This window comes from Streptomyces sp. NPDC048392 (assembly GCF_043200575.1).
GTDB lineage: Bacteria > Actinomycetota > Actinomycetes > Streptomycetales > Streptomycetaceae > Streptomyces.
In genome coordinates this window covers 1-92,887 of sequence record NZ_JBICYB010000026.1, presented here as the reverse complement: position 1 = coordinate 92,887, position 92,887 = coordinate 1, and the positions used below count along the sequence as shown (strand labels likewise).

The 92,887-nt window shown below is 72.0% G+C and carries 88 protein-coding genes, 1 pseudogene and 1 riboswitch; of the genes and pseudogenes, 50 read left to right on the top strand and 39 right to left on the bottom strand.

The genetic code is table 11. The features are described 5' to 3' along the window. Window positions 1-386: 386 nt before the first annotated feature. On the bottom strand, window positions 387-1,028 hold the full coding sequence (locus ACGFYH_RS27810) for a DNA-3-methyladenine glycosylase (protein ID WP_393805916.1): 642 nt from the start codon (window positions 1,026-1,028) through the stop codon (window positions 387-389). Window positions 1,029-1,175: 147 nt separating this feature from the next. Between ACGFYH_RS27810 and ACGFYH_RS27805 the strand changes: the two genes are divergently transcribed. The 3 genes from ACGFYH_RS27805 (at window position 1,176) to ACGFYH_RS27795 (ending at window position 3,251) form a co-directional block, all read left to right on the top strand. Then, on the top strand, window positions 1,176-1,958 hold the full coding sequence (locus tag ACGFYH_RS27805) for a sporulation protein (RefSeq protein WP_393805915.1): 783 nt from the start codon (window positions 1,176-1,178) through the stop codon (window positions 1,956-1,958). A 49-nt stretch (window positions 1,959-2,007) separates the two neighbouring features. Beyond that, on the top strand, window positions 2,008-2,547 hold the full coding sequence (locus ACGFYH_RS27800) for a YbhB/YbcL family Raf kinase inhibitor-like protein (protein ID WP_393805914.1): 540 nt from the start codon (window positions 2,008-2,010) through the stop codon (window positions 2,545-2,547). A 197-nt stretch (window positions 2,548-2,744) separates the two neighbouring features. Beyond that, the gene (locus ACGFYH_RS27795; protein ID WP_393805913.1) at window positions 2,745-3,251 is read left to right on the top strand and encodes an HNH endonuclease; all 507 of its coding nucleotides are present in this window, start codon (window positions 2,745-2,747) and stop codon (window positions 3,249-3,251) included. A 118-nt stretch (window positions 3,252-3,369) separates the two neighbouring features. Here ACGFYH_RS27795 and ACGFYH_RS27790 read toward each other — a convergent pair whose 3' ends face one another. The 3 genes from ACGFYH_RS27790 to ACGFYH_RS27780 form a co-directional block, all read right to left on the bottom strand. Then, complete coding sequence (locus ACGFYH_RS27790) at window positions 3,370-4,317, bottom strand: SPFH domain-containing protein (protein WP_393805912.1); 948 nt, start codon at window positions 4,315-4,317, stop codon at window positions 3,370-3,372. A gap of 164 nt (window positions 4,318-4,481) precedes the next feature. Beyond that, a complete protein-coding gene (locus ACGFYH_RS27785; RefSeq protein WP_393805911.1) occupies window positions 4,482-4,913 on the bottom strand; it encodes an NfeD family protein in 432 nt (143 codons plus the stop codon). A gap of 54 nt (window positions 4,914-4,967) precedes the next feature. Then, window positions 4,968-5,765, bottom strand: coding sequence for an ABC transporter ATP-binding protein (locus tag ACGFYH_RS27780; RefSeq protein WP_393805910.1), 798 nt, complete (start codon window positions 5,763-5,765; stop codon window positions 4,968-4,970). Between the two features lie 152 nt (window positions 5,766-5,917). Between ACGFYH_RS27780 and ACGFYH_RS27775 the strand changes: the two genes are divergently transcribed. Next, entirely contained in the window at window positions 5,918-6,697 is a 780-nt protein-coding gene (locus ACGFYH_RS27775; RefSeq protein ID WP_393805909.1) for a hypothetical protein, read from the top strand. A gap of 318 nt (window positions 6,698-7,015) precedes the next feature. On the opposite strand, the gene chpE is transcribed toward ACGFYH_RS27775, so the two are convergent. The 3 genes from chpE to ACGFYH_RS27760 form a co-directional block, all read right to left on the bottom strand. Then, window positions 7,016-7,264, bottom strand: a complete 249-nt coding sequence (gene chpE / locus ACGFYH_RS27770) for a chaplin ChpE (protein WP_393805908.1) — start codon at window positions 7,262-7,264, stop codon at window positions 7,016-7,018. Between the two features lie 167 nt (window positions 7,265-7,431). Continuing rightward, entirely contained in the window at window positions 7,432-8,073 is a 642-nt protein-coding gene (locus ACGFYH_RS27765; protein ID WP_393805907.1) for a response regulator, read from the bottom strand. After that, complete coding sequence (locus ACGFYH_RS27760) at window positions 8,066-9,211, bottom strand: GAF domain-containing sensor histidine kinase (RefSeq protein ID WP_393805906.1); 1,146 nt, start codon at window positions 9,209-9,211, stop codon at window positions 8,066-8,068. Before ACGFYH_RS27760 ends, ACGFYH_RS27765 begins: the two co-directional genes overlap by 8 nt. Before the next feature lie 391 nt (window positions 9,212-9,602). On the opposite strand from ACGFYH_RS27760, the gene ACGFYH_RS27755 reads away from it, so the two are divergent. The 3 genes from ACGFYH_RS27755 (at window position 9,603) to ACGFYH_RS27745 (ending at window position 12,508) form a co-directional block, all read left to right on the top strand. Beyond that, complete coding sequence (locus ACGFYH_RS27755; RefSeq protein ID WP_393805905.1) at window positions 9,603-10,298, top strand: SDR family NAD(P)-dependent oxidoreductase; 696 nt, start codon at window positions 9,603-9,605, stop codon at window positions 10,296-10,298. Beyond that, on the top strand, window positions 10,298-11,425 hold the full coding sequence (locus tag ACGFYH_RS27750; protein WP_393805904.1) for an S-adenosylmethionine:tRNA ribosyltransferase-isomerase: 1,128 nt from the start codon (window positions 10,298-10,300) through the stop codon (window positions 11,423-11,425). Before ACGFYH_RS27755 ends, ACGFYH_RS27750 begins: the two co-directional genes overlap by 1 nt. A gap of 351 nt (window positions 11,426-11,776) precedes the next feature. Then, window positions 11,777-12,508 carry a transglycosylase SLT domain-containing protein gene (locus ACGFYH_RS27745; RefSeq protein ID WP_393805903.1) on the top strand — a complete coding sequence of 244 codons (732 nt, stop codon included), beginning with the start codon at window positions 11,777-11,779 and terminating at the stop codon, window positions 12,506-12,508. Between the two features lie 121 nt (window positions 12,509-12,629). Here the strand turns inward: ACGFYH_RS27745 and ACGFYH_RS27740 are convergent, their stop codons facing one another. Beyond that, on the bottom strand, window positions 12,630-15,212 hold the full coding sequence (locus ACGFYH_RS27740; RefSeq protein WP_393805902.1) for an FHA domain-containing protein: 2,583 nt from the start codon (window positions 15,210-15,212) through the stop codon (window positions 12,630-12,632). A gap of 242 nt (window positions 15,213-15,454) precedes the next feature. Between ACGFYH_RS27740 and ACGFYH_RS27735 the strand changes: the two are divergent. Together ACGFYH_RS27735 and serB are read left to right on the top strand one after the other, a co-directional pair. Then, a pseudogene (locus tag ACGFYH_RS27735) lies at window positions 15,455-17,308 on the top strand (streptophobe family protein); the annotation flags it as partial. Window positions 17,309-18,094: 786 nt separating this feature from the next. Continuing rightward, a complete protein-coding gene (serB, locus tag ACGFYH_RS27730; RefSeq protein WP_393805901.1) occupies window positions 18,095-19,354 on the top strand; it encodes a phosphoserine phosphatase SerB in 1,260 nt (419 codons plus the stop codon). 145 nt (window positions 19,355-19,499) lie between these two features. Here the strand turns inward: serB and ACGFYH_RS27725 are convergent, their stop codons facing one another. The 4 genes from ACGFYH_RS27725 to ACGFYH_RS27710 form a co-directional block, all read right to left on the bottom strand. Next, window positions 19,500-20,018, bottom strand: coding sequence for a SixA phosphatase family protein (locus tag ACGFYH_RS27725; RefSeq protein ID WP_393805900.1), 519 nt, complete (start codon window positions 20,016-20,018; stop codon window positions 19,500-19,502). A 92-nt stretch (window positions 20,019-20,110) separates the two neighbouring features. After that, window positions 20,111-20,317, bottom strand: a complete 207-nt coding sequence (locus ACGFYH_RS27720) for a hypothetical protein (RefSeq protein ID WP_393805899.1) — start codon at window positions 20,315-20,317, stop codon at window positions 20,111-20,113. 183 nt (window positions 20,318-20,500) lie between these two features. Beyond that, entirely contained in the window at window positions 20,501-20,617 is a 117-nt protein-coding gene (locus ACGFYH_RS27715; RefSeq protein WP_393805898.1) for an SGM_5486 family transporter-associated protein, read from the bottom strand. A 351-nt stretch (window positions 20,618-20,968) separates the two neighbouring features. After that, on the bottom strand, window positions 20,969-22,309 hold the full coding sequence (locus ACGFYH_RS27710; protein WP_393805897.1) for a CynX/NimT family MFS transporter: 1,341 nt from the start codon (window positions 22,307-22,309) through the stop codon (window positions 20,969-20,971). A gap of 46 nt (window positions 22,310-22,355) precedes the next feature. On the opposite strand from ACGFYH_RS27710, the gene ACGFYH_RS27705 reads away from it, so the two are divergent. After that, complete coding sequence (locus tag ACGFYH_RS27705) at window positions 22,356-23,048, top strand: FadR/GntR family transcriptional regulator (protein ID WP_393805896.1); 693 nt, start codon at window positions 22,356-22,358, stop codon at window positions 23,046-23,048. On the opposite strand, the gene ACGFYH_RS27700 is transcribed toward ACGFYH_RS27705, so the two are convergent. The 6 genes from ACGFYH_RS27700 to ACGFYH_RS27675 form a co-directional block, all read right to left on the bottom strand. After that, on the bottom strand, window positions 23,026-23,376 hold the full coding sequence (locus ACGFYH_RS27700; RefSeq protein ID WP_393805895.1) for a hypothetical protein: 351 nt from the start codon (window positions 23,374-23,376) through the stop codon (window positions 23,026-23,028). The genes ACGFYH_RS27705 and ACGFYH_RS27700 overlap by 23 nt on opposite strands. A 160-nt stretch (window positions 23,377-23,536) precedes the next feature. Then, the gene (gene fabI, locus ACGFYH_RS27695) at window positions 23,537-24,304 is read right to left on the bottom strand and encodes an enoyl-ACP reductase FabI (protein ID WP_210964296.1); all 768 of its coding nucleotides are present in this window, start codon (window positions 24,302-24,304) and stop codon (window positions 23,537-23,539) included. A 5-nt stretch (window positions 24,305-24,309) separates the two neighbouring features. Continuing rightward, a complete protein-coding gene (gene fabG / locus ACGFYH_RS27690) occupies window positions 24,310-25,014 on the bottom strand; it encodes a 3-oxoacyl-[acyl-carrier-protein] reductase (protein ID WP_393805894.1) in 705 nt (234 codons plus the stop codon). 171 nt (window positions 25,015-25,185) lie between these two features. Beyond that, window positions 25,186-25,410, bottom strand: a complete 225-nt coding sequence (locus ACGFYH_RS27685) for a hypothetical protein (RefSeq protein ID WP_393805893.1) — start codon at window positions 25,408-25,410, stop codon at window positions 25,186-25,188. Then, window positions 25,403-26,020: a helix-turn-helix transcriptional regulator gene (locus tag ACGFYH_RS27680; protein ID WP_393805892.1), complete on the bottom strand. Its 618-nt coding sequence runs from the start codon at window positions 26,018-26,020 to the stop codon at window positions 25,403-25,405. Before ACGFYH_RS27680 ends, ACGFYH_RS27685 begins: the two co-directional genes overlap by 8 nt. 526 nt (window positions 26,021-26,546) lie before the next feature. Beyond that, on the bottom strand, window positions 26,547-27,020 hold the full coding sequence (locus ACGFYH_RS27675; protein ID WP_393805891.1) for an ATP-binding protein: 474 nt from the start codon (window positions 27,018-27,020) through the stop codon (window positions 26,547-26,549). A 169-nt stretch (window positions 27,021-27,189) separates the two neighbouring features. Between ACGFYH_RS27675 and ACGFYH_RS27670 the strand changes: the two genes are divergently transcribed. The 5 genes from ACGFYH_RS27670 (at window position 27,190) to tyrS (ending at window position 32,855) form a co-directional block, all read left to right on the top strand. Next, the gene (locus ACGFYH_RS27670) at window positions 27,190-28,044 is read left to right on the top strand and encodes a helix-turn-helix domain-containing protein (protein WP_393805890.1); all 855 of its coding nucleotides are present in this window, start codon (window positions 27,190-27,192) and stop codon (window positions 28,042-28,044) included. Continuing rightward, window positions 28,041-28,241 carry a DUF397 domain-containing protein gene (locus tag ACGFYH_RS27665; RefSeq protein WP_393805889.1) on the top strand — a complete coding sequence of 67 codons (201 nt, stop codon included), beginning with the start codon at window positions 28,041-28,043 and terminating at the stop codon, window positions 28,239-28,241. The genes ACGFYH_RS27670 and ACGFYH_RS27665 overlap by 4 nt, the downstream gene beginning before the upstream one ends. A 387-nt stretch (window positions 28,242-28,628) precedes the next feature. Beyond that, a complete protein-coding gene (locus ACGFYH_RS27660) occupies window positions 28,629-30,152 on the top strand; it encodes a TldD/PmbA family protein (RefSeq protein ID WP_393805888.1) in 1,524 nt (507 codons plus the stop codon). Then, window positions 30,149-31,543, top strand: coding sequence for a metallopeptidase TldD-related protein (locus ACGFYH_RS27655; RefSeq protein ID WP_393805887.1), 1,395 nt, complete (start codon window positions 30,149-30,151; stop codon window positions 31,541-31,543). Before ACGFYH_RS27660 ends, ACGFYH_RS27655 begins: the two co-directional genes overlap by 4 nt. Before the next feature lie 43 nt (window positions 31,544-31,586). Continuing rightward, the gene (tyrS, locus tag ACGFYH_RS27650; protein ID WP_393805886.1) at window positions 31,587-32,855 is read left to right on the top strand and encodes a tyrosine--tRNA ligase; all 1,269 of its coding nucleotides are present in this window, start codon (window positions 31,587-31,589) and stop codon (window positions 32,853-32,855) included. 107 nt (window positions 32,856-32,962) lie between these two features. On the opposite strand, the gene ACGFYH_RS27645 is transcribed toward tyrS, so the two are convergent. After that, entirely contained in the window at window positions 32,963-33,244 is a 282-nt protein-coding gene (locus ACGFYH_RS27645) for a GlsB/YeaQ/YmgE family stress response membrane protein (protein WP_393805885.1), read from the bottom strand. 259 nt (window positions 33,245-33,503) lie between these two features. On the opposite strand from ACGFYH_RS27645, the gene ACGFYH_RS27640 reads away from it, so the two are divergent. Then, a complete protein-coding gene (locus ACGFYH_RS27640) occupies window positions 33,504-33,902 on the top strand; it encodes a DUF3099 domain-containing protein (RefSeq protein ID WP_393805884.1) in 399 nt (132 codons plus the stop codon). Between the two features lie 247 nt (window positions 33,903-34,149). Continuing rightward, window positions 34,150-34,380, top strand: coding sequence for a hypothetical protein (locus ACGFYH_RS27635; RefSeq protein ID WP_393805883.1), 231 nt, complete (start codon window positions 34,150-34,152; stop codon window positions 34,378-34,380). Here ACGFYH_RS27635 and moaA read toward each other — a convergent pair. The 3 genes from moaA to ACGFYH_RS27620 all read right to left on the bottom strand — a co-directional run bounded on the left by moaA (window position 34,377) and on the right by ACGFYH_RS27620 (window position 37,510). Continuing rightward, window positions 34,377-35,366: a GTP 3',8-cyclase MoaA gene (moaA, locus tag ACGFYH_RS27630; protein ID WP_393805882.1), complete on the bottom strand. Its 990-nt coding sequence runs from the start codon at window positions 35,364-35,366 to the stop codon at window positions 34,377-34,379. The genes ACGFYH_RS27635 and moaA overlap by 4 nt on opposite strands. 156 nt (window positions 35,367-35,522) lie before the next feature. After that, window positions 35,523-37,157 carry a cation acetate symporter gene (locus ACGFYH_RS27625; RefSeq protein ID WP_393805881.1) on the bottom strand — a complete coding sequence of 545 codons (1,635 nt, stop codon included), beginning with the start codon at window positions 37,155-37,157 and terminating at the stop codon, window positions 35,523-35,525. Next, a complete protein-coding gene (locus tag ACGFYH_RS27620) occupies window positions 37,154-37,510 on the bottom strand; it encodes a DUF485 domain-containing protein (RefSeq protein WP_393805880.1) in 357 nt (118 codons plus the stop codon). The genes ACGFYH_RS27625 and ACGFYH_RS27620 overlap by 4 nt, the downstream gene beginning before the upstream one ends. A 474-nt stretch (window positions 37,511-37,984) precedes the next feature. Between ACGFYH_RS27620 and ACGFYH_RS27615 the strand changes: the two genes are divergently transcribed. From ACGFYH_RS27615 to ACGFYH_RS27585, 7 genes are all read left to right on the top strand, one after another. Beyond that, window positions 37,985-39,523 carry a S8 family serine peptidase gene (locus ACGFYH_RS27615; RefSeq protein WP_393805879.1) on the top strand — a complete coding sequence of 513 codons (1,539 nt, stop codon included), beginning with the start codon at window positions 37,985-37,987 and terminating at the stop codon, window positions 39,521-39,523. Window positions 39,524-39,697: 174 nt separating this feature from the next. Then, window positions 39,698-40,705: a CopD family protein gene (locus ACGFYH_RS27610; protein WP_393805878.1), complete on the top strand. Its 1,008-nt coding sequence runs from the start codon at window positions 39,698-39,700 to the stop codon at window positions 40,703-40,705. Window positions 40,706-40,808: 103 nt separating this feature from the next. Next, a complete protein-coding gene (locus ACGFYH_RS27605) occupies window positions 40,809-41,795 on the top strand; it encodes a DEDDh family exonuclease (protein WP_393805877.1) in 987 nt (328 codons plus the stop codon). 155 nt (window positions 41,796-41,950) lie between these two features. Further along, on the top strand, window positions 41,951-42,184 hold the full coding sequence (locus ACGFYH_RS27600) for a hypothetical protein (RefSeq protein ID WP_393805876.1): 234 nt from the start codon (window positions 41,951-41,953) through the stop codon (window positions 42,182-42,184). A gap of 80 nt (window positions 42,185-42,264) precedes the next feature. After that, window positions 42,265-43,056, top strand: coding sequence for an SURF1 family protein (locus tag ACGFYH_RS27595; protein WP_393805875.1), 792 nt, complete (start codon window positions 42,265-42,267; stop codon window positions 43,054-43,056). A 73-nt stretch (window positions 43,057-43,129) separates the two neighbouring features. After that, window positions 43,130-44,917 carry a glycoside hydrolase family 15 protein gene (locus ACGFYH_RS27590; RefSeq protein ID WP_393805874.1) on the top strand — a complete coding sequence of 596 codons (1,788 nt, stop codon included), beginning with the start codon at window positions 43,130-43,132 and terminating at the stop codon, window positions 44,915-44,917. Window positions 44,918-44,922: 5 nt separating this feature from the next. Next, entirely contained in the window at window positions 44,923-45,678 is a 756-nt protein-coding gene (locus tag ACGFYH_RS27585) for an SDR family oxidoreductase (RefSeq protein ID WP_393805873.1), read from the top strand. A gap of 188 nt (window positions 45,679-45,866) precedes the next feature. On the opposite strand, the gene amaP is transcribed toward ACGFYH_RS27585, so the two are convergent. The 5 genes from amaP to ACGFYH_RS27560 are packed head-to-tail and all read right to left on the bottom strand — an operon-like array spanning window position 45,867 to window position 48,230. Continuing rightward, entirely contained in the window at window positions 45,867-46,445 is a 579-nt protein-coding gene (amaP, locus tag ACGFYH_RS27580) for an alkaline shock response membrane anchor protein AmaP (RefSeq protein WP_393805872.1), read from the bottom strand. 4 nt (window positions 46,446-46,449) lie between these two features. Beyond that, on the bottom strand, window positions 46,450-47,139 hold the full coding sequence (locus tag ACGFYH_RS27575; RefSeq protein ID WP_393805871.1) for a DUF6286 domain-containing protein: 690 nt from the start codon (window positions 47,137-47,139) through the stop codon (window positions 46,450-46,452). Then, window positions 47,136-47,519, bottom strand: a complete 384-nt coding sequence (locus tag ACGFYH_RS27570) for a hypothetical protein (RefSeq protein WP_393805870.1) — start codon at window positions 47,517-47,519, stop codon at window positions 47,136-47,138. Before ACGFYH_RS27570 ends, ACGFYH_RS27575 begins: the two co-directional genes overlap by 4 nt. Continuing rightward, the gene (locus ACGFYH_RS27565; protein ID WP_393805869.1) at window positions 47,516-47,701 is read right to left on the bottom strand and encodes a hypothetical protein; all 186 of its coding nucleotides are present in this window, start codon (window positions 47,699-47,701) and stop codon (window positions 47,516-47,518) included. The genes ACGFYH_RS27570 and ACGFYH_RS27565 overlap by 4 nt, the downstream gene beginning before the upstream one ends. Before the next feature lie 49 nt (window positions 47,702-47,750). Next, window positions 47,751-48,230, bottom strand: coding sequence for an Asp23/Gls24 family envelope stress response protein (locus ACGFYH_RS27560; protein ID WP_393805868.1), 480 nt, complete (start codon window positions 48,228-48,230; stop codon window positions 47,751-47,753). An 87-nt stretch (window positions 48,231-48,317) separates the two neighbouring features. Here ACGFYH_RS27560 and ACGFYH_RS27555 point away from each other — a divergent pair, with 87 nt between their 5' ends. Continuing rightward, a complete protein-coding gene (locus tag ACGFYH_RS27555) occupies window positions 48,318-49,091 on the top strand; it encodes a nucleopolyhedrovirus P10 family protein (protein ID WP_393805867.1) in 774 nt (257 codons plus the stop codon). Between the two features lie 31 nt (window positions 49,092-49,122). Here the strand turns inward: ACGFYH_RS27555 and ACGFYH_RS27550 are convergent, their stop codons facing one another. From ACGFYH_RS27550 to ACGFYH_RS27540, 3 genes are all read right to left on the bottom strand, one after another. Further along, window positions 49,123-49,926, bottom strand: a complete 804-nt coding sequence (locus ACGFYH_RS27550) for an enoyl-CoA hydratase/isomerase family protein (RefSeq protein ID WP_393805866.1) — start codon at window positions 49,924-49,926, stop codon at window positions 49,123-49,125. A gap of 158 nt (window positions 49,927-50,084) precedes the next feature. Then, window positions 50,085-50,306 carry a helix-turn-helix domain-containing protein gene (locus ACGFYH_RS27545; protein WP_003976983.1) on the bottom strand — a complete coding sequence of 74 codons (222 nt, stop codon included), beginning with the start codon at window positions 50,304-50,306 and terminating at the stop codon, window positions 50,085-50,087. Between the two features lie 335 nt (window positions 50,307-50,641). Beyond that, entirely contained in the window at window positions 50,642-52,240 is a 1,599-nt protein-coding gene (locus ACGFYH_RS27540; protein WP_393805865.1) for an ABC-F family ATP-binding cassette domain-containing protein, read from the bottom strand. Between the two features lie 263 nt (window positions 52,241-52,503). On the opposite strand from ACGFYH_RS27540, the gene ACGFYH_RS27535 reads away from it, so the two are divergent. Continuing rightward, a complete protein-coding gene (locus tag ACGFYH_RS27535; RefSeq protein WP_393805864.1) occupies window positions 52,504-52,917 on the top strand; it encodes a VOC family protein in 414 nt (137 codons plus the stop codon). Between the two features lie 30 nt (window positions 52,918-52,947). On the opposite strand, the gene ACGFYH_RS27530 is transcribed toward ACGFYH_RS27535, so the two are convergent. The 3 genes from ACGFYH_RS27530 to ACGFYH_RS27520 form a co-directional block, all read right to left on the bottom strand. Continuing rightward, the gene (locus tag ACGFYH_RS27530; RefSeq protein ID WP_393805863.1) at window positions 52,948-54,363 is read right to left on the bottom strand and encodes a hypothetical protein; all 1,416 of its coding nucleotides are present in this window, start codon (window positions 54,361-54,363) and stop codon (window positions 52,948-52,950) included. Between the two features lie 222 nt (window positions 54,364-54,585). Beyond that, window positions 54,586-55,713: an alpha/beta hydrolase family protein gene (locus ACGFYH_RS27525; RefSeq protein ID WP_393805862.1), complete on the bottom strand. Its 1,128-nt coding sequence runs from the start codon at window positions 55,711-55,713 to the stop codon at window positions 54,586-54,588. A 115-nt stretch (window positions 55,714-55,828) separates the two neighbouring features. Then, on the bottom strand, window positions 55,829-56,515 hold the full coding sequence (locus tag ACGFYH_RS27520; protein ID WP_393805861.1) for a class II aldolase/adducin family protein: 687 nt from the start codon (window positions 56,513-56,515) through the stop codon (window positions 55,829-55,831). A 224-nt stretch (window positions 56,516-56,739) separates the two neighbouring features. On the opposite strand from ACGFYH_RS27520, the gene ACGFYH_RS27515 reads away from it, so the two are divergent. From ACGFYH_RS27515 to cobI, 9 genes are all read left to right on the top strand, one after another. Next, window positions 56,740-57,996, top strand: a complete 1,257-nt coding sequence (locus ACGFYH_RS27515) for an anion permease (RefSeq protein WP_393805860.1) — start codon at window positions 56,740-56,742, stop codon at window positions 57,994-57,996. A 34-nt stretch (window positions 57,997-58,030) separates the two neighbouring features. Next, window positions 58,031-58,252 (top strand): hypothetical protein, encoded by a 222-nt coding sequence (locus ACGFYH_RS27510; protein ID WP_393805859.1) that lies wholly within the window; start codon window positions 58,031-58,033, stop codon window positions 58,250-58,252. 203 nt (window positions 58,253-58,455) lie between these two features. Then, a riboswitch (cobalamin riboswitch) is annotated at window positions 58,456-58,532 on the top strand. Between the two features lie 120 nt (window positions 58,533-58,652). Continuing rightward, a complete protein-coding gene (locus ACGFYH_RS27505) occupies window positions 58,653-59,618 on the top strand; it encodes a cobalamin biosynthesis protein (RefSeq protein WP_393805858.1) in 966 nt (321 codons plus the stop codon). Next, window positions 59,615-61,123: a cobyric acid synthase gene (locus tag ACGFYH_RS27500; protein WP_393805857.1), complete on the top strand. Its 1,509-nt coding sequence runs from the start codon at window positions 59,615-59,617 to the stop codon at window positions 61,121-61,123. The genes ACGFYH_RS27505 and ACGFYH_RS27500 overlap by 4 nt, the downstream gene beginning before the upstream one ends. Next, window positions 61,120-64,770, top strand: coding sequence for a cobaltochelatase subunit CobN (cobN, locus tag ACGFYH_RS27495; RefSeq protein WP_393805856.1), 3,651 nt, complete (start codon window positions 61,120-61,122; stop codon window positions 64,768-64,770). The genes ACGFYH_RS27500 and cobN overlap by 4 nt, the downstream gene beginning before the upstream one ends. A 169-nt stretch (window positions 64,771-64,939) precedes the next feature. Next, on the top strand, window positions 64,940-66,949 hold the full coding sequence (locus ACGFYH_RS27490; protein WP_393805855.1) for a putative cobaltochelatase: 2,010 nt from the start codon (window positions 64,940-64,942) through the stop codon (window positions 66,947-66,949). Further along, window positions 66,949-67,548 (top strand): cob(I)yrinic acid a,c-diamide adenosyltransferase, encoded by a 600-nt coding sequence (gene cobO, locus ACGFYH_RS27485; RefSeq protein ID WP_393805854.1) that lies wholly within the window; start codon window positions 66,949-66,951, stop codon window positions 67,546-67,548. The genes ACGFYH_RS27490 and cobO overlap by 1 nt, the downstream gene beginning before the upstream one ends. Continuing rightward, on the top strand, window positions 67,542-68,984 hold the full coding sequence (locus ACGFYH_RS27480) for a cobyrinate a,c-diamide synthase (protein ID WP_393805853.1): 1,443 nt from the start codon (window positions 67,542-67,544) through the stop codon (window positions 68,982-68,984). Before cobO ends, ACGFYH_RS27480 begins: the two co-directional genes overlap by 7 nt. Then, window positions 68,981-69,712: a precorrin-2 C(20)-methyltransferase gene (gene cobI, locus ACGFYH_RS27475; protein WP_393805852.1), complete on the top strand. Its 732-nt coding sequence runs from the start codon at window positions 68,981-68,983 to the stop codon at window positions 69,710-69,712. The genes ACGFYH_RS27480 and cobI overlap by 4 nt, the downstream gene beginning before the upstream one ends. An 11-nt stretch (window positions 69,713-69,723) precedes the next feature. Here the strand turns inward: cobI and ACGFYH_RS27470 are convergent, their stop codons facing one another. Beyond that, on the bottom strand, window positions 69,724-70,452 hold the full coding sequence (locus ACGFYH_RS27470; protein WP_393805851.1) for a ZIP family metal transporter: 729 nt from the start codon (window positions 70,450-70,452) through the stop codon (window positions 69,724-69,726). A gap of 86 nt (window positions 70,453-70,538) precedes the next feature. Here ACGFYH_RS27470 and cobM point away from each other — a divergent pair, with 86 nt between their 5' ends. Genes cobM through cobC form a run of 5 tightly spaced genes read left to right on the top strand, consistent with a single transcriptional unit; the run spans window position 70,539 to window position 76,536 of the window. Next, window positions 70,539-71,384: a precorrin-4 C(11)-methyltransferase gene (cobM, locus tag ACGFYH_RS27465; protein WP_393805850.1), complete on the top strand. Its 846-nt coding sequence runs from the start codon at window positions 70,539-70,541 to the stop codon at window positions 71,382-71,384. After that, window positions 71,381-72,613 carry a precorrin-6y C5,15-methyltransferase (decarboxylating) subunit CbiE gene (cbiE, locus tag ACGFYH_RS27460; protein WP_393805849.1) on the top strand — a complete coding sequence of 411 codons (1,233 nt, stop codon included), beginning with the start codon at window positions 71,381-71,383 and terminating at the stop codon, window positions 72,611-72,613. Before cobM ends, cbiE begins: the two co-directional genes overlap by 4 nt. Then, window positions 72,610-74,550 (top strand): precorrin-3B C(17)-methyltransferase, encoded by a 1,941-nt coding sequence (gene cobJ, locus ACGFYH_RS27455; RefSeq protein WP_393805848.1) that lies wholly within the window; start codon window positions 72,610-72,612, stop codon window positions 74,548-74,550. Before cbiE ends, cobJ begins: the two co-directional genes overlap by 4 nt. Beyond that, window positions 74,547-75,464, top strand: coding sequence for a sirohydrochlorin chelatase (locus ACGFYH_RS27450; protein ID WP_393805847.1), 918 nt, complete (start codon window positions 74,547-74,549; stop codon window positions 75,462-75,464). Before cobJ ends, ACGFYH_RS27450 begins: the two co-directional genes overlap by 4 nt. Further along, window positions 75,436-76,536, top strand: a complete 1,101-nt coding sequence (gene cobC / locus ACGFYH_RS27445; protein WP_393805846.1) for an Rv2231c family pyridoxal phosphate-dependent protein CobC — start codon at window positions 75,436-75,438, stop codon at window positions 76,534-76,536. The genes ACGFYH_RS27450 and cobC overlap by 29 nt, the downstream gene beginning before the upstream one ends. A gap of 82 nt (window positions 76,537-76,618) precedes the next feature. Here cobC and ACGFYH_RS27440 read toward each other — a convergent pair whose 3' ends face one another. The 3 genes from ACGFYH_RS27440 to ACGFYH_RS27430 form a co-directional block, all read right to left on the bottom strand. Next, complete coding sequence (locus ACGFYH_RS27440) at window positions 76,619-77,581, bottom strand: SCO1860 family LAETG-anchored protein (protein ID WP_393805845.1); 963 nt, start codon at window positions 77,579-77,581, stop codon at window positions 76,619-76,621. A gap of 186 nt (window positions 77,582-77,767) precedes the next feature. Continuing rightward, complete coding sequence (locus ACGFYH_RS27435) at window positions 77,768-78,859, bottom strand: amidohydrolase family protein (RefSeq protein ID WP_393805844.1); 1,092 nt, start codon at window positions 78,857-78,859, stop codon at window positions 77,768-77,770. A 43-nt stretch (window positions 78,860-78,902) separates the two neighbouring features. Continuing rightward, entirely contained in the window at window positions 78,903-79,298 is a 396-nt protein-coding gene (locus ACGFYH_RS27430) for a hypothetical protein (protein WP_393805843.1), read from the bottom strand. A 297-nt stretch (window positions 79,299-79,595) separates the two neighbouring features. On the opposite strand from ACGFYH_RS27430, the gene ACGFYH_RS27425 reads away from it, so the two are divergent. From ACGFYH_RS27425 to thpD, 5 genes are all read left to right on the top strand, one after another. After that, entirely contained in the window at window positions 79,596-80,723 is a 1,128-nt protein-coding gene (locus ACGFYH_RS27425; RefSeq protein WP_393805918.1) for a pyridoxal-phosphate-dependent aminotransferase family protein, read from the top strand. A gap of 329 nt (window positions 80,724-81,052) precedes the next feature. After that, window positions 81,053-81,568, top strand: coding sequence for a diaminobutyrate acetyltransferase (ectA, locus tag ACGFYH_RS27420; RefSeq protein WP_393805842.1), 516 nt, complete (start codon window positions 81,053-81,055; stop codon window positions 81,566-81,568). Window positions 81,569-81,700: 132 nt separating this feature from the next. Beyond that, entirely contained in the window at window positions 81,701-82,972 is a 1,272-nt protein-coding gene (gene ectB / locus ACGFYH_RS27415; RefSeq protein WP_393805841.1) for a diaminobutyrate--2-oxoglutarate transaminase, read from the top strand. A 125-nt stretch (window positions 82,973-83,097) separates the two neighbouring features. Beyond that, window positions 83,098-83,496 carry an ectoine synthase gene (locus ACGFYH_RS27410; protein WP_393805840.1) on the top strand — a complete coding sequence of 133 codons (399 nt, stop codon included), beginning with the start codon at window positions 83,098-83,100 and terminating at the stop codon, window positions 83,494-83,496. Window positions 83,497-83,499: 3 nt separating this feature from the next. Further along, complete coding sequence (thpD, locus tag ACGFYH_RS27405) at window positions 83,500-84,399, top strand: ectoine hydroxylase (protein ID WP_393805917.1); 900 nt, start codon at window positions 83,500-83,502, stop codon at window positions 84,397-84,399. A 103-nt stretch (window positions 84,400-84,502) separates the two neighbouring features. Here thpD and ACGFYH_RS27400 read toward each other — a convergent pair whose 3' ends face one another. Both ACGFYH_RS27400 and ACGFYH_RS27395 read right to left on the bottom strand, forming a co-directional pair. After that, on the bottom strand, window positions 84,503-85,597 hold the full coding sequence (locus ACGFYH_RS27400) for an aminotransferase class V-fold PLP-dependent enzyme (protein WP_393805839.1): 1,095 nt from the start codon (window positions 85,595-85,597) through the stop codon (window positions 84,503-84,505). A gap of 70 nt (window positions 85,598-85,667) precedes the next feature. After that, window positions 85,668-86,372 carry a DsbA family oxidoreductase gene (locus tag ACGFYH_RS27395; RefSeq protein WP_393805838.1) on the bottom strand — a complete coding sequence of 235 codons (705 nt, stop codon included), beginning with the start codon at window positions 86,370-86,372 and terminating at the stop codon, window positions 85,668-85,670. 120 nt (window positions 86,373-86,492) lie between these two features. On the opposite strand from ACGFYH_RS27395, the gene ACGFYH_RS27390 reads away from it, so the two are divergent. The 5 genes from ACGFYH_RS27390 (at window position 86,493) to ACGFYH_RS27370 (ending at window position 91,649) form a co-directional block, all read left to right on the top strand. After that, entirely contained in the window at window positions 86,493-88,184 is a 1,692-nt protein-coding gene (locus ACGFYH_RS27390; protein WP_393805837.1) for a recombinase family protein, read from the top strand. 491 nt (window positions 88,185-88,675) lie between these two features. Further along, the gene (locus ACGFYH_RS27385; RefSeq protein ID WP_393805836.1) at window positions 88,676-88,858 is read left to right on the top strand and encodes a hypothetical protein; all 183 of its coding nucleotides are present in this window, start codon (window positions 88,676-88,678) and stop codon (window positions 88,856-88,858) included. Window positions 88,859-89,034: 176 nt separating this feature from the next. Then, window positions 89,035-89,370, top strand: a complete 336-nt coding sequence (locus ACGFYH_RS27380; protein ID WP_393805835.1) for a hypothetical protein — start codon at window positions 89,035-89,037, stop codon at window positions 89,368-89,370. 1,086 nt (window positions 89,371-90,456) lie between these two features. Continuing rightward, the gene (locus ACGFYH_RS27375; RefSeq protein ID WP_393805834.1) at window positions 90,457-90,810 is read left to right on the top strand and encodes a hypothetical protein; all 354 of its coding nucleotides are present in this window, start codon (window positions 90,457-90,459) and stop codon (window positions 90,808-90,810) included. 284 nt (window positions 90,811-91,094) lie between these two features. After that, on the top strand, window positions 91,095-91,649 hold the full coding sequence (locus ACGFYH_RS27370; protein WP_393805833.1) for a hypothetical protein: 555 nt from the start codon (window positions 91,095-91,097) through the stop codon (window positions 91,647-91,649). Window positions 91,650-92,887: the final 1,238 nt, after the last annotated feature.

Here is a 92,887-nt window from a genome sequence, read left to right as displayed (position 1 = left end):
CTGGCGTTGACTTTTGGCACGCTGTTGAGTTCTCAAGGAACGGACGCTTCCTTCGTACTCACCCTCTCGGGCTTTCCTCCGGGCGCTTCCCTTCGATCTTGCGTTTCCGACTCTATCAGATCCTTTTGTGATCCGATTCCCTGTCGGGCGGGATTGTCGTCGCCTTCGGGCTTTCGCTCGTCGACCTTTCGACATTCACTACGCTAGCCGATTTCTCTGCGGACTCATAATCGAGTCCCGCGGGTCGAATTCGGGCATGCGGACATGCCGGAACCGCTCCCGCTGAAGGGAAGTCGTAGCTAGTGGGTTGGCCGCTTCCGGTTGCAGGCGATTGCCGTACCCGGGTCAAGTGGCTCGGGCCACGTTACGCGCCCGCCGAAGGAGAGTCAACTACGGCGCCGCCTCGGGACATGCGCCCGGTACGCGCTGACCGTCGGGTCGCCGGCCACCCAGTAGCGCCACGGGTGGACGCCTCCCTCGCCGGCCACTCCCGTCCGCGGGCCATTGCGTACCTGCTCAGCGAGCACGGGTGCGCCGGTCAGGATGCGCAGCGGGGTGTCCTCGGAAGTGCAGGCGTCCGTGCCGTTCAGAGCGCGGTCCACGCCGAGGGCGGTGGCGAGGCGGGCCGGTCCTTTGGCCAGTTCCCTGTCATTGCGGGCGGTGTGCCGTCGGGTCCGGGCCAGCTCGGCCCCCTCGACGATCTCGCCGGCGCGGAGCAGAACCGCGCTCGCCCTGCCCTCGGGCCCGCAGACCAGGTTCATGCAGAACCACATGCCGTAGGTGAAGTAGACGTACACGTGTCCGGGATGACCGAACATCACGTCGTTGCGGGGGGTGCGACCGCGGTAGGCGTGGGAGCCGGGATCGTTCTGGCCGTCGTAGGCCTCCACCTCCGTCAGGCGGAGGGCGATCGGACCTTCCGGGGTGCTGCGCACCAGGGTGCGGCCCAGGAGGTCGGGGGCCACCTCGAGGACGGGGCGGTCGAAGAACTTCCTGGGCAGGGGCGTACGGTCGGGGCTCGCGATCATGCCGTCCGAGCGTAACGCAGCCGGGGCCGGGCGCGGGGTGGTCAGGGGGCGTCCGCCTTGCCAGGGTGTGGAGGCGCGGAACCGGTCACGGCCGGATCGCGTTTGTAGGCATCGAGGATTCACACGCAAGCCTGGAGACGGAGAGACATGGCGTTCAAGAAGCTGCTCGCGAGCCTGGGGGCCGGCGGGGCTTCGGTCGAGACCGTGCTGAGCGAGGTCAACGTCGTTCCGGGGGGTGTCGTCCAGGGCGAGGTGCGGATTCAGGGAGGGTCCGTCGACCAGGAGATCGAGGGGCTGTCGGTCGGGCTGCAGGCCAAGGTCGAGGTGGAGAGCGGCGACCAGGAGTACAAGCAGGACATCGAGTTCACCAAGGTGCGGCTCGGTGGTGCCTTCCAGCTGAAGGCCGGGGCCGTGCACGCGGTGCCGTTCGGGCTGGAGATCCCCTGGGAGACGCCGATCACAGTGATCGACGGGCAGTCGCTGCGCGGGATGAACATCGGCGTGACCACGGAGCTGGAGATCGCGCGCGCCGTGGACTCCGGTGACCTGGACGCGATCAGCGTGCACCCGCTGCCGGCGCAGAAGGCGATTCTGGACGCGTTCATCCAGCTGGGCTTCCGCTTCAAGAACGCGGACATGGAGCGCGGCCACATCCGGGGCACGCGGCAGCAGCTGCCCTTCTACCAGGAGATCGAGTTCTTCCCCCCGCAGCAGTACCGCGGGCTGAACCAGGTCGAGCTGAGCTTCGTGGCCGACGCGCAGGCGATGGACGTCGTGCTGGAGATGGACAAGAAGCCGGGGCTGTTCAGTGAGGGCAGCGACACCTTCCGTTCGTTCCAGGTGGGGCTGAACGACTACCAGAGCACCGACTGGACGGCGTACCTCAACCAGTGGCTGTCGGAGGTCGGCAGCAAGCGGAACTGGTTCTAGTGGTTCTAGGCTCGGTCATCTCTGCACCCAACGATCAGGAGGTACCGAGGTGACCGAGCTCAAGCGGCGTCCGCTCCCCCATGACTTCCACCCGCCCGTGCCGTCGTTCACGGTCACGAGTGACGACGTCCAGGAGGGAACGACGCTCAAGGACGCCCAGGTCCACGCGGCCGGCAACACTTCTCCGCAGCTGCGGTGGGAGGGCTTCCCCGCCGAGACCAAGAGCTTCGCCGTGACGTGCTACGACCCGGACGCCCCGACGGGCAGCGGGTTCTGGCACTGGGTGGTGTTCGACATCCCGGCCTCGGTGACCGAGCTGCCGGCCGGCGCGGGCAGCGGCACCTTCGAGGGGTTGCCGGACGGCGCCGTACAGGCGCGCAACGACTACGGCAGCAAGGACTTCGGTGGTGCCGCGCCGCCGGCCGGGGACGGCCCGCACCGGTACGTGTTCACGGTGTACGCCGTGGACCAGGAGAAGCTCGGGCCGGACGCGGACGCCACTCCGGCGTTCGTCGGCTTCAATCTGCGGTTCCACACGATCGCCCGTGCCCGGCTCATCGGTGAGTACGAGGTGCCCGCGGACAGCTGAGTGTCCCGAGCGTTCATGGAACGTTTGCCCGCCCCCGGTCTTGGAATGGATCAGGGGCGGGCATTTTTGTTGCCAGGGGTGGCGGGGGCTTCCCCCGCAGGAGCAGCAGATATTGCGTTGTCCATCCCGGCGTGCCCGGCCAGAGTTGATCCAAGCCCGCCAGGGGGTGGGTCGGTGCGCACGGGAGGTGGGCCGGTATGCGGGACACGCTGGTGCTGAACGCGAGCTTCGAGCCGTTGTCGACGGTGACGCTGAACCGAGCCGTCGTTCTGGTGCTCCAGGACAAGGCCGTCGTCGAGCAGGCCCACCCCTCGCTGCGGATGCGCGGAGCCGCGCTGGACATACCCGCGCCGCGGGTGATCAGGCTGCGCCAATACGTACGGGTGCCGTTCCGAAGACGCGCTCCGTGGTCGAGGCGGGGCGTGCTCGTCCGGGACCGTCACCGGTGCGCGTACTGCGGGCGCCGGGCGACGACCGTCGACCACGTGGTGCCGAGGTCGCACGGCGGGCAGGACACGTGGCTGAACACGGTGGCCTCGTGCGCGCAGGACAACCACCGCAAGGCGAACCGGACGCCTGAGCAGGCGGGGATGCCGTTGCTGCGGGAGCCGTTCGAGCCGACGCCCGCCGATGCGATGTTGCTGGCGCTGGCTCAGGACGACTTTGCCGCGCTGCCGGAGTGGTTGGTGCTGGACGCGGCGTGACGGCTCGGCCGCCGGGGCTGGGGGCTTCGGCCCGGCCGCGGGCTGTTCATGGCCGGTCGCGCAGTTTCCCGTGCTCCTCGGGGGCGCGGGTGTCGCCCCCAGCCTTCAGAAGGAGCCGTCAGTCGATTGACGGCTTTTCGCGGCGTTCCTGGGCCGGGACGGCGGCGCCGCCGTTGCCCGAACCGCCGCCCATGCCGCCGAAGTTGCCCATGGCACCGGACAGGCCCTTGAGGGCGTCGCCGATCTCGCTGGGGACGATCCAGAGCTTGTTGGCGTCGCCTTCGGCGATCTTCGGGAGCATCTGCAGGTACTGGTAGGAGAGCAGCTTCTGGTCCGGGTCGCCGGCGTGGATGGCCTCGAAGACCGTGCGGACGGCCTGGGCCTCGCCCTCGGCGCGCAGAGCGGCGGCCTTGGCCTCACCTTCGGCGCGCAGGATCTGGGACTGCTTCTCGCCCTCGGCGCGCAGGATCTCGGACTGCCGGACACCTTCGGCCTGGAGGATCGCGGCGCGCTTGTCGCGGTCGGCGCGCATCTGCTTCTCCATCGAGTCCTGGATGGAGGTGGGCGGTTCGATGGCCTTGAGCTCGACGCGGTTGACGCGGATGCCCCACTTGCCGGTGGCCTCGTCGAGGACGCCGCGCAGGGCCGCGTTGATCTCCTCGCGGGAGGTCAGGGTCCGTTCCAGGTCCATGCCGCCGATGATGTTGCGCAGCGTGGTGACGGTGAGCTGCTCGATCGCCTGGATGTAGCTGGCGACCTCGTAGGTCGCGGCGCGGGCGTCGGTCACCTGGTAGTAGATGACGGTGTCGATGTTGACGACCAGGTTGTCCTGGGTGATGACCGGCTGCGGCGGGAAGGGGACGACCTGTTCGCGCAGGTCGATGCGGTTGCGGATGGTGTCGATGAACGGGACCACGATGTTGAGGCCCGCGTTGAGTGTCCGCGTGTAACGGCCGAAGCGCTCGACGATGGCGGCGCTGGCCTGTGGGATGACCTGGATGGTCTTGATCAGGGCGATGAAGACCAACACCACCAGGATGATCAAGACGATGATGACCGGTTCCATCGCGGTTGTCCGTCCCCTTCTCCGCCTCGGCGCTCCGGCAGATCCTATTGACCTGACTGACCCTGACGACTACTGATCTTACGGCTGTTGAGGATCTTGCTGGTCGAGTCTGACAGACCGTCGCACGACTCGGGGGGCGTTCGGGCCACTTGTGCACGGCGAGGTCACATGACGACGGCCGTGGCGCCGTCGATCTCGACGACGTCCACTTCCTCGCCCGTCTCGAAGCTCCGCCCGGTGTCCAGGGCGCGTGCCGACCAGATCTCCCCGGCGAGTTTGATCCGGCCGCCGGAGCCGTCGACCCGCTCCAGGACGACGGCCTGTCTGCCCTTCAGGGCGTCCACGCCCGAGGCCAGGTGGGGCTGTTGGGAGCGGTGCCGGGCGGCGATGGGCCGTACCACGGCGATGAGGGCGACCGAGACGATGACGAAGACGAGTACCTGGACGACGAGATCCGCGCCCAGCCCGGAGGCGACGGCGGCGGCGACGGCGCCGACGGCGAACATCCCGAACTCCGGCATCGCGGTCACGACGAGCGGGATTCCGAGCGCTGCCGCGACGACGAGCCACCACACCCATGCGTCGATGTCGTTCACACGGTCATGGTAGGTCCGTTGGGCACGCCGGGGACAGGGCGCACGGGGGGCGGGTCAGGACAGCGGGAGTCCCTTCGCGGTCCACCGGTCCCCGGCCTGCTCCACGATGAGGGGAAGTCCGAAGCAGAGGGACAGGTTGCGCGAGGTGAGTTCGAGTTCCAGCGGGCCGGCGGCCAGGATCTGGCCCTGACGGATCATCAGGACATGGGTGAAGCCCGGGGCGATCTCCTCGACGTGGTGGGTCACCATGATCATCGAGGGTGCGATCGGGTCGCGGGCGAGCCGGCCGAGACGGCGGACGAGGTCCTCGCGGCCACCGAGGTCGAGACCGGCCGCCGGCTCGTCGAGGAGCAGCAGTTCGGGGTCGGTCATCAGGGCGCGGGCGATCAGCGTGCGCTTGCGCTCGCCCTCGGAGAGGGTGCCGAACCTGCGGTCCAGGTACTCGGTCATGCCGAGACGGTCGAGGAAGGCGCGGGCGCGCTGCTCGTCGATGTCCTCGTACTGCTCCTGCCAGCCGGCGGTCATGCCGTACGCGGCGGTCAGCACGGTCTGCAGGACGGTCTGGCGCCTGGGCAGCTTGTCTGCCATGGCGATGCCGGCCACGCCGATGCGGGGGCGCAGTTCGAAGACGTCGGTGCCGGGCTTGCCGAGGGTCTCGCCGAGGATGGTGGCGGTGCCGTTGCTGGGGTAGAGGTAGCTGGACGCGACGTTGAGGAGGGTGGTCTTGCCGGCGCCGTTGGGGCCCAGGATGACCCAGCGCTCGCCCTCCTTGACCGACCAGGAGACCTGGTCCACGAGAGCCCGGCCCTCACGGATCACGGATACGTCCTGAAGTTCCAGAACATCGCTCATGAGCGCGTTGTCTCCCCTTGCATTGTGGCCGGTCTCGGCTGTCGCGTACGCCTGTGGTTCGGGCCGCGGCGCCGGTGGGCGCAGGCCCTCCGGGAAATCTACGCCACCGGTCGGCCGCGCTGTTCCATCGGTCCGGTCCTTAGGGTGGGGGCATGCTCTCGGAACCACGCGCAGGGCGCCTTGCCGCCTGGGGAAATGCCCTTATTGCCGGAATGGTCTCGCCGGATGACGCCGCGGTCGCGATCGTCGGCGAGGACGCGGTGCACCGGGTGGAGGGGCTGCCCGGCGAATCGGCGCCGGTCGGTCTCACGCTGGCGCTGGGGCGGCTGCGGGCGCTCGGGGCCAGTGGGCTGCGGATCGCGCTGCCCGCGCCGGGGCATCCGCTGGGGCTGAGCGGGCCGCCGGACTTCAACGCGCGGGCGCTGGAGGCCGAGGAGGCGGTGATCTGCCACGGTGCGGCGCTCGGGCTGGTGCCGGCGGTGTACGAGGCCGGGCCCGGGGGTGACGTGCACGTCGAGGTGGTGTGGCACTGCCTGCCGGTGCGGGAGGCGCCGCCGGCGGATGTGCCCTCGCTCGGGGAGGCGGAGCGTGAGCTGGCGGAGGCGCTGCGGGATGCGGCGGAGGTACTGACGCGGCTGGACGTCGCCGGGTCGGGGCCGGTGGCGGAGGCCGCCGTCGAGGCGTACCGGGCGCGGGCCGAGTTGGGGCGGGAGGTACTGGCGCCGGGGTATCCGCCGCGGGCGGTGCGGGTGCTGGAGCTGGCGCAGCGGGTGGGGATGCTGGTGTCGCTGGCGTCCGAGAACGGGCACGGGGGCGCGGTGAGCGCGTCCGAGATGGCCGCGCGGGGGGAAGCGCTGCGGCCGGTGGAGCGGGTGGCTCGGCGGGCGCAGGTCGCGGCGTACAACTCCGTTGTGGTGGAACGGGGGCGGTGACGGCACCGTGTCCCGGCGGGTGCCCGGCGTGGGTGCGGGTGCGGGTGCCCGGCGTGGGTGCGGGTGCCCGGCACGGAGGCGGGCGCCCGGCAGCGGCGTACAACTCCGTTGTGGTGGACTGGAGCGGCGACGGCGCCGTGTTCTGGCGGGGTGCCCGGCACGGAGGGCGGGCGTCGGCCGGGGGCGTGCTGCTCGGCGCTGGCGAGGGGCCGCAGCGCCCGCCCGTGCCGCCCCAGCGGCACGACTGCCCACTGCTGGGGCGGTATGCGAGTGCCCGCAGCTGAGAGCGGAAGGCCGGGGGCGGCGTTGGGGCCGGGATCAGTGGTTGACGCCCAGGTTGCCGAAGGCCGGGTTCAGGACGCCGATGACGTTGACGCTGTTACCGACGGCGTTGACCGGGATGTGGATCGGTGCCTGGACCAGGTTGCCGGAGGCGACGCCCGGGGAACCGATGGTCTCGCCATGGGCGTGGGAGCCGCCGTCGGTGGCGGAGGCCATGCCCGCACCGGCGGCGATCAGCCCGCCGGCCACCATCGTCACGGCTGCGGCCTTCTTCAGGTTCTTCACTTACAAGCCCTCCTTGCGATCGCCGCGGCAATCACCGCGGCACGCACTGAAGAACGGTCGGCGCCCTCGAAGGATGCGCCATATGGGGGACATTCCCACGACGGTATGAATCTCCGACCGGAAGGGAACCCTCCGGGTTGCCGCCGCGTACCGGCCCGTCAGGGCGGTCAGCCGGTCACGCCGTGGCGTACGGCCCACAACGCGGCCTGGGTACGGTCCGCCAGGTCGAGTTTCATCAAGATGTTCGAGACGTGGGTCTTCACGGTCTTCTCGGACAGCACCAGCGCGCGGGCGATCTCCCGGTTGGAGCGGCCGTCCGCTATGAGGCCCAGCACCTCGCGCTCCCGCTCGGTGAGGGAGCCCGCTCTGACCGGGCCCGTGTTGCTCCCCTCCTGGCTCAGCAGGACGCCCGCGATCTCGGGCTGAAGCAGGATGTGGCCCGCGTGGACGGAGCGGATGGCACCGGCCAGCGCGTCGGGGTCGACGTCCTTGTACACGTAGCCGGCCGCGCCCGCCCGCAGGGCCGGGACCACGGTGCGCTGCTCGGTGAAGCTCGTGACGACCAGCACGCGCGCGTGGTTGTCCAGCTCACGGAGTCTGCGCAGCGCGTCGACGCCGTCCATGCCCGGCATCTTGACGTCCATGAGGATCACGTCGGGTTTCAGTTCCTCGGCGCGGTCGACGCCCTCGGCGCCGTCCGCGGCCTCGCCGACCACCTCGATGTCGTCCTGGACCTCCAGGAAGGTGCGCAGGCCCCGGCGGACCACTTGGTGGTCGTCGACGAGCAGCACCTTGATCGCGTCAGCCACCGGGAACCTCCATCTCGATCGTGGTGCCCTTGCCGGGCGCGGACCGCACGGTCAGTCTGCCGCCGGTGCCGCCGGCCCGGTCACGCATCGAGACCAGGCCGAGGTGGCGTCCCGCGCGGCGGACCGTGCGCGGGTCGAAGCCGACACCGTCGTCACTGACTCGCAGCACCGCTCCGGGCCCCCGCCGGTGCAGGTTCACGTCGACGTGTTCCGCCCCGGAGTGGCGCAGGGCGTTGTGCAGTGCCTCCTGTGCGACACGCAGCATCGCCTCCTCCTGGGCGACCGGCAAAGCCCTGACCCCGTGGCTCGCGAAGGTCACGCGCGCGGCGTGGGCCCGGTCGAGGACCTGGATCTGGGTACGCAGGGTGGCGACCAGGCCGTCCTCCTCCAGGGCGGCGGGACGCAGCTCGACGACGGCGGCGCGCAGCTCGTCGGCGGCCTCCGCGGCCAGCGTGGCGACCTGGTGCAGCTCGCTCTTGGCCCGCGCGGGGTCGCGGTCGACCAGGGCGGTGGCGGCCTGGGCGGTCAGGCGCAGCGAGAACAGCTTCTGGCTGACCGCGTCGTGCAGCTCGTGGGCGAGCCGGGAGCGCTCTTCGGCGATGGTCAGTTCGCGGCTGCGCTCGTACAGGCGCGCGTTGGTGAGGGCGATCGCGGCATGCTGGGCGAGGATGCCGAGCAGTTCCTCGTCGTCCGGGGTGAAGCCGCAGGTGCCCGTTGGCTTGGGGCAGTTCTTGTTCGCGAGGAACAGGGCTCCGATGACCTCGTCGCCGTCGCGGATCGGCAGCCCCAGGAAGTCGACCAGATCGGGGTGGGCGGAGGGCCAGCCGCCGAAGCGGGGGTCCGCGCGGACGTCGGCGAGGCGCTGGGCGGTGGCTTCGCGGAGCATCGCGGCGAGGACGCCGTGCTGGCGCGGCAGGGGACCGATGGCCTTCCACTGTTCGTCGGTGACGCCGTCGACCACGAACTGGGCGAAGCCGCCGTGGTCGTCGGGGACGCCGAGGGCGGCGAACTGCGCGTCGAGCAGCTCGCGGGCCGAGGCGACGATCGTCTTGAGGACGTCGCGCACCTCGAGGTGCCTGCTCATGGCCAGCAGCGCGGAACTCACCGCGGTGAGGCCGGACCGGGGGCCGTGGCTCATGTCCTCACGGTACCCGCGGGGGGAGGCGGCGGGATCGGCCCCGTGACCGCCGTCGCCTAGGGCGGTGGGCCTAGGTCCTGTCGTCGAAGTCCCGTCTGCCCGGCGGCGTCATGCACGCACTCTCGCCGTACCGGGCCCTGACCCGAGTACATCCGGTACGAGGCCCGGGACCGGCACGCCGAGAGCACGCACCCGACGCCGCGGGGCCGCCCTCCGGGCGACGACGCGAGTTCGACGACAGGATCTAGGACCGGGTGTCCCGCCCGTCGGGCTTAGGCCGAAGGACCCTGAGCGGTTGGGGCCCGTGCCCGAGGTGGCCGGTGGGGCCGGGTTCCTAGGTTGGGGATCACGCCGGCCGAACGGACGGCGGGACGACGAAGGGGACGGTGCCATGCCGGTTGCGATCATCACAGGGGCGTCCAAGGGGCTGGGCCGGGCACTCGCCGATGCCCTGGCGGCGCGGGGGTGGGACCTGGTGCTGGACGCCAGGAATCCCGAGGTGCTCAGGGAGACGACGACGGAGCTGGAGGCGTACGGCACGCGCGTGACGGCGGTGCCCGGTGACGTCGTCGACTCCAGGCACCGGACGGGGCTGGTGACGGAGGCCCGGCGGCTGGGCGGGGTGGATCTGCTGGTCAGCAACGCGAGCGCGCTGGGCGCCGAGCCGCTGGTGCGGCTGGAGGAGCTGCCCCTCGAAGGACTGCGGCGGGCTCTGGAGGTGAACGTCGTGGCCGCACTGGGCCTGGTCCGGGAGGCCCTGCCGTCGCTGCGGGCGGCTCCCGCGGGTGCGGTGGTGACGATCAGCTCGGACGCGGCCGCCGGGGCGTACGAGGCGTGGGGCGGCTACGGGGCGTCCAAGGCGGCCCTGGACCGGTTGGCGGCGGTGCTGGGCGCCGAGGAGCCGGGGTTGCGGGTCTGGGCGGTCGATCCGGGGGACATGGCCACGGACCTGTACGCCGCGGCCGTACCGGACGACGACGATCCGCGGCCGGACCCGGCGAGTGTCGTGCCGGCGCTGCTGCGGCTGCTGGACGAGCGGCCGGCGAGCGGGCGCTACGGGGCGCCGGCGCTGCTGGGGGCGCGGTGATGTCGCCGTTGGCGCTGAGGGTTCCGGAGGAGCTGTCGGCCCGGGTGCCGGTCGAGCAACGGCAGCCCGGCCTGGACCGGGACGGTGTTCGGCTGCTGGTGTCGCGCGGCACCGAGGTGTCGCATCACGGGTTCGGGGAGCTGCCGGGGCTGCTGCGGGCCGGTGATCTGCTGGTGGTCAACACGTCGCCCACGCTGGCCGCGGCCGTGGACGGCCGGGTCGGGTACGCGCGCGTTGTGGTGCATTTCTCCACGCGCGGGGAGGACGGCCGGTGGGCGGTGGAGCTGCGGCAACCGGACGGGAGGGGCACCACGCGCGCGCGTGCGGAAGTGAGGGGTCCCGCGCAATCGCGTGCGCGGGCGCGGGGCGAAGCGCTGTCCGCCGAGGAGGGTGGTGGGGGACGGGCGGGCGGTGCGGCGGGGACGGAGGTGCTGCTGACGGGTGGTGCGCGGTTGGTGCTGGAGGAGCCGCTGAGTCCGCGCGGGGAGCGGTTGTGGTGGGCGCGGGTGTCGGGGGCGGAGGTGCCCGCGGTGCTGCGGGAGCACGGGCGGCCCATTCGTTATTCCTATACGGAGCGGGATCAGCCGCTGTCCGTCTACCAGACGGTGTTCGCGTTGCCGTCCGGGGACGGGACGGGCAGTGCGGAGATGCCGAGCGCGGCGCGGCCCTTCACCGCGCGGCTGGTGGCGGAGCTGGTGAGCCGGGGGGTGCAGTTCGCGCCGGTGACGGTGCACACGGGGGTGGCCTCGGCGGAGTCGCACGAGCCGCCGTATCCGGAGCGGTTCGCCGTGCCGGAGGCGTCGGCGCGGCTGATCAATGCCGTCCGCGCCGGTGACGGGCGGGTGGTGGCGGTGGGGACGACCGCCGTGCGGGCGGTGGAGTCGGCGGCCGGTACCGACGGGGTCGTACGGGCCCGGGCCGGGTGGACCGATCTGGTCGTGACCCCGGCGCGCGGGGTGCGGGTGGTGGAGGGGCTGCTGACGGGGCTGCACGAGCCCGAGGCCTCGCATCTGCTGATGCTGGAGGCGGTGGCGGGACGGGCGGCGATCGACCGCGGGTACGACGCGGCGGTGCGGGGGCGGTACCTGTGGCACGAGTTCGGGGACGCCCATCTCCTGCTGCCGTAGGAGGGCGCCGCAGACCCCTCACACACTGCATTGCTCCAGCAACCAACAGTGAGAAGGGCAGGCGGGTGATGTGAGCCCGCGCATAGGGCACACATCACGTACGAAGGGGAGTAGGAGAACGACTCGTCCGTTTTGAGCGGGGCAGCAGTCCAATCTGCCCCGATTCGCCCTTCCCTGATCCACTACCTCGGATCGTACGTCACACCTTTGCCTCCGGATTTTGCGGCCGCTAACAATTGCTCTCGTCGCTCAGCGCCGTGGGTCTCGCCCCGCGGCGTTTGTGCCGGAAGCACCAACTGTCCCCACCGGACGAGAGCGACCTCCGCGCTATTCGAAGAGGTCTATCCCGCCATGCTCAAGAACATCCTTCCCCGTGGTCGCAGTCGTTCCCTGAACCGCACCCACAAGGTCGCGATAGCCGGTGTCGGCACGCTCGGCGCCGCCGCCGTCGCCCTCACCGCCGTTCCGGCCAGCGGCCAGACGACCACGAGCGAGGCCGCTCCCACGGCCAAGGTGGCGTACAGCACCAAGCAGATCCAGGACGTGCACGCCGGCATCACCGGCCAGCTGGCCGGCGCCGGACAGAAGGTCGCCGCCATCGACGCCAAGAAGGAGGCGGCCGCGAAGAAGGCCGCCGCCACGAAGAAGGCCGCCACGAAGAAGGCCGCCGCCGAGAAGGCCGCCGCCAAGCGCGAGGCGAAGGAGACCGTCAGCCGGTCCGCCAAGCGCACCGAGGTCAAGAAGGCCTCGGCGAAGTCCTACCCGAACAACCTCGACGGCTGGATCCGCGAGGCCCGGGCCATCATGGCCAAGCACGACATCCCGGGCACCTACAGCGGCATCCACCGCAACATCATGCGGGAGTCCTCCGGCAACCCGAAGGCCATCAACGACTGGGACATCAACGCCATCAACGGCATCCCGTCGAAGGGCCTGCTCCAGGTCATCCCGCCGACGTTCAAGGCGTACCACGTGCCCGGCACGTCCTGGAACATCTACGACCCGGTCGCCAACATCGCCGCCGCGTGCAACTACGCGGCGGACAAGTACGGCACCATGGACAACGTCGACAGCGCGTACTGAGGTCGGCGCGGACCTCTTCGCGACGTCGCCGACGCCGATCCGTACGCCGAAGGGCGGCACCCTCCTGACGGGGTGCCGCCCTTCGGGGCCTTGCGGGCCCTCGGAGCCTTCGGTCTCCGGGCTACTTGCGCATGACCTCGGGCTCGTGGCGGCGCAGGAAGCGGGCGACGAAGAAGCCGCAGATCACGCCGAGGACGATCAGGGCGGCCATGTCCATGCCCCAGGCGCCGACCGTGTGCTCCCACAGCGGGTCGGACCCGGCCCCCTTCTCGGGCGGGCTGATCCGGTTGAAGTCCAGCGTCGCGCCGGCCGCGGCGACCGCCCAGCGCGAGGGCATCAGGTACGAGAACTGGTTGACGCCGACCGCGCCGTTCAGGGCGAAGAGGCAACCGGTGAAGACGACCTGGATGATCGCGAACATGACCAGCAGCGGCATGGTCTTCTCGGCGGTCTTCACCAGCGAGGAGATGATCAGGCCGAACATCATCGAGGTGAAGCCCAGCGCCATGATCGGCAGAGACAGCTCGACGAGCGTCGCGCCGCCGAGGACCAGGCCCTCTTCCGGGATCTCACGGGTGGCGAAGCCGATCACGCCGACCAGCAGGCCCTGCAGCACGGTGATCACACCGAGCACGAAGACCTTGGACATCAGGTAAGCGGACCGGGACAGACCCGTCGCGCGCTCCCGCTCGTAGATCACCCGCTCCTTGATCAGCTCGCGGACCGAGTTCGCGGCGCCGGCGAAGCAGGCGCCGACCGCGAGGATCAGCAGGACCGTGGTGGCGGTGCCGTTGGGGATGATCCGGCCGGTCTCCGGGTTCGCGGGGTTGGGAAGCAGGCCCTTGTCCGCGTCGATGAGCAGGCTCACCGCGCCCAGCACCGCCGGCAGGATCACCATCAGGGCCAGGAAGCCCTTGTCGGAGGCGATGACCGACGTGTAGCGCCGCACCAGCGTGACGAACTGGGACGTCCAGCCCTGCGGCTTCGGCGGCTTCATCGCCTGCATCGGCGATACCTGTACGGACTGCGGTGCGACGGCGTCCAGGTCCGCGGCGTACATCTGGTAGTGCTGCGAGCCCTTCCAGCGGCCCGCCCAGTCGTAGTCACGGTAGTTCTCGAAGGCGGAGAAGACGTCGGCCCAGGTTTCGTAGCCGAAGAAGTTCAGCGCCTCCTCCGGTGGGCCGAAGTAGGCCACCGAACCGCCCGGCGCCATCACCAGCAGCTTGTCGCAGGTCGCCAGCTCGGCCACCGAGTGGGTGACGACGAGGACGGTGCGGCCGTCGTCGGCGAGGCCGCGCAGCAGCTGCATGACGTCGCGGTCCATGCCCGGGTCGAGACCGGAGGTCGGCTCGTCCAGGAAGATCAGCGAGGGCTTGGTGAGCAGTTCCAGGGCGACGGACACGCGCTTGCGCTGGCCGCCGGACAGGGACGTGACCTTCTTGTCCTTGTGGATGTCCAGCTTCAGCTCGCGCAGTACCTCGTCGATGCGGGCGTTGCGCTCGGCGGCCGTGGTGTCGGCCGGGAAGCGGAGCTTCGCCGCGTACTTGAGCGCCTTCTTGACGGTCAGCTCCTTGTGCAGGATGTCGTCCTGCGGGACCAGACCGATGCGCTGGCGCAGCTCGGCGAACTGCTTGTACAGGTTCCGGTTGTCGTAGAGGACCTCGCCCTGGTCGGCGGGCCGGTAGCCGGTGAGCGCCTTGAGCAGCGTCGACTTGCCGGATCCCGACGGACCGATGACCGCGATCAGTGACTTCTCGGGTACGCCGAAGGAGACGTCCTTGAGGATCTGCTTGCCGCCGTCGACCGTGACGGTCAGGTGCCGGGCGGAGAAGGACACCTCACCGGTGTCGACGAACTCCTCGAGCCGGTCGCCGACGATCCGGAACGTCGAGTGGCCGACGCCCACGACGTCGGTCGGGCCGAGCAGCTGGGAGCCGCCCTTGGCGATCGGCTGGCCGTTGACGTACGTGCCGTTGTGCGAGCCCAGGTCGCGGATCTCCATGCGCCCGTCGGGCGTGGAGTGGAACTCCGCGTGGTTGCGGGAGACCTGCAGGTCCGAGACGACCAGGTCGTTCTCCAGGGCACGGCCGATGCGCATCACCCGGCCGAGCGAGAACTGGTGGAACGTGGTCGGACTGCGGTCCCCGTGGACCGGTGGCGCCCCCGCCGCGCCGCCGGGTCCCTGCTGCCGGGGGAAGTGCGGCGCGGCCTGATGCTGCTCCGGCGGCTGCTCCGGCGGCCGCTCCTGCTGCCAGCCGGCCTGCTGCTGCCCGTGGTGCGGGGTCTGCTGTTGCGGAGCCTGCTGCGGCGGCGGCTGCGCGGGCGGTGCCTGCTGGGCCCAGCCCGCGTTCGCGCCCTGCGCGGCGTACGGCTGCTGCTGCGGCTGGGCCTGCGGCGTGCCGAGCGGGGCCTGTGCGCCGGTCAGGCTCACGCGCGGCCCGTCGGTCGCGTTGCCCAGGTTCAGCACCGTGCCGGCGGCGAGCTCCAGCTGCTGGACCCGCCGGCCGTGCACGAACGTGCCGTTGGTGCTGCCGTGGTCCTCGACGACCCAAGTGCGGCCGTTGAAGCTGATCGTGGCATGCCGCCAGGAGACCCTGGCGTCGTCGAAGACAAGTTCCCCCTGCGGATCGCGTCCTAGCGCGTATGACCGGGACGGATCGAGCGTCCAGGTCCGTCCATTGGATTCCAGTACGAGTTCCGGCACTCCATGCCCCACTGAGTTGTCCCCCGATGTACCCCCGTCGCGGGGAGTCTAGGGATGTCGAACATCGGGGGGAACTATTTCAGGCTCGGGCCCCTGACCGAAAGTCGGGCCTTGTAGAAGAGTGCGTAGGCGCCCATCGGCCGTTCCCGCTGACGGGGTTGAAACCTGCTCGGAGAGTGGTATTCCACGCGAGGGGGACATGAGCGGCAACCTGGCCGCGCAGCGGGTTGGGGGGGTTCGCCATGAGTGTGACCACAGGAGGCGGAGCCGAGGGGCACGGCACCGGGGTGCCCTGGGGCGACGTACTGATGTCCGCGATCGCGTCCGTGAGCTGGGCGTTGATCGGTATGGCGGGCACGGCGGCGCTTGGCCTGCATCTGCTGGGCGCGGACGCGGCGGGCTCGCTCGGGCCGATGACGGCGGCGGTCGTGGCGCTCGGGGCGGGTGGTTCGGTCACGCCGTCCGGTGACGTGTCCGCGTTCGGACTCGATGGAGCCCAGGCGCACACGGCCATCGAGATCACGCCACTGGGGGTCGGTCTGGTCGGCGCGCTGTTCCTGTCGTTCTTCTTCCTACGGTCTCTTCGGGCGGCCGGAGTTGTCGTCGCCCCCGTCGAACTCCTCGCGCGCGCGGGCGCGGTGGTCACGCTGTTCGTGGCGATGGCGGGCGGACTGGCCTGGGCCGGCCACGACGTCGTCACGATCGACGGCGGTTCGCTCGGGGTCGACGACCTGCCCGGTGGCGGCGGTGGAGGCGGGCTGGAGGTTCCGGGGCTGGGCGATGTGGGGGACATCGGTGGGCTGCTGCCCGACCGGATCGGTGACCTGGTCGACGCCCGGGCCGCCGTCGGGTTCACCGTCGACACCGCGCCGACGCTGCTGGGCGGGCTGGTCTGGTCCGCCGGGGTACTGCTGATCGCTCTGCTGGCCTCGCGGCGTACTCCGCTGCCGCGCGGCTGGGAGGCCGTGCACCGGGTGGTGCGGCCGGCCGTGTCCGCGCTGGTCACGGTGGCGCTGACGGCGGTGGCGGCCGGCCTCGCGGCGGCGGCCTACGCGGCGTCCGGCGACGACCGTCCCCGGCGGATCGCGGGGGCCGCGCTGCTGGGTGCGCCGAACGGGGTCTGGCTCGGCGTCCCGATCGGCCTGTTCGTGCCGTGGGACGGGCGGGCCACCGGTGAGCTGGTACGGGTCCTCCCGGCACCGCTGGACGACCTGTTGGGCGCCGGCGCCGGGGAACCGGTCACGCTGGGGCGGCTGGCGGAGCTGGACGGACGGATGTGGCTGCTGGGAGTGGCCGCCGCACTGATGATGCTGCTGGCCGGGGTACTGACGGCGGTACGGACACCCGTGACGCCCGGGGAGGCACGTTCCCTCGCCCACGCCGGGCGCTGCGCACTGCGGCTGGGCGTCGCCGGCGCGTTGACGCTGCCGCTGTTGGCCCGGCTCACGGAGGTGTCCGTGGACGCCTCCCTGTCGGTACTCGGCATCGACGCCTTCGGCGCGGGCATCGACCTGCGCGGCCACCTCGGCACTGCCCTGCTGCTGGGTGCGGCGTGGGGCGCGGGCGCGGGGGCCGCCGGGGCGCTGCTGGCGCGGGCGAGCGGGGCGGCGGGGACGAGGGCGACACGGTTGGCACGGGATACGGGCTTGGCACGGGGTGCCGGGGCGGCGACGGAGGGCGTCGTCGCGGGTGGTCCGGGGGACGCGGGGTCGCCGCCGGGCCCGTACCGGCCGGGCAGGGCGCACCGGCCGCCCGACCCGGGCACCAATCCCTACCTGCGGCTGCCGGAAGAAGTGAGGCCGGGTCCGGGGGGCCCGGGGCCGAACCCGAGACCGGGGCCGTGGGATGCGGAACCGGGGCCCAGCCCCCGGCCGGGAACGGCACCGGGGCCGGGACAAGAGCCGTGGCTCCAGCCTGGCGCGGAACCGAGGCCCGGGCAGACGCCGGACCCGCGGCCGGGGGCGTGGCCCGGCCCGGATGCGGAGGGCACGGCACCCGGGTCGTGGCCGAAGCGGCGCGCTGAACCCCGGTCGGGGCAAGAACCGTGGCCAGAACCGTGGCCAGAACCGTGGCCAGAACCAGGCACCGGTCCGGGGGCGGGCCGGGGAGCAGCCCCGGGCGGGGGCTCGGGGGCGCGCTCAGAGGCTGGGGAGCCGGAGGATGCGCGGCCGTCCTGGCCCCCCGCCCCGCCGATCCGCGATGCGGGGCCGTTGCCGGGGGCCGGCTGTACCGCGCCCGGGTCACAGCCGGCCGGCGACGCGGGACTCGGGCAGGAGCGGGGTCCGGGGCAAGGACAGGGGCCGGGGCAAGGACAGGGCCAGGCGGGCCCGGCGCAGCACGGAGGTGGTGGCGTGGGCCCTGGGCACGGTGCTCCCGGGCAGCACGGCGACGACGCGGGGCAGGCACCCGACGGGGCGGACGGGCGGTCCGACGACGTGGACGACGGCATGTACGGCGCCCCGACGGTGGCCGGGCCGCTCGGCCCGCCGCCGGGGGCTCCGCGGCGGCCTCCGGGGCCGGGGGACCGGCCGTCGTCCCGGCCCTGGGGTGAAGGCCCTCCTCCCCCGCCCCCTCCCCCGCCTCCCGCGCCGCCGCGACGGCCCGGGGACGGGCGGTGAAGGGCGGTGAAGGGCTGCCGCGCCGCGGTAAGGGGCCCCCACCGTCACGTGCCCCGTGAGCGAACGCCGCCCCCGCGCCACGCGGCCCCGAACGGGAGGCTTGACGGCGGCCGGCGCCCGCGCATCCGCGCGCCCGGCCTCCGCCCGCTCGGTTCGGGGCGAAGAAGTCCCCGAACCCGTACCCGTCCCCTCCCCCGCCCCGCGTGTCCGCCAGGCGGACCTCGGGGGCGGGCGGCACCGGGTGCCGGATACGGTGGGAACACCATGAGCGCTTCGCAGACCTCTGACGTCCCCACGCTTCTCGTCAAGATCTTCGGCAAGGACCGGCCGGGCATCACGGCCGGTCTCTTCGACACTCTCGCCGCGTACTCCGTCGACGTCGTCGACATCGAGCAGGTCGTCACCCGTGGCCGGATCGTGCTGTGCGCGCTCGTGACCGAGCCGCCCAGTGGTCTGGAGGGCCATCTGCGGGCGACCGTCCACAGCTGGGCCGAGTCGCTGAAGCTGCAGGCGGAGATCATCTCCGGCATCGGCGACAACCGGCCGCGCGGTCTCGGCCGCTCCCTGGTCACGGTGCTCGGGCACCCGCTCACCTCGGAGGCGACCGCCGCCATAGCGGCCCGGATCACCGAGTCCGGGAGCAACATCGACCGTATTTTCCGGCTGGCCAAGTACCCGGTGACCGCCGTCGAGTTCGCGGTGTCCGGCGTGGAGACCGAACCGTTGCGCACGACGCTGGCCACCGAGGCCGCGGCGCTCGGCGTGGACATCGCGGTCGTCGCGGCAGGGCTGCACCGGCGGGCTCAGCGCCTGGTCGTGATGGACGTGGACTCCACACTGATCCAGGACGAGGTCATCGAGCTGTTCGCCGCGCACGCCGGCTGCGAGGACAAGGTCGCCGAGGTGACGGCGGCCGCGATGCGCGGGGAGCTGGACTTCGAGCAGTCGCTGCACGCGCGCGTGGCGCTGCTGGCGGGGCTGGACGCCTCGGTGGTGGAGAAGGTGCGCGCCGAGGTGCGGCTGACGCCGGGGGCCCGCACGCTGATCCGCACCCTGAAGCGGCTCGGCTACCAGGTGGGCGTCGTCTCCGGCGGCTTCACCCAGGTCACCGACGACCTGAAGGAGCGGCTGGGGCTGGACTTCGCCCAGGCCAACACGCTGGAGATCGTCGACGGCAGGCTGACCGGACGGGTCACCGGGGAGATCGTGGACCGGGCGGGCAAGGCCCGGCTGCTGCGCCGGTTCGCCACGGAGGCGGGCGTACCGCTGTCGCAGACCGTGGCGATCGGTGACGGCGCCAACGACCTGGACATGCTGAACGCGGCCGGGCTCGGGGTCGCCTTCAACGCCAAGCCGGTGGTGCGCGAGGCCGCGCACACCGCGGTGAACGTGCCCTTCCTGGACACGGTGCTCTATCTGCTGGGCATCACCCGCGAGGAGGTCGAGGCCGCGGACACGCTGGACGAGGGTCCCGGTGAGGGCCTCGGTGATGAGGGCCTCGGGCTGCCCCTCGGCCGCCCCTGACCCGGCGGGCGAGCAGCAGGGGCTTGGCGGGCGAACGGGCGGGGCAGGGGCCCGGCGGACGCACCGGAGGACGAGCAGGCCGACGCACGACCCGGCGAAGGTCCGGGCCGTCGTGCGGGTGCCGGGCTCTGTCGCCTGGGGCGGATCAGTCGGTCGGCGCCCAGTAGTCGACCAGGGAGGCCCTGCCCGGCTCCACGTCCTTCCAGGAGCCCGCGAAGGTCAGGACGGCGAAGGCGGCGGTCGGAAAGCCCCGGTTGCCCATCCGCTCGCGCACCTCGGGCTCGGCGGAGCCGGTCAGAATCTCGGTCAGTGCCTCCATGCCCGGGTTGTGGCCGATCACCACCAGGTTCCGCAGGTCGTCGGGGGTCTCGTTGAGCACGGCGATCAGCTCCCCGGGCGAGGCATCGTAGATCCGCTCCTCGTAGACGGTTTTCGGCCGGTGCGGGAACTCGTGGACGGCGAGCTTCCAGGTTTCCCGGGTCCGGGTCGAGGTGGAACACAGAGCCTGGTCGATGGGCACGCCGGTGTCCGCCAGCCGACGTCCGGCCTCTGCGGCGTCCTTGCGGCCCCGGTCGGCGAGCGGCCGCTCATGGTCGGTCACCTGTGGCCAGTCGGCTTTCGCATGCCGGAAGAGAACAATCCTGCGTGGTTCTGCGACGCTCATGGCATCCAGCTTCGCATGAAACAGGCCACGGGGCTCTGGGAGTTGACATGCGGATTCACCGTCGGACGGGCATCGGAGGCTCTGTTCCGGGGTCAGCGCGCGGTCAGCTGCTCCAGCCGCTCCAGAAGATGGGCGAGCGCGGGCTGCTCCGCGGCCGCGTGGGCGTCGGCGGGATCGAGTATCAGCAGGAGCAGCGCGACGAAGGCGAGCACGGGCAGGGCGAGGGCCCACCAGGGCAGCCGGATGTCGACGGCGCCCCGGGTCGCCCGGGGAGGCCGCGTGTGGGTAGTGGCCGACATGAGTGCCTCCGCTGGTCCTCGGACGTCCCTGGTCCGTGCTCCGCTGCCCGCGTGTCGCGGGCGCATCTCGAAGCTACGGAATCCGCGGGACCCGCCCCATCCGGAGGTCCACCCACTTGACCCTGACCCTCGCCCCCTAGGGGATGGGGGGTTAACCCCACCGTCCGGACGACGGGTGCGGGGTCACGGCGAGGCGATCGTCGCGATGACGCCGATGATCACGAAGATCAGGAGGAAGGCACCGAAGACGATCAGCATCTTCTTCTGGCCGTGCTGGGGATTAGGGTCGAGGACTGGCATACGGCAAGTCTCGCATCCGTCGCCCGGGCCGGGTCCGGCGGACCGCCGACCGGGAGGGCGGCTCTCTCGCCGGCGCACCACCGGCCGGAACGGCGGCCCTCTCGTCGGCGGGCCACCGACCGGGGCACCGGACCGCCTCGCCAGCAGGCCGCCGACCAGGGCAGCGACCACCTCGCCAGCAGGCCGCCGACCAGGGCAGCGACCACCTCGCCAGCAGGCCGCCGACCAGGGCAGCGGCCACCTCGCCAGCAGGCCGCCGACCAGGGCAGCGGCCACCTCGCCAGCAGGCCACCGACCAGGGCAGCGACCGCCTCGCCAGCAGGCCGCCGACCGGGGCACCGGACCGCCTCGTCAGCGGGCCGCCGCCTCGTCCTCCACCGTGCGGTCGCGCCCCGCCATGACGCCCACCACGATCTGCGGCACCATCAGCGCGCTCATCAGTGCGATCGGCAGGCCCCAGCCGCCGCTGTGCTGGTAGAGCACGCCCACCAGCAGCGGGCCGGGGATGGAGATCAGGTAACCGGTGCTCTGCGCGAAGGCGGACAGCTGGGCGACGCCCGCCCCCGTCCTCGCCCGCATCCCGACCATGGTCAGTGCGAGCGGGAAGGCGCAGTTGGAGACACCGAGCAGCAGGGCCCAGGCCCAGGCACCGCCGACCGGGGCGAAGTACAGGCCGGCGTATCCGGCGAGGCCGCACAGGCCCAGGACCAGCACGATCGGGCCCTGGTGGGGCAGGCGGGTCGCCACGCGCGGGATGACGAAGGCGAGCGGCACGCCCATCACCATGATCACGGCGAGCAGCAGCCCGGCGGTGCCGGCGGACACCCCCGAGTCGCGGAAGATCTGGGCCATCCACCCCATCGTGATGTAGGCGGCGGTGGCCTGGAGGCCGAAGAAGACGGCGAGCGCCCAGGCCGTACGGCTGCGGGTGATCCGCAGTGGGGGCTGTTCGGCGGACTGCTCGGGCTGCGGTCGAGGCGACGGCGTGGACGGCGCCTTGCGGTCCCGCACGAAGGGGATCCACGACACGATGGCCACCGCCGGCAACACGGCCCACACGGTGAGGCCCGACTGCCAGTGACCGCCCAGCGCGTTCGTCACGGGCACGGTCGCCGCTGCGGCGGTGGAGGTGCCGAAGGCGAGGGCCATCGAGTACAGGCCGGTCATGGAACCGACCCGGTCGGGGAAGTAGCGCTTGACGATGACCGGCATCAGGACGTTGCTGACCGCGATGCCCATCAGCGCGAGTGCGGTGGCGGCCAGGAAGCCCGCCGTGCCGCCGGCGTACGGGCGTACCAGCAGGCCGGCCGTGATGGCGGCCATGCCGGCGCAGACCACCGCGCCGGGCCCGAAGCGGCGGGCCAGCCGGGGGGCGGTGACGCCGAAGACGGCGAAGCAGAGCGGGGGCACGGAGGTGAGCAGTCCGGCGACGCTGCCGCTCATGCCGAGCCCGTCGCGGACCTCTTCCAGGAGCGCGCCCAGGCTGGTGATGGCGGGGCGCAGGTTGAGCGCGGCCAGGACGATGCCGAGGACGAGCAGCCGTGTGGTCCACGCCGTCCACGCGCGCGTGGAGGGCGCCTCGCCGGGTGCCTCGCGCCCACCGCGCTCCGTACGCGTCTCCGTACGTGTCTCCGTACGTGTCTCCGTACGTGTCTCCGTACGGGTTTCGTCACCAGCCATGAGACCCATCATAGAATCATGGGATGATTGATGGTCCACTCGCGTGCGAAGGTGAGCCATGCCCCTGAGTCATCCGCGTCGTTCGGCGCTGTCCGAGCAGGTCATCGCGGCGCTGCGCCAGCAGATCGCCTCGGGTGAGTGGCCGGTCGGCTCCCGCATCCCGACCGAGCCCGAGCTGGTCGAGCAGCTCGGTGTCGCCCGGAACACGGTCCGCGAGGCGGTTCGCGCGCTGGCGCACAACGGTCTGCTGGACATCCGCCAGGGCTCGGGCACGTACGTCGCGGCGACGAGCGAGCTGGCGGGCGTGATGCAGCGCCGCTTCGCCGACGCCGACCCCCGGCACATCGCCGAGCTGCGTTCCACGCTGGAGTCGGCCGCGGCCCGGCTCGCCGCCGAGCGGCGTACGGAGAGGGACCTCAAGCAGCTCGACGCGCTGCTGGTGCGCCGCGAGGAGGCCTGGGAGTCGGGTGACGCGGAGGCGTTCGTGACGGCGGACACGACCTTCCACCTGGCCGTCGTGGCCGCCTCGCACAACGACGTGATGACGGCGATGTACGCGGATCTGGGCGAGGTGTTGCGGGACTGGCTGCGCGGGGACGTGGGCAGCGAGCTGACGCCCGAGACGCGCATGGACCACACCCGGCTGGTCGACGCGATCCGCGCGGGGGACGTCGGCACGGCGGGTACGGAGGCGGCGGGTTACCCGTTCCTGTGCCGTCCCGGCCGGTTCAGTCCGCCCTCCGGTGGCTGACCCACGCCGACCCGACGTCCTTCCAGCACCGCCCCTCCAGACGTACGGTCTGCGCGGGCCAGGCCTCGGCCGCCGGTCCGTCGCTGTCGAGGTCCCACCAGCGGGCGCACTCGATGTGCAGGCGCACGTGATCGGTCTCCGGGTACGGGTTGTGGCAGTACGCGGTCACGTCGGAGTCCTCGACCCGGACCCTGCACTCGGCGCCGAAGGGCTGGAGCGACGCGGTGTCCCCGGCGGGCACGCGCGCGTGGGACCTCGCTTCGTACGGCAGGACCAGCACGCAGGCGAGGGCGAGGGTCGCTGAGGCCAGGCGGGCGAGTGGACGCACAACGGGACCTCCTCGGCCGTACTGGGGAGGAAAAGCGTGCACGAGGCACGCACCTCAGCCTGCGCCGCCGTACGCCGCGCCGCCCGGCCGGCTGAGCCGAACGGGTGACACGTCGCGGGCCCGCACCCCGAGCGGGATGCGGGCCCCGTGAGGCGGTCGGTCAGGCGCCGACGGCGTGCAGTCCGCCGTCGACGTGGACGATCTCGCCCGTGGTCTTCGGGAACCAGTCGCTGAGCAGCGCTACGACACCGCGGCCGGCCGGCTCCGGGTCCTTCAGGTCCCACTCGAGCGGGGCGCGGTTGTCCCAGACGGAGGCCAGCTCGGCGAAGCCCGGGATGGACTTGGCGGCCATGGAGCCGATCGGACCGGCCGAGACCAGGTTGCAGCGGATGTTCTGCTTGCCCAGGTCACGGGCCATGTAGCGGCTGGTGGCCTCCAGCGCGGCCTTGGCCGGGCCCATCCAGTCGTACTGCGGCCAGGCGTACTGCGCGTCGAAGGTGAGGCCGACGACCGAGCCGCCGTTCTGCATCAGCGGCAGGCAGGCCATGGTGAGCGACTTCAGGGAGTACGCCGAGACGTGCATGGCGGTGGCGACCGACTCGAACGGCGTGTTCAGGAAGTTGCCGCCGAGGGCGTCCTGCGGGGCGAAGCCGATGGAGTGCACGACGCCGTCGAGGCCGCCCAGCTCCTCACCGACGATGTCGGCCAGGCGGCCGAGGTGCTCGTCGTTGGTGACGTCCAGCTCGATGACCTTGGTGGGCTTGGGCAGCTTCCTGGCGATGCGCTCGGTCAGGGTGGGCCGCGGGAAGGCCGTCAGGATGATCTCGGCGCCCTGCTCCTGGGCCAGCTTGGCGGTGTGGAAGGCGATGGAGGACTCCATCAGCACACCGGTGATCAGGACGCGCTTGCCCTCGAGAATTCCGCTCATGGTGTTCAGTGACCCATTCCCAGTCCGCCGTCAACGGGAATGACGGCTCCAGTGATGTACGAGGCGTCGTCCGAGGCGAGGAACCGCACCGTCGCGGCGATCTCCTCCGGCCGCGCGTACCGTCCCAGCGGCACCTGCGACACGATGTTCGCCCGCTGCTCGTCGGTGAGCACCTTGGTCATGTCGGTGTCGACGAAACCGGGCGCGACGACGTTGAAAGTGATGTTGCGCGACCCCAGCTCACGGGCGAGGGAGCGCGCGAAGCCGACCAGACCGGCCTTGGAGGCGGCGTAGTTCGCCTGGCCCGCGGACCCGAGGAGACCGACCACCGACGAGATGAGGACGACGCGGCCCTTCTTGGCGCGCAGCATGGCGCGGTTGGCGCGCTTGACGACGCGGAAGGTGCCGGTGAGGTTGGTCTCCACCACGGAGGTGAAGTCCTCCTCCGACATGCGCATCAGGAGCTGGTCCTTGGTGACGCCGGCGTTGGCGACCAGAACCTCCACGGGACCGTGGGCGTCCTCGATCTCCTTGTAGGCCTGCTCCACCTGCTCACTGTCGGTGATGTCGCACCTGACGGCCAGGAAGCCCTCCGGCGGCTCACCCGAGCGGTACGTGATCGCGACGTTGTCCCCGGCGTCGGCGAAGGCGCGGGCGATGGCGAGGCCGATGCCCCGGTTTCCTCCGGTGACGAGAACCGAGCGGCTCAACGGATCACCCTTTCCCTAGCGGTCGTACACCCGCCAGGGCACCCGTACGGCGGGCGGCGACGGCAGGCGGCTTCCTCGAAAACCTATCGGTCCCCCGCCTCGCTCAGAGACTCGGGCACCCACAGTGGCTTACGGGGCTGTCTGTCGGGTCCCCACAGAACCGGTGCCGCTTCAGCCTTCCGTGCCGGGCGCGTGGGCGAGCAGGCCTTCTGCCCGAGCGGTCTCCAGCATCCCGCGGTCGTAGGTCACCAGGGCCGTCAGGTCGTCCCGCAGCGAGAGTGCGCTGGCCACGTGGATCGCGTCCAGTGTCCGCAGCCGCCCGACGAGCAACGCCGCGCCGTCACGTACCTCTCGGGTGAGGAGGATCTCCGTGACCCGGGCATCCAGATCATCCATCGCCTTCGGAAAGTGCCCCACGAGATCGAGAGTCCGTACGGTCTCGACGAAACCGAGCGTGCTGGTGGCGAGCGGCTCCGTGGCCCGCTGCTGCAAGGGCGAAGCGGACCAGGGGGAGGCCGTCGTCCAGGGTGCGCTGCCACTTGGGCAGCAGGAAGTCGATGGTCAGTGCCTCTTCCCGGGTGGGCGGGCACACGTCGTCGCCCTCGCCGAACTGGGCGAGCCAGGCGTTCACGTCTCCCCAGCGCCACACCGGCGAGCGTCCGGCGATCCCCTCGGAGTCCGGGAAGGGCCGCTTGTCCTGCCGTCGCTCACCGCTCACCCACTGCTGGACGTTCTGCCGCGACCGCTCGACGCGCTCGGCGATGTCCGAGACGCCGACGAGATCGGGACCGACCCGCACCAGTCTCAGATCGGGCAGGGAGCTGCGCAGCCGTACGACGATGCGGTGGGCCGCGTCGATCGCGTTGACCCCGCTCTCGGAGACGTCCAGGAAGTGCCGGCCCCGGTGTCGGGTCAGCACTCCGTCGAACGTGTCGTGGATGATCTCGACAACCTTGTCGTCGTCGATCCCGATCCCGTCCACCACGAAGTTGAACTCATACTTCATGACGCCCCCAGCCCCCCATGCGTATGCCGGTCTGCGTTTCCCGGTATCTGCTTCCGTGCCTCTCACTCCAGGGAACGCCCCCTGGCGCAAGCTTCGCCGACCTCGACGGCGCTGTCACTTGACAACGCCCCCTCGGAGAGCCACGCGCGGGTCGTCCGGAGGCAGCGGGCACCACTTCGCCTTGCGGGCCATTCGACGGGCTTCCTGACCGGGGTTCTTCGGAGTGCCGCCAACGCGGATCACCGTGCAGTGGTCCGGGCACGGGCAGTACAGCGTGCCCCAGTGCGCCTCCGACGCCAGCCTCCGCCCGTCGTCGACGAGTCGCTTGAGAACCGCCCGGACCTCCTTGCTCGGATGGTCCGCCGCAGCGACCTCACGTCCGACCACGCACGCCGCCACAAGCCGTCACCCGTCGCAGAGTTGACCGTCGACTCGAGCGGAGCGACAACCCCACCCGCCTCCACTGACACTGGCCGAAACCACAACTCGGGTGACGGGGAGGGACGTTGCGGAAGATGACCGTCAACTACGGTCGAACGGGACGCGGCGCGTCCGGAGCGCCGACCGCGCACTCGGCCCACACCGTCTTGCCCGGTCCGGACCGCCCCGCCACACCCCAGCGGTCGGCGACGGCCTCCACGAGCAGCAGCCCCCTCCCGCCGTCGGTGTCCGTAGAGGGCTGCGCCGCCGACGCGACGGGCTCCGGACGACCCGGATGGGTGTCGGACACCTCGACGCGGACAAGTCCTCGGGACCGGTCGTACGTGAGCCGCAGCTCGAAGTCGCGTCCGGGGACGTGGCCGTGCAGAACCGAGTTGGCGACGAGTTCGGCCACCACGAGGGTGACGGCGTCGGAGGCCGGGCTGCCGTAGGGCAGGTGCCACAGGTCGAGCCGGTGGGTGGCGAGTCTGCGGGCGAGGCGCGCGCCCCGGCGGGTGGCGGAGAACCGCTGAGCGAACACACTTACGGTTACGGCCTCTTGGGTCCACGGTGCTGGCATGCGCTCAGCGTTCCGGGCCGTTCCCGGCCGCCAACAGGGACGACACCCATACAGGCGTGGCTGTATCAGTGCACACTCTGGACTGGGTGGGTAACTCCCCGTGACCCTGGACGGACGAGGCAGGGTTGTGCGGGGCATGGACCGCGGCGGACACGGGAGGCGGGCGGCGATGAGGGCGGACAGCGGCGGAGGCGGCGGCACGAACGGCACGGAGGCCGAACTCTCCGACAGCCTCAAGACCTTCGGCGCGGTCCTCAAGGCCCTGCGCGAGGAATCCGGGCTGACCCAGGAGGAGTTCGCCCTGCGGGTGCGGTACTCGGCAGCGTACGTCGCCAAGATCGAGCAGGGGAAGCGGTTCCCGCCGGCCGATCTGCCCGCGCGGGCGGAGGAGGTGCTGGGGGCGGTCGCGGTCAAGGTCCTCACGGCGGCGGCCAAGAGTCTGACGCGGAGGGCGGGGCTGGCGTCGTGGTTCCGGCAGTGGGCGGGCGTCGAGGAGGAGGCGATCTCCCTGTACGCGTACGAGTGCCGGGCGGTCCCCGGGCTGTTGCAGCCGGAGGGGTACGCGCGGGCGGTGTTTGAGCGCAATCTGCCGCCGCTCTCGCAGGAGCAGATCGAACGGCAGGTGTGCGCAAGGCTGGAGAGGCAGGAGCTTCTGGCATCGCGGCCGAACACTGCCTTCAGCTTCGTCGTCGAGCAAGGCATTCTGGAGCGGTGCGTTGGGGGAACCATCGTCGCCAACGAAGTCATCGACCACCTTCTCCTCGTTGGGCAACGGCACAACGTGGAGATCCAAGTCATGCCGCTTCGACAAGAGGAGCACTGTGGCGTCGAAGGACAGATGTACCTTGCTGAGACGCCAACTCACCAGTGGATCGGCTACACCGAGGGGCAGCGATCCAGCAACCTGCTCACTGCTCCGAACGACCTGAGTGTCCTCCTCCAACGCTATGGCAAACTGCGTGCCCAGGCCCTGGACTGCCGGGCTACCGTGAGCCTGTTGGAACAGATGCGAGGAGCACTATGAGCACCACTGATGAGCTGCGCTGGTTCAAGAGCAGCTACAGCGGGGGCGAGGGTGACAACTGCGTCGAGGTCGCCGTGCGCCCCGAGGCGGTCCACATCCGCGATTCCAAGGACAAGAGCATTCGGCCTCTCGCCGTCACGCCGGCCACCTGGGCGGCGTTCGCGGCTCTCGCGGCCGAAGCGTCTGTGGACAGCTGAGTTCTCGTCGTACGCGACGGCATCGGGTGGGTACGGGAGTCGTTGTCCCCGTACCCACCCGATGCCGTGTACCCACCCGATGCCGTCGCGTCTGTTCCACGCCTGCTCGTCCCCGCCGAACAGGCCTGCGCCCAGCTGATCGGGCTCGGACTCGGTGAGGTGGCGGCGGCCGGGCGGCTCGAAGCTGACGTGGACGGTGTCTGTCGCCCTTGGACCGGAACCGGTGCGGCCGGAAGCGAACAGGTGCCTCTCCGGCCGACGGGGTCTTTCGGGTGTCCCGTGGTTTCCCTCCGCAGGCATCACCCTTTTCCAGTGAGCCCAAGGAGTGGGACATGGTTCACTGCCTCCGATGGTCACCACAGGCAAGCGCCCGAAGGGATCTCCCCCGTGCCTCACAGCATCGACGAAGCCTTCACGGCACTCCCCCTACGCGCCCTCGCCGACGCGGCCCTCGCCCGCGCGCGTGCCCTCGGGGCGGAGCACGCCGACTTCCGCCTGGAGCGGGTGCGCAACGCGTCCTGGCGGCTGCGGGACGCGAAGCCCGCGGGGTCGTCGGACACCACCGACCTCGGGTACGCGGTGCGGGTGGTGCACGGCGGTACCTGGGGTTTCGCGTCCGGCGTCGACCTGACCCCGGACGCCGCGGCCAAGGTCGCCTCGCAGGCGGTGGCGATGGCGAAACTGTCCGCGCAGGTGATCCGGACGGCCGGGTCGGACGAGCGGGTGGAGCTGGCCGGCGAGCCCGTGCACGCCGACCGGACGTGGGTGTCGTCGTACGAGATCGATCCCTTCACCGTGCCCGACGCGGAGAAGGCGGCCCTCCTCGCCGACTGGAGCGCGCGGCTGCTGGCGGCCGACGGGGTCGATCACGTGGACGCCTCGCTGCTCACCGTGCACGAGAACAAGTTCTACGCCGACACCGCCGGGACGGTGACCACACAGCAGCGGGTCCGGCTGCACCCGGTGCTCACCGCGGTGTCGGTGGACGACTCCAGCGGCGAGTTCGACTCCATGCGCACCCTTGCGCCGCCGGCCGGGCGCGGGTGGGAGTACCTGACCGGGACCGGCTGGGACTGGGAGACGGAGCTGGCCGAGATTCCGGAGCTACTGGCCGAGAAGATGCGGGCGCCGAGCGTGGAGGCGGGGCTGTACGACCTGGTCGTCGACCCGTCGAACCTGTGGCTGACCATCCACGAGTCCGTCGGGCACGCCACCGAGCTGGACCGCGCCCTCGGCTACGAGGCCGCCTATGCCGGGACCTCCTTCGCCACCTTCGACCGGCTCGGCAAGCTGCGCTACGGCTCCGAGCTGATGAACGTCACCGGCGACCGCACCGCCGAGCACGGGCTGGCGACCATCGGGTACGACGACGAGGGCGTCGAGGGCCAGTCCTGGGACCTGGTGAAGGACGGCACGCTGGTCGGCTATCAGCTGGACCGGCGGATCGCGAGGCTCACCGGGTTCGAGCGGTCCAACGGATGCGCCTACGCCGACTCCCCCGCCCATGTGCCCGTGCAGCGCATGGCCAACGTGTCGCTGCGGCCGGACCCCGGCGGGCTGTCGACCGAGGACCTGATCGGCGGCGTGGACCGCGGGATCTACGTCGTCGGGGACCGCTCCTGGTCCATCGACATGCAGCGCTACAACTTCCAGTTCACCGGTCAGCGCTTCTTCCGGATCGAGAACGGGCGGCTCGCGGGGCAGCTGCGGGACGTGGCCTACCAGGCGACGACCACCGACTTCTGGGGGTCCATGGCGGCCGTCGGCGGCCCGCAGACGTACGTCCTGGGCGGCGCCTTCAACTGCGGCAAGGCCCAGCCCGGCCAGGTCGCGGCCGTCTCGCACGGCTGCCCGTCCGCCCTCTTCAAGGGAGTCAACATCCTCAACACCACCCAGGAGGCGGGCCGATGAGCGCCGGTACCAACAAGCCGCACGAGGTCGTCGAGCGGGCGCTGGAGCTGTCCCGGGCGGACGGGTGCGTCGTCATCGCCGACGAGGAGTCCACCGCCAACCTGCGCTGGGCGGGCAACGCGCTCACCACCAACGGCGTCACGCGCGGGCGCACGCTCACCGTCGTCGCCACCGTCGACGGGCGGCAGGGCACGGCGTCCGGGGTCGTGTCCCGCTCGGCCGTGACCGTGGACGAGCTGGAGCCCCTGGTGCGGGCCGCCGAGGCCGCCGCGCGGGGTGCCGGACCGGCCGAGGACGCGCAACCGCTGGTCACGGGCGTGCCGGCCTCGCCCGACTTCACCGACGCGCCCGCCGAGACCTCGTCGGCCGTGTACGCCGACTTCGCGCCGGCCCTCGGGGAGGCGTTCGCCCGCGCGCGGGCGGGCGGGCGGGAGCTGTACGGCTTCGCCAACCACGAGCTGACGTCGACGTACCTGGGCACGTCCACGGGACTGCGGCTGCGGCACGACCAGCCCAACGGGACGTTGGAGCTCAACGCCAAGTCGCCGGACCGGACCCGGTCTGCGTGGGCGGGGCGGGCCACGCGGGACTTCAAGGACGTCGACCCGGCGGCCCTCGACGCCGAGCTGGCCGTACGGCTGGGCTGGGCCGAGCGGCGGGTGGAGCTGCCCGCGGGCCGGTACGAGACGCTGCTGCCGCCGACCGCGGTGGCGGACCTGCTGATCTACCAGTACTGGTCGGCCTCCGGGCGGGACGCGGTCGAGGGGCGCACGGTGTTCTCCAAGCCGGGCGGCGGCACCCGGGTCGGCGAGCGGCTGGGCGAGCTGCCGCTGACCCTGCGCAGTGATCCGCACGAGCCGGGTCTGGAGAGCGCGCCCTTCGTGGTCGCGCACTCCTCGGGCGGTGACCAGTCGGTGTTCGACAACGGGCTGCCGGTGGCGGCGACGGACTGGATCCGCGCGGGCGGGCTGCACCGGCTGACGACCACCCGGCACAGCGCCGCACTGACCGGTCTTCCGGTGGCCCCGGCGATCGGCAACCTGGTCCTGGACGGCGGCGGCGACCGCTCCCTGGACGAGATGGTCGCGGGCACCGAGCGCGGGCTGCTGCTGACCTGCCTCTGGTACATCCGCGAGGTCGACCCGGCGACGCTGCTGCTGACCGGGCTGACCCGGGACGGCGTCTATCTCGTCGAGCACGGCGAGGTCGTCGGCGAGGTGAACAACTTCCGGTTCAACGAGTCGCCGGTGGATCTGCTGGGCCGGGCCGCGGAGGCCGGGCGCACGGAGAAGACGCTGCCCAGGGAGTGGGGCGACTGGTTCACCAGGGCCGCGATGCCCGCGCTGAGAGTGCCGGACTTCAATATGAGCTCTGTCAGCCAGGGCGTATAACCTCGTACCTGATTACGAGACCACCCTAGGAGACAAGAGAACCGTGACGGACATCGTCGACGAGCTGAAGTGGCGCGGGCTGTTCGCCCAGTCCACCGACGAGGACGCTTTGCGCAAGGCGCTCGCGGACGGTCCCGTCACGTTCTATTGCGGTTTCGACCCGACCGCGCCGTCGCTGCACGTGGGGCATCTGGTGCAGGTGCTCACCGTGCGCCGGCTCCAGCAGGCCGGTCACCGGCCGCTGGCGCTGGTCGGCGGGGCCACGGGTCAGATCGGCGACCCGCGCCCGACCGCGGAGCGCACGCTGAACTCGCCGGAGACCGTCGCGGGCTGGGTCCAGCGGCTGCGCGGCCAGATCGAGCCGTTCCTGTCCTTCGAGGGCGAGAACGCCGCGGTGCTGGTCAACAACCTCGACTGGACCGAGAACCTGTCGGCGATCGAGTTCCTGCGGGACATCGGCAAGCACTTCCGGGTCAACAAGATGCTGACCAAGGACTCCGTCGCCCGGCGGCTGGAGTCCTCCGAGGGCATCAGCTACACGGAGTTCAGCTACCAGCTGCTCCAGGCGATGGACTTCCTCCAGCTCTACCGGCGCTACGGCTGCACGATGCAGCAGGGCGGCAGCGACCAGTGGGGCAACCTCACGGCCGGCCTCGACCTGCTGCACCGGCTGGAGCCGGACGCGTCCGTGCACGCCTACGCGACGCCGCTGATGACCAAGGCGGACGGCACCAAGTTCGGCAAGACCGAGGGCGGCGCCGTCTGGCTCGACCCGGAGATGACGACGCCGTACGCGTTCTACCAGTTCTGGCTGAACGTGGACGACCGGGACATCTCGACTTACCTGCGCATCCTGTCGTTCCGCTCCCGTGAGGAGCTTGAGGAGCTGGAGCGGCAGACCGAGGAGCGTCCGCAGGCACGGGCAGCGCAGCGTGCGCTGGCCGAGGAGCTGACGACGCTGGTACACGGCGCCGGTCAGACGGCCGCCGTGATCGCCGCGTCCAGGGCCCTCTTCGGCCAGGGCGACCTGGCCGAGCTGGACGAGCGGACGCTGGCCGCGGCCCTCTCCGAGCTGCCGCGCGTCGAGGTCGCCGAGCCGGGCCCGGTCGTCGACCTGTTCGCCGAGGTCGGTCTGGTGGCCAGCAAGTCCGCCGCCCGCCGCACGGTGAAGGAGGGCGGCGCCTACGTGAACAACGTCAAGGTCACCGGCGAGGACGCCGTCCCCGCCAAGGAGGACCTGCTGCACGGGCGCTGGCTGGTGCTGCGCCGCGGCAAGAAGAACCTGGCCGCGGTGGAGGTCACCGGCGCCTGAGCGGACGCGCGCGAGGGGCGGCCCCCGGTGCCGCACGGCTGCCGGGGCCCGCCCCTTCGCCGTACGGGAGGCCGGCCCCTTCGCCGTACGGGGTTGGTCCTGGGCCGTCAGGCCCGTTCGCGCCGCCGGTTGCCGCGTACCGACATGTAGGCCGCGTCGCCGAGGCCGACGACGATGATCGCCGCCACCAGCTGGAACAGGTGCCGCCACCAGTCGATGCCCGACGTCGCCTCGACGCCGGCCGCGCGGGCGATCGCGTTGCCGGCGATCGCTCCGATCATGCCGCAGATGGTGGTCAGCCACAGCGGCAGGTGCTGCTTGCCGGGGATGATCGCCTTGGCGATCAGACCGAGCACGAATCCCACGATGATCGCCCACAACCAGCCCATGGCTGCCTCCTCGTCCGGCTCTACGCGAACAGTGCCGCCAGTCTTCGGCCGTACCGCGGACGGCGCACGCCGGATACCGCCGAACGGCGGACGGCGCCTACGCGGCGCGGCGCACGCCGGGCGGACGGAACGGGGTGCCCCGCCCTCGTGAGCGGGGCGCGTGCGGCGTAATCTGGGGAGTTGTCCGGGACCGCAGACCCCGAGGGGCCGCGGACCGAAGCGGGGCGGGGAGTCCGATACGGGCGGATGGTGGAACGAGATGCGGAAGCAGAGTGCCGGCGGCAGCGCCGAGGTGTTCCGGATCACCGGGGCCCGGACGGGCCTCCAGGAGGACGTGCGCGGGCGGCAGCGCCGGTACGTCATCTCCATGTCGATCCGTACGGTGTCGGTGATCCTCGCGGTCTGCCTGTGGAACGTGGAACGGCACGTCGCGATCGTGGCCCTGATCCTCGGGGCGGCCCTGCCGTACATCGCGGTAGTGATCGCCAACGCCGGGCGTGAGAACGCGCCATCCTTGCCGACGACGTTCGTGACGGCGCCCACCCGGACGATGATCATGCCGCCGCGGGCCGAGGACGGGGCCGCGGAACCCGTCCCGGGGGGCACCGCGGCGGATCCGGGACCGGGCGCGGCCGGTGAGCCGCACACCCGGCCGTGACCGCCGGGTGAGACCGTCGGCCGGGACCGGGGGCCCCTCGGGACGGGCGTCGATTCCGCGCCAGGCCGAAGAAATGCTCAGATGAATCGTGTGGTTCCGGTGCCGGGCCATGGGTGGCCCGTGACATACTTCGTACGCGCTCCGCATCCCCCGTCGGAGCGACGGACCGACGCCGGGCAGCTCCCCCCGTGGCTGCTCGGCGTCGCCTTGTGTGTGGCCCTCGTACGTGGATCTGTGAGACGCATCTGTGAGTGACGAGACCGCCCCGACCTGCTCCGCCAAGGGCTGCCGCTCGGCCGCCGTGTGGGTGCTGGCGTGGAACAACCCGAAGGTCCACACGCCGGAGCGGCGCAAGACCTGGATCGCGTGCGACGAGCACCGGGAACATCTGTCCCAGTTCCTCGGAGCGCGGGGCTTCCTCAAGGACGTGGTCCCGCTCGCCGAGTGGGAAGCCCCGGACGACCCAGGCAGGCCCTAACCCCCGATCGCCGACATCGGCCGGTCGGGCTGGACGAACGTCGGGTCGTCCAGGCCCGCGCCCGCCTTCTTGCCCCACATGGCCAGCCGCCAGACGCGGGCTAACTCCTCGTCGGGGGCGTCGGAGCGCAGAGCCGCGCGCAGGTCGGTCTCCTCGGTGGCGAACAGGCAGGTGCGCACCTGGCCGTCGGCGGTCAGGCGGGTGCGGTCGCAGGCCGAGCAGAACGGACGGGTGACGGAGGCGATGACGCCGACGCGGTGCGGGCCGCCGTCCACGAGCCAGCGCTCGGCGGGTGCCGAGCCGCGCTCCCCTGAGCCCTCGGCGGTCAGCTCGAACCGGGTGCGCAGGGAGGTCAGGATGTCACCGGCGGTGACCATGCCCTCGCGCTTCCAGCCGTGCTGGGCGTCCAGGGGCATCTGCTCGATGAACCGCAGCTCGTAGTCGTGCTCGACGGCCCAGTCGAGCAGGTCGGGCGCCTCGTCGTCGTTGAGCCCCGGCATCAGGACGCTGTTGACCTTGACCGGGGTGAGCCCGGCCTCGCGGGCGGCCTCCAGGCCCTCCAGGACGTCCTTGTGGCGGTCCCTGCGGGTGAGGGTCTTGAAGACGTCCGGGCGGAGGGTGTCCAGCGAGACGTTGACCCGGTCCAGGCCCGCCGCCTTCAGGGCCGTCGCCGTGCGCCTGAGGCCGATGCCGTTGGTGGTGAGGGACATCTGCGGGCGCGGGGCGAGGGCGGCGACGCGCTCGACGATGCCGACCAGGCCGGGGCGCAGCAGCGGTTCCCCGCCGGTGAAGCGGACCTCCTCGATGCCGAGGTGGGTGACCGCGATGTCGATGAGGCGGACGATCTCGTCGTCCGTGAGCAGGTCGGGCTTGGCCAGCCACTGCAGGCCCTCTTCGGGCATGCAGTAGGTGCAGCGCAGGTTGCAGCGGTCGGTGAGCGAGACCCTCAGGTCAGTGGCCACTCGGCCGTAGGTGTCGATGAGCACGTGGGCCCCCTCCCTCGACGCGGATCGGCGGAGCGCTTCTCTCCTCCGACACGTCGAGCCTACGTGACCGGTCCGACATCGACAGCCTCCCGATCCCACGACGGCCGGCGCGGCCGCGTCGTAGGGAGCTACGAGCGGCCGCGCCGGCCGGTGGCCTCAGTGCGCGCCGGTGCCGGTCAGGGACCGGACCTCCAGCTCCGCGTACTTGGCCTCGTCGGGCTTCTCCTTCGACACGACGGTGCCGAGCCAGCCCATCAGGAAACCGAACGGGATGGAGATGATGCCCGGGTTCTTCAGCGGGAACCAGGCGAAGTCGACGTCCGGGAACATCGCCTTCGGGTCGCCGGAGACCACGGGTGAGAACAGCACCAGGCCGACGGCGACGATCAGGCCGCCGTAGATCGACCACAGGGCGCCCTGGGTGGTGAACCGCTTCCAGAACAGGCTGTAGAGGATCGTCGGCAGGTTGGCGGACGCGGCGACCGCGAAGGCCAGGGCCACCAGGCCCGCCACGTTCAGGTCGCGGGCGAGGGCGCCGAGGGCGATGGAGACGATGCCGATGAAGACGGTCGCCCAGCGCGCCGCCCTCATCTCCTCCTTCTCGGTGGCCTGCCCCTTGCGGATGACGTTGGCGTAGATGTCGTGCGCGAAGGACGAGGACGAGGCGAGGGTGAGGCCGGCGACCACGGCGAGGATGGTCGCGAAGGCCACCGCCGAGATCGTGGCGAGCAGGATCGCGCCCCAGGCCGAGTCGACGCCGCCGACGTGCAGCGCGAGCAGCGGCGCGGCCGTGTTGCCGGACGGGTTGGACGCGATGATCTCGTCCTTCCCGATGAGCGCGGCGGCACCGAAGCCGAGGGCGATGGTCATCAGGTAGAAGGCGCCGATGATGCCGATCGCCCAGTTCACGGACTTACGGGCGGCCTTGGCGTTGGGCACCGTGTAGAAGCGGATCAGGATGTGCGGCAGGCCGGCGGTGCCGAGCACCAGGGCGATGCCCAGGGAGATGAAGTCGAGCTTGGTGGTGCCGCTCACGCCGTACTGGAGACCGGGCTCCAGGAAGGCGGCGCCCGCACCGCTGTTGTCGGCGGCCTTGCCGAGCAGGTCGGAGATGTTGAAGTCGAACTTCAGCAGCACCAGGAAGGTGATCAGGATGGTGCCGCCGATCAGCAGCACGGCCTTGACCATCTGGACCCAGGTGGTGCCCTTCATGCCGCCGATGGTGACGTAGACGATCATCAGGACGCCGACGAGGGCGACGATGAGCACCTTGCCCGCGTCGGAGGTGATGCCGAGCAGCAGCGAGACGAGGATGCCCGCGCCCGCCATCTGGGCCAGCAGGTAGAAGATCGAGACGACGATCGTGGAGGTGCCGGCGGCGGTGCGCACGGGGCGCTGGCGCATGCGGTACGCGAGAACGTCGCCCATGGTGTAGCGGCCGGAGTTCCTGAGCGGCTCGGCGACCAGGAGCAGGGCGACCAGCCAGGCGACCAGGAAGCCGATGGAGTACAGGAAGCCGTCGTAGCCGAAGAGGGCGATGGCGCCGGCGATGCCGAGGAAGGACGCGGCCGACATGTAGTCGCCGGAGACGGCGAGGCCGTTCTGGAAGGCGCTGAACTGGCGGCCGCCCGCGTAGAAGTCGGCGGCGTCCTTGGTCTGGCGGCCCGCCCAGACGGTGATGAACAGCGTCGCGACGACGAAGACCGAGAAGAGCGTGATGATGAGCGGCCGGTGCTCGCTCGCCTCGTTGGCGGCGAGTTCGGCGGCGAAGACGGTCTGTGCGGGGCTCATGCGCCGCCCTCCATCCGGGACTTGATGGCCTCGGCCTTGGGGTCGAGCTTCGCGGCGGCGTACCGCGAGTACCACCAGGCGATGAGGAACGTGGTGAGGAACTGGGCGATGCCGAAGACGAACGCGACGTTGATGTTGCCGAAGAGCTTGGTGCCCATGAAGCCGCCTGCGTAGTTCGACAGCAGCACGTACAGCAGGTACCAGGCCACGAAGGCGATCGTCAGCGGGAACGCGAAGGAGCGGAAGGCGCGGCGGAGTTCGGCGAACTCGGCGCTCTGCTGCACTTCGGAGAACTCCTCGGCGGAGGGGAGTCGGTGTTCCTCTTTCGAGGGGGGCGGTGCGTCGGTGGCCACGGAGTCTCCTCGTACGACGGACATGACGGCTGAACCTCGCTGTTCTCGCAGGGAACCGGTCGTGCTCGGGCTCCCTGCCCAACGACACGGCGCCCCGCGGGGACCGGTTCAACACCCGTGGCACTTTCCGAAGTCACCCTCGGCGGGTCATTGCTGGCCAGCGGCTTCGGGAGATAGCTTCACCCTGCACCACTACGTCATGTACCTGATGTACCTGTCCGGGCCGTACCCGTGTCCCGGGCAGGTGTCGTTTGCCGGATGATGTGGAGACCCCATGGATCATCTGCGTTCCCCGAGTGACCCGTGCTCCAGGCGCAGGCTCGCCCTCGCGGTGCCGGTCGCACCGGGCGTGACGGTGTCGGGCGCCCGCATGGGCGACGGCCCGCAGGCACCTCCGCAGGCACCTCTGCCTCACTGCCACGCACCGGCATCACGGGTTGCCCGAGTTTTCCCGATGGACTGGAGACACCACGCATGACAGCACCTCACCCGCGTCACCGCCGCGCCCTCGCGATCCCGGCCGGCCTGGCCGTGGCCGCGTCGCTGGCGTTCCTGCCGGGCACCCCGGCCGCCGCGGCCCCCGCGACGGCGGCCGCCCCCTCGGCGGCGGCGGACGCGACCTCGCTCAGCTACGTCGTCAACGTCTCCCACGGCCACCGCCCTTCGGCCACCGTGCGGCGGGCGATAGCCAAGGCGGGCGGCACGATCGTCACGTCGTACGACCGGATCGGCGTGATCGTCGTCCACTCCGCCAACCCCGACTTCGCCAGGACCGTCCGCAAGGTGCGCGGCGTCCAGTCGGCCGGTGCGACCCGCACGGCGCCGCTGCCCTCGGCCGCGACCACCGACACGGGCGCGCCGCGGGTGCTCGGCGGCAAGGAGCTCACCGCCGCGAAGGCCGAGGCCCAGGCCGCCGGGGGCCAGGACCCGCTGGAGCCGCTCCAGTGGGACCTGCCCGCCATCAAGGCGGACAAGGCGCACGAGAAGTCGCTGGGCAGCGAGAAGGTGACCGTCGCCGTCATCGACACCGGGGTCGACGACACCCACCCGGACATCGCCCCCAACTTCGACCGTGCGGCCTCCGTCAACTGCGTGGCGGGCAAGCCGGACACCACGGACGGCGCCTGGCGGCCGAGCGCGGCGGAGAGCCCGCACGGCACCCACGTGGCCGGGGAGATAGCCGCCGCCAAGAACGGCATCGGCATGACCGGCGTGGCGCCCGGGGTGAAGGTCGCCGGCATCAAGGTGGGCAACCCGGACGGCTTCTTCTACACCGAGGCCGTGGTGTGCGGCTTCATGTGGGCGGCCGAACACGGCGTCGACGTGACCAACAACAGCTATTACACCGACCCGTGGTACTTCAACTGCAAGGACGACCCGGACCAGAAGGCGCTCGTCGAGGCCGTCTCGCGGGCCTCGCGGTACGCGGAGAAGAAGGGCGCGGTCAACGTCGCCGCGGCCGGCAACGAGAACTACGACCTCTCCTCCGACGAGATCACCGACCCGTCCTCCCCGAACGACACCACGCCCGGTGACCGGGTGGTCGACCCGTCGGAGTGCCTGGACATCCCGACCCAGTTGCCGGGTGTCGTGACCGTCGCGGCGACCGGCGCGAAGGGCCTCAAGTCGTCCTTCTCCAACCACGGTCTGGGTGTCATCGACATCGCCGCGCCCGGCGGCGACTCGACGGCTTACCAGACGCCGGCACCGCCCGCCACCAGTGGCCTGATCCTGGGCACACTGCCCGGCGGCAAGTGGGGCTACATGGCCGGTACGTCGATGGCCTCGCCGCACGTCGCGGGCGTCGCCGCCCTCATCAAGTCGACGCACCCGCACGCCTCCCCGGCCATGGTCAAGGCCCTGCTGTACGCCGAGGCCGACGCCACGCCGTGCACCAAGCCGTACGACATCGACGGCGACGGCAAGGTCGACGCGGTGTGCGAGGGCTCGAAGAACCGCAACGGCTTCTACGGCTGGGGCATGGCCGACGCGCTGGACGCGGTGAGCTGGTAACCGGCACGCGCGCGTGCCGCTGACCTTCCGTCACGCGCGCGTACAACGGGTTCGGCAGGACCGTCGTCGTGTACCCGCGACGGCCCTGCCGCCCAGGCGCCCCGACGGTGCGCCCCGCCACGGCCGGCTCCTCCGGAACTTGCCCGGATCCGGTGACTTGGTGAGGATCCTGGGGTGACCTCGACACGCCCCCCGGCCCGGACCGCCGACGCCGGACGCCACCCGCGGCCCCCCGGCACCGGCCGGACCGTGGCCGTACTCGCGCTGGTGGCAGTCGGCGCGCTGATACCCGTGCTCGGTCCGGTCCCCGCCCTGCACGGCACCGGGGAGGCCGAGGCACCCGGCACCGGTGGCATAGCCCTGCTGCGCACGGTGCTCTTCGCCGCGCTGAGCGTTCCGCTCGGCGAACTCCTCGTAGGCCGCCTGGCCCGGTCGCTGCCCGCCGCTCCCCCGGCCAGGCCCCGCAGCTGGTCGCCGTACGCGGCCACCGCCGGTTTCGTCGCCGCGCTGGTGGTGGCGTCGGTGGTGGCGACCGGCAACCTCGTGCCGGACAGCGCGGCCGACATCGACGTCGGCGGCCTCTACGCGTCGCGCGACGGCAAGCTCGCGCTCCTGGAGGTCAACGGGTTCCTCGCCGCGGGGCTGTGTGCCACCTCGCGCCGGTCCGGGCTCCAGGTCTGGCCGCTGGCCGCCGTGACCGTCGCGGAGGCGCTGCGCGCACACCCCACGACCGAGTACAGCCCACTGCTCGGCTCCGGTCTGACCCTGGTCCATCTGACGTGCGCCGCACTGTGGGTGGGCGGCCTGCTGTACGCGCTGCGGACCCTGCGGGGGTGGCGGGGAGCGGAGGCGGGGCCGGCCCTGCTCGGCCTCTACGCACGCGTGGCGGCCGTTCTGCTGGCCGCCCTCACGGCGACCGGGGTGTGCAGTTCGCTGCGCCGGATGCCGCCGGGCACGATCGCGGAGCAGTTGACGGACACGGCGTACGGCCGTGTCCTGCTCGCCAAGGTGCTGCTGGTGGCCGCCGTCGCCGTCCTCGCCCTGTGGGCCAGGGTCCGGCTGAGCCGCGCGGCCGACCCGCTGACCGCCTGCTCACCCGCGCGCGCGGAGGTCGTCGCGCTGGGCGTGGTGGTCGCGGTGTCGGGGCTCCTGACGGCCCTTCCGGTGCCGATCCGGTGGTGAGCGCGCGGCGGGGTGCCGCAACGCTCCCCGGCCACGCGGAATCTGACGGAACGGGCCCCCTGCGGGACCGGGGTGTCGGTTCCGGCCCGTATCCTCATTGACCATGCTCGAAGACCGCACGACCGCAGCGCCGTCCGCCACGGCGTGGCCGGCCGCGTATCCGCAGGGGTACGCGGTCGTCGACGTGGAGACCACCGGCCTGGCCCGCGACGACCGCATCATCTCCGCGGCCGTCTACCGGCTGGACGCCCGCGGCGAGGTCGAGGACCACTGGTACACCCTGGTCAATCCGCAGCGCGATCCGGGGCCGGTGTGGATACACGGCCTGACGAACGACGTGCTCCGGGACGCGCCGCTCTTCCCGGACGTCGCCGAGGAGTTCGCGGCCCGGCTCGACGGGCGGGTCCTCGTCGCGCACAACGCGGTCTTCGACTGGCAGATGATCGCCCGTGAGTACGCGCGCGCGAGGAGCGAGGCGCCGGTGCGTCAACGGCTGTGCACCATCGCCCTGTCCAAGGCCCTGGACCTGCCGCTGCCCAACCACAAGCTGGAGTCGCTGGCCGCGCACTTCGGCGTCGTACAGCAGCGCGCGCACCACGCGCTGGACGACGCGCGGGTGCTGGCGGAGGCGTTCCGGCCGAGCCTGCTCGCCGCGGCGGCGGGTGACGTGCGGCTGCCGCTGCACGAGTGCCGGCCGCTGACCGAGTGGTCGGACCGGTCCGCGCCCCGGATCGGACAGCAGGCGGGCTACGGAAGCTATCGGCCGAACAGTTGGCGCCCCGCTCGTAAAAGGCCCGCATGCCCCCATCCCAACCCGGGCCGATACGAAGAGGGCAAACCGCTCAAGCAGGGCATGCGGGTCGCCTTCTCGGGTGACACCTCCGTCGAGCGGGACCTGCTGGAGGACCGCGCGACCGAGGCGGGACTGCACGTCGCCACCAGCCTGTCCCGGCTGACCAGCCTGCTGGTCACCAACGACCCCGACTCGGGCACCTCCAAGGTGGTCAAGGCCCGCCAGTTCGGCACGCCGGTGGTGGACGAGGCGGCTTTCGGGCAGCTGCTCGCGGATGTCGAGCCCGCGGACCACTGAGCCGCGCGCCAGTCGCACGGCGGCCGCGCGACAGCCGTGCGACGGCCGCGCGTCAGCCGTGGCTCGTCGCGGGCGGGCCGTACGGACGGGTGATTCCGGGCGACTCGCCCGGCGCCCGCTCGCCCGCGTCGCGGCCACGGCCCACCCTGTGGCGCATGGCGACATGTGAAGTCTGCGGCAACAGCTACGGAATGACCTTCGAGATCCACGCCCAGGGAGCGGTGCACGTCTTCGACTGCTTCTCCTGCGCGATCCACCGGATGGCCCCCATCTGCGAGCACTGCCGGGTGCAGATCATCGGCCAGGGTGTCGAGGTCGAGGGCCACTGGTACTGCGGCGCCCACTGCGCCCGCGCCGAGGGGAGGGCGGGAATCGTCGACAAAGTCTAGCCCCCCGGGTCCACGGCCGGCGCCGGCGCGGACCCGTACCCGCCGCATCGCACCCCACGACCGAGTTGTACCGTCGTGGGGTGTACCGCTTCCTGTTGTGCCGCCAGTGGGTGATCCTCACGCTGGTCGCCGTGCTGCTCATCCCCACGATGATCCGGCTGGGCCTGTGGCAGATGCACCGTTACGAGGAACGCACCGCACGGAACGACCTGGTCGCGCAGGCGCTCGACGCCGCGCCGGTGCCGGTGGAGTCGCTCACCGCGCCCGGCAGGAAGATCACCACGCACGAGCGGTACCGCTCCGTGACCGCGACGGGCCGCTTCGACGCGGACCACGAGGTCGTCGTCCGCCGCCGCACCAACTCCGACGACAACGTCGGCTACCACGTGCTGACCCCGTTCGTCCTGAACGACGGCAGGGTGCTGCTGGTCAACCGGGGGTGGGTCCCGGCGGACGGCCCGAGCCAGACCGAATACCCCGAGGTCCCGGCGCCGCCCCGGGGGGAGATCACCGTCACCGGGCGGCTGATGCCCGACGAGACGACCGAAGCGAGCGGCATCAAGGATCTCGAGGGCCTGCCGGACCGGCAGATCATGCTCGTCAACAGTGAGCAGCAGGCCGCGCGCCTGGACGCCCGGGTGCTCGGCGGGTACGTCGTCCTGACCGAGCCGGAGCCGGAGAACGGCACCCCGGAGCCGATCGGCAAACCCGGCAACGAGGACGCCGCGCTGAACTTCGCGTACGCGATCCAGTGGTGGCTGTTCTCCGCGGCCGTACCGGTCGGCTGGTGGTTCCTGGTCCGTCGCGAGAAGCGCGACCGGGAGGCCGCCGCTGACGTGGAGCGGGCGCGGGCGGAACCCGCGTCGGTGTAGCCGCCAACGGGGCGGTCCGGGGAAGCGCGAGCGGACCCGATTGCTCCGCCCGCGGTCGGGAAGACGGAACCCCGTGCACCCCCATATCGAGGACTACGCGCTCATCGGCGACCAGCAGACCGCGGCCCTGGTCGGCACGGACGGTTCCGTGGACTGGCTCTGCCTGCCCCGCTTCGACTCGGCCGCCTGCTTCGCCAAACTCCTGGGCGACGAGGACAACGGCCACTGGCGCATCGCCCCCAAGGGCGCCGAACGCTGCACGCGGCGTGCCTACCGGCCGGACACCCTGGTCCTGGACACCGAGTGGGAGACCGCGGACGGTTCGGTCCGGGTCACCGACCTGATGCCCCAGCGCGACCGCGCCCCCGACCTCGTACGCGTGGTGGAGGGCCTCAGCGGCGAGGTCACCGTGCACAGCGTGTTGCGGCTGCGCTTCGACTACGGCTCGATCGTGCCGTGGGTGCGCAGGGCCGACGGGCACCGGGTCGCGGTCGCCGGGCCCGACTCGGCGTGGCTGCGCAGCGAGCCGGAGGTGCGCAGCTGGGGTGAGGACTTCGGTACGCACTCGGAGTTCACGGTCGCGGCAGGGGAGAAGGTCGCGTTCGTGCTGACCTGGCACCCCTCGCACGAGCCCCGCCCGCCGCTGGTGGACCCGTACATGTCGCTGGAGCACAGTGTCGAGGACTGGCGCGAATGGGCGGCGCGGTGCCGCTACGACGGTCCGCACCGGGACGCCGTCGTCCGGTCGCTGATCACGCTGAAGGCGCTGACCTACCGGCCCACCGGAGGCATCGTGGCCGCCCCCAGCACCTCGCTGCCCGAGGAGCCGGGCGGCGTGCGCAACTGGGACTACCGCTTCTGCTGGCTGCGCGACTCGACGCTCACCCTGGGCGCCCTGCTGTCGGCCGGATATCTGGAGGAGGCCGAGGCCTGGCGCGACTGGTTGCTGCGCGCGGTCGCGGGCAGCCCGGCGGACCTGCAGATCATGTACGGCGTCGCGGGCGAGCGCCGGCTGCCCGAGTTCGAGCTGCCGTGGCTGTCCGGCTTCGCCGAGTCCACGCCCGTACGGATCGGCAACGACGCGGTCAACCAGCTCCAGCTGGACGTGTACGGCGAGGTCATGGACTCCCTGTCACTGGCCCGGCTGGCGGGCATGCGTCCCCGGCCGCAGGTGTGGGAGCTGCAGTGCGCCCTGATGGAGTACCTGGCCACGGCGTGGCGGGAGCCCGACGAGGGGCTGTGGGAGGTGCGCGGCGGGCGCCGGCAGTTCGTGCACTCGAAGGTGATGGCCTGGGTGGCCCTGGACCGGGCGGTGCGGACGCGGGAGCACCATCCCGAGCTGCGCGGCGGTGACCTCGACGGGTGGCGGGCACTGCGCGACGAGGTGCACCGCGAGGTGTGCGAGAAGGGGTACGACCCGGTGCGCGAGACCTTCACCCAGTCCTACGGCTCGCGGGAGCTGGACGCCTCGCTGCTGCTCCTTCCGCGCGTGGGCTTCCTGCCGCCCGACGACCCGCGCGTCGTCGGCACGGTCGACGCGATCGGCGCGGAGCTGACGCGGGACGGCCTGGTGCGCCGGTACACCACGGAGGGCGGTACCGTCGACGGGCTGCCGGGCAGCGAGGGGACGTTCCTGGTGTGCTCGTTCTGGTACGCGGACGCTCTGCACGCGACCGGGCGGACCAAGGAGGCCCGGGCGCTGTTCGAGCGGCTGGTGGGGCTCGCCAACGACGTCGGGCTGCTGGCGGAGGAGTACGACCCGGTGGCCGGACGCCAGCTCGGCAACTTCCCGCAGGCCTTCAGTCATGTCGGCCTGGTGAACACGGCCCTCGCCCTGTTCGGGGAGGAGGGGGCAGGATAGGGGCCATGGATCTTGGACTGAAGGACCGGGTGTACGTCGTCACGGGAGCCACCCGGGGCCTGGGCAACGCCGCCGCGCGCGAGCTGGTCGCCGACGGGGCGAAGGTGGTCGTCACGGGGCGGGACGAGAAGAGCGTCACCGACGCCGCGGCCGCGCTGGGCCCGGACGTGGTGGGCGCGGCCGCGGACAACGCCGACCCGGAGGCCGCCGGGCGGCTGATCGCGACCGCCCGTGAGCGCTTCGGCCGCTTCGACGGCGTACTGATCAGTGTGGGCGGGCCGCCGCCGGGGTTCGTCGCCGACAACACGGACGAGCAGTGGCGGACGGCGTTCGAGTCGGTGTTCCTCGGCGCGGTGCGGCTGGCCCGGACGGCGGCGGCCGAGCTGGCGGACGGCGGTGTGATCGGCCTCGTGCTGTCGGGCTCGGTGCACGAGCCGATTCCGGGTCTGACCATCTCCAACGGCCTGCGGCCCGGCCTGGCGGGCTTCGCCAAGTCCCTCGCCGACGAGCTGGGCCCGCGCGGCATCCGCGTCGTCGGCCTGCTGCCGGGCCGCGTCGACACCGACCGGGTGCGCGAGCTGGACGGCCTGTCCGCCGACCCGGAGGCGACCAGGGCGGCCGCCGAGTCCCGCATCCCGCTGCGCCGCTACGGCGCCCCGGAGGAGTTCGGCCGCGCGGCGGCGTTCCTGCTCTCCCCCGCGGCGTCGTACGTCACGGGCGTGATGCTGCCGGTGGACGGCGGCGTGCGGCACGGTTTCTAGAGCCGGTCGGGTGCGGCCCCGGACGGGAGCGTCCGGGGCCCGCCGACCTCCGCGGACGGGACACACGAACCGCAGCACACCAGCGTGCGGGGCGAGCGTACCCGCGCACGAGCGTGCCGCCGGGTGGGAGGGCGCGGGCGGCTCGTGATGGGGCGGCGTCCTCGGGAGGGCTCGGCGTTCGGGTGGCCTCAGCTGACCCGCTCGGCCCCGTGTTTGACGCCCCGGAGCTGGACCTCCGCCGGGAGGGACGCGAGGTTCACCGAGTCGCGGGCGTGGGTCAGGGCACGGGTGGTGAGGTCGTGCAGGGCCGTGCCCGGGTCCACATGGGGGGCCAGGAGCAGCCGGACGCGGGTCGCCGGGGCGTCGTGGCGGCCGGTGAGCCGGACGCTCGCCCGCTCGACCCCGTCCACCCGGTCCGCCTCGCCGGCCAGGACGCCTTCCAGTGCCCTGCCGCGCAGCGAGGCGCCCTCTCCGTCACCGGTGTCGACGAGGACCTCGGTGAGTCTGCGGCGGCGCACCACCGCGACCAGCCACCACAGGGCGAGCAGCAGCAGGACGGCCAGCGCGGCGATGACGACCGGCCACCACCAGCCGGCGTCCCGCCACCGGGTCCGCTCGGCGTTGCTGAGCAGCACGTCGTGCGGCCCCTGGTGGATCCACCAGGAGGGCGCGGGGGCATCGAACCCGACGGCGAGCACCGCGCCGCCGAGGGCGAGCAGGACCAGGCCCACCAGTCCCGTCAGTACACGGTTCACGGTCCTGAGCACCTGCTCACCCCTTCCGTCCGGGCCGCGCCACCCGCAGCGACACGGCGGGTGGCCGCGCCAGTCCGAGACCGCGTACCGCCTCGTCGAGCACACCGTCCAGATCGGCCCGTACGGCGTCCAGCTCCCGGAAGTGCGACAGCGCGCGCACCCGGGCCTTGCTGCGGCGCATCCGCACCCGCGCCGACTGCACCCCGGAAACCTCCATGGCCCGGTCGCGCAGCACCGTGGCGGCGGCGCGCCGGTGCAGCCCGGCGCGTACGTCGGGGTGCGTGCGCCGCATCGGCAGCACCCGGCGCAGGCCGGGGGTGAGGGCCAGTACGAGCAGCCAGAGTCCCAGGGCCGCGGCGACCCCGGCGCCGACCAGCGCCCACGTGTCGTCGACGGGCCGCTCGGCGAGCTGCCGGGCCAGGTCGCGGCGCCAGCCGAGGGCGTCCCGGCCGGCGCGCACGGCGACGACGTCGTAGAGGAAGAACCCCGCGAGGACCAGAAGCAGCAGCGCGACGATGCCGGCGGGGACGCGGCGCGCGGACCAGAAGCGGCCGGCCCGTCCGCCACCGGAGGCGTCGGGCACCTCGGGCACGTCGGGCACGTCCCTGTCAGGGGCGAGGGTCTCGCCCGGCTCCGTGCCGCGGTCCACGACCGGGAGGCGCTGGGTGCTGCCCTCTCCCGTCCCGTGGTCCTGGGGCTCGTTCATCGGGTCCTCCCGTCCCTCGCGCCGTACTCCGCCGCCAGGTGCAGCCGCTCCACCTGGACGGCGACCTCCGGCACCGCCATGCCCACCAACGCACGTACCCGCTGGACGACTCGGTGACGCACCTGGGCGCAGCGGGCGCCGATGTCGCACGGGTAGTCGAGTTCCAGGTGGACCCGGACGCGGGCGGTGTCGTGGTGGACGACGACGGTCGCGTACGGCCGTGCGGCGTCCGGGTGCAGCGGGCCCATCGCCTCGCGTGCCGCCCGGGCGGCGACCTTGGCGACGACGCGGTCGGCGATCCGCGTGGCACCGCGCTCGCCCGGCGCCACGCGGGCCAGGGGTTCGAGGAGCTCACCGGCCCCACCGCTCACGCCAGTCACCGCCGCCGGTCGTCGCGAGTACGGAAGAGGTCACCGAGGTCCATGTCCCCCTCCAGAAAGCGGCCGACGACGAACCCTACGGCCCCCAGGGCCGCCACCAGCAGGAAGGCTCCGAAGCCGCCGAAATACCCGGCGAAACCCAGTGCCATGCCGGCGATCATGCCGACCACGGCCATGTTCATGGGGCACTCCCCTCACTCACCGTTCGGTCCTCTTCCGTCACCGTCCGCCTCACTTGATCCGGGGCTCCGGCTCCTCGTCCTCTTCGTCGGGCAGCTTCACGTCGCTCACCGCGATGTTGACCTCGACGACCTCCAGACCGGTCATCCGCTCCACCGCCGCGACCACGTTCTCCCGCACGTCCCGGGCGACCTCCGAGATCGACACGCCGTACTCGACGACGATCTCCAGGTCGAGGGCGGTCTGCTTCTCACCGACCTCGGCCTTCACCCCGCGCGTCACCTCGGACTTGCTACCGCCGGGCACCCGGTCGCGCACGGCGCCGAAGGTGCGGGACATCCCGCTGCCCATCGCGTGCACACCGGCGACGTCGCGTGCCGCCATTCCGGTGATCTTCTCCACGACGCCGTCGGCGATGGTGGTCCGTCCCCGGGCGCCGGGGTCTCCGCCGCCGCGTCGCATCGTCTGGGCCTTGGCCGTTCCGGGGCTGTCGGTCGTGTCCTCGGCCCGCTGGCTCTCCGTGTCGCTCATCGCCGTACGTCCCTTCCGGTCGTAGTCCTGTCTCCACGTTAGGCCGGGTTGCGCGGCGGCGCGCCACGGATGCGGCAGGCTGGAGGAATGACGACGGCGGACCGGTGGACGCGTGCGGTGCGGGAACGGCTCGGGCTCGGCAGGCTGCTGCCGCTGGGCGGCCCGCGGGACGGGGTGTGGATCGCCGAGCGTGCGGCACGGGAGGTGCTGTCGGCCGCGGCCCGGGGCGTGGCGGGGGTACGCCCCGGCGACCTGCGGGTCGGGCTCGCGGACCCGGACGACGTGCAGGAACCGGCCGTACCGCCTCCGCCGGGCGCGCTGCCGCCCGGTGCGCTGCGGGTGACGGCCGACTTCGCGGCGGTAGCCGGGCACACGGCGGCGGCCGCGGAGCCGCTCCAGGCGACGGCCGCGCGCCTGCGTGCCGCGCTGACGGACGCGGCGACCGGGCGGCTCGGCCTCGCGGTGGCGGAGGTGGACCTGCGGGTGACCGGTCTGCTCGACGTCGACGCCGCCACGGATACGGCTTCCGGCCGGGAGCCGGGGCCGTCGGAGCCGGACGCCGGTCCCGGGCCGGGACCTGCCGATGCCCCCGACGACCGTGACGGCGAGGGGGAGCGCGTCGCCGGGGCCGTGCTGGCGGTGCCGGGCGTGGTCCGGCTGACGGGCGTACTGGGCCGTGCGGTGCAGGTGACGGAGCCGCCACCGCGGGAGCCCGCCCTGCCGCGCCGCCACGTCCGGGTGGAGCTGGCACTGGACGCCGACCACCGGGCCGTTGACGTGGCCCGGCAGGTCCGTACGGCGGCATCGCTGGCCCTGCCGGACCGCCCGTCGGTGGCGGTGGTGGTGACGGCGGTCGGCTGAGGAGCCGCGCCCGGCGCCCCGCGCGGCCCCTTTACTCCCCGAGTCCGGCCAGGTCGCGCAGCCGGCGTCCCTGCGCGGCCCGTTCGGCGGTGCGCTGGGCCTCGTAGTCCCGGTTCCCGGCGCTCAGGAGCAGCGCCTTGGTCTCCACGACCGCGTCGCGCGGTGCGGCCAGGACCGCGGACACCAGGTCGCGCACGGCGGGGTCGAGCTGCTCCGCGGGCACGGCGAGGTTGGCCAGGCCGGTGCTCACGGCCTCCTCGGCCGTGACGAAGCGCCCGGTCGCGCAGATCTCCAGCGCGCGGGCGTATCCGACCAGGGACACCAGGGGATGCGTGCCCGTCAGGTCCGGCACGAGCCCCAGGCCGGTCTCGCGCATGGCGAACTGCACGTCGTCCGCGACGACCCGCAGATCACAGGCGAGGGCCAGCTGGAAGCCCGCCCCGATGGCGTGCCCCTGCACGGCGGCGACCGACACGAGGTCGCTGCGCCGCCACCAGGTGAACGCCTCCTGATACTCGGCTATGGTCGCGTCCAGCTCGGCGTCGCCGCCCCGCGCGAGGTCGATGAACGACGGTTCGCCGTCGAAGCCCTCGGGCGTGAACGCCTGCCGGTCGAGCCCGGCCGAGAAGGACTTGCCCTCGGCCCGCAGCACCACCACCCGGACGGAGCCCGGCAGCAGCCGGCCGGCCTCGGTGAGCGCCCGCCACAGAGCGGGGCTCTGCGCGTTGCGCTTGGCCGGGTTGGTCAGCGTCACCGTGGCGATCGCGTCGTCGACGGTGAGCCGCACGCCGTCCTGGTCGAGTGCGGGACCGGGGTCGTGGGCGGGCGAAGCCATGGGGCGCCTCCGAAAGGTGCGGTCGTCGTCCCCGCCGCGCGCCGACGCGAACGCCGTGCCACGGCAGAGCTATGTGACTGCACAGTAACCACCCGGACGGTCGGACGACCGGCCGGGTGGCCACCATCACTATCGGAGCCGAGGGGCCGCCCGGGGCATCAGGCCGATGTGGCCTTCTTGCCCCGGGTAGCCCCGCCACGCCCACGGAGCGTGACGCCCGACTCGCTGAGCATGCGGTGCACGAAGCCATACGAGCGGCCGGTTTCCTCGGCCAACGCCCGGATGCTCGCACCGGCGTCGTACTTCTTCTTCAGGTCTGCCGCGAGCTTGTCGCGCGCGGCGCCGGTAACCCGGCTGCCCTTCTTCAGAGTCTCGGCCACCCGTGCCTCCTCAAGGGAAGTGCGCTCTGGTCTCCTCATGATCACCCCTCCGGGCCCCGATGGCCACCCATTCGGCAAGGTCGATGAGACAAGGTTGTGACGACAGGAGCGAGTCCCCACATGCGGAATCCTTGATTCCAGAGAATCGGGGCCGTTCGGCCGAACGGGTTTCTCCGCGAAATTCCAGGTCAGAAAGGCGCCGCGGCCGGGCCCCCGGCGAATGGGGACCCGGCCGCGAAATCGATGTAGGACACACCTCTTGATGAGGAGATCTCACACAGATGGTGGATCACGGATCGGCCGAATGATCCATCACCAGTGGATCATCCATTCGATCAAGCGAGGGCGACGAGATCCGCGTAGTCGGCGCCCCACAGGTCCTCGACGCCGTCCGGAAGCAGAATGATCCGTTCCGGCTGGAGCGCCTCGACGGCGCCCTCGTCGTGGGTGACGAGGACGACGGCACCCTTGTAGGTGCGCAGCGCGCCGAGGATCTCCTCGCGGCTGGCGGGGTCGAGGTTGTTGGTGGGCTCGTCGAGCAGCAGCACGTTCGCCGAGGACACCACGAGGGTGGCCAGGGCGAGCCGGGTCTTCTCACCGCCGGACAGGACACCGGCCGGCTTGTCGACGTCGTCGCCGGAGAACAGGAACGAACCCAGCGTCTTCCGGACCTCGACCAGGTCCAGGTCGGGGTTGGCCGAGCGCATGTTCTCCAGGACGGTACGCTCGGGGTCGAGGGTCTCGTGCTCCTGTGCGTAGTAGCCGAGCTTGAGACCGTGGCCCTCGATCACCTGGCCGGTGTCGGGCTTCTCGACGCCGCCGAGGAGGCGCAGCAGCGTGGTCTTGCCGGCGCCGTTGAGGCCGAGGATGACGACCCGGGAGCCCTTGTCGATGGCCAGGTCGACATCGGTGAAGATCTCCAGGGACCCGTACGACTTGGACAGTCCCTCGGCGGTCAGCGGGGTCTTGCCGCAGGGCGCGGGCTCGGGGAAGCGCAGCTTGGCGACCTTGTCCGACTTCCGCTGGGCCTCCAGACCGGCCAGCAGCTTGTCGGCCCGGCGGGCCATGTTCTGCGCGGCGACGGTCTTGGTGGCCTTGGCCCGCATCTTGTCGGCCTGCGAGTGCAGCGCGGACGCCTTCTTCTCCGCGTTCTGCCGCTCGCGCCTGCGGCGCTTCTCGTCGGCCTCGCGCTGCTGCTGGTAGAGCTTCCAGCCCATGTTGTAGACGTCGATCTGGGAACGGTTGGCGTCCAGGTAGAACACCTTGTTGACGACCGTCTCGACCAGGTCGACGTCGTGGGAGATCACGATGAAGCCGCCGCGGTAGCTCTTCAGGTAGTCGCGCAGCCAGACGATCGAGTCGGCGTCGAGGTGGTTGGTCGGCTCGTCGAGCAGCAGGGTGTCCGCGTCCGAGAACAGGATCCGGGCCAGCTCGATACGGCGGCGCTGACCGCCGGAGAGCGTGTGCAGGGGCTGGCCGAGCACCCGGTCGGGCAGGTTCAGCGCGGCGGCGATGGTCGCGGCCTCGGCCTCGGCGGCGTACCCGCCCTTGGTGAGGAACTCGGTCTCCTGGCGCTCGTACTGCCTGAGCGCCTTCTCCCGGGTGGCGCCCTGGCCGTTGGCGATGCGCTGTTCGTTGTCGCGCATCTTGCGGATCAGGGTGTCCAGGCCGCGCGCCGACAGGACGCGGTCACGGGCGAGCACGTCGAGGTCGCCGGTGCGCGGGTCCTGCGGGAGGTAGCCGACCTCGCCGGAGCGGGTGACGGCACCGGCGGCGGGCTGGCCCTCGCCGGCGAGGACCTTGGTGAGGGTGGTCTTGCCGGCGCCGTTGCGGCCGACCAGGCCGATGCGGTCGCCCTTGGCCACGCGGAAGGTGGCGCTTTCGATGAGGACGCGGGCACCGGCGCGCAGCTCGATGCCGGAGGCGGAGATCACGGTCAGACTCCTGGGCGGGTGGGTGACGGGATGGACGGCTGGGGAGGTTCCCGCCGTCTAATGCACGAGGAGAATGGCCATGGGGGCCAGTCTAACGGGGTAGTGCAACCGCTTTTTCCCCGGTTCCGGTATCCGCGGCCCCGCGTTCGGGGGCTCCCGTGTTCGACGACGCGGATCGCGAGCGTTGTCAGTGGCCGGTGCAAGACTGGACGAACGAGTTCAAAGCGACTTATGGACCACCGGTTCACAAGGGAGTGATCGGCATGGCAGGCGACGAGGGCGGGCGTCCGGACATCTGTCCGACGCTGTTGTACGCGGACGCCAAGGCGGCGGTCCGGCAGCTCACCGAAGCCTTCGGCTTCACCGCGCTCGCGGTGTACGAGGGCGAGGACGGCTCGGTGGCCCACGCCGAGCTGGCCCAGGGCAACGGCGCGGTCATGCTCGGCTCGAAGGGCACGGGCAGCCGCTTCGACGAGGCGATGAAGAAGGCCGGGCCCGCGGGGGTGTACGTCGTGGTGGCGGACGTCGACGCCCATCACCGGCGGGCCGTGGAGCACGGCGCGGAGATCCTGATGCCCCCGACCGACCAGGACTACGGCTCCCGGGACTACATGGCCCGCGATCTGGAGGGCAACATCTGGAGCTTCGGGACGTACGCGCCGGAGGTACCCGGGTAGCCCCCGGCGGTCCGTCCTGCGGGGACCGGGTCAGCTGCCCCCGGTGTGGACCTGGAAGGCCGCCCGGCGTACGGCCTTGGCCAGGGCCGGGTCGGGATGCGCCGCGGCGAGGGCGACCAGGACCTGCACGGTGCGGGGGTGGCCCACCGCCCGGACCTCGTCGAGCAGGGCCGGGACGGTGGCCTGCACCGCCGACTCCAGGTGCCGCACGAGCAGCGGTGCCTCCCCGTGGTCGGCGACGGCGGCCGCGGTGTCGACCCACAGCCAGGTGGCCTCCCGGCGGGTGAGGACCTCGTGGGCGTCCTCGGGGTCGGCGCCGTCGTGCTCGGCCAGCCACAGCAGGGCGTACGGCCGCAGCGTCGGCTCGTCGAGGACGGCACGGACGTCGGGCTCGGCGGGGGCGCCGACGACGCGCAGCGCGTCGAAGGCGAGGCCGCGCAGCAGGGCGTCCTCGCCGCGGGCGGCGCCGAGCAGTTCGGCGACGGCACTGCCGACGGGGCGGGCGGCGAGCCAGGCGCGGTACTCGGCGCGGGCGGCGTTGGGGCGCAGCTGGGCGCAGCCGCGGAGCATGCCCTCGGCCGACTGCTCGATGTTGCCGGCGGGGCTCTGCGCGGCCACGCAGATCTGCTCCAGCTTGATCCAGACCGCCCAGCTGCCGAGCGGGGTGAGTGTCGCGTGTCCGTCGCCGCAGGTGAGGGCGCCGACGGAGGCGAGGGCGGCCAGGGCCCAGTCGAGGAGGGGGGCGAGCGGCGTGTCGGCGGTGGTGTCCTGGTCCGGCCGGGCCCGCGGGGTGCCGGGCTCGAGCCGGGGTCCGTAGGGCACCTCGCAGCGCTCCGTGCGCAGTTCGGTGACGCGCTGCTCCAGCAGGTCCAGGAGCTGCGCCACGGGGACGGGCCCCGCGGACAGCTGGAGGAAGGAGAGCACCTGGGGCATGGCGGAGACGACCTCGGCGACGACCGCGGGCTCCTCCGCGGGCTCGGGGCGGGCGAGCGACCAGGCGTCGAAGAGGGCGACCCAGCCGCGCAGCACGGCGCTGTCGTCGCGGTTCCAGGCGCGCAGCCGCCAGCCGGGGCGGGCGGTGCCGCCATGCACCTCGACGAGTCCGGCCAGGCGGGCGGTGTCCCAGTCGGCGCGGACCTTGGCCGCGGACAGGCCCAGTTCGCGGGCCGCGTGGTCGGCGGTCGCGTCGGACAGCGTGGCCTTGCCGTCGGCGGTCGCGCTGCCACGGCCGGGGCCGAGGGCGGAATCGGCCCAGCGGGCGACACGGGCCGCGTCGGCCAGACCGGAGCGCGCCATTCCGGCCAGCTCCGACCGGGCCGGTGTGCCCTCGGGAGGGCGCGGCGCGGGGCGGCGCGGGGGCCGCTGATTCATCGCTTGGGGGGCGGCGGCCAGGGGTCGTGGGCGGACGAGTCGAAGCCTGGAGTCGCGCGGGATACGGGACGTCACGGGTGCAGTCTTCCGGTTGACGGTCCGAAAACCCAAACGGAATGCCCCGGCGGCCCCCGGGGACGGCCGTCGCGGCGCCGGGCACGGTGTCCGGGGGCGGAACCGGCCAGTGGTACGGCGCTGAACGGAACCGGAGTGACGCGCGCTGGACCGGGGGGCGGGGCGGGGCCGTGCCGACGGGGTCGCACCAAGCGGGCCGCCCCAGGGGGGACACCAGGGGGGTCACACCAGGGGGGTCATGAAGCGGCGGAGGCTCTCCTCGTAGTCCCCGGGGTCGGCGTTCCACATGGCGCCGTGCGGGGCGTCCCGGACGGTGTGGAGGGCGACCAGGCGCGGGTGGGTGTCGGCGAGGCGGCGGGACAGGCGCCAGGGGGCCACCGCGTCGCCGGGGCCGTGGAAGATCAGGGTGGGGACCCCCGGGCGGTGCAGGCCGGCCGTGCCGGCGTCCCGGTCGGGGTGCAGCCCGGCGCGGCCCTGCGCGGCACGGACGGCGAGCGGCAGGAGCGCGCCGGGGGTGTGGCGGGCGGCGGCCAGGGCGCGCAGCGTGGTCTCCCAGCTGAGCACCGGGGAGTCCAGGACGAGCCCCGCGATGCTGTCGCGTACGCCGGAGAGCGCGGCGGTGCGCAGGGCCATGGTGGCGCCGGTGGACCAGCCGAGCAGGACGACCTGGCGGGCGCCGTGGTCGAGGGCGTAGCGGACGGCCGCGTCCACGTCGCGCCATTCGGCCTCGCCGAAGTGGTGCAGGCCGTCGGGCGAGGGCGGTGCGCCGACGTCGCCGCGGTAGGCGAGGGCGAGTACGGGAATGTTCCGGTCGTGCAGGGGGGCGACCACGTTCAGGGCGTGTTCGCGGGTGGCGGCCAGGCCGTGCACGGCGACGATCCAGGTCGAGCGGGCCCCGGGCAGGAACCAGGCCGGGAGCGGGCCGAGTTCGCCGGGGACCTCGACGTCGGCGTACTCGAGGCCGAGGGCGGTGCCCGGGTTTCCGACGTACAGGTTCGGGGTGAACCAGGCCCGGTCACCGGCCTCGAAGGTGCCGTGCGTGACGCGTTCGAGGCGGCGTACGACGGTGTCGGCACCGTGCTCGGCGGTGTCGAGGACCGGGCCGACGACCGCGTGGGAGCCGTCGCCGGCCAGCCCGTACCGGCCGGGGCGCAGAGCGGCCAGATCCCTGGTGAGGGTGATCTGCCCGGCGGCGGTGCCGTGCACGGTGAGCCGGGGCTCGGTCGGCAGGGGTCTGCCGGGGGCCGCCTTGAGCGCGGCGTCGCTGGCCAGCCGGCCGGCGGCGAGGCTGGCCGCGCCGGCCGCCAGAGCTGCGGTGACGGCGGCTGCCGTTGCGGTGACAGTGCGCATGGAGCCAGTCTCCTGGTGGAGTCCTCGGGCGGCCAGTGGGCGGGGGACGGCGGGTGACGAAGTCCTCGTGTTCCGTAGCCGGTACCCCCGAACCCGCCGGGCACGCACCCTCGCGTCAGCCCCGCTGCCCGTACCCGCGCAGCCGTTCGGTCACCTCCGCCAGCTGGGCCTCCGTCAGCAGTGACGGCGACCGGCCCGGCACGGAGGAGGCCGTCAGCCAGAGGCGGCACATCCACTCCAGCTGGGCGGTGCGGTCGTAGGCCTGGTCGAGGGAGGTGCCGTAGGTGATCGTGCCGTGGTTCCGCAGCAGGCAGCCGGTGCGGCCGGCGAGGGCGTCGAGCATGCCGCGGGCGAGCTCGTCGGTGCCGTAGGCCGCGTACGGGGCGACCCGGACCGGGCCGCCGAGCGCGGCGGCCATGTAGTGGACCAGCGGAAGCTCGGGGACGAGCAGCGAGACCGCCGTGGCGTGCACGGCGTGGGTGTGGACGACGGCCCGCGCGGCGGGATCGGCGCGGTACACGGCCAGGTGCATGGGCAGTTCGCTGGTGGGGACCAGGGTGCCGAGCACCTGCCGTCCGTCGAGGCCGACACCGGTCACGTCGCCCGGCGTGAGCCGGTCGTAGGACACGCCCGACGGAGTGACCAGGACCGTGTCGCCGACGCGCACCGAGACGTTGCCGGAGGTGCCGACCACCAGCCCGTCCGCCACCGTCCGCCGGGCCGTCGCGACGAGTTCCTCCCAGGCCGCCGCCCTGGCTCGTCGTCCGGTCGCGTCCGCCTCCGTGGCCCGCGAATGCGTCACAGTCACCGTCTCCTCCCGGGCACCCGCGCGCCCCTCACGGGCCGTCGCCGGACGGCCTCGCGGTGATCCTGCCAGGGACGTCTCCGGAGAGCACCGGAGCGGGCACGCAGAGGGAGGCGGCGACACCGTTTCCGGTCACCGTGACGCCCGGCTCAGTTCATCTTCCGTTCACTCTGGTTACCTAGGTTCGTCGCGCCAACGACCTCGAACGATTGCCTGGGTAAATGGAAAGCTTCTCGCTGATCCTCGCGATTGTGGTCGTCACCGCACTCGCGTTTGATTTCACGAACGGTTTCCACGACACCGCGAACGCGATGGCGACGACCATTTCGACCGGTGCGCTCAAGCCCAAGGTGGCGGTGGGCATGTCCGCCGTCCTCAACCTTGTCGGCGCCTTCCTCTCGGTGGAGGTCGCCAACACGATCTCCAAGGGTCTCGTCGACGAGACCGGCATCCGTCCCGAGGTCATCTTCGCCGCCCTGGTCGGCGCGATCCTCTGGAACCTGCTGACCTGGCTGGTCGGGCTCCCCTCCAGTTCCTCGCACGCCCTCATGGGCGGCCTGATCGGCGCCGCCGTCGCCTCGGCGGGCCTCGGCGCCGTCGACGGCGACGTGCTCGTCACCAAGGTGCTCCTGCCGGCGATCGCCGCGCCGATCGTGGCGGGCCTCGCGGCGATGCTCGCGTCCCGGATGACGTACTCGCTGGGTCGCAAGGCCGACGGCAGGGCCGCCGCGAAGGGCTACCGGGCCGGCCAGATCGCCTCGGCCGGTCTGGTCTCGCTGGCCCACGGCACCAACGACGCCCAGAAGACGATGGGCATCATCACCCTCGCCCTGATCGCCGGCGGCTCGCTCGCCCCCGACTCCGACCCGCCGGTGTGGGTCATCCTGTCCGCGGGTCTGGCCATCGCGCTCGGCACCTACCTGGGCGGCTGGCGCATCATCCGCACCATGGGCACGGGCCTGACCGACCTCCGGCCGCAGCAGGGTTTCGCCGCCCAGACCAGCGCCGCCACGGTCATCCTGGCCTCCTCCCACCTGGGCTTCTCCCTCTCCACCACGCACTCGGTCTCCGGTGCGGTGATGGGCGCGGGCCTCGGCCGCAAGGGCGGCGTGGTGCACTGGTCCACGGCCACCCGGATGTTCGTCGCCTGGGGCCTGACGCTGCCGGCCGCGGCCCTGGCCGCCGCGCTCGCCGAGTGGGTCTGCGGCTTCGGAGACTGGGGCACGGCCCTCGTCGCGGTCTTCCTGATCGGGTCCAGCCTCGCGATCTGGCGGCTCTCCCGCCGCCAGGTCGTCGACCACACCAACGTCGTCGGCGCCGAGACGCCCGAGCGGTCCGAGCCGGCCGGTGTGGTCACCACGGCGATGGCCGCCGTGTCGCCGCCCCCGGCGGGCGTGACCGAGAATCTGGCGGCCGCCGTCGCGGCCCCGGCCGCCACTCCCGAGCCCAAGGCCCCGTCGGCCGCCACCACCGTCTGAACCCGCGCCGCGGGTACGAAGGAAGCGAACCTCCATGAGCATCGACTGGGCAGCCCTCGGCTCCGTCTTCGGCGTCAGCCTCGTGGCCACGGTGACCCTGGTGGGCCTGTTCACCCTCGGCATCGTCGGCCTCTCCCGCCAGGAGCGGGCCGCCGCCCGGGGCGGCTCCGCGGCCCTCGCGGTCACCGGCGCCTACGCGTGCTTCGCGGCCTGCGCGGCGGCGGTGGCGTACGGGATCTATCTGATCGTCGCCTGACGCACCGCTCGGCGCCCACGGCGCCGCGCACGCACCGGGGCGGGGCGCGGACGGACTCGAACCGTTCCGCGCCCCGCCTCTTCGCGTGCCGGCGCACACCTCCGGGGTGTGGGGCTTCGCACACTCCCCCGTCGCAGGTCAACGCCAGGTTGACGGGTGTTCGCGGGCCGTGGTGGACTTCCGGGGCCAGCTACGGCGGCAGGAGAGGAAGCCCGGTGCGAATCCGGCGCGGTCCCGCCACTGTGACCGGGGAACAGGACCCCCCGGGAGCCAGGAACTCTCACCGCCGGACTCTTCGAACCAGGGCGTGGACACCCTGAGTGAGGACATGACGCGATGCCCGGCTGCCGCCCGTTGTTCCGTACCAGGTGCTTCCCCCACCGTGTGACCGGCTGAGCCCGTGCGTGCCGGACGCGTCTTCGCGTACGGCGCCGCCGCCGGCCTCCTCGGCGACCTCCTCCTCGGCGACCCGCGCCGCGGACACCCGGTCGCCGCGTACGGCCGTGCCGCCGGTGCCGTGGAACACATGCTGTGGCGGGACCACCGGGGGTGGGGCGCGCTGCACACCCTCGTGTGCGCCGGTGGCGCCACCGCCCTCGGTTCCGCCGCCGCGCACGCCGTACGCCGCTCCCCCGCCGCCTCCGTCGCACTGACCGGCGCGGCCACCTGGGCCGTGGTCGGCGGCACCTCGCTCGCCCGCGAGGCCCGTGCCGTCGGGCGGGCCCTGGAGGCCGGGGACGCCGAGGCGGCCGGGGCGCGGCTGCCGCACCTGTGCGGGCGGGACCCGCACGCACTGGACGCCGACGGGATCGCGAGGGCCGTCGTGGAGTCCGTCGCCGAGAACACCTCGGACGCGGTCGTGGGCGCCCTGGTGTGGGGCGCGGTGGCCGGAGTGCCCGGACTGCTCGGTTTCCGGGCCGTCAACACGCTGGACGCGATGGTCGGCCACACGTCTCCGAGGTACCGGCGGTACGGCTGGGCCTCGGCCCGCCTCGACGACCTCGCGGGCTGGCCTGGCGCCCGCCTGACCGCCGTGCTGACCACCGTGGCGGGCGGCGACCCGCGGGGCGCCGTGCGGGCCTGGCGCGCGGACGCCGGCCGGCACCCGAGTCCCAACGCCGGGCCCGTGGAGGCCTCGTTCGCGGGCGCGCTGGGCCTGCGGCTCGGCGGGGTGCTCTCGTACGGCGGGCGCGTCGAGCACCGGCCCGTCCTCAACGGGGCGGCGGGACGCGCCGTCCGGGCCGGTTCAGGCGACATCGAGCGGGCCGTACGCCTCTCCCGGCGCGTGGGCTGGCTGGCGCTGGGCGTGTGCGCGGGCGCGCGGCTGCTCGCGCACGGCGCCATCGGGAAGGGACGTACGTCATGAACGGTGGCCTCCTCGTCGCCGGCACCACCTCCGACGCCGGAAAGAGCGTCGTCACCGCCGGGATCTGCCGCTGGCTGGTACGGCAGGGCGTCAAGGTCGCGCCCTTCAAGGCGCAGAACATGTCGCTGAACTCCTTCGTGACCCGCGAGGGCGCCGAGATCGGGCGGGCGCAGGCCATGCAGGCCCAGGCCTGCCGCGTGGAGCCCACCGCGCACATGAACCCCGTGCTGCTCAAGCCCGGCGGTGAGCGCAGCAGCCAGGTCGTGCTGCTCGGCAAGCCCGTCGGCGAGATGAGCGCGCGCGGCTACCACGGCGGTCGCCAGGAGCGGTTGCTCGGCACGGTGCTCGACTCCCTGGCGGAGCTGCGCGGCACCCACGACGCGGTGATCTGCGAGGGGGCGGGCAGTCCGGCCGAGATCAACCTGCGCCGCACCGACATCGTGAACATGGGGATCGCCCGGGGCGCCGAACTCCCCGTGCTCGTCGTCGGCGACATCGACCGCGGGGGCGTCTTCGCCTCCTTCTTCGGCACGGTGGCGCTGCTGGCGCCGGAGGACCAGGCGCTGGTCGCCGGGTTCCTCGTCAACAAGTTCCGCGGCGACGTGTCGCTCCTGGAGCCGGGGCTCGACACGCTGCGCGGCCTCACCGGGCGGCGGACGTACGGCGTGCTGCCCTTCCGGCACGGGCTCGGCATCGACGAGGAGGACGGGCTGCGGGTGTCCCTGCGGGGGACGGTGCGGGAGCCGGCCGTCGCCCCGCCCGTCGGCGAGGACGTGCTGCGGGTCGCGGTGTGCGCGGTCCCCTTGATGTCCAACTTCACGGACGTGGACGCGCTGGCCGCGGAGCCGGGCGTCGTGGTGCGGTTCGTGGACCGGCCGGAGGAGCTGTCCGACGCCGATCTGGTGATCGTGCCGGGGACGCGCGGGACGGTACGGGCCCTGGAGTGGCTGCGCGAGCGCGGGCTCGCGGACGCGATCGCCCGCAGGGCCGCCGAGGGCCGGCCGGTGCTCGGGATCTGCGGTGGCTTCCAGCTCCTCGGCGAGCACATCGAGGACGAGGTCGAGTCGCGCGCGGGGCATGTGGACGGGCTCGGACTGCTGCCCGTGCGGGTGCGGTTCGCCCGCGAGAAGACCCTTGCGCGTCCGGAGGGCGAGGCCCTCGGCGAGCGCGTCGAGGGATACGAGATCCACCACGGGGTGGCCGAGGTGACCGGAGGCGTCCCCTTCCTGGACGGCTGCCGGGCCGGCCAGACCTGGGGCACGCACTGGCACGGTTCGCTGGAGTCGGACGGGTTCCGGCGGGCGTTCCTGCGCGAGGTGGCCGCCGCCGCGGGCCGCCGCTTCGCGCCTGCCCCCGGCACCTCGTTCGCCGCGCTGCGCGAGGAGCAGCTCGACCGGCTCGGCGACCTGATCGAACACCACGCGGACACGGACGCGCTGTGGCGGCTCATCGAGTCCGGCGCGCCACAAGGACTGCCCTTCATTCCACCGGGAGCGCCCGCATGAGCACAGTGCTGTTGTTGTCGACCGCCGACACGGACCTGCTGGCGGCCCGTGCGTCACAGGCCGCGTACCGGATCGGCAACCCGACCCGGGTCGACGTCCGGGAGGAGCTGCCGGAGCTGGTCGGGGGCGCGGACCTCGCCGTCGTCCGCCTGCTGGGCGGCAAGCGCGCCTGGGAGGACGGGCTCGCCGCGCTGAAGGCGTCCCGGATCCCGACCGTGCTGCTCGGCGGCGAGTCCGTGCCGGACGCGGAACTGATGGCCGAGTCGTCGGTGCCGGCCGGGGTGGTGGCGCAGGCGCTGCGCTACCTGGTCGAGGGCGGGCCCGCCAACCTCACCCAGCTCGCGCGCTTCCTGTCGGACACGGTGCTGCTGACCGGCGAGGGCTTCGACGAGCCGGAGAAGATGCCGGAGTACGGCGTCCACGGCGAGCGTCCGTTCGTCGAGGGCCGCCCGACGGTCGGCGTGCTCTTCTACCGCGCCCACCAGCTGAGCGGCAACACCGCGTTCGTCGACACGCTGTGCGACGCGGTCGAGGCGCGCGGCGCCAACGCGCTGCCCGTGTACTGCGGTTCGCTGCGGGGTGCGGACCCCGGACTGTACGAGCTGCTGGGCCGGGCCGACGCCCTGGTCGCCACGGTCCTCGCGGCCGGCGGCACGCACGCCTCGCAGGCGTCGGCGGGCGGTGACGAGGAGGCCTGGGACATCGGCGCGCTGGCCGACCTGGACGTACCGGTGCTGCAGGGGCTCTGCCTGACCTCGTCCCGCGCCGCCTGGGAGGCCTCCGACGCCGCCCTCTCGCCCATGGACGCGGCGATGCAGGTCGCGATCCCGGAGTTCGACGGGCGACTGGTCACGGTGCCGTTCTCCTTCAAGGAGCAGGGCCCCGACGACGTGCCGGTGTACGTGGCCGACCCCGAGCGGGCCGGGCGGGTCGCCGGGATCGCCGTCCGGCACGCGGCCCTCGGGCACAAGCCGAACGCCGACAAGAAGCTCGCGCTGGTCTTCACGGCGTATCCGACCAAGCACTCCCGGGTCGGCAACGCGGTCGGTCTCGACACCCCGGTGTCCGCGGTCCGGGTCCTGGACGCGCTCCGGGACGCGGGGTACTCGCTCACCCAGTACCCGTCCGACGGCGACGAGTTGATCCACCGGCTCATCGAGGCGGGCGGTCACGACGTGGAGTGGCTGACCGAGGACCAGCTGGCCGCGGCACCCGCGCGGGTGCCGCTGGCCGACTACCGGGCCTGGTTCGAGAAGCTGGACCCGGAGCTGCGGGACCGGATGCGGGAGGCGTGGGGCGAGCCTCCGGGCTCGCTGTACGTCGACGGGGACGACATCGTGCTCGCGTCGCTCCGGTTCGGGAACGTCGTGGTGATGATCCAGCCGCCGCGCGGCTTCGGGGAGAACCCGATCGCGATCTACCACGACCCGGACATGCCGCCGTCGCACCACTACCTGGCCGCGTACCGCTGGCTGGAGAACGGTTTCGGTGCCGACGCGATCGTGCACATGGGCAAGCACGGGACGATGGAGTGGCTGCCCGGCAAGGGCCTCGGGCTGAGCGCCGGCTGCGCGCCGGACGCCGTGCTGGGCGACCTGCCGCTGATCTACCCGTTCATCGTCAACGACCCCGGCGAGGGCACCCAGGCCAAGCGGCGCGGGCACGCCACCGTCGTCGACCACCTCGTCCCGCCGATGGCGCGCGCCGACACCTACGGCGACCTGGCCAAGCTGGAGCAGCTGCTCGACGAGTACGCCCTCGTCTCCGACCTGGACCCGACGAAGGCGCCGGCGGTCCGCGCGCAGATCTGGACGCTGGTCAAGGCGGCCGAACTCCACCACGACCTGCACGTGGACGACCAGCCGGACGACGAGGCCTTCGACGAGTTCGTCATGCACATCGACGGCTACCTGTGCGAGATCAAGGACGTGCAGATCCGCGACGGCCTGCACGTCCTGGGCGGCGGCCCGGCCGGCGAGCCGCGTGTCAACCTCGTACTGGCGGTGCTGCGCGCCTCGCAGGTGTGGGGCGGACGGGCGAACGCGCTGCCGGGGCTGCGGGCCTCGCTGGCCGAGCACTTCGGGCTGGTGGAGAAGGAGCTGCTGGCCGAGCCGGGCGCCCCGGTGAAGGTGCCGGTGGAGCTGACGGAGCTGGTGGAGGGTCCGGCGCGGTCGGCGGCCGACGCGATCGACCTGCTTGAGCAGCTGTGCCGGCGGATGGCCGAGGGCATGGAGTCCCGGGCCTGGGACACCGCGGCCGTACCGGCCCTGGTGCGCGAGGTGCTCGGCGGCGAACTCCCGGGCGCGGTGGCCGTGCTGGAGTTCGCCTGCGCGGAGGTCGTGCCGCGCCTCGCCCGGACCACGGACGAGATCGGGCACATCCTGCGTGCTCTGGACGGCGGCTACGTCCCGGCGGGACCGTCAGGCTCCCCGACCCGCGGCCTGGTCAACGTCCTGCCGACCGGCCGGAACTTCTACTCCGTCGACCCGAAGGCGATCCCGTCCCGGCTGAGCTGGGAGGTGGGCCAGTCGCTCGCGGACTCGCTGATCCAGCGGTACCTGAGCGACACCGGCGAGTACCCGGAGTCCGTCGGCCTCACGGTGTGGGGCACGTCCGCGATGCGCACCCAGGGTGACGACATCGCGGAGATCCTGGCGCTGCTGGGCTGCCGCCCGGTCTGGGACGACGCGTCGCGCCGGGTGACGGGCTTCGAGGTGGTGCCGCCGGCGGAGCTGGGACGGCCGCGCGTCGACGTCACGGTGCGCATCTCGGGCTTCTTCAGGGACGCGTTCCCGCACGTGGTGGGGCTGATCGACGACGCGGTGCGGGCGGTGGCGGAGCTGGACGAGCCCGCCGACCGCAACTACGTGCGCGCCCACGCCGACGAGGACACCGCCGAGCACGGCGACCGGCGCCGGGCCACGGCCCGCATCTTCGGTTCCAAGCCCGGTGCGTACGGCGCCGGTCTGCTGCCGCTGATCGACGCCCGCAACTGGCGCAGCGACGCGGACCTCGCCGAGGTGTACGCGGTGTGGGGCGGCTACGCCTACGGGCGCGGGCTCGACGGGCGGGCGGCGCGCGGCGACATGGAGACGGCGTTCCGGCGGATCGCGGTGGCGGCGAAGAACGTGGACACCCGCGAGCACGATCTCGTCGACGCCGACGACTACTTCCAGTACCACGGCGGCATGGTCGCCATGGTGCGCCATCTGACCGGGTCGAGCCCCGAGGCGTACGTCGGCGACTCCGCCACCCCCGACCAGGTGAAGACCCGGACGCTGGGCGAGGAGACCCACCGCGTCTTCCGCGCCCGGGTGGTCAACCCGCGCTGGATGGCGGCGATGCGGCGGCACGGCTACAAGGGCGCCTTCGAGATGGCGGCCACCGTGGACTACCTCTTCGGGTACGACGCCACGGCCGGGGTCGTGGACGACTGGATGTACGAGAAGCTCAGCGCCGAGTACGTCTTCGACCCGGAGAACCGGGACTTCATGAGGAAGTCCAACCCCTGGGCGCTGCGGGGCGTCGCGGAGCGGCTGCTGGAGGCGGCGGACCGCGGGCTGTGGGCGGAGCCGGACCAGGAGACCCTGGACCGGCTCCGGGCGACCTACCTCGAACTCGAGGGAGAGCTGGAGGGAGACGCGTGAGCGCCGCGAGGATCCCCGCGCCGGCGGGGAGCACACCAGTACACCGCCCGCCGTCGGCGACACGGCTGGAGCGTCCCCGCGTCAGCGGGGAGCAGGCTTCGACCACGGCGGCTCCGGGGCCTGTTCACGAGTGGTCCCGGCACGAGTCCCCCGAAGGAGTGATCATCGCGTGAGCACCCCCTATCCCTTCACCGCCCTGGTCGGACAGGACGACCTCCGCCTGGCCCTGCTGCTGAACGCGGTGAGCCCGGCCGTCGGCGGTGTGCTGGTCCGTGGGGAGAAGGGCACCGCGAAGTCCACGGCCGTGCGGGCGCTGTCGGCGCTCATGCCGGAGGTGGACGTCGTCTCCGGGTGCCGCTTCTCCTGCGACCCCGACTCCCCCGACCCGGGCTGCCCGGACGGTCCGCACGAGCCGGGCGCCTTCGCCTCGCGCCCGGCGCGGATGGTCGAGCTGCCCGTCGGCGCCTCCGAGGACCGGCTGGTCGGCGCCCTCGACATCGAGCGGGCGCTCTCGGAGGGCGTCAAGGCCTTCGAGCCGGGGCTGCTGGCCGACGCGCACCGCGGGATCCTCTACGTCGACGAGGTCAACCTCCTCCACGACCACTTGGTCGACCTCTTGTTGGACGCCGCCGCGATGGGCGCCTCCTACGTCGAGCGCGAGGGCGTGTCCGTGCGGCATGCCTCGAAGTTCCTGCTCGTCGGGACGATGAATCCCGAAGAGGGAGAGCTGAGGCCCCAATTGCTGGACCGTTTCGGCCTCACCGTCGAGGTCGCCGCCTCGCGCGAACCCGACCAGCGCGTGGAGGTCGTACGACGCCGGCTGGCGTACGACGACGATCCGCCGGGTTTCGCCGCGCGCTGGGCCGACGAGGAGACCGCCGTACGGGCGCGGATCGTGGCGGCGCGGGAGCTGCTGCCGTCGGTGGGGCTCGGTGACGGGGCGCTCAGGCAGATCGCGGCGACCTGTGCCGCCTTCGAGGTGGACGGTATGCGGGCCGACATCGTGATGGCCCGGACGGCGACCGCGCTGGCGGCGTGGGCCGGGCGGACGGAGGTGCTCGCGGAGGACGTGCGGCGGGCGGCGCTGCTGGCGCTCCCGCACCGGCGGCGGCGCAACCCGTTCGACGCGCCGGGGCTCGACAAGGACAAGCTGGACGAGACGCTGGAGGAGTTCGGCGGGCAGGACGGGGACGGTGGCGGAGACGACGATCCCGATCCGGGTCCCGGCGGCGGCCCCGGTGGGCAACCCGACCCCGATGACGCTCCCCAGGGCGATGGCGACACCGCCGCGCGGCCCGAGGCCGGGGAGGGCGGCGAGCCGCACTCTTCCGGTGGTGCCGGTGAACAGTCCCCGGCGCGTGCCGCCGACCCGTTCCGCACCAGGGTGCTGAGCGTGCCGGGGCTCGGGGAGGGTGCCGCCGGGCGACGGTCCCGCGCACGGACCGAGCACGGGCGGACGACGGGGGCCCGCCGCCCCCGGGGGGCGCTGACCAAGCTGCACCTGGCCGCCACCGTGCGGGCGGCGGCGCCGCACCAGCGGGCGCGGGGCCGGTCGGGCCGCGGGCTGGTCGTGCGCGGGGACGATCTCAGGCAGGCGGTGCGCGAGGGGCACGAATCCAACCTGGTGCTGTTCGCTGTCGACGCCTCCGGGTCGATGGCGGCGCGGCAGCGGATGAGCGCGGTGAAGGGTGCCGTGCTGTCGCTGCTGCTGGACGCCTACCAGCGGCGCGACAAGGTGGGCCTGGTGACGTTCCGGGGTTCGGCCGCGGATGTCGCGCTGCCGCCGACCTCGTCGGTGGACGCGGCGGCGGTCCGGCTGGAGTCGCTGCCGACGGGCGGGCGTACGCCGCTGGCGGCCGGGCTGCTCAAGGCGCACGAGGTGCTGCGGGTGGAGCGGCTGCGGGATCCGGCGCGGCGGGCGCTGGTCGTGGTGGTGACGGACGGGCGGGCCACGGGCGGACCCGAGCCGGTGGCGCTGGCGGGGCGGGCGGCGCGGCTGTTCGCGGCCGAGGGTGTCGCCTCCGTGGTCGTGGACTGCGAGTCGGGGCCGGTGCGGCTGGGACTCGCCGGGCAGCTCGCGGGTGAGCTGGGCGGTACGGCGGTGACGCTGGACGAGCTGCGGGCGGACTCGATCGCCGGGCTCGTGAGGGACGTGCAGGGCAGCAGGAGGGCCGCGTAATGCCGCAGGGGAAGCCGAGTGTCGTACCGGACGACGGACTGACGACGCGTCAGCGGCGCAACCGTCCGCTGGTGGTGGTGCACACGGGCGTCGGGAAGGGCAAGTCCACCGCCGCCTTCGGGCTGGCGCTGCGCGCCTGGAACCAGGGGTGGCCGATCGGGGTGTTCCAGTTCGTCAAGTCGGCGAAGTGGAAGGTCGGTGAGGAGAACGCCCTGCGAGTGCTCGGCGCCAGTGCTGAGGGCGGCGGCGTCGACTGGCACAAGATGGGCGAGGGCTGGTCCTGGGTCCAGCGGGACGCCCAGATGGACAACGAGGAGAAGGCCCGGGAGGGCTGGGAGCAGGTCAAGCGCGATCTGGCCGCCGAGACGTACCGGCTGTACGTGCTGGACGAGTTCGCCTACCCGATGCACTGGGGGTGGGTCGACACCGACGAGGTGGTGTCCGTGCTGCGTGAGCGGCCCGGGACCCAGCATGTCGTGATCACGGGGCGGAACGCACCCGACGCCCTCGTGGAGTTCGCCGACCTCGTCACCGACATGTCCAAGGTCAAGCATCCGATGGACGCGGGGCAGAAGGGGCAGAGGGGCATCGAGTGGTGACCTCCGTGCCCCGCTTGGTGATCGCCGCTCCCTCGTCGGGCAGTGGCAAGACCACCGTCGCCACGGGGCTGATGGCCGCGCTGGCCTCGCGGGGTCTCGCCGTGTCCCCGCACAAGACCGGGCCCGACTACATCGACCCCGGGTACCACGCGCTCGCCACCGGACGGGCGGGCCGCAACCTCGACGCGTACCTGTGCGGGCCCGAGCTGGTCGGTCCGCTGTTCCTGCACGGGGCGCGCGGGTGCGACATCGCCGTCGTCGAGGGCGTGACGGGGCTGTACGACGGGGCCGCGGGCGAAGGTGAGCTGGCCTCCACCGCACAGGTCGCCAAGCTGCTGCGGGCGCCGGTCGTGCTGGTCGTGGACGCGTCGTCGCAGTCGCGGTCGGTGGCGGCGCTGGTGCACGGGTTCGTGAGCTGGGACCCGGAGGTGCGGGTCGGGGGCGTGATCCTGAACAAGGTCGCCTCGGACCGGCACGAGGGGCTGCTGAGGGAGGCGTTGGACTCCGTCGGGGTGCCGGTACTGGGTGTGCTGCGGCGGGCGCCGCAGGTCGATGTGCCGTCCCGGCACCTCGGGCTGGTGCCGGTCGCCGAGCGGGGCTCGCGGGCGGTGGACGCCGTCGCGGCGATGGCCGCGCAGGTTTCCGCCGGGTGTGATCTGGAGGCGTTGGTCGGGCTGGCACGCGGGGCCGGTGCGTTGTCCTGTGCGGGGTGGGACGCGGGTGAGGTCCTTGACTCCTCGCCCGCGCCGCCCCCTCCCGCTCCCGGACCCGGCGGCTCCGCCCCCGGGCCCCCGTTCCGGCCCGGACGGCCTCGTCCTCACACGCCGGACGGGCCGAAGCGCGTCGCCGTGGCCGGCGGGGCGGCCTTCACCTTCTCCTACGCCGAGCATTCCGAGCTGCTCTCCGCTGCCGGGGCCGAGGTCGTCGTCTTCGACCCGTTGCGGGACGAGGAACTGCCCGAGGGAACCGACGGGCTCGTCATCGGGGGTGGGTTTCCCGAGGTGTACGCCTCCGAGTTGTCGGCCAACGACGGGCTGCGGAAGTCCGTCGCCGAACTCGCCCTGAGCGGTGCTCCCGTCGCCGCCGAATGTGCCGGGCTGCTCTATCTGTGCCGGGACCTGGACGGGCTGCCGATGTGCGGGGTGCTGGACGCCTCCGCGCGGATGTCGGAGCGGCTGACGCTGGGCTACCGCGACGCCGTCGCCGTGTCCGACGGCGCGCTGGCCGTGGCGGGGACGCGGATGCGGGGGCACGAGTTCCATCGGACGGTCGTGGAGCCGGGGGCCGGGGCGGCGCCGGCGTGGGGGATGCGGGCGCCCGAGCGGCGCGTCGAGGGATTCGTGGAGCGCGGTGTGCACGCGAGCTATCTGCACACGCACTGGGCGGCCGAGCCCGGTGTCGCCCGTCGGTTCGTGGAGAGGTGCCGGACGTCATGAGCAGCAGGCTGATCGGTGTGGGAGTCGGGCCCGGGGACCCCGAACTGGTGACCGTCAAGGGGGTCAACGCGCTGCGCGACGCCGACGTGGTCGTCGTGCCGGTCATGGACACCGGCGAGCGGGGGCGGGCCGAGGCGACCGTCCTGCACTACGTGGGCGCCGAGAAGGTCGTACGGGTCGTGTTCGCGCTGAACGAGCGCACCGACCGGGCGCGGCGCGAGGCGGCCTGGGACACGGCCGGGGAGCGGGTGGCCGGGCTGCTGCGGGACAACGGTGCCGTCGCCTTCGCGACCATCGGTGACCCCAACGTGTACTCGACCTTCACCTATCTCGCGCAGACCGTCGGCGACCTGGTGCCCGGCACCGTCGTGGAGACCGTGCCGGGGATCACCGCCATGCAGGATCTCGCGGCGCGGTCGGGGGCGGTGCTGACCGAGGGCACCGAGCCGTTGACGCTGGTGCCGGTCACCGCGGGGGCCGCCGTGCTCAAGGAGGCGTTGCGGGGGCCCGGCACGGTCGTCGCCTACAAGTTCGGCCGGCAGGCGGCCGAGGTGGCGGAGGCGCTGCGGGAGAGCGGGCGGCTGGACGACGCCGTGTGGGGTTCCGCGCTCGGGCTGCCGGAGGAGTCGGTACGGCCGGCCGGCGAGCTGGGCGGGGCGCCGCTGCCGTACCTGTCGACGCTCATCGCGCCCGCCCGGCGCGAGGGCGGACGGGGCGGCAAACTGTGAGCGCCCTCGGCTCATTCGGCGATGCCCACCACCAGCCAGATGAACGCCGCCCCGGCGACCGTGCAGAGCAGGGTAGCCGGGGCGGGGTGCTCGTGGTGGGCCTCGGGCAGGATCTCGGCCGCGGCGAGGTAGAGCAGGACGCCGCCGAAGAGGCCGAGATAGGCGCCGAGCGCGCCCTCCGGGATCGTGAAGAGGAGGGTGGAGGCGGCGCCGAGGACGGGGGCCAGCGCGTCGGCGACCAGCATCGCGATGGCGCGGCGGCGGGCGTTCCCGTACAGGCTGGTGAGCGTGTAGGTGTTGAAGCCGTCGGCGAAGTCGTGGGCGATCACGGCCATCGCGACCGCCGCGCCCATGCCGCCGCCGACCTGGAAGGCGGCGCCGATCGCCACGCCGTCCATCGCGCTGTGCCCGACCATCGCGGCCGCGGCCGTCAGGCCCACCTCGGGCGAGCGGTGCCCGTGCTCGTCGCCGCCGTGCGCGGCGCGGCGGGCCGCCAGCAGGCGTTCCACCAGGTGCGCCAGCAGGAATCCGGCGACGAAGAGCAGCAGTGCCGCGGGCACGCCGAACACCTCGTCGCCCGCCGCCTCCAGCGCCTCCGGCAGCAGGTCGAGGCCGACCACGCCCAGCATCAGGCCGCCGGCCAGGCCCAGGACCAGGTGGCGCCGGTCGGTCACGCGCTGTGCCGTCCAGCCGCCGGCCAGCGTCATCACGAACGCGCCGAGCGCGACGAAGACCGCCATGGGCCCTTGGTATCCGATCGCCCCGCGTTCACGCGCGTCCGACAGCAGCAACCACAGTAAATATGCGCAGGAGAGGACCGAAATCGATGGCTTCCGTGGCTTCCACGGCTCCCGGCACCGAGGGGCGGGCCGGCAAGGTGACCTTCGTCGGTGCCGGGCCCGGCGCCGCCGATCTGCTGACGTTCCGGGCGGCGCGCGCGATCGCCGACGCGGACGTGGTGATCTGGGCGGCGAGCCTCGTCCAGGCGGAGGTGCTCCAGCACGCGCGGGAGGGCGCCGAAGTGCTGGACTCGGCGACGATGTCGCTGGAGGACGTCGTCGCCGTCTACCGGCGGGCGCGCGAGGAAGGGCTGCGGGTGGCCCGTATCCACTCCGGCGACCCGGCGCTGTGGGGCGGCACGCAGGAGCAGCTCGACCGGTGTGCGGAGATCGGCATCCCGACCGAGATCGTGCCCGGTGTCTCCGCGTTCTCCGCGGTCGCCGCACTCGCGCGGCGGGAGCTGACCATCCCGGAGGTGGCGCAGTCGGTGGTCCTCACCCGGCTCGGCGGCGGCAAGACGCCGATGCCGCCCGGGGAGGAGGTCCGCGAGTTCGCGAAGCACGGCACGACCATGGCGGTCTTCCTGTCGGCGGCCCGCAGCGGGCAGTTGGTGCGGGAGCTGCTGGAGGGCGGCTATCCGACCGGGACGCCGGTCGTCGTCGCCCACCAGGCCACCTGGCCCGAGGAGCTGGTCGTGCGGTGCACGATCGGGACCCTGGAGCAGACGGTCAAGGAGCACAAGCTCTGGAAGCACACCCTGTTCCTGGTCGGCCCCGCCCTCGACGCGCGCGGCACCCGCTCGCACCTCTACCACCCGGGGCACTTCCACGGATATCGCAAGGCCGACCCCGAGGCGCGCCGGGAGCTGCGCTCGCGGGGTGCGAGCACGTGATCACCGTGGTCGGGACGGGCACCGGTGCGGCGCCCGCCGGGGACGCCGCCGCCGGTGCGGAGCTGGTCGTCGGCGGCCGGCGGCATCTGGACGCCGTGCGGCTTCCGCAGGGGGCCGAGACGGTCGTCCTCGGGGCTCTGGCGCCGGCCCTCGACACGGTCGCTGAGTACGTCGCCGAGGAGCGTCCGGTGCTCGTGCTGGCCTCCGGTGACCCGGGGTTCTTCGGGATCGTGCGGGCGCTGGCCGAGCGGTTCGGGCCCGGGCGGCTCGACGTCCGGCCCGGTGTGCCGTCGGTCGCCGCGGCCTTCGCGCGGGCCGGGCTTCCGTGGGACGACGCCGTGGTGGCCAGCGCGCACGGGCGGGACCTGCGGACGGCGGTGAACCTGTGCCGGGCGCACCCGAAGGTCGCCGTGCTGACGGGCCCGGGGGCCGGTCCGGCGGAGCTGGGGGCGGCGCTGCGGAGCGATGCCCGGGTACTCGTCGTGGCACGGGCGCTGGGCTCGGCCGAGGAGCGCGTCGAGCGGGTGACGCCCGCCGAGGCCGCCGTCCGGGACTGGGGGCCGGCGGTGAGTGTGGTGCTCTGCCTGGACGAGAGGCGTGCGCTTGGGCCGGTGCGGACGGTCGCGGGGCCGCGCCCCGGGCCCGCCGGGTGGGCGCTGGACGAGGACGCGTTCGCGCACCGGGACTCGATGATCACCAAGTTCGAGGTGCGGGCGCTGGCGCTGGCCAGGCTCGGTCCCCGGCCCGGCGACCTGGTGTGGGACGTCGGCGCGGGCTCCGGGTCGGTGGCCGTGGAGTGTGCGCGGCTGGGTGCCGCCGTCACCGCCGTCGAGAGAACGCCGGACGGCGTCCGGCGGGTCCGGGCCAACGCCGCCGCGCACGGCGTCGACGTCCGGGTGGTGCACGGGGCGGCGCCCGCGGTGCTGTCCGATCTGGACGACCCGGATGCCGTGTTCGTGGGCGGGGGCGGGCGCGAGCTGCCCGCGATCGTCGCGCGGTGCGCACGGCGGGCCCGGCGGGCCGTGGTCGTCTCCATGGCGGCACTTGACCGGGTGCCGGCGGCCCGCGAGGCGCTGCTCGGCGCGGGGCTGGAGTGCGACGGGGTGCTGCTGCAGTCGTCCCGGCTCGCGCCGCTGCCCGGGGACGTGGTCCGGCTCGCGGCCACCAATCCCGTCTTCCTGCTGTGGGGCGTGAGGCCGCACAGCCGTACCGAAGGAGTTTCCCCTTGATCGGCCTCATCTCCGCCACGGCGGCGGGAGCGGCGGCGCGGGACCGGCTGGCCGCGGCGTGGCCGGACCGCACGCGGGTGTACGGGGGTCCCGTCGCGGGCGCCGTGCGGACCGCGTTCGCCGAGTGCGAGCGGCTCGTGTGCTTCCTGGCCACGGGGGCCGTGGTCCGGCTCGTGGCGCCGCTTCTGGACGACAAGCGGACCGACCCGGGTGTGGTGTGCGTCGACGAGGGCGGGCGGTTCGCCGTGTCGCTGGTCGGCGGGCACGGGGGCGGCGCGAACGAACTCGCCCGCGCGGTCGGCGAGGTGCTGGGCGCGGAGCCGGTGGTGACGACGGCGACCGACGCCGTCGGACTGGCCGGCCTGGACACGCTCGGACTGCCCGTGGCGGGCGATGTCGCCGGGGTCTCGCGGGCCCTGCTGGACGGCGAGCCGGTCGCGCTGCGGGCGGAGGTGGCCTGGCCGCTGCCGCCACTGCCGGTCGCGGCGGACGGGCCGGACGGCACGCACGGCACGGACGGCACGGACGGCACGGACGGACGAGACGGCACGCACGGCACGCACGGACGAGACGGAAGAGACAGGGCGGACAGACGAGACAAGCCAGATGGACCGGACGGACCGGACGGACCGGACGGACCGGACGGACCGGACGGACCGGACGGACCGGACGGGTCGTACGGGTCGTACACGATCCGGCTGACGGACCGTCTGGTGGAGCCGGCCGAGGGCGAGGCCGTCCTGCGTCCGCCGTCCCTGGTCGTCGGTGTGGGCGCCTCCAGGGGCGCGCCGGTGGACGAGGTGCTCGGGCTGGTGGAGGTGGCCCTGCGCGACGCGGGGCTGTCCGCCGCGTCGGTCGCCGAACTGGCCACCGTGGACGCCAAGGCGACAGAGCCCGGGATCGTCGGGGCCGCCGAGCGGCTGGGCGTCCCCCTGGTGACCTACCCGGCCGACGAGCTGGCGGGCGTCGAGGTGCCCAACCCCTCCGACGCCCCGCTCGCGGCCGTGGGCACCCCGTCGGTCGCGGAGGCCGCGGCACTGGTGCGCGGGGGCGAGCTCCTCGTGCCCAAGCGCAAGTCGGCGGCGGTTCCCGCGATGGCGACCTGTGCCGTCGTACGGCGGCCGGCGCGCGGACGGCTCGCGGTGGTCGGGCTCGGGCCGGGCGCCCGGGACCTGGTGACGCCGCGGGCGCGTGCGGAACTGCGGCGGGCCTCGGTACTGGTCGGCCTCGACCAGTACGTCGACCAGATCCGCGACCTGCTGCGGCCCGGCACGCGGGTCCTGGAGTCGGGGCTGGGCGCCGAGGAGGAGCGGGCCAGGACGGCCGTCGAGGAGGCCAGGCGCGGGCACGCCGTCGCGCTGATCGGCAGCGGGGACGCCGGGGTGTACGCCATGGCCTCGCCCGCGCTGGCCGAGGCGTCCGACGACATCGACGTGGTCGGGGTGCCGGGCGTGACGGCGGCGCTGGCGGCCGGGGCGATCCTGGGGGCGCCGCTCGGCCACGACCACGTGTCGATCAGCCTGTCCGACCTGCACACGCCGTGGGAGGTCATCGAGCGGCGGGTGCGGGCGGCGGCGGAGGCGGACCTCGTCGTGACGTTCTACAACCCGCGCAGCCGGGGCCGCGACTGGCAACTGCCCAAGGCGCTCGCGGTGCTCGCCGAGCACCGGGAGCCGACGACACCGGTGGGGGTCGTGCGCAACGCCTCGCGCCCCGACGAGTCGAGCCGCCTGTCCACGCTCGCCGCTCTCGACCCGGCGACGGTCGACATGATGACGGTCGTCACGGTGGGCAACACCGCGACCCGGGAGATCGCCGGGCGCATGGTGACACCGCGCGGCTACCGCTGGCAGACGGACGACACCGCGCCACACGCGGAGCAGACCGCTGCCTCCGAGACCTTCGACGCGTCCGAGACATCCGAGGAGAACCTGTGACCACCCCGCCCGCCCTGCTCATCGCCGGACACGGCACCCGGGACCAGGCCGGAGCCGAGGCGTTCCGCGACTTCGTGCGCGAGCTGGGCCGCCGCCACCCCGAACTGCCCGTGGCGGGCGGCTTCATCGAGCTGTCCCCGCCGCCGCTGGGCGAGGCGGTCGCCGAGCTGGTCGAGCGCGGTGTGCGCCGGTTCGCGGCGGTCCCGCTGATGCTGGTGTCCGCCGGGCACGCCAAGGGCGACATCCCGGCGGCCCTGTCCCGCGAACGGGAGCGCCACCCCGGGATCACCTACACCTACGGCCGCCCGCTGGGCCCGCACCCCGCCCTGCTGCGGGTGCTGGAGCGGCGACTGGCGGAGGCGGTCGACCCGTCCTGGGACCCCGCCGAGGTGACCGTGCTGCTGGTCGGGCGCGGGTCGACGGACCCGGACGCCAACGCCGAGGTGTTCAAGGCGGCGCGGCTGCTGTGGGAGGGGCGCGGGTACGCGGCCGTGGAGACGGCGTTCGTGTCGCTGGCGAAGCCGGACGTGCCGGACGGCCTGGACCGGTGCGTGCGGCTGGGGGCGCGGCGCGTCGTGGTGCTGCCGTACTTCCTGTTCACCGGCATCCTCCCGGACCGGGTCCGGCACCAGAGCGAGGAGTGGGCCGCCGCGCACCCGCAGACCGAGGTGCGGTCGGCGGACGTCGTCGGGCCGGAGCCGGAACTGCTCGACCTGGTGTGGGAGCGGTACGAGGAAGCCGTCGAGGGCGACCTGCGGATGAACTGCGACAGTTGCGTGTACCGGATCGCGCTGCCGGGCTTCGAGGACAAGGTGGGGCTGCCGCAGCAGCCGCACTTCCACCCCGACGACGACGGCGACCACCACCACGGGCACCATCACGGGCATGGACACGCACACTCGCACGCACACTGAGGCCGGGGCCGGGGCCGGAGGGCGCGACCACGACCTGCGGCACCACGGGGACGCCGAGGTGCGCGACGACGGTTCGGCGCTGGTCGACCTCGCGGTGAACGTCCGCACCGGCACTCCCCCGGCCTGGCTGCGCGAGCACGTCGCCGCCTCGCTCGGCTCGCTCGCCGCCTACCCGGACGGGCGGGCCGCGCGGGCGGCGGTGGCGGCGCGGCACGGGCTGCCGGTGCGGCGGGTGCTGCTGACGGCGGGCGCCGCGGAGGCGTTCGTACTGCTGGCGCGGGCGCTGGAGGCGCGCCGGCCGGTCGTGGTGCATCCCCAGTTCACCGAGCCCGAGGCCGCGCTGCGGGACGCGGGGCACACGGTGGGCCGGGTGCTGTTGCGGGAGGAGGACGGTTTCCGGCTGGATCCGGCGGCGGTCCCCGAGGACGCCGACCTGGTGGTGGTCGGCAACCCGACCAACCCGACGTCGGTACTGCACCCGGCGGACGCGATCGCGGCCCTGGCCCGTCCCGGGCGGACGCTGGTCGTGGACGAGGCGTTCATGGACGCGGTGCCGGGCGAGCGGGAAGCGCTTGCCGGGCGGACGGACGTCCCGGGGCTGGTCGTCCTGCGCAGCCTCACCAAGACGTGGGGGCTGGCGGGGCTGCGCATCGGGTACGTCCTGGCCGCCCCGGAGACGATCGCGGGCCTGGAGCGCGCCCAGCCGCTGTGGCCCGTGTCCACGCCCGCGCTGGCGGCGGCCGAGGCGTGTGTGGCACCCCGGGCCCTGGCGGAGGCCGCGCACGCCGCCCACCGCATCGCCGCGGACCGGGACCGGCTCGTCGCCGGGCTCGCCGGGCTCGCCGGTGCCGGGCTGCGGGTCGCCGGACCGGCCGAGGGTCCCTTCGTCCTGGTCGGTGTTCCGGGCGCCGCCGCCGTACGGCACCGGCTGCGCGGCCTCGGGTACGCGGTCCGGCGCGGGGACACGTTCCCGGGGCTGGGCGCGGAGTGGCTGCGGCTGGCGGTACGGGACCGGGCGACGACGGAAGGTTTCCTGCGGGCGCTGGAGCGGGCGGTGGCGGACCCGGCCTGAGGCGTGCGCGGCGCCCCGGCCGGTCCCCGCTTGGTGGTCAGTCGGCCGAGGCGGGCGCAGCGCCCGGCCGACTCCCTTGCGGTCAGCCGCGCTTGCGCCGGGCCAGGACCAGGGCCCCGCCGCCCGCCAGGACCAGTGCGGCGGCACCGGCCGCCACGTACGGCGTCGCGGAACTGCCGCCCGTCTCGGCCAGGTCGGCCTCCGTGCGGGCGCCCTGGGCCTTCACGTCGGCCGCGGGTCCGGCCACGGGTCCGGCGTCCCGCTCGTCCCGTCCTGCCGGGGGTTCGGCCTTCGCCGGGGGCTGCCCGGCCTCGTCCGCCGGGGCGGCCGGTGACTCGCACGTCGCCTCGGCGAGGGTCACGGTGCCGTCGACCTCGGCCACGTTCAGGTCGAGGGGGTCGACGGAGACCTTGAGCGCGAGCGCGGTGGCGGCGGCCGTGCGGGAGGTGGTCTGCGTCTTCGAGAGGTCGAGCCGCACCTCGCCGACACCGGGCACCTCGACCTGCGTCGGCCCGCCGGTGGTGAGCGCGACCTTCTTGCCGAGGACCGTCACAGGACCCAGCAGGCCGGCGTCGGCGACCGGCCGCTTCCCGGCCTCGCAGGTCGCCGTGGACGTGACCTCCGCGACCTCGATCACCGACAGCAGCGGCAGACCGGGGACGTGCAGCCTGACGCGGGCCAGTGTGGTGGAGCCCTCGCTCTTGTGGGCGGTCGCCGTCGCTCCGGCCTCGGCGACGTCGGCGCGCAGGACGCCGAAGGGCTTTCCGCCGTCCACGCCGTCGAGCCGGGCGGTCAGCGCGGTCTTCTCGGCGCTCCCGGGTGCCTGCACCTCGTTGAGGGTGACCGCGAGCGGGACGTTCACGGTCTTGTTGAGCAGGGAGACGTCGAGCCCGGTACGCAGGACGGTGGCGCTCGCGCGGCCGTGGCCGCCGGTCGCGTGGGCGGAGCCCGCGCCGGCCAGGGCAGCGGGGCCCGAGGCCAGGACCGTGGCCGCCGCGACGGTGGCGAGACGGCGTGCGGGCATGTGGAAGGTGTTGCCGTTCAAGGTGGTGGGACCCCCAGGGAGACATGCGTGCGGGACACGCATGAGCGACGTGCTTGGGACCCGGAAAGAATGTCCCCGCGCCCACCGAACCGTCAGCGAAGCCGGGGCACTTCACCCCTTCGTGGGGTTTTGGCGCACCTTTTCGATTATTCCTGCACGGGCGTTCCCCGGCGTCACCCTCGTCGGCTAACCGACGACCCGCCCGTTGAGCACCACCCGGCGCGGAGCGGTGAGCACGCGCACGTCCGCGCGCGGGTCCTGTTCGTACACCACCAAGTCCGCCGGTGCGCCCTCCTCCAGGCCGGGACGGCCGAGCCAGCGCCGGGCGGCCCAGGTCGTCGCGGCGAGGGCCTCGACGGGCGGGATGCCGGCGGTGACCAGTTCCGCGACCTCCGCCCCGGCCAGTCCGTGGGCCAGGGCGCCGCCCGCGTCGGTGCCGACGAAGACCGGGATTCCGGCGTCGTGGGCGTTGCGCACGGTGTCGTAGCGGCGTTCGTGCAGTCGGCGCATATGGGCCGACCAGCGCGGGAACCGGGACTCGCCGCCGTCGGCGAGCGCGGGGAAGGTGGCGATGTTGACCAGGGTCGGCACGATGGCGACGCCGCGCTCGGCGAAGAGGGGGATCGTGTCGTCCGTCAGCCCCGTGGCGTGCTCGACGCAGTCGATGCCGGCCTCGACCAGATCACGCAGGGAGTCCTCGGCGAAGCAGTGCGCGGTGACGCGGGCACCCAGGCGGTGGGCCTCGGCGATGGCCGCCTCCACGGCGCCGCGCGGCCAGCAGGCCGACAGGTCGCCGAGGTCGCGGTCGATCCAGTCGCCGACCAGTTTCACCCAGCCGTCGCCGCGCAGGGCCTCCCGGGCGACGTACGCGACGAGGTCCTCGGGCTCGACCTCCCAGGCGTAGTTGCGGATGTAGCGGCGGGTGCGGGCGATGTGCCGACCGGCCCGGATGATCTTCGGGAGGTCCTCGCGGTCGTCGATCCAGCGGGTGTCGGAGGGCGAGCCGGCGTCGCGGATGAGGAGGGTGCCCGCCTCGCGGTCGGTCAGCGCCTGCTTCTCGGCGACGTCCTCGGGGACGGCCCCGTGCTGGTCGAGGCCGACGTGGCAGTGCGCGTCGACCAGGCCGGGCAGCGCCCACCCCTCGACGGTGCGGACGTCGGCCGCGCCGGTGGGACGGTCGTACGAGATCCGGCCGTCGATCACCCACAGCTCGTCCCGGGCCTCGTCCGGTCCGACGAGCACCCGACCCTTCACGTGCAGCACCGCGCGATCGCTCATGCCCCGCACCCTAGACCGGCTCCCGGCCCCGTTCGAAGGCCGGTCACCGGCCGCCGTTCCGGGCTGCGGCGCGGGCCCGTGTCCCGGTCGCGTACCCGGCCCCGACCGCGCTCGCGACGGCGGTGAGGGCGAGGACGGCGGCGGCGGGGTCGACGTAGCCGGGAACGTCGTCGCTGGTGTACTCGCCGCCGTCGGAGGTCTCGCAGACGAAGCCCGGCGGCAGGAAGGAGACCGCCTGGCCGAGGACGTGGCGGGCCCGCTCCTCGTGGCCGGGCGTGCGGCAGGGCGGCGCCGGCGCGGAACCGGTGCCGCCGTTCGACTCCATGACGGCGCCGGTCACGTGCAGCAGGCCCCAGGCGTAGGCCGCGAGGGCGGCCGCACCGGCGAACGCGGCGAGGGCGTGGAGCGGCGGCCCGGCACCCGGGCGGCCCCGGCACATCGGGCGGCGAGGACGCTCGCGCCGTGGCCGGTCAGGCCGGCGGCCGACACCACGGCGGCCAGGACGACCAGCAGGAGCAGCAGGAGCAGCAGGAGCACGGGGCCAGACCATCAGGCGGTGACCGCTTCGGCTGTGGCGGAAGCCGCGATTCCGGGCGTGGGGGTGTCGCAACGGATGGCCTCCGCCGCGAGTGACGGCGGGGTCCGTGGTTACTCTCGACTCCGTACGCGTCGTACGCGCGTCCGCACACGACGTATCCGCGTCGTACACCTGCCCGTGAGCGAAGAGAGCACCGTCGTGACCCACCCCTTCCTGGACCTCGCCCCGCTGAGCGCCGGCCGTTTCGCCGCGATCGAGGACCGGGTCGCGCGCCTGCTCGGCACCGGGCAGGACGTGGTGGTCATGCAGGGTGAGGCGCTGCTGCCGCTGGAGGGCGCGATCCGCGCCGCCGCCGGGCCGGGCACCGTCGCGCTGAACATCGTCACAGGGCCGTACGGGCAGACCTTCGGGAACTGGCTGCGGGACTGCGGAGCCACCGTGCACGACCTCGCCGTGCCGTTCCACACGGCCGTCTCCGCCGAGCAGGTCGGCCGTGCCCTCACCGCGCACCCGGAGATCGACTTCGTGTCCCTGGTGCACGCCGAGGCGGCGACCGGGAACACCAACCCGGTCGCGGAGATCGGCGAGGTGGTGCGGGCGCACGGCGCGCTGTTCTACCTGGACGCGGTGGCCTCCGTGGGCGCCGAGCCGGTGCTGCCGGACGCGTGGGGCGTGGACCTGTGCGTCATCGGCGCGCAGAAGGCGATGGGCGGCCCGGCCGGGGTGTCGGCGGTGTCGGTGAGCGAGCGGGCGTGGGCCCGGATGGCGGCGAACCCGGACGCTCCACGGCGGTCGTACCTGTCCCTCCTCGACTGGAAGGAGCGCTGGATCGACGGCGGGCGCAAGGCGCTGCCGCACGCGCCGGCGCAGCTGGAGATGCTCGCGCTGGAGGCGTGCGTGGAGCGCATCGAGGCGGAGGGCCCGGAGACGGTGATGGCACGGCACGCGTCCGCCGCTGCGGCCACCCGGGCCGGAGCGCTCGCGCTGGGCGGTCTGGAACCGTACGTGTACGAGGCGAGGGACGCGGCGCCGGTCGCGACGACGTTGCGGGCGCCGTCGGACGTCGACGCGTCCGCGCTGGTGGCCCGCGCCCTGGACGCCGACCCGGCGCTGCCACTGGCCGCGGGCGGGGGCGCCCTGGCCGGCGAGATGATCCGGGTCAACCACTACGGCCCGGACGCGACGCGCGGGGCCGTGCAGAGCTGTCTGGCGGCACTGGGTGCCGCGCTGGCCGATCGGGGTCTGCGGGCCGACCTGGAGGCCGGACGGCGGGCCGTGGAGGAGGCGTGGGAGCGGCCGGGCGGAGCCGGTCTTTCGGGAGGATGAATTCGAGGGAATTCCCGAAGCTCGCGCGGGCAGAAATTACGAATTCCGCTCAGCACAGCTTCCCGTATTCTTCTGCCCGCTTTTTCGGGACCTAAACACAAAGATTCCGCTACGGCGGAACCTCACATTTCGGGCACGTCTCGTCCAGGTTACCCGATTGTGACCCGATCCACATGCTGCCCGTTTTGCGGCGTACGCCCCCCAGAAATCGCCTCATATCGCCGCCGCCTCGCACGCGAGCACGCGCTCGCGTGATAACACACAACGCCTCCACACGTAACCCCTCTCGGCGATGCAATTTCGAATTTCACTGGGTAAATTTAATTTGCATGACTGCCGCGCAAGCAGACCTGCAAATCGACCGTCCGAGAGTGGCCGACGGGGCCGCGCTGTGGCGGATAGCGAGGGATTCCGAGGTCCTCGACCTGAACTCCTCGTACAGCTATCTGCTCTGGTGCCGTGACTTCGCCGCCACTTCGGCCGTCGCCCGCGACGGGCACGGCGTGCCGGTCGGCTTCGTCACCGGCTACGTACGGCCGGACAGCCCGGACACCCTGCTCGTATGGCAGGTGGCGGTGGACGAGGCGTACCGTGGTCGTAGGCTCGCTGCCTCGCTGGTCGACGGACTGGCAGCCCGGGTGGCGCGCGAGCGCGGAGTGACCACCGTGGAGACAACGATCTCCCCCGACAACACGGCGTCCCAGCGACTGTTCACCTCGTTCGCCGAGCGCCACGGCGCCCGGCTGGAGCGCGAAGTGCTGTTCGACACGGAAGTGTTCCCCGACGGGCCGCACGAGCCCGAGGTCCTGTACCGCATCGGCCCGCTGCCGGCCTCCGGCGGCTGACGCCCCTCGCCGGGCCGCCGGGCCACCCCCGCACCGTCCGGCCCCCAGACTTCCCGGCCGGGACCGCGACCGGTTCCACCGGATCCGTACGACCTTCCACTCCCACCCTCACCCCACGAGGAGCGATTTGTCGTGACCATCACCCAGCCCGACCTCAGCGTCTTCGAGACCGTCGAGTCCGAGGTGCGCAGCTACTGCCGCGGCTGGCCCACCGTCTTCGACCGTGCGGTCGGCAGCCGCATGTACGACGAGGACGGCCACGAGTACCTCGACTTCTTCGCCGGAGCGGGCTCGCTCAACTACGGGCACAACAACGCCGTCCTGAAACGCGCGCTGATCGACTACCTGGAGCGGGACGGCGTCACGCACGGTCTCGACATGTCGACCACCGCGAAGCGCCGCTTCCTGGAGACGTTCCAGAACACCATCCTGCGGCCGCGCGACCTGCCGTACAAGGTCATGTTCCCGGGCCCGACGGGCACCAACGCCGTGGAGTCCGCGCTGAAGCTGGCGCGCAAGGTGAAGGGGCGCGAGTCGATCGTGTCGTTCACCAACGCCTTCCACGGCATGTCGCTGGGCTCGCTCGCCGTGACCGGCAACGCCTTCAAGCGGGCCGGCGCCGGCGTCCCGCTGGTGCACGGCACGCCCATGCCGTTCGACAACTACTTCGACGGCACCGTCGAGGACTTCATCTGGTTCGAGCGGCTGCTCGAGGACCAGGGCTCCGGTCTGAACAAGCCGGCCGCCGTGATCGTCGAGACCGTGCAGGGCGAGGGCGGCATCAACGTCGCCCGGACCGAGTGGCTGCGCGCCCTGGCCGAGCTGTGCGAGCGCCAGGACATGCTGCTCATCGTCGACGACATCCAGATGGGCTGCGGCCGTACCGGCGCCTTCTTCTCCTTCGAGGAGGCGGGCATCACGCCGGACATCGTCACCGTCTCCAAGTCGATCAGCGGGTACGGCATGCCGATGGCGCTGACCCTGTTCAAGCCCGAGCTGGACGTCTGGGAGCCGGGCGAGCACAACGGCACCTTCCGCGGCAACAACCCGGCCTTCGTCACGGCGACCGCCACGCTGGAGGCCTACTGGGCCGACGGGTCGGCGATGGAGAAGCAGACCCGCGAGCGCGGCGAGCAGGTCGAGCAGCACATGATCGCCATCACCGAGGAGAACCTCGCCGACGTCAAGGAGTACCGGGGCCGCGGTCTGGTCTGGGGCCTGGAGTTCCACGACAAGGACCGGGCGGGTCGGGTCGCCAAGCGGGCCTTCGAGCTCGGGCTGCTCATCGAGACCTCCGGTCCCGAGAGCGAGGTCGTCAAGCTGCTGCCGGCGCTCACCATCACGTCCGACGAGCTGGACGAGGGCATGAAGACCCTGGCCCGGGCCGTGCGCGAGACCGCATGACCGGCTGACCGTCCGACGGCAGGCCCGTCCGACACCACCACCAGTGCTTCCGGCGCCTTCGGCCCGCGCGGCCGAGGGCGCCGGGGACCATTGCACACCCTTCACCTAGGAGGCATCGCAACACCGTGATCGTCCGTTCGTTCAAGGAGTTCGAAGGCACCGACCGGCACGTGAAGAGCGCGTCCGGCACATGGGAAAGCACGCGGATCGTCCTCGCCAAGGAGAAGGTCGGCTTCTCCGTGCACGAGACGATCCTGTACGCGGGTACGGAAACGTCGATGTGGTACGCCAACCACGTCGAGGCCGTCGTCTGCACCAAGGGCGACGCCGAGTTGACCGACCGCGAGACGGGGAAGACGTACCACATCACGCCGGGCACGATGTACCTCCTCGACGGCCACGAGCGTCACACGCTCAAGGTCAAGGAGGACTTCCACTGCATCTGTGTCTTCAACCCGCCCGTCACCGGACGGGAGGATCACGACGAGAACGGCGTCTACCCGCTGCTCACCGAGGAGGTGTGAGTCATCGTGACCACGACCACGAACGTCACCGATCTCTATCCCACCCGCGGCGCCACCGAGGTGGCGACTCCCCGGCAGGACCCGGTCGTCTGGGGCTCGCCCGACACGCCCGGCCCCGTCTCGGCCGGTGACCTGCAGGCGCTGGACCGCGACGGCTTTCTCGCCGTCGACCAGCTCATCGGACCGGACGAGGTCGAGGTCTACCACCGGGAGCTGGAGCGGCTCACCACCGACCCGGCCATCCGCGCGGACGAGCGCTCGATCGTGGAGCCGCAGTCCAAGGAGATCCGGTCGGTCTTCGAGGTGCACAGGATCAGCGAGGTCTTCGCCAAGCTGGTGAGCGACGAGCGGGTGGTCGGACGGGCCCGGCAGATCCTCGGCTCGGACGTCTACGTCCACCAGTCGCGGATCAACGTCAAGCCGGGCTTCGGGGCCAGCGGCTTCTACTGGCACTCGGACTTCGAGACCTGGCACGCCGAGGACGGCCTGCCGAACATGCGGACGATCTCGGTGTCGATCGCGCTCACCGAGAACTACGACACCAACGGCGGCCTGATGATCATGCCGGGGTCGCACAAGACGTTCCTCGGGTGCGCGGGGGCCACGCCGAAGGACAACTACAAGAAGTCCCTGCAGATGCAGGACGCGGGGACGCCGTCCGACGAGGCGCTGACGAAGATGGCCTCCGAGTACGGCATCAAGCTGTTCACCGGCAAGGCCGGCTCGGCGACCTGGTTCGACTGCAACTGCATGCACGGGTCGGGCGACAACATCACGCCGTTCCCGCGCAGCAACGTGTTCATCGTGTTCAACAGCGTGGAGAACACGGCGGTCGAGCCCTTCGCGGCACCGATCCGGCGGCCGGAGTTCATCGGCGCGCGGGACTTCACGCCGGTGAAGTGACCCGCGTCTGATCTCGGGCAGGGGCCTCTTCGTGTGGGACGGGAGGCCCCTGCCCGGTGCTGTCCCGGCCGGGGCCCCGACGGGGTCCCGGCCCGGCGCCGTCTCAGCCCGCCAGCACGTCCAGCAGGCGGTCGACGTCGGCCGCGGTGTTGTACACGTGGAAGGCGGCCCGCAGATTGCCCGCCCGGTCGGAGACCTGGACGCCGGCCCCGCTCAACGCGCCCTGCCGGTGGCCGAGTCCGGGCACGGACACGATCGCGGAGCCCGGCGCGGGCACCGGCTCGTGGCCGAGCGCACGCACCCCCGCGCGGAACCGGTCGGCGAGCCCGGTGTCATGGGCGTGCACGGCGTCCACGCCCAGTTCCTCGATCAGGGCCAGGGAGTGCCGGGCCCCCGTGTACGAGAACAGCGCGGGGCTCTCGTCGAAGCGGCGGGCGGAACGGGCGAGTTCCTCGACGGGGCCGTAGCAGCTGTCCCAGGGCTTCTCACCGGACGCCCACCCGGCGAACAGCGGCGTCAGCCCCGCCGCCTCGCCCAGGTCCCGCGGTACGACGAGGAAGGCGACGCCGCGGGGGCAGAGCACCCACTTGTAGCCGACGGCGGCCACGTAGTCGAAGTCGTTGGCGGCCAGCGGCAGCCACCCGCCCGACTGCGAGGCGTCGATCAGCGTCCTCGCCCCGTGCGCCCGGGCGGCGTCCCGCAGCGCGCCGAGGTCGGCGAGCCGCCCGTCGGCCGACTGCACGGAGCTGACCGCGACCAGCGCGGTGTCCGGACCCACCGACTCGGCGATCCGCTCCAGCGGCACGCTGCGCACCTTCAGGTCGCCGCGCAGGTGCAGCGGGTTCACGAGGGAGCTGAAGTCGGCCTCCGCGGTGAGGACTTCGGCGCCCGGGGGCAGCGATGCGGCGACGAGTCCACTGAACGTGGCGACGGACGCGCCGGTCGCGACCCGGGTGGCGGGCACTCCCACGAGGCGGGCGTACGCGGTCCGGGACGCCTCGACGTCGGCGAACATGTCGAGCGGCTGTCCCTGCGCCGCGGACGCCGCCGCGTCGCGCATCGCCACGAGGGTCCGGGCGGGGAGCAGGCCGGTGCTGGCGGTGTTCAGATACGTGGTCTTCGGGGCGAACTCGGTCCGGACGAGATTCTCGAAGCTCTCCATGTGACCACTGTGCGGTCCCCGGACCTCCCCGTCCATTGCGTATTTCTACGCGGTTTCTCCAAGCATCGCTTATGTAAGGCCTCTCACCTGCAGTTCGGCCGTCTCCTCAGTCCTGGGGCACCGCGCATCCGTGCGGGCCGCAGGTCCCGGCACCGCCGCCGTCGACCGGCTCCAGCGGTGTGCGCTCGCCCCACGCCCGGGTCAGCGCCCGGGTGAAGACCTCGGCGGGCTGGGCACCGGAGACGCCGTAGGCCCGGTCGAGCACGAAGAACGGCACCCCGGTGGCTCCGAGCCGGCCGGCCTCCCGCTCGTCGGCGCGGACCTCGTCGGCGTAGGCGGCGGGATCGGCGAGCACCCCGCGGGCCTCGTCCTCGCCCAGGCCGGCGGACACGGCCAGCTCCACGAGCCGCTCGTCGTCGTTGAACACGGAGCGCTCGTCGGCGAAGCTGCCCCGGTAGAACGCGTCCAGCAGCGCCTCGTGCCGGCTCCGTTCCCTGGCGAGGTGCAGCAGGCGGTGCATGTCGAAGGTGCTGCCGTGGTCGCGGCCCCGGGTGCGGTAGTCCAGGCCCTCGGCGGCGGCCTGCGCGCCGAGGCTGTCCTCACCGGCCCGCGCCTGCTCCTCGCTCATGCCGTACTCGGCGGTGAGCATCGTCAGTACCGGCTGCACGTCGTCCCTGGCCCGCCCGGGGTCCAGTTCGAAGGACCGGTGGACCACCTCGACCCCGTCGCGGTGCGGGAAGGCCGCGAGCGCCTTCTCGAAGCGGGCCTTGCCCACGTAGCACCAAGGGCAGGCTTGGACCAACGAAGCCATAACTGCTCTGACCTGGGGTTACGCGTTCGCCTCCCTCTCCCGCGCTAGCAACTCGCTCGGGAATGAAGACGGCCGCCCCAGGTGGGGAGCGGTCCGACTTCGGAGATTGGACCAAGACAGATGCACCGCGACGACTACCCCGCGCTGCGGGCCCTCGGTTTCGAGGATGACGAACTCAAAGAGCTTGGCCTTTGGGAACCGGCTATAGGCTCCCCCGCCAATCTCGCGGAGATGTACGTCCGCCGCAGCAAGAAAAAGGACTCCCTTAGTGCACTCCGCCTACAGGTCCGACGCATGTGCGATCACGGAGTAAGGGACAACAAGAAGATCCGGCACGTCTGGTTCGAGCAAAAGAGCGCAAGTAAGAGCTACATCCGGCGCGAGGAGTTCGAGAAAGCGACAGCGGCCGTCACGAACGTTGGGCTTTCCAAAGCGCTCTACGTGTACAAAACCTCTCGACTCTCCCGCCGTGGAATGGGTCAGGTCGGCCTGTTGCTGGATACGTTCGAGGAACAGGGCGCGTACATTTTCGTTGTCTCCGAAGGATTGGACTCTCGCACTTCCCGCACAGTGCTTGCCTTCCTGAGCGAACAGGCCCGAGACCAAGTTAAAGACCTTGGCGATTTCGTCAAGCTGGGAATGGATGCCCACAAGGCGGACGGTAAATGGACGGGCGGGGTAGCTCCCTACGGTCTGCGCGCCGTGAAAGGGGAAGGTCGACTAGAGCGGCACCCCGAGGAATACCCGACGGCCCGCCGAATCGCTGACTACCTGTCGGACCGAAAGACTCCGGCATGGATCGCTAGCACGCTCAACGAGGAAGGGTTGAAGACGCGCCACGGTCGCAACTGGCAGGCAACCGGGATTATCGCGCTTGCCCATGCTGTGACTTGGGCCGGTCTCGTGGCACAGCGAGAAAGGATTCTCGACAAGAACGGTCAATGGACCGGCAAGTATCACCGTGGCGGAACTCCCCTGCTAGACAAGAACGGCGAACCGATTTCGTGCGGCGAAGGTGTTATCACGTTCGCTGAACACGTCAAGATCAAAAGCATTCTCGCAAGTCGCGCACGGAAGAACGGGCCGGTGGGAAACCGGGCGCGCGGAAAGCGCGAGGTATCCAATCTCCTGTCAAGCAACATGCACTGTGGTCGCTGCGAATCAATTCAAGTATGCAGCGGACCCGCTTACCGCTGCTACGCGCGAACTAACGAGGGGCCCCACATCTGCGAAGGTGTTTCCATCGGGCGCGAGAGGGCCGATGACGCCGTGACGCAAGCATGGTTCGGACACATTCTGAGCCTGTCCCCCGAGTCAGCCACGCTGCACGAGATCGCCCGCGAATGGCTGGCCTACAAGGACCCGGAAAAGGAAGCACGCAAGGCACAGGTAACGGCAGCTCTTGAATCGGCAGTGGGCCGAGAGCTGAAACTCAACAAGGAATTCTTCGTTCTCGGCCGAATGACGGAAGAGATGTTCGACAGCATGCGCGTACAGGTGGGCGAACAGATCACAGCGCTAAAGGCCGAGCTTGCCGAACTGACGCGGGAAGCAGACCTCTCCCCACTCATGGACCCCGAGGCACTTGCCGCGCTCTGGAACGGAGCCGGTATCGCCGGACAGCGGGCGCTACTGCGGGCCGCGCTCACAGAAAAGGGAATCACTCTGCTGCCGTCCGAGGGACGGGGGTATCGGGTGCCCGCCATTGACCGATTGGAGTTCCATTGGCGGGAGGCCAGCGACCCGGCATGGGACACAGCGTTTGAAGCGGGCGTGAAGCAGACGGAGAGGACTCGGGAGCGCACCGCCTAGACGGCCGCGTAAGCCACCTAGAGAGGCCCGGCGGGGAATGTTCCTGCCGGGCCTTTCGCGCACCCACAGACGACCACGCAGCGACTTGAACGAACGGCCAGCACCAACGGTGAACCTCCCGCTTCCCGACAACGCCCCCAGGAGGCCGCAGGCAGCCGCCTGAGCGCCCTTCCTCCGCACGCTGACCCGGAGTGCCGGGCGATCCCGAATAGGCCGTCAGTCGACCCACGATAAGTCGTAGCCAACACATTACACACAGTCACATTGGGGGCGGCGGCCGGATGCGCAAGCCACTCGATCTCTGTTCTCCGAGGGCAGCGAGCGGCGCTATCTCAACCGACGTCCGCTGAGGTAACCGCGCTCGCTGTCCCTCCCATGGCACCGGCCGAGGTCGCTTACGGCACCACCCCGGAACGTTCCGGGGTGCGCAAGCCGCACGATCTCTGATCCTCGGATACGCCAATAGGAGAAAACAACGAGGAGGAATCGCGGTGCCGATCACGAACACCCTTGACCTTGAAGCGCTCAGCGCTCGGATGGATGCATGGGCCGACGAACCCCGGAGTAAGCGGGGCCGTCTCGTCCGAGTCTTCCGCGCCAACCTTGGCAACTCGCCCGATCTACAGGCGGCCCGCCTTGCGCTGCTGATCGGGTACGCCGAGAAGACCGCCTAAACGTTCTGTCGCTCCCTCCCGGAGAAACCCCCGTCCCCTCTCGGCGGGGGTTTTCTTCGGCTCCCTTTAGTGGACTTTCGGGGAAACGGAGCGAGATGCGAACACCCTTTAGAGGACTTGCGCGGAATTCCGCGCGATCCAGACCGCCCCTTAGTGGACTTGGGAGGAAACCCTGCATGACCGAACAGACAAACCAGGGACTTACGTGGAACGGCCGAGCCAACGAGCGCCACTTTTCCCGAATTCGCATGGCTCTCCAGCGGACCGAGGCGGCGGCATGGGAGGCGATCAGCACGGAACACCCTAAGACCGAGACTGCTCACGCATACGCGCGTCTTGCGCTGGCCCTGGTGGACGAAATCCTGTTCCCGGTTAACCGCTGCGCCGGTCCTGACTGCGTGACACCCGTAGAGGACAAGGGCATTGGGCGTCCGGCCCTGTATTGCTCGGATCGCTGCAAGTACCGCGCTGCGTACGCGAGGAAGCGACAGCAGGCACAGCGGGAGGGCTGAGCCGATCTCTTCTTTTCCTTAGTTTTCTCACCTTGTTACGTAATGAAATGTGTATGTCCCTAGCAAGGTAGGTCCACTAAGGAATCCCTAGGGCAACCCAAAGTGCTGCTCTCAAACGACACTCGACACACCTAGAGGAAATCCCGCTAAATGACGTACTACCCATGGGAAGCCATGGACGGCCGCTGTGTCGTTTGCAACGGTCCGCTATCCGGCCGACAGGAGATCCTGTGTTCCCCTCGCTGCCGTAAGGCTCGGCAGCGCGCAGCCCTACTCACTCGCGATGAGTTCTGGGATCGGTTGGCCGGGCGGGACTGCGCTTGCTGCGGGGACGCGTTCGACCCGAGGAACGGCCGACAGCGCTTCTGTTCGCCCAACTGCGCCGATGCCGACAAGCGGGCCGAGGAAGATGCGCGCTGGGATGCCGTCTGCGAACTGAACGACTGCGGGAACAACACCGGATGGAATGGCGTCGGCCGTCCGCGCCGGTATTGCTGCGACGCTCACAAGGTAAAGGCGTCACGCCTCCGTAAGGTCGCTGAGAGCCCGCCTGCGGGCCGTTGAGACACTGTCCGGCCTCTCTGGTCATTGGCGCGGAGATAGGTGCCCTGAGGGGCGCTGGAGTCTTTCCAATGAGGTCCGGCCGGCTCGGGTATCAATGCGGTAACAGAATTCCACCCGTGCGCATTATTGCGAGGCTTTCGTCATTTCAGCGCAAGCAACACGATCTCTGATTGGAGACGGTCCAAGTGGCCGTCACCTCGGTTGCTCTCGGTGGTCACCGTGAGGCCGGTCGTACTCTCCTGCGGCCGGTCTCGCATCCACACCACACCGGAACGTTCCGGGGTGATCGCAAACCGTCCTGCGGCTGTCACCCGCAATCCCCTTAATTCTTCGGCAAGTTGAAGTGCCGCGCGCATATAGCGGCGGACTCCTTGCCGGTGGGCCCCCTTGCCCGCTGTGGTCTGTGACAGAGACCCGGCGCGCGAGGGGGCCCTTTTGCGTATCCGAGAGGGCTACCTAATGACCGCTCACGACATGACCACACCGGGGGCGGGATCGAACTCCCGTCTCAACAGTGCGCGAATGCAGCAGGGATCTACCGATAATGCCGACCGCCTACTAGCTGAGCGTCGCGCTGGTTCCTCCGCTGTGGGCTATGCCGACGTTTACGAGGAGCGCGCCGCTCGCAAGGAGGCAGAACAGCGCGAGCTAGAGGCATACCGGGCTGAGCAAAAGGCCGAGGTCGAGCGACGCACGCGCGAGGAAATGGGCGCACGCTGGGAGGCCGAGGAGGGGCACACCGTCGATCTCAATTCCAGTCTTACCGACCAACTAACCGCAGCACGTGATAGCCGCGACGAATTCATGCGGCGCACCGGGGGCGAGGAACTAGCGGCCCGCATTACCGCTGGCACCTTCCACCCCTGGACCCGATAACCAAACCGAGGATATAACCCAATGCCCGAGATCACCACACCCGAAGACCTGCTAACCCCGGACATCGAATTCATGATGCGCAACCGGCGTCATGGGGCCCTAGCGCCAAAGGTGGCCGATGAACGGTGGCAGTCCCTACAGGCTGTTGCCAGCGAGATGGACCGGCTAATGAGCTGTTCTATGAGCGGTCCGAGAATGCCGAGGATGCCCGCCTAGAGGCCGTCGCCGCACATGCCCGCGCTGCGGATTCCGGCAAGGCCGTCCCCGCTGGCATGGGTGCAAAGGTGCAGGATGCCAAGCTGGCCGTAGACGGCGCGCTTTCCGCTTTCCGTGCCAACCTGCCCAGACTGTCGGCGGCACGAAAGGCGTATGACGCGCTGTTCGATGACCGCGCATTCGTCACGGAATATCGCGCGTCTGTGGCGGCCGAATTCCTCAAGCGGCGTGACGCTGCGGTGAAGGCATTCAAGTCGCTTGACGCGCAGATTCCGGCCCTGGCCGAGCTATACACGCTACTCGGTGACTTCACGCTAAACAGCCTGCTTGGCGACACTGTCCGTGATGTTGAGTTCAACGGCTCCAATCTGGAGGACGGCGCGGTATTCACCGGAAATGCCGACAGTTGGGCAGCGCCAAAGCTGGCCGGAGCCCTGAACGAGGTTCGCCGGTACGTGCTAAGCGACGACCCAATCAAGGGCGGCACGCTGCTAACCGAGGATCTGGGCACCATTGCTGCTGCCCTCCCCGAGCTAGCAGAGCAGCGTTTCGAGGAATGGCAGGACGACCTAGCAGCGTCGGCCCCAATGCAGATGCGCAACGCACATCCTTGGGCCCTATAGGGCGAGTTGAAGCGGGGTCGGCCCGGAATCCGCCACCGGCCCCGCTCGCTGCTGAGAGGACACGCCCTATGGCATGGAAGACAAGTAATCGGCGTGAGCGACTGCCTGACAATTGGCCGACGCTCCGCCGTCGAGTGATTCGCCGTGACGGGGGTGTCTGTGTGGCCGTCCTACTCGACACCGGCCAGCGCTGCGGGGAGTACGGGTCAGACGTAGACCACATCATCCCCGGTGACAATCACGACCTGAGTAACCTCCAACTGCTGTGCCGGTGGCATCACATGCGTAAGACACAACGAGAGTCAGCAGCAGCGCGAGCAATGCGGCCCCGGCCACAAACGCACGTCCCCAGGGTGGAGCGTCGGGAGGCTATTCCCGACCCTTGGTGACGCAGGCATTCAGGCTGTAATCACGCATCGAATTTCCTGCGCATTGCACGTTGCGTAACGGTACTCGCCGTCACCGAGAAGGGCCGAAGGGGTGGGGGGCAACCCCCTTGAAGGGTCTATACGGATCGCTAGCGTATAGCACCTCAACCCGTGTACAAGTTTTCAAGTCGCCCAAGCACTCTTGGACCGCAGTTGAACGCGGATTGTGACCACTATCTAGATCACTCTCAGCACACACCAGACTGGAACGTTACGGGGTGGTCGAGGAGGAAAAGCGAATGCCTGATTACCTTGCCTGTCGTCGGCCCGGTTGCGGGCAGGAACGACCACCGCGACAGCGACCAACCGGCGGTCGTTACGCCTATTGCCGTATCTCGTGCCGTCGCTGGCATCGAGCCTTTGTGGGGTTCAGTGGAAACGGAGCGGCACCCGGACGAGACAGCGCAACCGACGCTGTTCTATTCGCTGGCTTGCTCGCGCTCGATCTGGATTCCGAGGCGGGCCCGGTGCTGCGTGAGCTATTTGATGTGTACGGGAAGGCATCATGAAACCGACTCGCGTTGTCCTCGGACCGAATGGCTGGGAACCCTCGGACGCACCGGCCCGCCCCGGATTCTTCGCCTACCGATTCCCGCGCATCCTGCCCATTGTCCGGCTCGCTGATGAGTCCGGCGAAATCCAACTACCGGGCCGCGTACGTCTCCACGGACACCCCCGGAACTGCGGGAAACGGTGACTGGACTTACCCAGCTAACCTCGATTCTTCAGAGGTCGTGAGTGCCTGACCGGGTCGTCGCTTCGCCCTGTTTGTCCTGTGTGATCGCGGGCGGGGCCTTCGCGTGTCGCTGC

Coding starts and splice junctions, on each gene's coding strand:
- ACGFYH_RS27435 (WP_393805844.1), bottom strand. CDS start 78,859: ATGAGCGATCGCGCGGTGCTGCACGTGAAGGGTCGGGTGCTCGTCGGA.
- ACGFYH_RS27670 (WP_393805890.1), top strand. CDS start 27,190: ATGAGGGCGGACAGCGGCGGAGGCGGCGGCACGAACGGCACGGAGGCC.
- ACGFYH_RS27810 (WP_393805916.1), bottom strand. CDS start 1,028: ATGATCGCGAGCCCCGACCGTACGCCCCTGCCCAGGAAGTTCTTCGAC.
- ACGFYH_RS27625 (WP_393805881.1), bottom strand. CDS start 37,157: ATGAGCCCCGCACAGACCGTCTTCGCCGCCGAACTCGCCGCCAACGAG.
- fabI (WP_210964296.1), bottom strand. CDS start 24,304: ATGAGCGGAATTCTCGAGGGCAAGCGCGTCCTGATCACCGGTGTGCTG.
- ACGFYH_RS27390 (WP_393805837.1), top strand. CDS start 86,493: ATGCACCGCGACGACTACCCCGCGCTGCGGGCCCTCGGTTTCGAGGAT.
- cobN (WP_393805856.1), top strand. CDS start 61,120: ATGAGCACAGTGCTGTTGTTGTCGACCGCCGACACGGACCTGCTGGCG.
- ACGFYH_RS27775 (WP_393805909.1), top strand. CDS start 5,918: ATGCTCTCGGAACCACGCGCAGGGCGCCTTGCCGCCTGGGGAAATGCC.
- ACGFYH_RS27430 (WP_393805843.1), bottom strand. CDS start 79,298: ATGTGCCGGGGCCGCCCGGGTGCCGGGCCGCCGCTCCACGCCCTCGCC.
- cobM (WP_393805850.1), top strand. CDS start 70,539: ATGGCTTCCGTGGCTTCCACGGCTCCCGGCACCGAGGGGCGGGCCGGC.
- ACGFYH_RS27720 (WP_393805899.1), bottom strand. CDS start 20,317: ATGTCGGCCACTACCCACACGCGGCCTCCCCGGGCGACCCGGGGCGCC.
- ACGFYH_RS27640 (WP_393805884.1), top strand. CDS start 33,504: ATGCGGAAGCAGAGTGCCGGCGGCAGCGCCGAGGTGTTCCGGATCACC.
- ACGFYH_RS27575 (WP_393805871.1), bottom strand. CDS start 47,139: ATGAACGAGCCCCAGGACCACGGGACGGGAGAGGGCAGCACCCAGCGC.
- ACGFYH_RS27795 (WP_393805913.1), top strand. CDS start 2,745: ATGCGGGACACGCTGGTGCTGAACGCGAGCTTCGAGCCGTTGTCGACG.
- ACGFYH_RS27600 (WP_393805876.1), top strand. CDS start 41,951: ATGGCGACATGTGAAGTCTGCGGCAACAGCTACGGAATGACCTTCGAG.
- ACGFYH_RS27645 (WP_393805885.1), bottom strand. CDS start 33,244: ATGGGCTGGTTGTGGGCGATCATCGTGGGATTCGTGCTCGGTCTGATC.
- ACGFYH_RS27500 (WP_393805857.1), top strand. CDS start 59,615: ATGAACGGTGGCCTCCTCGTCGCCGGCACCACCTCCGACGCCGGAAAG.
- ACGFYH_RS27715 (WP_393805898.1), bottom strand. CDS start 20,617: ATGCCAGTCCTCGACCCTAATCCCCAGCACGGCCAGAAGAAGATGCTG.
- ACGFYH_RS27665 (WP_393805889.1), top strand. CDS start 28,041: ATGAGCACCACTGATGAGCTGCGCTGGTTCAAGAGCAGCTACAGCGGG.
- serB (WP_393805901.1), top strand. CDS start 18,095: ATGAGCGCTTCGCAGACCTCTGACGTCCCCACGCTTCTCGTCAAGATC.
- ACGFYH_RS27525 (WP_393805862.1), bottom strand. CDS start 55,713: ATGCGCACTGTCACCGCAACGGCAGCCGCCGTCACCGCAGCTCTGGCG.
- cobC (WP_393805846.1), top strand. CDS start 75,436: ATGGACACGCACACTCGCACGCACACTGAGGCCGGGGCCGGGGCCGGA.
- cobO (WP_393805854.1), top strand. CDS start 66,949: ATGCCGCAGGGGAAGCCGAGTGTCGTACCGGACGACGGACTGACGACG.
- ACGFYH_RS27585 (WP_393805873.1), top strand. CDS start 44,923: ATGGATCTTGGACTGAAGGACCGGGTGTACGTCGTCACGGGAGCCACC.
- ACGFYH_RS27705 (WP_393805896.1), top strand. CDS start 22,356: ATGCCCCTGAGTCATCCGCGTCGTTCGGCGCTGTCCGAGCAGGTCATC.
- ACGFYH_RS27605 (WP_393805877.1), top strand. CDS start 40,809: ATGCTCGAAGACCGCACGACCGCAGCGCCGTCCGCCACGGCGTGGCCG.
- ACGFYH_RS27380 (WP_393805835.1), top strand. CDS start 89,035: ATGACCGAACAGACAAACCAGGGACTTACGTGGAACGGCCGAGCCAAC.
- ACGFYH_RS27615 (WP_393805879.1), top strand. CDS start 37,985: ATGACAGCACCTCACCCGCGTCACCGCCGCGCCCTCGCGATCCCGGCC.
- ACGFYH_RS27675 (WP_393805891.1), bottom strand. CDS start 27,020: ATGCCAGCACCGTGGACCCAAGAGGCCGTAACCGTAAGTGTGTTCGCT.
- ACGFYH_RS27750 (WP_393805904.1), top strand. CDS start 10,298: ATGTCGCCGTTGGCGCTGAGGGTTCCGGAGGAGCTGTCGGCCCGGGTG.
- ACGFYH_RS27400 (WP_393805839.1), bottom strand. CDS start 85,597: ATGGACGGGGAGGTCCGGGGACCGCACAGTGGTCACATGGAGAGCTTC.
- ACGFYH_RS27805 (WP_393805915.1), top strand. CDS start 1,176: ATGGCGTTCAAGAAGCTGCTCGCGAGCCTGGGGGCCGGCGGGGCTTCG.
- cobI (WP_393805852.1), top strand. CDS start 68,981: ATGAGCAGCAGGCTGATCGGTGTGGGAGTCGGGCCCGGGGACCCCGAA.
- ACGFYH_RS27760 (WP_393805906.1), bottom strand. CDS start 9,211: ATGAGCCACGGCCCCCGGTCCGGCCTCACCGCGGTGAGTTCCGCGCTG.
- ACGFYH_RS27745 (WP_393805903.1), top strand. CDS start 11,777: ATGCTCAAGAACATCCTTCCCCGTGGTCGCAGTCGTTCCCTGAACCGC.
- ACGFYH_RS27395 (WP_393805838.1), bottom strand. CDS start 86,372: ATGGCTTCGTTGGTCCAAGCCTGCCCTTGGTGCTACGTGGGCAAGGCC.
- ACGFYH_RS27655 (WP_393805887.1), top strand. CDS start 30,149: ATGAGCGCCGGTACCAACAAGCCGCACGAGGTCGTCGAGCGGGCGCTG.
- ACGFYH_RS27725 (WP_393805900.1), bottom strand. CDS start 20,018: ATGAGCGTCGCAGAACCACGCAGGATTGTTCTCTTCCGGCATGCGAAA.
- ACGFYH_RS27685 (WP_393805893.1), bottom strand. CDS start 25,410: ATGGATGATCTGGATGCCCGGGTCACGGAGATCCTCCTCACCCGAGAG.
- ACGFYH_RS27515 (WP_393805860.1), top strand. CDS start 56,740: ATGGAAAGCTTCTCGCTGATCCTCGCGATTGTGGTCGTCACCGCACTC.
- ACGFYH_RS27710 (WP_393805897.1), bottom strand. CDS start 22,309: ATGATGGGTCTCATGGCTGGTGACGAAACCCGTACGGAGACACGTACG.
- ACGFYH_RS27470 (WP_393805851.1), bottom strand. CDS start 70,452: ATGGCGGTCTTCGTCGCGCTCGGCGCGTTCGTGATGACGCTGGCCGGC.
- ectA (WP_393805842.1), top strand. CDS start 81,053: ATGACTGCCGCGCAAGCAGACCTGCAAATCGACCGTCCGAGAGTGGCC.
- ACGFYH_RS27780 (WP_393805910.1), bottom strand. CDS start 5,765: ATGAGCGATGTTCTGGAACTTCAGGACGTATCCGTGATCCGTGAGGGC.
- ACGFYH_RS27680 (WP_393805892.1), bottom strand. CDS start 26,020: ATGAAGTATGAGTTCAACTTCGTGGTGGACGGGATCGGGATCGACGAC.
- ACGFYH_RS27375 (WP_393805834.1), top strand. CDS start 90,457: ATGCAGCAGGGATCTACCGATAATGCCGACCGCCTACTAGCTGAGCGT.
- ACGFYH_RS27790 (WP_393805912.1), bottom strand. CDS start 4,317: ATGGAACCGGTCATCATCGTCTTGATCATCCTGGTGGTGTTGGTCTTC.
- ACGFYH_RS27560 (WP_393805868.1), bottom strand. CDS start 48,230: ATGAGCGACACGGAGAGCCAGCGGGCCGAGGACACGACCGACAGCCCC.
- ACGFYH_RS27555 (WP_393805867.1), top strand. CDS start 48,318: ATGACGACGGCGGACCGGTGGACGCGTGCGGTGCGGGAACGGCTCGGG.
- ACGFYH_RS27510 (WP_393805859.1), top strand. CDS start 58,031: ATGAGCATCGACTGGGCAGCCCTCGGCTCCGTCTTCGGCGTCAGCCTC.
- ACGFYH_RS27550 (WP_393805866.1), bottom strand. CDS start 49,926: ATGGCTTCGCCCGCCCACGACCCCGGTCCCGCACTCGACCAGGACGGC.
- ACGFYH_RS27535 (WP_393805864.1), top strand. CDS start 52,504: ATGGCAGGCGACGAGGGCGGGCGTCCGGACATCTGTCCGACGCTGTTG.
- ACGFYH_RS27565 (WP_393805869.1), bottom strand. CDS start 47,701: ATGAACATGGCCGTGGTCGGCATGATCGCCGGCATGGCACTGGGTTTC.
- ACGFYH_RS27755 (WP_393805905.1), top strand. CDS start 9,603: ATGCCGGTTGCGATCATCACAGGGGCGTCCAAGGGGCTGGGCCGGGCA.